This window comes from Paracoccus sp. J39 (assembly GCF_000518925.1).
Taxonomy (GTDB): domain Bacteria; phylum Pseudomonadota; class Alphaproteobacteria; order Rhodobacterales; family Rhodobacteraceae; genus Paracoccus.
Genome location: NZ_JAEN01000005.1, coordinates 55,161 through 165,978 on the forward strand (window position 1 = coordinate 55,161; position 110,818 = coordinate 165,978).

Here is a 110,818-nt window from a genome sequence, read left to right on the forward strand (position 1 = left end):
TGGGCCAGAGCAGCGCCAGGCCGGCCAGCGCCACGGCGGCCAGGTTGCCCAGCAGAAAGCCCGCCGCCGCATTGGCCCCGGTGACGGCCAGCGCCCGCGACAGCAGGCCGGCATGGGCGGCGGTCCATTGCGCGACCTCGGCCGGGCCGGCGATCAGGTAGCGGCCCGACAGGGCCAGGGCCGCGGCCTGCCACAGGGCAAGCAGCAGCACCAGCCCGGCCAGCGCGTTCCGCATGCTCATGCCGCGCCGGCCGGGGCCGAGAGCGCCGCCCGCGCCTCGGCCTCGATGCGGCGGAAGGCGGGGCTGTCGGCCAGTCCGGGGCGGCGCGGATGCGGCAGGGGCACGGCGATGTCCGCGACGATCCGCGCCGGGCGGGGCGACAGGACCAGGATGCGGTCGGCGAGCAGCACCGCCTCGGCCAGCGAATGGGTGACCAGCAGCGCCGTGGTGCCCTGCGCCTGCCAGAGCGGCGGCAGGTCCTGCGCCAGCTGGCGGCGGGTCAGCTCGTCGACTGCGCCGAAGGGCTCGTCCAGCAGCAGCACCTGCGGCGCGGTGGCCAGCGCGCGGGCGATGGCGGCGCGCTGGCGCATGCCGCCCGACAGCGCCGCGGGGCGGGTGGCGGCGAAGCCCTCCAGCCCGACCAGCCGCAGCAGTTGCGCCACCTTGCCCGGATCGGCGGGCTGGCGGGCGAGCTTGCGCGCCAGCGCCACGTTCTGCGCGGCGCTGAGCCAGGGCAGCAGCGAGGGGTCCTGGAACGCCACCGAGATCGCGCCGCGCGCGCGCTGCCGGGCCGGGTCCAGCCCGCCGATGCGCACCTGCCCGCCCTCCGGCAGCTCAAGCCCCGCGACCAGCCGCAGCAGCGTGGACTTGCCGCAGCCCGAGGGGCCGATCAGCGCCGTGGTCTGCCCCGCGGCGAAATCGGCATCGAAGCCCGCGACTGCCTGCACGCCGCCGGGCCAGGTCTTGGTCAGCGCCCGGCAGGCGATCCCGGCGCGGCTATCCTGCATGGACCGCCTCCAGGATCGAGCGGTCCCAGAGCGCGGGCGTCATCTCGCGCCCCAGCAGCGAGAGGGTGCGGATATTGGCCTCGACCGCCTCGTCGCTCCACCAGCCGAACCCGTGCCGCTCGGTCAGGTCCGAGAACATCAGCGGCAATTGCCGGCGCGCCTGCAGCTTTTGCGTGGGCAGGTCCAGCCCGGCATCGGGGAACAGGGCGACGGTCAGATCGGCGGCCGCATCGCTGTCGGCGCGGCAGGCTTCCCAGCCCCGCGCCTCGCCCGCCATCAGGGCCACCAGCGCCTCGCGGCGGTGGGCAAGGCTGTCCTCGGTGGCGATATAGGTCTGGGAATGCAGGGCATAGCCGTGATCGGCCATCAGCATGGTGCGGGCCTCGATGCCCTGGATCGCCATGGCGACCGGCAGGTCGGTTTCCCAGCAGAGCAGGCAATCCACCTCGCCCGCGATCAGCGGCTGGGCGGAATATTGCGTGGGCACGATGCGGATGGCGTCGAAATCGACATCGTTCAGCTTGCACAGCGCCTGAAGCACCGGCGTGTTGGCGATGGCCATGCCGATGCTTTTCCCCGGCAGGTCGGCGGGGGTTTCCACGGGATTGCCCGGCAGAGAGGCGATGGCGAAGGGGTTCTTCTGCATGGCGACGCCGATGATGCGGAACGGCGCCCCCTGCGCCACCGCCGCTGCGGCGTAATCGGCGGCAGAGATGCCCACCAGCGCCGTGCCCGCCACCACCGGCGGCTCGACCGGGGCGTTCGGGCCGCCCTGCAGCAGCGCGACCTCCAGCCCCGCCTCGCGCCACCAGCCGTTCTGCAGCGCGATGTAGCTGCCGGCGAACTGCACCGAATGCAGCCAGGACAGCTGCAGCGCCACGGCTTCCTGCGCCCGCGCCGGGCGCGGCAGGCCCGAGAGGCCGAGCGCCAGCCCCGCCGCCCCCGTCTGCAGAAGCCGGCGCCGTGTGAGCGGGGAATGGGTCATGAAGGCACCTCCGTTCGGGTCGTGGTGGGACTGGGGGAGGAACGGCCCTGCGCGGCCGGGCGTTCCATCGGCGCGATTCCCGGCGCGGCAAAGCCCTGCAGGATCAGGTCGCGCATCCGGTCCATCGGTATCGCGGCGCTGTCCGGCGGCGGGACCAGGCCGGGGGCAAAGCCCCATGCGGCGCTGCGTTCGACCAGCGCCGCGGGACCGATCACATGCATGGGCACGTCGCGTCCGCCATCCGGCGCAATCCCTTGCGCGGCCTCATGATCGCCCAGCACCAGGATCAGCGGCGGTTCGTCCGCATGGCGCAGCGCATAGGCTATGACGGTCTGCAAGGCATAGTCGATCGCGTCGCGGTAATGCCGGCGGATGTTGTCGCGGTCGCGCCAGACCTCTTGCGGGCTTTCCCCGGCGGCGGCCATGGCGGCGAAGGCCGAGCCGTCCCCGACCTCGTCCCAGCCGATCAGCCGCGGCACCGGCACCCAGGGCGCGTGCGAGGAAATCAGCGCCACCTGTGCGAAAAGCGGCGCGCCGTCCTGCCCGCGCAGCAGCCGGTCGGCGGCGGCCAGGGTGAACTGGTCGGGCATGGTGACCCAGTTGAAGGGCGGGCCGCGATAGCCCAGATCCGGCGCGGCCAGGATGCGGTCGAAACCCATCTGCGCCGCCTCGGGCCAGGGGCGGGTGATGGCCGGCATGACGGCGGCGGTGCGGAAACCGGCGCGCCGCGCGTGGTGGAACAGTCCCTGCCGCCCGCTGGCCAGCATGGCCTGATAAAGCGCCTGATCGCCGATCCAGAGCCCCGAGGCGAATGTCGCATGCGCCAGCCAGCTTTGCCCGCCCTGCGTCGGCGAGACCAGGTATCCCGAGCGCATGGCAAGGCCGGCCCGCGCCAGATCGGCCTCGGCCCGGCGCAGGGTGGCGCGGTGGGTTTCGGCATAGAGGGGCGTCGCGAAGCTCGCCCGGCCGTAGCTTTCCACGAAGATCACCAGCACGTCGCGGTCGATGGCGCCCAGCAGGCCCGGCCGCTCCGCCATCGGGTCCTGTGCCGCGGCCGCCCGGAAGTCGCGCAGCGCGGCGACGGTTGCGGCGGCCAGCCCGGCGCGCTGGCTGGCATAGCGGAGATTCTCAAGCCTGGGCGTCATGGCCGGCAGCAGCGCCAGCCCGACTGCCGCGGCAAGGGCGATGCCCGCACGTCGCCCCGTGGCCGGGCGGGTCCAGAGCCCCGTCGCCCACCACAGCGCCCCGCCGATGCCCAGGGCGGCGAGGGCGGCGGCGAGCACGGCGCCAAGACCCGCGAGCCCGCCGAAGCTGCCGGCAAGCAGCCGCACCGCCGCATCCAGCAGCGGCAGATCGGCCGCGATGTTGAAGGGCCGCCCCAGCGCCGCGACCATGCCCAGATCGGCCAGCTTCTGCACCGCCAGCAGCGTAAGCGCCGCCGCAACCGGCAGGCGCGCCATGCCGCCGCCGAGGACCAGCGCAAGCAGCAGCAGCGGCAGTTCCGGCGTCGGGCGCATCGCGGCCCCGGGCAGGGTCAGCGCCAGCTGGATCGCCAGCGCCGCGATCAGCAGCGGCAGCGCGCGGCGCATCGTCATCGCCGATGCCGCCACAGCCAGCGGATGTCGAGCGCGAAGGACAGCGCCAGCGCCGCCGTGGCGAGCCATGCCAGGAACCCGGCCTGCGCATGGCTGGGCAGCGGCGTTTGCAGCAGGACCAGCGTGCCGAGCTGCAGCACGCAGATCGCCTTGCGCCGCAGCCGCTGCGGCAGTTCGGCCCGCAGCCAGGGTAGGACGAGGCCGGCGGCGACGAAGCCATAGCGCAGCACCCCAAGCAGCAGCACCCCGGGCCCCAGCGTCGTGCCCAGCCAGGCATGCAGCGCCAGGGTCAGGGCGAAAGCGGCATCGACCTCCATGTCGAAGCGGGCTCCGAAGCCCGAGACGAGGCCCGCGCGCCGCGCCAGCCAGCCGTCCAGCCCGTCGAGCGCCAGCGCGACGCCTCCGACGATGGTGACCGCCCATCCCGCCGCGGCGCCGTCCGCAAGCGGCGCCAGCAGCGCGCAGGTGATCGCGGCCCGCAGCAGCGTCACCGCATTGCAGCCGCCGATCCGGTCATGCGGATAGCTATGCCGCATCTGCGCCAGCACCACGGCGCAGCAGCCCAGATAAAGCGCGCTGGCGGCGAGCCAGCCCCCGGCCGTGCCGCCGATGCCGCCAAGCCGCAGCGCCTGCATGGCGAAAACGCCCATGGCGGCGCTGGCGGCAACCTGCGCCGGTATCCCGGCCGCCGGACGAGGCGGCGGCGCAAGCGGGCCGTGATCGGGGTCTGACATGGGAAAATGCTACGCCAAGCGTGGGTTCCGTCAAGATGCCACGGCTTTGCGCCCGGCGGCGTTTGCGCTAGGATGGCGCAAAGGAGCCAGCCGATGACCGAGCCCGCATCCGGTTACCGAACGCCCGCCCGCCTGTTTCACTGGATCGTCGCGCTTGCCGTGCTGCTGATGATCCCGGCGGGGCTGACCATGACGCGCGAGGGGCTGGACCGCGGCTTGCAGGATGCGCTGTTCATCTTTCACAAGAATACCGGCACGCTGCTGATCCCGGTGATCCTGGCGCGGATCGTCTATCGCCGCCTGCATCCGCCGCCGCCCCTGCCGGCCTCGGTCCCCGGCTGGCAGCGGCGGGCGGCCGCGGCCTCGCATGTGGCGCTGTATGTCCTGCTGTTGGTCATGCCGCTGAGCGGCTTCGTGCGGGTGCGGGCGGGCGGCTTTCCCATCGAGTTGCTCGACGCGATGGGCGCCGGGCCCTGGCTGCCGAAATCCGAGCCCCTGGCCGCCGCCGCGCAGGGGCTGCATTTCATCGCCGCCCTGCTGCTGATTGCGCTGCTGGCGCTGCATGTCTCTGCCGCCCTGCATCATGCGCTGGTGCGCCGCGACGGGGTCTGGCAGCGCATGTGGCCGCCCGGCGGCGGGTGAGGGCCTGCCTGCTGGGATGGGGCCTGGATCGCGGCCCGCCGGCCGCGACCGGCCCTTGTCTGCGGCGGCGATCGGCAAGACTTGGCCAATGCGGGATCGATGCCTTGAAATACCGCCCCGGCTGGGCCTCGATGGCAAGCGACTGAATCACCTATCCTTGGGGCAACATGTATTCGCAAAAACTTCTCCGTCGCACCGTGCTGCAGGCCGCTCTGGGGGGCGGCGCCTTCTTCCTGCTGCCCCGGATCGCGCGTGCGGCGGACAGCATCGCCGGCGATGCCGAGCCGGAGGCGTTTTCCTTCGAGGGCCTGACGGAGCGGGCCCGGGCGTTGGCAGAGGCCGCCTATCGGCCGCCCGAGATCGAGGAGGCCGAGATCCTCGAAGAGGTGGATTACGACCGCCACAACGAGATCCGCTTTCGCCAGGACCGGGCGCTCTGGGGCGACGAGCCGGCTTCGTCACAGGTGCGGTTCTTCTTTCCCGGCCGCTATTTCAAGCAGCCGGTCCACATCCATGCGCTCAAGGACGGGATGGCGACAGAGATCCCCTTCTCGCTGGATCTCTTCGACATCCCCGCCGACAATCCGGCGCGTCGGCTGGCCCGGACCGACGGCTTCGCCGGCTTCAGCGTCATGGATGCGGAAACCGGGCTCGACTGGATGGCGTTCCTGGGCGCCTCCTACTGGCGGACCTCGGGCTATAGCGGCCAGTTCGGCCTCTCGGCCCGCGGCCTGGCGATCGACACCGCCATCCCCGACGGGCCCGAGGAATTCCCGCTTTTCACCCATTTCTGGCTGGAGCCGGAAACCGACAGCGGCATGACCACCTATGCGCTGCTGGACAGCCCGCGCGCGACCGGCGCCTATCGCATCGTCTCGCGCCGCGGGGCGGGGATCGAGCAGGACGTGACCGCCCATATCTTCATGCGCGAGGGCGTCGAGCGGCTGGGCATCGCGCCGCTGACCTCGATGTATTGGTTCGGCAAGAACGCACCGCATATCGCGCCGGACTGGCGGCCCGAGGTCCACGACTCGGACGGGCTCGAGATCCTGACCCATACGGGCGAGCGCATCTGGCGGCCGCTGAACAATCCGCCGCATACCATGGCGAACGCCTTCAGCGCGCCCTCGGTCAAGGGCTTCGGCCTGATGCAGCGCGAAAGGAATTTCGAGGAATATCAGGATGACGGCGTCTTTTACGAAAAGCGCGCCAGCGCCTGGGTCGCGCCCAAGGGCGATTGGGGCGACGGCGCGGTCACCCTGGTCGAACTGAGCACCGATGACGAGATCCACGACAATATCGTGGCCTTCTGGCAGCCTGCCGTTCCGCCCGGCCCCGGCGAGGAATACCGGCTGGACTACCGGCTGTCCTGGCTCGAGGACAGCCCGCTGGCCGGCAGCACCGGGCAATTCGTCGCGGTCCGCATCGGCGCCGGCGGCGTGCCCGGCCAGCCGCGCCCGCAGGAGACGGTGAAGATCGTCTGCGACTTCGCGCCGGTTTCGCTGGAATCCGGCGACAAGCCGCATCTCGACATCACCGCCTCGCGCGGGGTGGTGTCCAACGACGCGGTCTATCCCGTCGTCGGCCGCCCGACCTGGCGCGCCATGTTCGACCTGGGCTTCGGCGGACCCGAGGAGCTGATGCCCCGCGACGACAGCCCCATCGACCTGCGGGTCTTTGTGGCGAGATCCGAGGACGCGGTCACCGAGACCCTGCTGCTGCAGCTGTTTCCCGCGCAATTGCGGGCCCTGCTGGCCAGCAGGCCCTGACCTGGCGGGCGGGTGGCCTTGCTGCGCCCGCCGCATACCGGCACATCGGTGTTGCGCGGCGGGCGCGCTCCGAAAGCCGCGGGCTCGGGGCAGGATAGGGAGCAAGCGCAATCGGCGCGGATCGGCCAGCCTCGCGCCGCCGGCCGCCCGATTGCAGCAGGTCCTTCGGCCCATAGCCCCGCAGCAGTTGCACGCCCGCCGTAGCGGCCGCGGACGGGCACCGCCATTCCGCGCGGCCGACCTCCGGCGGGATGGTGCCGGCGGATCCGCGTGGCACCTTCGGCGGCGGGGCAGAAAACGGGGTTTACCTTTGCGCCCGGGATCGGCAAGTTCGGGGCATGTATGCTTCGCACGGCTTCCTGCGCTCGGACATCGGCGACGTCGACGTGGTGTTTCACGAGGGCATCTATCATCTCTTCCACCTCGTCCTGCCGAACCATGATTTCATCGCCCATGCGGTCAGCTCCGACGGGCTGTCCTGGCGGCGGGTGAAGAACGCCTTCTTCGTCGGCGATCCCGGCGAATGGGACGACGACATGCTCTGGACCATGCATGTCACCCCCGACCCGGACCGGCCGGGCCAGTGGCGGATGTTCTATACCGGCCTGACCCGTGCCGAATTCGGCCGCATCCAGCGGGTCGGCATGGCGCGGTCCCCGGATCTTTATGCCTGGACCCGCTGCGAGGCGGCCTATCCGCTGGAGATCGGCGGCCCGCATTACGAATCCGGCGTCGAGGAGGGGCGCCACTGGGTCAGCTTCCGCGACCCGTTCTTCTTTCACGAGCCCGGCACCGGCACCCGCCTGCTGCTGGCCGCCGCGCGGGTCAAGGACGGGCCGGTGATCCGCCGCGGCTGCGTCGGCCTGGCGCGCGAGGTTGCGCCCGATCGCTTCGAATTCGGCCCGCCCCTGCACCGGCCGGGGCTTTACGACGATATCGAGGTGCCGAACCTGTTTCATTTCCACGGCCGCTATTACCTCATGGGCTCGATCCGCGAGGATACCAAGATCCATTACTGGTATGCCGATGGCATCGAGGGGCCCTACGAGAATTTCAGCGACGACGTGCTGCTGCCGCATGGCAACTATGCCGGCCGCATCTGCCGGGCCGGCGACCGGCTGCTGCTGTTCAGCTTCTTCAGCAAGACCGAGCTGCTGATCAACGGCCATGAATTCATCAAGCGGCTGCTGCCGCCCCCCAAGGAGATCGTCGCCCTGCCCGACGGCCGGCTGCGGCTGAAATCCTTTCACGGCTTCGACGCGCTGGTGACCGACCGGCTGGCCGTCGACAGCGCGGCCGAATGCCGGCTGCTCTGCGGCAATCCCACCGCCTGGGCCGAGATCCGCGGCGACAGCCTGTCCATCGGCAGCCATAGCGGTTTCGAGGCCTTCCTGCTGCCCGGCCAGCACGAGGAATTCCGCCTGCGGGCCGAGATGACCCTCAAGGGGCCGGGCAAGACCGGCCTGATCCTGCGCGCCAGCGACGAGGGCGACGGCTATCACCTGTCGCTCGATTGCGTGAACGGCATCGCGCAGATGCGCGCCTGGGGCGCCAATCCCACGCCGGAATTCGAACACGCATTCCGCTACAAGTCGCTGCAGGAGGCGCGTTTCCGCAGCTCGGCGCATGGACCGTGGCGGATCGAGGTGGTCGCGCATGGCACCTATCTGGAACTGTCCATCGACGGCCATGTGGTGCTGAGCCTGGTCGATGACAGCTTCCTGTGCGGCGCCGTGGGGTTCTGGACCGAATCCGCGACGCTGGGGCTTCGCGATGTGACGCTTGAGACCCTGAGCCGACCGGTCAGCGAACATGCGCCCGAAATGGTCTATACCACCACCCAGGCACCCGAGCTGCTGGCCGGCGCCGGGGCGGGCGAATGAGCGGCGGGACCGGGCAGGGCCCCTGGCTTCTGGTCAGCGATGTGGACGACACGCTGACCGGCGACCGGCCGGCGCTGGAGCGGCTATGGACGGCGGTGCGGCGCCATCCCGACCGGCTGCGGCTGGCGCTGAACTCGTCGCGGCCGGCGGCCAGCGTCGATGCGACCCTGGCCCGGGAATTCCCCGCGGATTTCGCCCCCGACGCGATCATCACCGGCATGGGCACCGAGATCCGCGTCGCCGGCGCCTGGCTCGAGGACTGGTCCGCCCGTTTCCGGCAATGGCCGGCCGAGGCCGTCTTCGCGCTGGTCTCCGGCATGGGCTTCGCCCCGCATCCGGCCGAGTTCCTGACCCCCGGAAAACTCAGCTTCGCAGTGCCCGATGCCGAGGCGCGCGCCCGGGTGCTGGAGGCGCTTGCCGCAGCGGACCTGCCGGTGCGGGCGGTGTTTTCCGGGCAAAGCGATCTCGACCTGCTCGCCCCCGGGGCCGGAAAGGACGCGGCAGCGCGGTTTCTTGCCGAAAGGCTGGGCATTCCGGCCGAGCGCATGGTGGTGGCGGGGGATTCGGGAAACGATCTGGCGCTTTTCGACGTTGGGTTTCGCGCCATTGCCGTCGGCAATGCGCGGCGGGAACTGATCGAGGCCATGCCCCGAGGCAAGAGCTATCGCGCGCGGGCGCCCCATGCGGCGGGTGTCCTGGAGGGGCTTGTCGCGCTGGGCATCCTGCCCGGCTGACACACGGCCGCAACAAAAGAGAGGAGACGAGAGCATGGCCCAATCCGTGGGTTCGCTGCTGATGATTTCATTGCATGGCTATGTCGCGGGCTCGCCCGAACTGGGCAAGCCCGATACCGGCGGCCAGGTGGTCTTCGTGCTGGAACTCGCCAAGCGCTTCGCGCGGCTGGGCTACAAGGTCGACGTGATGACCCGGCGCTTCGAGGACCAGCCGGCCGAGGACATCATCAACGACAACCTGCGCATCTGGCGCATCCCCTTCGGCGGCCCGGATTTCATCCGCAAGGAGGACATGCACGACTGGTATGGCGATTTCATCACCAACGCCCTGGCCGCCATCCGCCGCCGCGAGCTGCGCTATGACGTGGTCAACAGCCATTACTGGGATGCCGGGGTCTGCGGCCAGAAGATCGCCGAGGAATTGCAGATCCCGCATATCCACACCCCGCATTCGCTCGGCTGGTGGAAAAAGCACGACATGCACGGCGCCACCGCCGAGGAGATGGCGGGCTATCGCTTCGACGAGCGTATCCAGAAGGAATTCGTGCTTTACCGCAACTGCGATCACGTCATCGCCACCTCGGAGCAGCAGGTCGACCTGATCGTCGCCGAATATGCCCTGCCGCGCGAGCATATCACCATGATCCCGCCCGGCATCGACGAAAACCGCTTCACCCCCGCCACGCCCGACAAGGTGGCCGCGGCGCGGGCGCGGCTGAACATGGGCCCCTCCGACGTCTATGTCGTTGGCCGCGCCGCCGAGAACAAGGGCTACGACCTGATCATCCAGGCGCTGCCGGCGCTGAAGGTCCTGCAGCCCGAGGCGCGGCTGGTCCTGGCCGCCGGCGGCAATTCCGAGGCGGATTTCGCGCTGATCGACGAATGGAAGGCGGTGGCCGCCGAGGCCGGCGTCGCCGATTTCATCGACTGGCGCGGCTATGTTCCCGACGAGGAGCTGGTGGATTATTACCGCGCCCCCGGGGTCTTTGCGCTGCCCTCGCGCTACGAGCCTTTCGGCATGACGGCGGTCGAGGCGATGGCCTGCGGCACGCCCACGGTGACGACGATCCACGGGGGCCTGCACGAGCAGGTCGAATTCGGCCGCCACGCGCTGGTGGCCGACCCGAAGCGGCCCGAGGAATTCGCGGCGATGATCAACATGCCGCTGCAATATCCCTGGCTGCGCGACGTGCTTGCCGTCGAGGGCGCGCGCTTCGCCCGCCGCGTCTTCGGCTGGACCGGCATCGCGCGCCGGACCATCGCCGTCTTCGAGCAGTTCCGCGGCCGCTACGACGCCTATCAGGCCGATTTCCAGCCCTAGCCCGGGCCGCGTGCCGGTTGGCCGGGCGGATGCGCGGCTTGGTCGGCCCCGGGCGCCGAAGAAGGGGCCGATCAGCCCGGCGAAGCCCTGTCCGCCGTCCCCCTGTCCAGGGGCAGGGGTGACGGGTGGCCGGATCCCATGCATGTGCCGCGGTTCCGCGGGTCAGACCATCGGCTTTGCGACCTTGCCGATGCTGGCGCTGGCGACCGGCCCGGGGCCGGTCGCGGCGGCCTCGGGTCGCGCGGACCGGCGCGGCGGTCTTGGCGGCAGGTTCAGAAGCGCCAGGTCAGGCCGAACAGCGGTCCGGACATGGTCACGTCCATGCGCGTGCCGCCGCTTTCATAATCGACGTTCAGCATGCGATAGCCGGCCGAGATATAAAGGTTGTCGTTCGCCTGCCAGTTGGCGGTGGCGACGATCTGGCTGGTGCTTTCGGAACCGGCGCCGAAGCCGCCCAGATCGGCGTAAAGGATGGCCGACCAGCGCGGGGCCAGCGCGACATTGGCGCGCAGGGCGACGATGGGATCGACGAAGCTTTCCCGGGGCGAGGCCGTCCTTGCGCCTGCGGCGACCGAGATGCTGCTCTTGATGCTCCAGGCGCGGGCTCCGGCCAGCAGGTCCACCGCCACGCCCTCGGCCTCCAGGGCGCGGTAGCCGGCCAGCAGCGTCAGCGACCGCTGGGTCAGCTTGCCGCTGGCCGGCAGGCCGGGCGGAACCAGCCCCTCCCTCGAACTGGACGACCAGCTCAGATCGCCCAGGATCACCAGCCGGTCGCGCCGGGCATAGCCGGACAGGAAGAAGGCGCCGTCCAGATCCTCCAGCACATCCGAAAAGGACTTGTCGAAGGACAGCGTCGGCGCGCCCGCGCGCGGGGTGAGGTCGCCCCCGAGCCCGGTCGCCCAGACATAGGGGGTAAGCTGCCCGGCCCAGTCCTGCGCCGTGGCGGGCAGGCCGGCGGAGAGGGCAAGTGCGGCGATCGCGGCTGGCAGCAGGCGTTTCATGGTCACCCCCCGAGGCTGTTCTTGAAGATGCGGCCGCCCTTCACGATCAGCCGCAGGTTGTCGGTATCGGCCAGCCAGTCGAGGCCGGCCTCGGCATCGCCGTCGATGACCAGCAGATCGGCCAGCGCCCCCTCGGCGATCACGCCCAGCGGCCCGTCATAGGGCGCCCGCGCCCCCGACAGCGCCAGCAGCTCGCCCGCCGCCCCCGTCGCGCGGTGCAGCGCCGCCAGCGGCGACATGAAGCGGGCCAGCTTGGTCAGCTGCCGGCCCTGCGATTCACCGCCGCCATAGAGGATGTCGGTGCCGAAGGCCCAGTTCACCTTGTGCTTGTCGGCCCATTCGAAGGCGCGCATCGTGCCCTCGGCCACGGTCTTCTGGGCCGCGACGGCCTTGGGGTCGGTGTATTGGTTGGCATCCTCGTCGGCCAGGAAGGGCTGGATCGACCACCAGGTGCCGCTGTCGGCCATCAGTCGGACGGTGTCCTCGTCCGCCAGCTGTCCGTGCTCGATGGATTTCACCCCGGCCGCGACGCAGCGCCGGATCCCGGGCGATGTATAGACATGGGCGCAGACATAGGTGCCCCAGTCGCTGGCGGCATCCACCGCCGCGCGCATCTCGGCCTCGGTGAACTGCAGCGATTCGAGCGGGTCGTATTGCGAGGCGACGCCGCCGCCGGCGGCGATCTTGATCTGGCTGGCGCCCTTCATCAGCTGTTCGCGCGTGCGGCGCAGGACCTCGGGCACGCCGTCGGCCAGCCCCGACATGCCGGCGGCGCTGGCGTAATCCGCCGGGTCGGCGGGCATCGTCGGCAAGCTGTTCGAGAAGCGGAAATCGCCGTGCCCCGAAGTCTGCGAGATGATCGCCCCCGCCGGAAAGATGCGCGGGCCGGTGACGACACCGCGATCCACCGCCGCCTGCAGGCCGAAGGCCGGCCCGCCCACGTCGCGCACGGTGGTGAAGCCGCGCATCAGCGTGTTGCCGGCCTCGCGCCCCGCCATCAGGTGCACAAAGCCGATGTCCTGCGTCATGGCGGCGATCTGGCTGACCGCGACCAGCGTGGTGTGCCAATGCGTGTCGATCAGGCCGGGAATCACCGTGCGCCCGCCGCAGTCGATGCGCTCCGCCTCTGCCGGGCCCTGGCCGGGCGCCGGCAGCGCGGCGATGCGGTCGCCCTCGATCAGCACCTCGACGCCCTGGCGCAGCGACAGGGTGTTGCCGTCGAACAGCCGCAGGTTGGTCAGCAGCAGCGGCCGCCCCGCCGCCTGGCCGCGCGCCGGCTTCGGTGCCAGGCCGAAGCCCGCGAACATGCCGGTGACCGCCGCCATTCCGCCCAGCATCTGGCGGCGCGAGATGTCGGCCTCGATCCGGCGCATCGCGGCCAGGGTCTCGGGCGCGCCGCAGCGGCAGAAACGCAGCCGGCCGCTTTGGGCAAAGGATTGAAAACAGGTCTGACACATTGCCGATCCCCAAGGTCCCCCGGTGACAGCCCCGACCGGATGGGAAGCCCGGGAAGGCGAGCGCCATGCGCTTTTGCCAAACCTGCCTGCTGAACCGGGACGGCGTCAAGAAAATCCCGCGCGCACAGGCGCTTCCGCCGGCCGGGCCGCGGCGCATGCGGCCCGCGCCGCCGGCCGGATCGGTGCCGAGACGGCGCCCCGGCTGCGGCGCGCCGGACAGAATGGCAGGCTGCGCGGGCAAATTTTCTATTGAAATCAATGGAATAATTTGGCGCGTTGTTCCCGCCCGCCAGAGGAGAGGGCGCAGATCATCGGCAATGCGGACCCGGCCCCGGACCGCCCGGACTGCCGGAATGCTGGGCTCGTCCCGTTCCGACCATTCCGGGGCTTGGCTCCGATCAGATACCTCCAGGTCTCGCAAGATGCGGATGGCAGGCACCCGAAAGGAACGGCTTTCCCATGGGAGGGGAGGACATGGACCGCATTGCAAGGCAAGTGGACTGAGCAGGAGGACCGTTTCGGGTCGCCCGGGTCGGCTTCAACCGCCGGATGGCGCTGCCTACGGCGCTGGCGGTTCATCTGTGCATCGGCATGGCCTATGGCTTGCCGGGGGCATCTGGACGACGGTGAAAAAGGCGCGCTCGGCCATCAGATCGAGGACCCTTTCGGCACGGCGCCCAACGCCCTGCCGCCCGATTCGGTCAGATGCACCGTCGAGTGCGAGATGCTGGCGGCGCTGGACATGCAGGCCCCGGGCGGAAAGGTGCGCCCGGGTAAGGCCGGTCGCCGGCGCAGGGTTCCCGTCCGGTCCGCTGCATGAACCGCAAAGGGGCGGGCGCGCATGCCGGGCGGAGGCTGCCCCAGATCCTGCATCGGGGCTTCTCTGGCCGGGCGTTTGCGCTTAAACGGGCCCGGGACCTTCCGCCCGCCGATGCAGCAAGAGAAACACCCCGGGATGCAGGGATCGCAGAACGACAACGCCGATTTCGCCATCCGGCTGGACGACCTGGGCTACGAGGCCGGCGGGCGTCCGGTGCTTTCGGGGGTGACGCTGCATTCCTCGGCCCGGCGCATCGGCGTGGTGGGCCGGAACGGCTCGGGCAAGAGCACGCTGGCGCGGCTGCTTGCCGGGTTGCTGGCGCCGACCAGCGGGCAGGTCCGCGTCGGCGGCCACGACCTCTGCCGCGACCGCCGCGCGGCGCTGCGGACCGTCGGCATCCTGTTCCAGAACCCCGAGCACCAGATCATCTTCCCCCGCGTCGCCGAAGAGATCGCCTTCGGGCTGCGCCAGCAGGGGCTGGACAAGGCGCAGGCGGGGGCAAGGGTCGAGGCGGTGCTGCGGTCTTTCGACAAGCCGCATTGGCGGGACGCGCCGGTTTCGGCCCTGTCGCAGGGACAGAAGCATCTGGTCTGCATGATGGCGGTGCTGGCCATGCGGCCGCGCCTGCTGATCCTGGACGAACCCTATGCCGGGCTCGACATCCCGACCCGGCGCCAGCTCGGCCGCTATCTGCACCGGGCGGAAACGCGGCTTTTGCACATCTCGCACGAGCCGGGCGATCTGGAAGGCTGCGACGAGCTGTTCTGGCTGGATCGCGGCCGCATCGTCGCGCAGGGCGCACCCGCCGCGGTGCTGCCCGACTTCACCGCCGAGATGATCCGGCTGGGGGACCTCGATGATATCGCTGACCTCGCCGGTTGAGACCCGCGCCCATCGCTGGCCCGCGGGGCTGAAGCTGGGGGCGCTGTGCCTGGCCTCGACCGGGCTGTTTCTGCTCCCGGGCCTTGCCGTCCATGCCGGGGCGCTGGCGGCGGTGCTGGCGCTTTACGCCGCGCCGGGGCCGGTCTTCCTGCGCGCCGGTCTGGGCAGCCTGCGCGTCGTGCTGCCCTTTGTCGTCATCCTGCTGGCATGGCACGCGCTGACTGGCGACATGCGCCAGGGCCTGCTGATCACCCTGCGCATGGTCACGCTGGTCGCCCTGGCCAATCTGGTCACCATGACCACGCCGCTCGAGGATCTGGTGGCGCTGATCCGCCGCCTGACCGCGCCGCTGCGCCGGATGGGCCTGCCGACCGGGGCGCTGGAGATCGCCGTGCCGCTGGTGATCCGCTTCACGCCCGTCCTCGTCTTGCGCGCCGAGACGCTGGCCGAGGCGTGGCGCGCCCGCTCCCGTCGCCGGCCGGGCTGGCGGCTGATCCTGCCGCTGACCCTGCAGGCACTGGACGACGCCGATCATGTCGGCGAAGCTTTGCGGGCGCGGGGCGGCGCCCTTGGACCCTCAGGATCGGAGTAACCGCATGGAACGCAATATCGCGCAGATCGCGCTTTTCGCCGCGATGATCGCGGCGTTGGGGCTGGTGCCGCAGATCACCCTGGGTTTCGGCGTGCCGATCACCGCGCAGACGCTGGGCGTCATGCTGGCCGGCGCGGTGCTGGGTGCGCGGCGCGGCGCGGCGGCGGCGGGGCTGTTCCTGCTGCTGGTCGCGCTTGGCCTGCCGCTGCTGGCCGGGGGCCGCGGGGGCCTTGGCGTCTTCGTCTCGCCCACGGCGGGCTTCGCACTGGGCTTTCCGGTCGCGGCCTTCGCCACCGGGCTGTTCGTCGAACATGTCCGGCTGCGCTCGGCCGGGCTTGCGGCGGGGCTGGGCGCGGTCTTCGGCGGCATCCTGGTGCTCTATGTGCTCGGCGCGGCCGGGCTGGCCGTCGTCAGCGGCAAGGGCCTGGCCGAGGCCTTCGGGCTGGTCGCGGTCTTCATCCCCGGCGATCTTCTGAAGGCGGCGATCACCGGCATGCTGGTGCAGGCGCTGGCCCGGGTGCGGCCGCAGACGCTGGCCTGGCATCGCGCCGACGCCGACGGGGCCCAGACGCGGCTGTGACCGGGGCGGCGGGCCAGGGCTTTGTCCCCGCCCGGCCGGGCGCGGTGCTGGGCTGCGGGGCGCGCGGGCAGAATGCGGCGGCGGTCGCCGCGCTGCTCGACTGTCTGGCGCGCGGCCTGCCGATCCATGCGAGCCTGACGGGCATCCGCCCTGCCGGTCCCGCACCCGCGCCGATGCTCTGCTGCCAGAGCTCGGGCTCGGGCGGGCGGGTCAAGACCATCCGGCGCAGCCATGGCTCATGGATCGCCAGCTTCGAGGTCAACCGCGCCGCCTTCGGCCTGTCGGCCGGCGACCGCTATGCCGTTCTGGGCCAGCTTGGCCATTCGCTGGCGCTTTACGCCGCGCTGGAGGCGCTGCATCTGGGCGCAGGGCTGCTGGTTCTGGCCGGGGACGGTCCGCGCAGCCAGGTCCGGCAGCTGGCCGAGGCGGGCGTGACGGTGCTTTACGCCACGCCCAGCCAGTTGCGGCGGCTGCTGCTGGCGGCGGGGCCGGGCGGGCTGCCGGCGCTGACGCATGTGTTCTGCGGCGGCGGCAAGCTGGACGCGGCCTGCCGGGCGGGGATGGCGGCACTGTGCCCGAACGCCGCGATCCGCGAATTCTACGGCGCCTCCGAGACCAGCTTCATCACCATCGCCGATGCCGGCACGCCCGAGGGCTCGGTCGGCCGCGCCTATCCCGGGGTGCGGCTGCGGCTGGATGACGAGGGCCGGATCGGCGTCGCCAGCCCCTATCTGTGCGAGGGCTATGCCGAGCCCGACCTGCCGCCGCCGCCGCGCCGCGGCGGCTACCTGTTCACCGGCGATATCGGCCGGCTGGACGCGCGGGGCAGCCTGTTCCTGCGCGGCCGGGAAAGCCGCATGGTGACGGTGGCCGACCAGAACCTGTTCCTTGAGGATGTCGAGGCCGCCCTGGCGGCGGCGGGCGCCGGGCTCTGCGCGGCGCTGGCGGTTCCCGATGCGCGGCGCGGCCATGCCGTCGTCGCCGTGGTCGAAGGCGCCGAGGACGAGGCTCTGGCCGCCCGGCTGCGCCGCGCCTGCCGGGACGGGCTGGGCGATCACGCCGCCCCGCGCCGCATCCTGTTTCTGCCGCGCCTGCCGCTGCTGGGGTCGGACAAGCCGGATCTCGCGGCCCTGGCCCGGCTGGTCGGCGCCCCGCCATGAGCGAGGCCTTCATCGTCGCGGCCCGGCGCAGCCCGGTGGTGCCGCGCGGCGGCGCGTTCCGGGCGCTGGAGGTCCACCAGCTTGCCGCCCCGGTGATCCGCGACCTGCTGCGCGATGCCGGACTGGCGCCCGGCGATGTCGACGAACTGGTGCTGGGCAACGCTCTGGGGGCGGGCGGCAATCCGGCCCGCGTCGCGGCGCTGGCGGCGGGGCTGCCCGAGCGGGTGGCGGGGCTTTCCATCGACCGGCAATGCTGCGGCGGCATGGATGCGGTGCTGCTGGCCGAGGCGCTGATCCGCGCCGGCCGGCATCAGGTCGTCCTCGCCGGCGGCGCGGAAAGCTATTCGCGCCGGCCGCTGCGGCTGCGCAGCGATCCGGCCGGCGGCCCGCCCGTGGCCTATGACCAGCCGCCCTTCACGCCCTGGCCGGACCGCGACCCGGACATGGCCGAGGCGGCCGAGGCCATCGCGCTGCGGCTGGGCATCGGGCGGGCGGAACAGGACGCCTGGACCGTCGCCAGCCATGCCCGCGCATTGGCCGCGCAGGACCGGATGCGGGCCGAGATCACGCCGCTGGCGGACATCGGCGCCGACCCCTTCGCGCGGCGCATGACCCTGCGCACCTGCGCCCGCGCGCCGGTGCTGGCGGGCAGCGTCACCGCCGCCAATACCGCCGCGGCGGCCGATGGCGCGGGGTTCTGCCTGCTGGTCTCGGGGGCCGTGGCGCGGCGGCTGGCGGCGCCGCGGCTGCGCATTCTGGCGGGGACGACGCTGGGCGCCGATCCCGAGCTGCCCGGGCTGGCACCGGTCCCCGCGATCCGCGCGGTGCTGGATGCGGCCGAGCTGAAGCCCGAGGCCCTTTCGGCCGTCGAGCTGATGGAGGCCTTCGCCGTGCAGGCCATCGCCTGCGCCCGGCTGGCCGGCCTGCCCGAGGCCGCGATCAATCGCGGCGGCGGCGCGCTGGCGCGCGGCCATCCCATCGGCGCCTCGGGCGCGATCAATCTGGTGCGGCTGGTGCACGAGCTGGACCGCCCCGGCCAGCGCGGCCTTGCCGCCATCGCCGCCGCCGGCGGGCTGGGCAGCGCCGCGGTGCTGGAGCGGCTGGACTAGGCCGAAGCCAAGGCGGGCCGGGACCTCGGTTCGGGAAACGCCCGACGGATGGCCGAGGAACCGGGTCGGCGCCGGTCGACGCCGCCCTGCAGGCCATGCCTGCCCGGACAGAGGATGTCGCGCCCCGGCGCGGGTTCTTGCGGGCGATCGGCGGCCTGCTCCAAAGCGCGCCCGCCGGGCCGTGGATGCCGCCGGGCTAGAAGCCGCGGAAGCTGGTATAGGCCGGCAGGTCCTCGCGCCCGGTGCGCAGGCGGTTCTCGGGCGCCTCCGGGTCCGGCCAGCCCAAGGCGATGCCGCAGACCACCATCTCGTCCCCGGGCAGGTCCAGCAGGCGGTGGATGGTGGGGCCGTAATTGGCCAGCGCGCCGATGCCGGTCGCCCCCAGCCCCTGCGCCTCGGCGGCCAGCAGGAAGCCCATCAGGCTCATCCCCAGGTCCATGAAGCAGCCCTTGCCCATGGCCCGGTCGATGGTCACCACCACGCCCACCGGCGCGCCGAAAAAGGCATAGTTGCGCCGGAACTGCTGGCGGCGCCCCTCCAGATCGCGCCGCGCGATCCCCAGCGCCTGGTAAAGCGCATAGCCCGCCGCCCGCTGCCGCGCTTTCAGCGTCGCGGGCATGGGGTCGGGGAAATAGGAATATTCCGCCGTCTCGGGCAGGCCGGCATCGATGGCCGCCTGAAGGCCGCGCACCAGATCGGCAAGCGCGGTTCCGGTCAGGACGTGAAAGCGCCCGGGCTGCAGGTTCGCCCCGCTGGGCGCGGTGCGGGCGAGGCGGCAGATCTCCTCGACCGTGGCGCGCGGGACCGGCTCGTCGCGATAGGCCCGGACCGAGCGCCGGCGCCGCATCAATTCGCTGAAACTCTTGTGCATCCCTTGCCTTGCGCATTCGCCCGGAGGCAGGCGCAACCTGTCCGATGCCGGGCGGGGCGTCAAGCCGGCGGTCGCCGCTCGCGGGCGCGAAGGGGGCGGCCGGGAAGGGGCCGCGGGTCCATGGCGGCCATGGCGTTGCGCCGGGGTAAACCGTGGGGCAGAGCGCAGCTATTGCATGCAGGTTACTGGGGCAGGAGGAAATACCGGGCCCGGCTGGACAGCGGGGGGCGTTAGGGCATTATGGCGGCAAGAGAACAGAACGGAGCTGCCCATGACCCGCATCCCGATGATTTCGGCGGCAATTGCCGCCACGCTCGGCCTTGCCGCCTGCGAGCCGACCTCGACCGCCTCGGACACGCCCGGCGCCAATATCCCGACCGGCCCCTATGTGCTGGTCGGCATCGGTTCCGATACCGTGCCGCAGCGCAATGTCGGCATGACCATCGAGGCGGACGGCTCGATCTCGGGTCAGGCGCCCTGCAACCATTACTCGGCCAAGCAGAACGCCGAGCCGCCGGCCTTCGCGCTTGGGCCGCTGACCACGTCCCAGATGGGCTGCAGCGGGCTGGCCGGACGGCTGGAATCGCGCTACTTCCAGGCGCTGTCGGCGGCCAATGGCATCACCTACGAGGGCGGCGTGCTGACCATCAAGGGGCCGACCTATCTGACCTACGAGCCGGGCTATCGCAAGGAATGACCCGACCCGAGGAGGGCAAGCGATGCGAATGCCAATCCTGGCCCTGGCCCTGGTCCTGACGCTGGCTGGCTGCATGCCGGATTCCGAGGCGGCGGCGCCGATCCCCGGCGCATACACGCTGATCGCGGTGGAGGGCCTCGAAGTCTCGGGCACGCCCAGCCTGCATATCGCCGAGGATGGCACGGTCTCGGGGCAGGGACCCTGCAACCTGTTCACCGGCCGCAACAAGGCCGCATTGCCGGCGCTGGACCTGGGCGCGCTGGCCACCACCCGCCGCGCCTGCCTGCAGGAGGGGGGCGAACACGCCTTCTTCCAAGCGCTCGGCGCGGTGCGCGAGGCAAGGCGCGAGGGCGGCGAACTGGTGATGACCGGTCCCGGCGTCACCATCCGCTGGCGGGCGGCGACGCGATAAGCCGGGCGACCAGCCGGGCGCGGGCGGGCGGCAAGGGCTTGCCCGCATGCGCCTCGGCCAGCCGCGATCGCAGGAAATGCCCGGTCAGGGCCAGCGCATCCTCGATGCCGCCATTGCCGCGCCCGCCCAGCATGGCCGGCAAGGGCAGCAGCCGCGGCGCCCATTCCCCCGCCGCCTGCGCCGAAACCGCCCGGCCCGAGCGCGGGCTGACATAGGCCAGCCCCTCGCGCGAGCCGGTCACCGCGCAGCTGGCCAGGTCGAGGCCGAAGCCCAGCTCGTCCAGAAGCCGCATTTCCCAGCGCAGATAGGCCTCGGCCCAGTTCCCGCCCGCATCCATCAGGTCCAGCAGCGCCTCGGTCGCGTCGGCCAGGCGCGGATGCGGGTCGCGCTCGGGCAGGGCATAGGTCAGCAGCGCCGTGACCGCGTTCACCCCGGCCAGCGCATCGGCGCCCCCCAGCAGCCCCGGCCGCGCCCGCGCCGGTTCGACGGCGAAGGTGCCCAGCTGCTCCTCCAGCCGCGCCCGCCAGCGCAGGCTGATCCGGTTGCCCGGTTGCAGCATGGCGGCGCGCTTGGTGCTGGCGCCGCCGGGAACGAGGCCGCGGATCAGCCCCGCGTCGCGCGTCAGCACGGTCAGGATCACGGCGCTTTCGCCGTGCCTTTGCTGCGCCATCACGCTGGCCTCGCCGCTCCATTCCATCGCGCCGCCTTTCCTTCCGCGCCACCCTGCCGCAATCTGGGGGCGATGAACAAGGAGGCAGGCATGTTGAAACCGTGGATCCAATCGCAGGCCCGGCTGGTCGAGGTGGCGGCGGGGCGCGCCCCGGCCGATCTGGTGATCCGGGGCGGGCAATGGGTCAATGTCCACGCGCGCGAGGTGATCCCGGGGATCGACCTGGCGGTGGCCGATGGCCGGGTGGCCTATGTCGGCCCCGATGCCGGTCCCTCGGTAGGCCCCGATACGCAGGTGATCGAGGCCGCGGGCCGCTTCATGGTCCCGGGCCTGATCGATGCGCATATGCATGTCGAATCGGGGATGCTGACGCCTGCCGGCTTCGCGGCGGCGGTGATCCCGCACGGCACCACGACGATCTTCCACGACCCGCACGAGATCGCCAATGTGCTGGGGCTGGAGGGCGTGCGGCTGATGCGCGACGAATCGCTGCTCCAGCCGATCAGCATGTTCACGCAGATGCCCAGCTGCGCGCCCTCGGCGCCGGGGCTGGAAACCACCGGCCAGCCGATCACCGAGGGCGAGGTGGCGCAGGCCATGGGCTGGGACGGCATCGTCGGCCTGGGCGAGATGATGAACTTTCCCGGCGTGGCCGCGGGCGACCCGCAGATGCTGGCCGAGATCGCGGCGACCCGCGCCGCCGGCAAGACGGTGGGCGGGCATTACGCCAGCCCCGACCTCGGCCGGCCCTTCCACGCCTATGTCGCCGGCGGTGCCAACGACGACCACGAGACCACGACCGAGGCGCAGGGCATCGCCCGCGTGCGGCAGGGCATGGGCTGCATGATGCGCCTCGGCTCGGCCTGGTATGACGTGGCAAGCCAGATCACCGCGATCACCGAAAAGGGGCTCGACCCGCGCTTCTTCATCCTCTGCACCGATGACAGCCATTCCGGCACGCTGGTCCATGAGGGCCACATGAACCGGGTGGTGCGCCACGCCATCGACTGCGGCTGCGATCCGCTGGTGGCGATCCAGATGGCGACCATCAATGCGGCGCAGCATTTCGGGCTGGAACGCGAGCTGGGCAGCATCACCCCGGGCCGGCGGGCGGATGTGATCCTGACCTCGGAGCTGCGGACCCTGCCCATCGAGGCGGTGATCGCCCAGGGCCGGCTGGTGGCGGAAGCCGGCAGGCTGCTGGTCGATTGCCCGCGCATCGCCTGGCCCGAGGCGGTGCGCAACTCGGTGCATCTGGGCAAGCGCCTCGCCGCCCCGGATTTCGAGGTCCGCGCCACGGGCGCCAGCGCCCGCGTCCGCGTCATCGGCGTGGTCGAGAACCAGGCGCCGACCCGTGCGCTGACCGCCGAGCTGCCGATCCGCGACGGCGTGATCGAGGGGCAGGGCGACACCTGCCACATCGCCCTGGTCGAACGGCACCGGGCGACGGGCGGCGTGGTGAACGGCTTCGTCTCGGGCTTCGGCTACCGGGGCCGGATGGCGGTCGCCTCGACCGTGGCGCATGACAGCCACCACATGATCGTCGTCGGCACGGATCGCGGCAGCATGGCGGCGGCCGCGAACCACCTGGGCGGGATCGGCGGCGGCGTCACCGTGTTCCGCGACGGCGAGGAACTGGCGACCGTGCCGCTGCCCATCGCCGGGCTGATGTCCGACCGCCCGGCCGAGGAGGTGGCCGAGGCCGCGCAGGCCATCGTCAAGGCGATGCAGGATTGCGGCTGCACGCTCAACAACGCCTATATGCAGCATTCGCTGCTGGCGCTGGTGGTGATCCCGGAACTGCGGATCTCGGATCTCGGCATCGTCGACGTGAGCCGGTTCGAACTGGTGGACTTGATGCTCGACCCCTGAGCTTCACCGTTTCCCAAATACTCAAATCGACGTGAAACCGGCTTCTTTGCTCCTCAAATACCCATTGCGAGGGTCGAAGTCTCACCCTGCCGCTCGATCGCCAGGAATTGCGCCCGGCCGTGCAGCGCCTCGAACAGTTCCGGCCCGGTGCCGGTCAGCCAGCTCTGGGCGCCAAGCGCGCAGATCTCGTCGTAAAGCGCGGCGCGGCGCTCGGCGTCCAGATGCGCCGCCACCTCGTCAAGCAGCAGCACCGGAGTTTCGCCCTCCAGCGCCCGGGCATTGGCGAGGACCAGCGACAGAAGCAGCGCCTTCTGCTCGCCGGTCGAGGACAGCGCCGCGGGCATGGCCTGCGGCCCCCAATGCGCGCCCAGGTCGGCGCGATGCGGACCGGTCAGGGTGCGGCCGGCGGCTATGTCGCGGCTGCGGCCCTCGGCCAGCCGGGCGGCGATGCTGTCGGGATCGGGATCGCAGGCGAACCCCTCGCCCGGCAGCAGGGTCAGGCTGGCCGAGGGAAAGGCGGTCCCGGCCCCGTCCTGCGCCGCCATGATTCGGGCGATGGCGTTCAGCCGGTTGCGCGTCACCGCCGAGCCGGTCTCGGCCATCTGCGCCTCCAGCGCGCGATACCAGCCGGGGTCGCGGATCTCGTCCTTGAGCAGCCGGTTGCGCTCGCGCATGGCCTTGTCATAGGCCAGCGCATCTTCGGCATGGCCGGGGATGAAGCTCAGCGTCACGCGGTCGAGAAAGCGCCGCCGCTGTTCCGGCGCGTCGGTCCACAGCCTGTCCATGGCCGGGGTCAGCCAGATCAGCCGCATCAGCCCGCCAAGCGCGATCTGCGTCGCGGGCCTGTCGTCGATCACCACCTCGCGCCGTTCGCCGGGCAGGGCGCGGGTCAGGACCTCATGCTCGCCGATCCGGGCGCGGATCTGCCAGCCGACATCCGGGCCCTTGCGGGCCTGGTCGCCGGGCGCGGCGCCGCGCATGCCGCGGCCGGGCGACAGCATCGAGATGGCTTCCAGGATATTGGTCTTGCCCGCCCCGTTCGGACCGTGGATGGCGACGGGGCGGCGGTCGGCCTCGATCTCCAGCCTGGCCCAGCTGCGGAACTGGGTCAGGTGCAGCCGGGTCAGCGTCACACGCGCATCGGCATGACGACATAGACCGCGCTGGTGTCGCCGCCTTCGCGGATCAGCGCCGCGTCGCCCGAGCCGTTGAACAGGAAGACCGCATTCTCGCGCTCGATCTGGCTGGCGATCTCGTGCAGGTATTTGGCGTTGAAGCCGATCTCCAGCGGATCGTCGGCATAGGCCACCGGCAGCTCCTCGTCGGCCGCGCCGGCATCGGGGGCGTTCACCGACAGGACCAGCCGGTCCTCGTCCAGGGACAGCTTGACGGCCCGCGAACGCTCGCTGCTGACGGTGGCCACCCGGTCGACGGCCTTGGCGAAATCGCCGGCATCGACTTCCAGCTTGCGGGCATTGGCCGAGGGGATCACGCGGCTGTAATCCGGGAAGGTGCCGTCGATCACCTTCGAGGTCAGGGTGATGGTGGGCGTGGCAAAGCGCACCTTGGTTTCGCTGACCGAAACCGCGATCTCGGCCTCGTCGTCGTCCAGCAGCTTGCGCAGTTCGGCCACGGTCTTGCGCGGCACGATCACGCCCGGCATCTCTTCGGCGCCCGAGGGCAGCGGCGCGTCGATCCGCGCCAGCCGGTGGCCGTCGGTGGCGACGCAGCGCAGGGTCGGGCCGTCCTCGCCCTGCGCGACATGCATGTAGACGCCGTTCAGGTAATAGCGGGTTTCCTCGTTCGAGATGGCGAATTTCGACTTGTCGAACAGCCGGCGCAGCACCACGGCGGGGGCCGAGAAATTCGCCGAATATTCCGACGAGGACATGACCGGAAAATCCTCGCGCGGCAGCGTCGCCAGGCTGAAATTCGAGCGCCCGGCCTGCACCGACAGCCGCTGCGAGGCAGCGTCGAGGCTGAGCTGCACCAGCGCGCCGTCCGGCAGCTTGCGGGCGATGTCGTTGAGCATCCCGGCCGAGACGGTGGTGGCGCCGGGCCGCTCGACCTGCGCATGCGCGCGGTCCACGATCTCGGTATCCAGGTCGGTGGCGCGGAAGCTGACGCCTTCGGGCGTAGCCTCGATCAGCACATTGGCCAGGATCGGAATGGTGTTGCGGCGTTCGACGACGGACTGGGCCTGGGAAACGGCCTTGACCAGATCGGCGCGTTCAATCGAAAATTTCATAGGTCCACCCTCATGTCCTTCTGGTCTCATGCCGGTCTGGCGCGGGGCGCCAATTTGGCACATTCCCGCGCAAGGTCAAGCGCATGCGTTCAGGCTTCCAGAAGGCGGCGCAGCAGGTCGATGTCTTCCGCCAGGCCGCGGTCGGCGCTGCGCAGCTCCTCGATCTTCTTCACCCCATGCATGATGGTGGTGTGGTCGCGGCCGCCGAAACGCCGCCCGATCTCGGGCAGGCTGCGCGAGGTCATCTGCTTGGACAGATACATGGCGATCTGCCGCGGCCGGGCGACGGTGCGCACGCGCTTGGGCCCGATCATGTCGGCCAGGCGGATGTTGTAATGCTCGGCCACCTTGCGCTGGATCTCCTCGATGGAAACCTTGCGGTCGTTGGCGCGCAGGATGTCGGCCAGGCATTCTTGCGTCATGTCCAGCGTGATCTCGCGGCCCATCAGGCTGGCGAAGGCGAAGAGCCGCTGCAACGCGCCTTCCAGCACCCGGACATTCGAGGTGATGCGGTGCGCCAGGAATTCCAGCACGCCCGGCGCGATCAGCAGCCCGGGATATTGCACGCGGAAGCTGTCGGTCTTGCTTTGCAGGATGCCCAGGCGCAGCTCGTAATCGGTCGGGTGCAGGTCCACCACCAGCCCGCATTGCAGGCGGGACTTGATGCGCTCCTCCATGTCCTTGATCTCGCCCGGCGCGCGGTCGGCCGAGATGACGATCTGCTTGCCCTGATCGACCAGGGTGTTGAAGGTGTGGAAGAATTCCTCCTGCGTGGATTCCTTGCCGGCGATGAACTGCACGTCATCGACCATCAGCACCGAGACGGTGCGGAACAGTTCCTTGAAATCCATCACCGTGCGGTCGCGCAGCGCCTGGACGAAGCGATACATGAACTGTTCGGCCGAGAGATAGAGCACCCGCGCCTCGGGCTGGCGCATCTGGATCTCGCGGGCGATGGCATGCATCAGGTGGGTCTTGCCCAGGCCGACGCCGCCATAGAGGAACAGCGGGTTGAAGGTCACCGGCCCGCCCTCGGCCACCCGGCGGGCGGCGGCATGGGCCAGCTCGTTCGGCTTGCCGACCACGAAATTCTCGAAGGTGAAACGGCTGTCCAGCGGCGCGGCCAGGTCCTCTTCGCCCGAGGGGCGCGGGGCGGCGGGGCGCTTGACGGCGGGCGCGGCGGCCTGGCGGGCGGTCTGGCTGCGGGTCTCGAAGCTCAGGCGCTGCACGGGGCCGCCCATGCGGTCCAGCACCTTGAGGATATCGTCGCTGTAATGGCGCGAGACCCAGTCGGACAGGAAGCGGGTCGGGCAGGCGATGGTGGCGGTGCCGTCCGCGACGCCGGTCAGGCGCAGGGGCTCGATCCAGGTGGAGAAACTGTCCGCTCCGACGATCTTCTGAAGTTCTTCACGCGCCTGCCCCCAAAGTCTGTCCATCTCGCCCAGTTCCGTCTCTTGTCCCCACATGCCGCCGGGATTTTCCGGCGTGAGGCGATTCGGTGCCGCGGCCTGAACGCATGAAGTTTCGGCAACAGAAAGCCCGCGCCGCCAAGGCGGTGTGCGGGCCGTCCTGCGGCCGAAACTTTCAGACACGCAGCGCAGGCCGGTGGCAGCCGGCTTTGCGCATTATCGGTAGCGGATCTGTCTGATCCTGCTGCCACCCTGCCTGTCGGCGGCAAAGCCGACGGTTCAGAGCATGTCCCCCAGGCGCGACGGTGAATCGCAGAAAACAAGCTAGCAAGAACCGCAGCCGGCCAGCAACCGATCTTCGCGCTTGACAGTCACTTTGCCGGATCGAATCTCGCCGCTTCGCGGGCATGGCGGGGTGGTCGCCAACAGGCTGGAAAATGTGGGAAAACCCGGGGCTTCCTCATGCGAAAGGGCGCGTTCCGATGGATCGCGCCCCTAGGCAATTCCACTGATAGTTGCACAAATGCCGCAGCCGATCAGGCGGTGGCCAACGCCTTCACCCGGGCCGAGAGGCGCGAGATCTTGCGCGCGGCGGTGTTCTTGTGGACGACGCCCTTGGTCACGCCGCGCATCAGTTCGGGCTGGGCGCTCTGCAGGGCTTCGCGGGCGGCTTCGGCATTGCCGCTGGCGATGGCTTCCTCGACCTTGCGCAGGAAGGTGCGGATGCGCGAGCGGCGGGCCTTGTTGACGGCGGTGCGGCGCTCGATCTGGCGGGCGCGCTTCTTCGACTGGGGCGTGTTGGCCATGGGTCCTATTCTCTTTCTCGTATTTCGATTACGCAAAAGCCCCACGGCCCCGTCCCTTGCCGGACGGTCATGATTCTTGCCTTAAGCGGGCCCACGCGCATGTAAGCCCGGGCCTATACAGCGCCCCGGGCCGAATGCCAAGCGAAATCAGCGGTCGCGGAACTGCGGCTCGCGCTTCTCCAGGAAAGCGGCCATGCCCTCCTTCTGGTCCTCGGTGGCGAACAGCGCCTGGAAGCTGCGGCGCTCGAACAGGATGCCCTCGCGCAGCGTGGTCTCATAGGCGCGGTTCACCGCCTCCTTGGCGGCCAGCACGGCGATCTGGCTCTTTTCGGCGATCTTCTTCGCCGCCGCCAGCGCCTCGGGGATCAGCCTGGCCGCCGGCACCACGCGGCTGACCAGGCCCGAGCGTTCGGCCTCGGCCGCATCCATGAAGCGCCCGGTCAGATGCATCTCCATCGATTTCGATTTGCCGACGAAGCGGGTCAGGCGCTGGGTGCCGCCGATGCCGGCCATCACCCCGAGGTTGATCTCGGGCTGGCCGAACTTGGCGTTGTCGGCGCAGAGAATGAAGTCGCAGGCCATGGCCAGCTCGCAGCCGCCCCCCAGCGCATAGCCCGAGACGGCGGCGACGATCGGCTTGCGGGTGGCGGTGATGCGGTCGATCTCGGCGCCGAACAGGTCCTCGGTATAGACATCGACGAAACTCTTGGCCGACATCTCCTTGATGTCGGCGCCGGCGGCGAAGGCCTTTTCGCTGCCGGTCAGCACGATGCAGCGCACCTTCTCGTTCCGGTCGGCCTCGGCCAGCGCATCGCCCAGCTCTCCCAGGAGCTGCGAGTTGAGGGCGTTCAGCGCCTCGGGCCGGTTCAGCCGGATCAGCGCCACATAATCGTCGATCTCGACGGTGAGGGTCTGGTAAGCCATCGACTCCTAGCCTTTCGCAAACAAGCTGACCGCGACTCGTAACAAAAGCGCGACCGCAAGGCCAGCGCGCTTCTCTGTTGTCCAAATACCCCCGCCGGAGGCAGCGGCCAGGGGCCGCTTCACTGCTGGCAGAGCGGGCAGAAATAGCTCGACCGGCCCGATTGCACGATGCGCTGGACCGTGCCCGCGCAGCCCGGCCTGGGGCAGGGCGCCCCCTCGCGGTCGTAGACGCGGAAGGAGTGCTGGAAATAGCCCAGCTCGCCCGTCGCCTGCCGGTGGTCGCGCAGGGACGAGCCGCCGGCCGCGATCGCCTCCTCCAGCACGGCGCGGACATGGCCGACCAGCGCCGCCAGCTCGGGCGCCGCGACCGCCCCGGCCAGCCGGCGGGGGTCGATGCCGGCGCGGTAGAGCGCCTCGGAGACGTAGATATTGCCCAGCCCGGCCACGATTCGCTGGTCGAGCAGCGCCGCCTTGACCGGCATGCGCCGCCCGGCGAAGGCGCGTCCCAGCGCCTCGGCGGTGAAGGCCTCCGACAGCGGCTCGGGCCCCAGATGCGCCAGCAGCGGATGCGTCGCCCCCGGCGCCACCAGATCGACCATGCCGAATCGCCGCGCGTCGTTGAAGGTGATGCGCGTGCCCTGGTCGGTCCAGAACACGACATGGTCATGGCGCGGCAGGATCGCCGGGTCGCGGTGAAACTCGCCCTGGCTTTTCCCCTCGATCAGCATCCGCCCCGACATGCCCAGATGCAGAAGCAGGCTGCCGCGATCCTCCAGCTCGGCCAGGATGTATTTCGAGCGTCGCAGCAGGCGCGTCACCCGCGCCCCGGTCAGAACCTGCACCAGATCGGGCGGCAGGGGCCGGCGCAGGTCGGGGCGGCGGGCTTCGGCGCGGGCGATCACCCGCCCCTCAAGATGCGGCTGAAGGCCGCGTCGGACGGTTTCGACCTCTGGCAGTTCTGGCATTTTCTTCCCGTTCGTCGCATGGTGCGGCCCGCGTCCCAGCTATGGCGCGCGGCGCGCTTTCGGACTATCTGGGCGCGAAACGACGGATGGACAAGCGATATGACCTCTGACGAGCGCGGCAACAGCAACGGGGAAACCCATTTCGGCTTTCGCACCGTGGCCGAGGCGGACAAGGCCGGGCTGGTCCATGGCGTCTTCTCTCGCGTCGCCTCGCGCTATGACGTGATGAACGACCTGATGAGCGCCGGCATTCACCGCATCTGGAAGACCGCGATGATGGACTGGCTGGCGCCGCGCGACGGCCAGCACCTGCTGGACGTGGCGGGCGGCACCGGCGACATCGCCTTCCGCTTCCTGGACCGCGCGCCGGGCGCCCGCGTCACCGTCTGCGACATGACCGAGTCGATGCTGGTCGAGGGCAGGAAGCGGGCCGAGGCCGGCAAGCTCGCCGACCGGCTCGCCTGGGTCACCGGCGACGCCATGCAGCTGCCTTTCGCCGATGACAGCTTCGACCGCTATACGATCAGCTTCGGCATCCGCAACGTCACCCGCATCCCCGATGCCCTGGCCGAGGCGCGGCGCGTCCTGCGCCCCGGCGGCCGGCTGATGGTGCTGGAATTCAGCCAGATGCCGGTGCCGATGCTGCAATGGCTCTACGACCGCTATTCCTTCAACGTGATCCCGGTCATGGGCCAGATCGTCGCGAACGACCGCGACAGCTATCAGTATCTGGTCGAATCGATCCGCAAGTTCCCCGATCAGGAAACCTTCGCCACCATGATCCGCGAGGCGGGCTTCGGCCGCGTGCAATGGCGCAACCTCTCCATGGGCATCGCCGCGCTGCATTCCGGCTGGAAGCTCTGACATGCGCGGTCCTCACAATATCTGGCGCCTGATCCGCACCGGCGCCACCTTCGAGCGCACCGGCGCGATGAAGGTGGCGCTGGACGCGGCGGATGCGCCGGCCCGCATCCGCATCGCCGCCCGCATCCTGGGCTGGCCCTTCGCCTGGCTGGGCTACAAGGGCGACCCGGCCCTGCCGCCCGTCACCCGCGCCATCACCGCGCTGGGGCCGGCCTATGTGAAATTCGGCCAGATCCTCTCGACCCGGCCGGACGTGGTGGGGGTGGACCTGGCCGACCAGCTTTCGATGCTGCAGGACCGGCTGGCGCCCTTTCCGCAGGACCAGGCGCTGCGCACCGTCGCGGCCGAGCTGGGCCGCCCGGTCGAGACGCTGTTCAGCGAGTTCTCCGAACCGGTGGCCGCCGCCTCCATCGCCCAGGTGCATCGTGCGCGCCGCGCCGACAATGGCCGCGAGGTCGCGGTCAAGGTGCTGCGCCCGGGGATCGAATCCGCCTTCCGCCGCGACATCGACGCCTTCCACTTCGCCGCCGGCATGATCGAGCGGCTGTCGCCGGCCACCCGCCGGCTGCGGCCGCGCGACGTGGTGGCGCATTTCGAATCGGTGGTGACCGGAGAGCTGGACCTGCGGCTCGAAGCCGCCTCGGCCTCGGAATTCGCCGAGAACACCGCGGGCGACGAGGGCATGGCGGTGCCCGCCCCCTATTGGCATCTCAGCGCCCGGCGGGTGCTGACCACCGATTGGGCCGAGGGCGTGCCGATGGGCGATATCGCCGCGCTGCGGGCGGCGGGACACGACCTGCCGACCATCGGCGCGCGGGTGCTGCAGCTGTTCCTGCGCCATGCGCTGCGCGACGGCTATTTCCACGCCGACATGCATCAGGGCAATCTGAAGGTGGCGGCGAACGGCGACATCGTCATCTACGATTTCGGCATCATGGGCGAGATCGACGAATATACCCGCCGCGTCTATGCCGAGATCCTGATGGGCTTCATCCGCCGCGACTACGAGCGCGTGGCGCGGGTGCATTTCGAGGCGGGCTACGTGCCCCGCGACCGCGACATCAAGGAATTCGCCCGCGCGCTGCGTGCCGTGGGCGAGCCGATCTTCGGCGCCGATGCCAGCCGGATCTCGATGGCCAACCTGCTGGCCTATCTGTTCGAGGTCACCGAACGCTTCGGCATGGCGACGCGGACCGAATTGATCCTGCTGCAGCGCACCATGGTGGTGGTCGAGGGCGTGGCGCGCTCGCTCGACCCGCAGATCAACATGTGGCAGGTCGCCCGGCCGGTGGTGGAAAGCTATATCCGCGACAATCTCGGGCCGCGCGCCGCGGTGCGCGACCTGACCCGGGCCGCGCAGGTGCTGGGGCGCTTCGCGCCGCTCCTGCCGGAATTCCTGGAACGCCGCATGCCCGAACTCCTGCGCGAGCCGCCGCCGCCGGCCCAGACGCGGAGACGCCCGGGATTCGCCGCGGGCATCGCGCTTGGCGCCATGGTCGCGCTGGCGGGCGCGGCGCTTGGCGCATGGCTGGGATAAGGCCGCCCGGGCCCCCCGCCGGGGCTTGAGCGCGCGCCCGCTTTCGCCTAACGCTGCCCCATGCGGATTCTGTATCTTGGCGATGTGATGGGACGCGCGGGCCGGCGCGCGATTGCAGAGGGGCTTGCGCCCCTGAAGCAGCAACTGGGCGTCGATTTCACCATCGTGAACGGCGAGAATGCCAGCGGCGGCATGGGCCTGACCGGAGGGCATGCCAAGCTGATCCTCGATGCCGGCGCCGACTGCATCACGCTGGGCGACCATGCCTTCGACCAGAAGGAGATGCTGTCCTATATCGAGACCGAACCGCGCATCATCCGGCCGCTGAACTATTCCAAGGTCGCGCCCGGCCACGGCGCCCGGGTTTTCGAGGCGACGCGCGGCCGCAAGGTTCTGGTGGCGCAGGTGCTGGGCCAGGTCTTCATGAAGCGGCCCTTCGACGACCCGTTCTCGGCCATCGACGCGGTGCTGCGCGCCCATCCGCTGGGGGGGCTGGTGCAGGCCAGCGTGGTGGACATCCATGCCGAGGCGACGAGCGAGAAGATGGCGATGGGCCATTGGTGCGACGGCCGCGCCAGCCTGGTCGTCGGCACCCATACCCATGTGCCCACCGCCGATGCGACGATCCTGAACCGCGGCACCGCCTACCAGACCGATGCCGGCATGTGCGGCGACTACGACAGCGTGATCGGCATGGAGAAGGCCGAGCCGCTGCGCCGCTTCCTGACCGGCATGGCCCAGGAACGCTTCACCCCCGCCGAGGGCGAGGCCACGCTGTCGGGCGTGCTGGTCACGACCGACGATCGCACCGGCAAGGCGGTGGCGGTCGAGCCGCTGCGCCGGGGCGGCCGGCTGGCCCCGACGCAGCTTCCCGCCTGAACCGGCCATGGCCCCCGCTTTTGCTTGCGACGCGGGGGAAAATAATTCTATGACCCATCGAACAGGCCGTGATTTAGCGGCGCACGGGACGGGATTGCATGCTGGGCTTTGAACTGACCGGAACCAATGCGGCATTCGCGATGCTGATCATCGTGACCATCATGTTCATCGAGTTCATTCGCGAAAAGCATCCGCCCGAAGTCGTGGCCATCGGCACCGCCGCGGTGATGATGCTGCTGGGCCTTCTGCCGATCAAGGACGCGGCCGGGGTGCTGTCGAACTCGGCGCCCTGGACCATCGCCTTCATGTTCCTGATCATGGGCGGACTTCTGCGGACCGGTGCCCTGGAAATCATGTCCCGCCTCGTGACCGCGCGGGCGACCAGCCATCCGCGCTTCACCATCGGCGCGCTGTTCCTGTTCGTGATCCTGGCCTCGGCGATCATGAACAACACGCCGGTGGTGGCGGTCATGATCCCCATCTTCATCCAGCTGGCGCTGCGGCTGGGGTTCTCGCCCTCGAAGCTGCTGATGCCGCTGAGCTATTTCACCATCCTGGGCGGGATGATGACGCTGATCGGCACCTCGACCAACCTGCTGGTCGACGGCGTGGCGCGCGAGCAGGGCATGGTGCCCTTCACCATCTTCGAGATCGCCCCGGTCGGCATCGCCATCACGCTGGCGGGCATCGCCTATTTCGCCACCATCGGCTGGCGGCTTCTGCCCGACCGCACCTCGCTGGCCGGCTTCCTCGGCACCCGGCGCGAGATGAAATACTTCACCGAGGTGGCCATCCCCGAGGAATCCAGCCTGGTCGGCCAGCCGGTGCTGACCGCGCCGATCTTCAAGCGCGACGCGGTGCGGGTGATCGACGTGCTGCGCGGCGATGCCTCGCTGCGCCGCAACCTGGCCGAGGTGGCGCTGGAGCCGGGTGACCGCGTGGTGCTGCGCTCGGAAATGGCCGATCTGCTGGAGATGCAGGCCAACAAGAATTTCCAGATGGTGGACAAGCTCAGCTCGGTCGCCACCGAGACCGTCGAGGTGCTGATCTCGCCCGGCGCGCGGCTGGTCGGGCGCCGGCTGGGCGACATGCGCCTGCGCCGCCGATACGGGGTCTATGTCCTGGCCGCGCATCGCCGCAGCCAGAACATCGGCCGCCAGCTCGACGACCTGGTGGTGCAGGTCGGCGACACGCTGCTTCTGGAAGGCGCGCCCGAGGATATCGCCCGGCTGGCCGCCGACATGGAGTTGGTCGACGTCTCGCGCCCCTCGGCCCGGCCGTTCCGCCGCGAGCGCGCGCCCATCGCCATCCTCTGCCTTCTGTCGGTGGTGTCGCTGGCGGCGCTGGACGTGGCGCCGATCATGGCGCTGGCCTTCATCGCCTCGGCGATCATCCTGATCACCCGCTGCGTTGATGCCGAGGAGGCGTTCTCGTTTGTCGATGCCCGGCTGCTGGCGATGATCTTCGCCATGCTGGCGGTGGGCGAGGCGCTGGAGCACACCGGCACGGTCAATCTGGTGGTGGATGCCGTGGCGCCCCACCTGCGCGGCCTGCCGCCCTTCGCCACCCTGATTGCGGTCTATTTCCTCGGCCTCGTCATGACCGAGGTGCTGTCGAACAACGCCGTCGCGGTGCTCTTGACCCCGGTGGCCATCGCGCTGGCGAAATCGCTGGGCCACGATCCGCGCGCCTATGTGGTGGCGGTGATGTTCTCGGCCACCGTCGCCTTCGCCACCCCCATCGGCTACCAGACGCATCTGATGGTCTACGGCCCCGGCGGCTACCGGTTCAGCGATTTTGTCAAGGTCGGCGTGCCTCTGGACATCATCTGCGGCATTGTCGCCTGCCTGACGATTCCGCTGTTCTGGCCGCTCTGAGCTCGGTGCTCGATTCCCGGCCTTCGCCCGGGCTTCGTTGTTGCATGGGTATTTTCAAAACAGAGAAGACCAGAAACGCCGCCCGCAGCTAGGCGGGCCGGCCCATGACTTCTCTGTTTTGAAAATACCCATGCGGCCGTGCCGCTCGCATGGCGGTCGGCCTTGAAGCGCTGCCGCTCAATCCTGCGAAAAACCTTCGCGAATCTCGGTCTCGGCCCTGATCGCCAGCGTCTTGCGCGTCTCGCCCGCCACCGGGATCGGCGCGTGCAGCCGCACGGTCACCGAGCCCTGCGGATATTGCGCCAGCACCGCCAGCAGATGCGGCCCCAGATCCATGTCGCCCCACCAGCCGTAGAATCGCGGGTCGCGGCTTTCCGGCGCATGGTAATGTGCGCTCATCGGCTGGATCGCCAGCCCTTCGGGCAGGGCCGGGTCGAGGAAGCCCTGGAACAGCGTCGGCTTGAAGGGCAGCACCCGGCAGCCGTCGCTGCTGGTGCCCTCGGGAAAGAACAGCAGCCGATGGCCGGCGCGGGTGCGCTCGGCGAATTCCTCGGCCTGGGCGCGGGCCAGGCGGGGGTCGCGGGCGACGAAATGCGTGTCAGTCACGCGGGTCAGGATGTTGATGCCCGGCCAGCCCGCCACCTCGGATTTCGAGACGAAGAACACAGGCATCGCCGCATTCAGCACGAAGATGTCGAGCCAGCTGGAATGGTTCGCCACCGCCGCCCCGGGGCCGCGCATCGGCCGGCCGATGCAGCGCCATCGCAGTCCCATGATCCACAGGCAGAGGCGGCAGACGATCTGCACATGCGGCCCGGTGACGGGCCGGCGCGGGCCGGTGAACAGCCGCTCGGCCAGGCGCAGCGGCAGGATCAGCAGCACGCCGAGCGCCAGAACCAGCACGATGCCGCCGCCGCGCAGCAGGACCAGCAGCCAGCCCAATGCGCCGGGGCGCGGGATGGCGGGCGGCGGCACTTCGTCCCGCCAGGTGGCGCGGGCGCCCCCGCTCATTGCCCCTGCCGGGTTTCGTAGAACTTGCGGTGCTTTTCCGACATGGCCTTGGTATCGACCAGCAGGAACACGTCGGTGGTGTTGAAGGCGCGGTCCAGCCAGGCGCCTTCGCCGACCATGCCGCCCAGCCGCAGATAGGCCTTGATCAGCGCCGGCATGCCGGTCATGGCGGCGCGGCGGTCCAGCTGCCCGGGCGGGATCAGGTCCATGCGGCGATAGCCGTCGGGACGGGCGCGGGGACGGATCGCCTCGGGCGCGAGGTGATGATGGTGGAGCCAGCTGAGCGGCTGGGCCAGCGCCTGCACGTCGGTGCCGTGGAACGAGGCGACGCCGAACAGGATCTCGATGCCGCGCGCCAGCACGTAATCGGCCAGGGCGTTCCACATCAGGAACATGCCCGAGCCGCCGCGATAGGCCGGATCGACGCAGGACCGGCCCAGCTCCAGCAGCGACCGCCCCGAGGCGCGCAGCGGCGCGAGGTCGTATTCGCTGTCGCAATAGAAGCGGCCGAACGCCTCGGCCCGGTCGCCCGGCAGCAGGCGATAGACGCCGACCACATGGTCCAGCGCCTCGCGCGAGCGGCGATTGTCCACCAGCACCAGATGATCGACGACCGGATCGAACTCGTCGCGCTCGAACCGGGACTGATGATCGACCAGCGGCCCGTCGCCGCCCAGCTCCTCGACGAAGACGCGATAGCGCAGGCGCTGCGCCGCCAGAAGGTCGGTCTCGTCCGTGGCAAGACGGGTCGCGAAATAGGACGTCTCTGGCGTCATCGTTACGGCCTTGGAACCCGGGCTGATGGTCTCTGGCCCCGTGTCTAGGCGGGGGGGCGCGACATTGCAACCGCTGGCGCGTCGCGCGATTCAACGGCGATTGACTAACGCAAAAGTTGAATTACTCTGCACGTATCGCTTAATGGGGCTCGGTTGTGACCAGTTCAAGCTCGATATGCCTGCCGTTCACCACCTGCTTTCCGGCATTGGTGAAATTGATGGTGATGCGATCCCCGATGCGCGACTGGACCTGTCCGGTGCCCCATTCGGGGGCGCCGGGATGGCGCACGATCATGCCGGGTTCCAGGATTTCATTCATCTCACGCCCTTTCCCGAGGAAACATGCAGGCTAGCCTTTCATGGACGATCTGACAATCCGCCGCCCGCCCGATGCATCCGCGGCGATCCCGCCCGAGCGTCTTGCAGCGCTGGTCGGCTCGCGGCTCTGCCACGACATCGTCTCGCCGCTGGGCGCCATCGGCAACGGGCTGGAGCTCTTGCAGCTGTCCGGCGCCTGGCCGGGCATCGGCAAGAGCGCCGAGATGCAGCTGATGGCGGAAAGCGTCGAGGCGGCCCGGGCGCGGGTGCGCTGGTTCCGCATGGCCTTCGGCCAAGCCGCGCCCGACCAGCGGCTGAGCCTGGCCGAGCTGGCGGCGCTGCTTGCCGATGTCGAGCGGGGCGGGCGCATCCGCGTCCGGCTGGAAGCCGAGGGCGACCTGCCGCGCGCCGAGGGCCGCATGATCCTGCTGGCGCTGATGTGTTTCGAGACCGCGATGCCCTGGGGCGGCGGCGTGCTGGTCTGCCGCGGCGCCAGCGGCTGGCGGCTGGTGGCCGAATGCAGCCGCACCAAGCCCGATCCGGCGCTGTGGTCCTGGCTCGATGCCGCCCCCGGGCGCGAGCGGCCCGAGCCCGCCGCCTCGGAGGTGCATTTTCCGCTGCTTGCCGGTTTCGCCCGTGCCGCCGGCCGGCCCCTCGCTTGGGAGCTGGACGAGACGGGCGGCGAGATCGCGTTCTGAGCGTCAGATCCCGCCGGACTTCAGCGCCCGGTCCAGCCGTCGCGCCAGCGCCGGCGGGACAGCCTCGACGCTGTCGAGCAGTTCGGACAGCAGTGCGACCGCCAGCTCCTCGCCCCGTTCCAGCAGGATCAGCCCCGCCTCCAGGCGGATGCGCGGGGTGGCACCGGCCGCCAGCGCCCGCAATTCGCGCAGCGCGCGGGCGGGATGTCGGGTCAGGGCGGCAGCCGCCAGGTTCAGCCGGTAGAGCTCGGCCCGGGGCCGTGCGGCACGATGCATCTGCCGGACCAGCGCCGCGTCCAGCCGGTCCTGCACCACCATCTCGGCGATGCGGCCGGTGCCGCCCGTCGCGCCGATCACCCCGGTCGCCGGATGGCCGCCGAAGGGCAGGGCGATGGGCGTCAGATGCGGAAACCCGGCCCGGATCAGCGCCGCATGGGCACGGTCGGCGCGGATGGCCGGATCATAGATCAGCGCGCCGCGCGCGCCGCGATTGCCCAGCGTCTCGGGCCGCGGCATGGGCCGGCCGATGCGGGCGAATTTCGCATGGCGGTCGGGATCGAAGGGCGCCACCGCCGGGTCGATGCAATATTGCGGCGAGACCGCCATGATCCGGTCGGCATGGCAGGCGGCGGAATAGAGCAGCGCCGCATAGCCGCCCATCGAGAATCCGGTCACAATGACCTCGGCATAGTTCCGGGTCGCCTCTCGCAGCGCCCCGGCCAGCGCGGCGTCGCGGTCCGGGACGAACCAGTCGCGCCGCGCCGTCTGCACCACCAGCGCGTCGATCCCCAGCCTTTCGGCGTGGCGCGGCGCGGCGGCGGGCGCGAAGCCCGCCATGCGGTCCCGGCCATGTTCGAAGCCGACCACGGCGCGGCGCCCGTCGCCGGCGCCGCGGAACAGCGTGATGCGGTGGCGGTCGTCCTGGTGCAGCTGTTCGGCCCGCATCAGGGGCGGATGGTGCCGTCGCCGGTGACCAGATACTTGAAGCTGGTCAGCTGCTCGGCGCCGACCGGCCCGCGCGCATGCATCTTGCCGGTGGCGATGCCGATCTCGCCCCCCATGCCGAACTCGCCGCCATCGGCGAATTGCGTCGAGGCGTTGCGCATCAGGATGGCGCTGTCGAGCCCCTTGAAGAAGCGTTCGGCGGTGGCGTCGTTCTCGGTCAGGATCGATTCGGTATGGCCCGAGCCGTAGCGGCGGATATGGGCGATCGCCTCCTCGACGCCGTCGACCAGCCTGACGGCGATGATCTTGTCCAGGAACTCTTGCCCGAAATCCGAGGGCTCGGCCGGGACCGTGCCGGGCACCTTGGCCAATTCGCCCTCGGCCCGCACCTCGACGCCGGCATCCAGCAGGTCCTGCACCAGCACGGGGCCGTGCTTGGTGTAGAACTGCCAGTCGATCAGCAGGCATTCGGCGGCGCCGCAGATGCCGGTGCGCCGGGTCTTGGCGTTCAGCACCACGCGGCGCGCCTTTTCCAGGTCGGCGTCGCGGTCGGCATAGACATGGCAGATGCCCTCCAGATGGGCAAAGACCGGCACGCGGGCCTCTCTCTGCACCAGCCCGACCAGGCCCTTGCCGCCGCGCGGCACGATGACGTCGATGAATTCCTGCGCCCGCAGCATGGCGGCGACGGCCTCGCGGTCGCGGGTCGGGACCATCTGGATCGCCGCCTCGGGCAGCCCGGCCTGCTTCAGGCCCGCGACCAGCGCCTCGTGGATGGCGGTCGAACTTTCCAGGCTTTCCGAGCCGCCGCGCAGGATCACCGCATTGCCGGCCTTCAGCGCCAGCGCCGCGGCATCTGCGGTGACATTGGGCCGGCTTTCGTAGATCACGCCGATCACGCCCAGCGGCGTCGCGACGCGCCGGATGTTGAGCCCGTTCGGCCGGTCCCATTCCGCCAGCACCTTGCCGACCGGATCCTCTTGCGCCGCGACCGAGCGCAGCCCCTCGGCCATGGCGCGAATGCGCGCTGGGTCGAGCTTCAGCCGGTCCAGCATGGCGGGGGAAAGGCCCTTTTCCTCGGCATGGTGCATGTCGAGGATATTGGCGTCGAGGATCGCGTCCTCGGCCTTGAGGATCGCCTCGGCGGTGCCGATCAGCGCGGCATGCTTGCGCTCGGGCGAGGCCTCGGCCAGCACGGCGGCGGCGGCGCGGGCCTTTTGCCCCAGATCCGCGATCAGCGCATCGGCCTCGGAAGTGGTCAGGTCTTTCATGGCGGCATTCCCTTGCATGAGGCCTGAGATAGGCCCGGGCGCGCCGAAAAACCAGAGAGGAAAGGGGGAAGGTGCAGGATTCTGTTGCCAGGCTCCTGCGGGCCCCGCCTTACGCTGCTAGGCGGAAGGGCTTAGGTTTCGGTTACCCGAGCTGCTTACGCAGCCAGAGCCACCGGAGCACGGTTGTCGTTGGCAACTGTACATTTTGCACCGATGACGGTGGTAGCTCACCGAGACAAAGCAAACAGCTTTAGACGTTCGTCGATCCTGTTTCGGCCCCATGTGCCCCCAACGAGGGATGATGGTGGAGCCGCCGGGTACCGCCCCCGGGTCCGATCCGCTTATTACCTGCGCGTTTATGTCCATAGTCCGGGCGAACCCGGACCCCACGAATATAGGCGCCGCCATTCCGGCACGCAAGGGAGGGGAACGCCGTTCCCCTCTTGTCCCGCTGCGCGGGCCAATTCACCCCTTGGAGTATTTGCAAAACGGAGAAAGCCGGGGCGCGGTGCCCGGCCTTCTTCGTTCCTTGAATACTCATTCAGCCGCTTCGCCGGCGAAACGCCCCGCCGAGGGGCGGGGCGCTGCAAGAGAAGGCGTCAGAAGCCGGCCTTGATCTTTTCGAATTCCTGCAGCTGGCGCTCGCGCTGCTGCGGGTCGTTCGGGGTCTGGGCCAGGATCGGGGCGTCCACGGGCGACAGCCCTTCCTGCACCGCCGGCTCGTCCTTGATCGTCTCCATGGCGACGGTCGAGGTATGGCCGTAGCCGATCGTGTCGAGGAGGCCCTTGGCCGATTCGGGCGCGAGCCAGGCGTTGATGAAATCGTAGGCCTTGTCCTCGTTGCCCGGGCCGTTCTTGAGGTTGATGAAGCCGCAGAAGAAGGTCGAGCTGCCCTCCTTGGCCGCGCGCTGGAAGCCGACCGGGAAGCCGTCGTTTTCCAGCAGCACCACGCCGTCGTTCCACGACCAGGCCACGTCTACCGCGCCCGAGGCCATCAGCTGCGCCTGCTCGGCCGGGTCGGCCCAATAGGCCGCGACGTTCTGATGCGCCTGGCGCAGCCAGTCGGCGGCGGCGGCGAACTGCTCATCCGTGACCTCGGTCCAGTCGGTGGTGCCGGTGGCCAGATAGGCCAGCGCCCAGACATCGTCGGCCGAATCGGGCAGCGAGGTGCGGCCCTGGTATTTCGGGTCGATGAAGATGTTCAGGCTGGCGACATCTTCGGCCGGCACGGTTTCGGTATTGTAGGCGACGGCGGTGGCGCCCCAGTCGGTCGGGATGTACCAGACGCCCTCGTCGTCCTTGAAGATTTCCGAATCGAGGAATTCCGGGTCGAGGGTTTCGAAGGCCGGGATCTTCGAGACATCCCAGGGCTCGATCAGCCCGGCGTCGCGGTATTTCGACACCATCTGCGAGCAGGGATGCGCCACGTCCGCCTTGAAGCCCGAGGCGAGCTTCTGATAGGCCTCGTCGTCATCGCCGTAGAAGGCGAAGGTCGGGCCGGTGCCGTGCTTGTCGATATAGCCCTGGAAGATCACCGGTTCCTCGAACCCGGCCCAGTCGAAGACCGTGAGTTCGGGGTCGGCGGCCCAGGCGGCCGTCAGGCTGGTGCTGGCAAGTGCGAGCGCCAGGGCGGGGAAGCGGAGAGGTTTCATGTCGGAGCTTTCGTTGAGGCAGTCTGGCACGACGCTAGCCGCCCCGCGGCGACCTCGCAAGCGCGCCCGCGCCTACCAGCGCCCCGATGCGCCGCCGCCGCGCGACGAGCCGCCGCCGAAGCCCGAGGCGCCCCGCGAGGCGCGATAGCCGGGCGTCGGCTCGCTGCGCAGCACCGTGCCGGTCGGCCCATGCCAGACGGTCTGCGGGCGGAGGCGTTGCCGGCTGTCGGACTAGCCGCAAGCCGGGCAGCGTCGCGTGACATTGTCATGCGAGACCATGTAGCCGCCCTCGGGCAGCGGGGTTTCCAGCGGCGCGACCTGCGTCTCGAGGCCGCGACGGCCGCATTGCGGGCAGCGGTTGCGCCGCCAGGCCTGCCGCGCGATGGCGCCGAGGATCAGCAGCCAGGCGCCGCCGAAGAGGAAGGGGATGATCCTGTCCATCAGCCCGCGTTCGGGCGCCCCGGCCGGCTGGCCCGCCGCGACCGGCCGGGCGATCAGCTCGATCACCGCCAGCGTGCCGTCGCGGATGCCCTGCGACATCCGGCCGTCGCGAAAGGCGGGCAGCATGGTGTTGCGCATGATCTCCTGCGGCAGGATGTCGGCGTCGTTCTCGTAGCCGCGGCCGAGTTCGATCCGCGCCTCGCGGTCTCCGGCCAGCACCAGGACCATGAAGCCGTCGCTGCGCGCGGCGTCGCCCACGCCCCAATGGTTGAAAAGCCGGGTGGTGAAGGGCTCCAGCCCGTCGGTCCCGCCGTAGCGCGCCCGGTCGGCCAGCGTGACGACCGTGCCCTCGATGCCGGCCTGGTCCCGGAGCGTGCTCAGCGCCGCGTCGACGGTCTGGGCATCCTCGGGCGTGAGCAGCCCGGCGAAATCGTTGATGCGCAGGTGCTGCCAGTCGGGCAGGGTCTGCGCATGGGCCGGGGCCAGCAGCGCCAGCCAGAGGAGCGCGGACAGCCATGCCGCCGCCCGGATGGCGCGCTGCGGGATCTTGGCGGGCGGGGCGGTCCTGAACGGGCTATCCATCGTCGCTTCTCGTCTTGCGCCCTATCCCGGCAGGATCTCGGGGCCGCCGGTGATCTGCGGGTCGGGCTGGCCTATCACCTCGTCGTCGCGGCCGGCGAAATCGACCGCGCGCAGGATGGTCTGGATGGCGGCGATCCGCGCCCGCCTCTTGTCGTCGGCGCGGATCACCGTCCAGGGCGCGATGCCGGAATGGCTGCGCAGCAGCGTGTCGCGGATCGCGGCGCTGTAATCGTCCCATTTCGCCAGCCCGTCCACGTCGATCGCGCTGAGCTTCCATTGCTTCAGCGGATCGCGCTCGCGGTCGAGGAAACGCTGGAGCTGCTCGGGCCGGCCCACCTCCAGCCACAGCTTGACCAGGATCACCCCGTCGTCGGCCAGCATGGTCTCGAAGGGCGGCAATTGCCGGAAGAAGGTCTCGCGCTGCGCGTCGGTGCAGAAGCCGAAGACCTTCTCGACCACGCCGCGATTATACCAGCTGCGGTCGAAGAGCGCGATCTCGCCGCGCGCGGGCAGCCAGTCGACATAGCGCTGGAAATACCATTCCCCGGCCTCGCGCTCGCTGGGCTTGGGCAGGGCGACGATATAGGCCGAACGCGGGTTGAGGTTCTCGCGCACCCGCTCGATGGTGCCGCCCTTTCCGGCGGCGTCGCGGCCCTCGAACAGCACCACCATGCGCTTGCCGGTATGGATCACGTCGCGCATCAGCCGCACCAGCTGCAACTGCAGCCCGGCCATGCGCTCGTCGTAATCCTTGCCCTTCATCTCCTCGGGATAGGGATAGGAGGGGTCGAGGATGCGGCCCTTTTCCGCCGCCTTCACGGCCTTGCGCAATGCCTCGGGCGCCTGCTTTTCCAGGTAGCGGGTGATGGCGCCCACGAAGGGCAGGTCGGGCAGCGATTTCGGCGCCCCGGTCCCGTCCTTCCCATCCTTCCAGCCATTGCCGTTCTTGCCCATGCCTATGCCTCGCCGATGCGGTTCAGGTCGAAGGGGGTGGTCTGGTAGATCTCGTTGATCCAGTTGCCATAGAGCAGATGCGCATGGCTGCGCCAGCGGTTCGTCGGCGTCTGGCCGGGATCGTCGTCCGGGTAGTAGTTCACCGGCACGTTGATCGGCTTGCCCGAGACCACGTCGCGGTCGTATTCGTCCTTCAGCGTCGTGCTGTCATATTCGAAATGGTTGAAGACATAGAGCGCGCGGTGGCCGGCATCCTCGATCAGGCAGGGCCCGACCTGGTCCGAGGCGATCAGCGTCCGCAGCGCCGGGATGGCGTCCACCTCGTCCTGGCGCACCTCGGTCCAGCGGCTGACCGGGACCAGCACGTCGTCCGAGAAGCCGCGCAGATAGGGCGAGGCGGGGGCGAGGTTGCGGTGGCGGAAGCAGCCGAAGGCCTTGTGGTCCAGCATGTGCTTTTCGAGGCGATGGAAATGCCAGGCCATCGCCATGCCGCCCCAGCAGACGCCGAAGGTGGAATGCACATGGCTTTGCGTCCATTCGAAGACGCGGGTGATCTCGTCCCAATAGGTCACCTGCTCGAAGGGCAGGTGCTCGATGGGCGCGCCGGTGATGATCAGCCCGTCGAACTTCTCGCCCGTCTCCTCGACCTCGCAGAAGCGGCGGTAGAAGCTTTCCATGTGGTCGGCCGCCGTGTTGCGGCTTTCGTGGTCCGACATGCGGATCAGCTGGAAGTCGATCTGCAGGGGCGTGGCGCCGATCAGCCGGGCGAACTGGTTCTCGGTCTGGATCTTCTTGGGCATCAGGTTCAGAAGCCCGATGCGCAGCGGCCGGATGTCCTGCATCGCCGCCCGGCCCGGCGACATGACCATGACGCCTTCGTTCGACAGGATGTCAAAGGCGGGCAGGTCATTGGGCAGGGTGATGGGCATCATGCGTCCTTTCTGTCGGTCTTTTCTTCGGGGGCCCGCCTGTCGATCGCCTGGCCGACCAGGCGGAGCAGGTCGTCGGGGCTTTTCACCTGCGCCACCTCCTCGGCCAGCAGGGTCACGCCGCGCCGCGCCATGGCTTCGTAGCGCGGCTGCCGGTGGGCCAGCGCCCGGGCATAGGTCCAGCGGATGAAGTCGTCGGGATTGACCTGCTCCTCGGTCAGGCCCTTTTCCACGCGATAGTCGGTCCAGGCGCGGTCGAGGAAGTCCGGCTGGTAATACATCGGTTTCGGCGCGCGGTCGAAGCGGCGCACCAGCTCCTCGGTATGTTCGGCCGAGCCCTTGATCCAGACCAGCAGCAGGTCGCGTTCCAGCGCGTCCAGCACCGGGTCGCTTTCGGCCCAGGGGTCCACCACCTCGCAGACCGAGCCGCCGGAATCGCAGACGAAATTCCCCAGATTGTAGATCTCTTGCGCGCGGCGGATGAAGTGGCCGGTATCCAGCAGCGCCGCGATCTCGGCCATGCGGTGCTGGTCCTGGCGGCGCATGTATTCGTCGAATTCCAGCCCGCCGCGGGTCACGCTGCCGGGCTTGCCCAGATAGGTGGACAGCGGCGCCAGGTTCTCGAAGGTGATGTTGCTGGCGATATAGACCGAATCCGACAGCAGCAGCTCGCGCAGGAAGGGCACCTTCATCGCCTCGCGCTTGAAGTTGTCGGCGATCAGCTCGCCCATGTAGCGGGTGCCGATGCGGTAATCGACCGAATAGTGGAACCATTCCCCCGAGCCGCGCAGCATCGAGGCGAGGAAGGTCTTGCCCAGCCCCGACATGCCGAAGAACAGCACGCGCTTGCGGGGTGCGGCCAGCCATTCGGCTTGGGTCTTGTAGAGCATGGGCGATCCTTTTGCGGGGCTTGGCGATAGTTAGTCCTGCGCAGGGCCAAGGAAAAGGGGTGGCTGTCCCCGCCCCTCGGCCCGCAGCCCGGAAAAGCGGCCGGCCAGCCCTTGCATCCCGACCCCGAGCCCCTATCTGGGACGGGCGGACCGGGCCCCTCTGACGACGCATGTCGTGATGTCGGACCGCATCGAGCCTTGCTCGGTGCCAGCCCGGAACCCATTCCTCGCCAAGGCTTCGCACCGGCATTCGTCCAATGCGGAGTCTGACATGGAACCTTTCTACCTGACCCTCTTTCTCGGCACGCCGATCTGGCTGTGGCTGGTCTTCTTCGGCCTCGTCGCGGCGCTGCTGGCCTTCGATCTTGGCGTGCTGAATCGCGGCGACAAGGAAATCGGCGTGACTGAAAGCCTCAAGCTTTCGGCCTTCTACATCACTCTGGGCGTGCTGTTCGGCGGTTTCGTCTGGTATCAGCTGGGCAGCAATGCCGCCGCAGAATACATGACCGCCTTCGTGGTCGAAAAGACGCTGGCGATGGACAATGTCTTCGTCATCGCGCTGATCTTCGCCACGCTGTCGATCCCGCGCCGCTACCAGCACCGGGTGCTGTTCTGGGGCATCCTGGGCGTGATCGTGCTGCGCGGCATCATGATCGGCGTCGGCGCGACGCTGGTCGCGCAATATGGCTGGATCCTCTATATCTTCGCCGGCTTCCTGATCCTGACCGGCATCAAGATGCTGTTCATCGGCGACAAGGAGCATGACATGGGATCGAACCCCATCCTGGCCTTCCTGCGCCGCCGGATGCGGCTGACCGACGAACTGCACGGCCATGCCTTCGTCGTGAAGAGGTCCGACCCCGCGACCGGCCGCATCCGCCGTTACGCCACGCCGCTGCTGCTGGCCCTGGTGATGATCGAGATCGCCGACGTGATCTTTGCGGTGGATTCGGTGCCGGCGGTCTTTGCCATCACCATCGACCCCTATATCGTCTATACCTCGAACATCTTCGCCATCCTGGGCCTGCGCGCGCTGTTCTTCGCGCTGGCGGCGATCATCCACCGCTTCGAATATCTCAAGCAGGCGCTGGCGGTGCTGCTGATCTTCATCGGCTCCAAGGTGTTCCTGGCCGATCTGATGGGGCTGGCGAAATTCCCGCCCGCGGTCTCGCTGGGCATCACCTTCGCCATCCTCGGCGCCGGCGTCGGCTGGTCGCTGTGGCGCACCCGCAAGGACGCGGCGCAGGCCTGAGCGCCAAACCCGCGGCGCCGCGCCCGGCCGTGCGGTAGCCGTGGGTATTTGAGAAACAGAGAAAGCGGGGAGGCGGGGTGCGAGACCCGGCCGTCTCCGTGCGATGTGATCCGGGTTGCCGCAGCGTTAACCAATCCGCAGTAGCGCCTCGGGTTCAATCGCGCTATGCTGCCGCTCAGACCCGGAAAACGGGCGATGCAAACGAGGCAGTGACGGCGGTAACCCATGACCGAGATGGTCTTTGGCACCACGCCCGTGCGGGCAGGTGATCCGATTCTTCCACGCTGGTGGCGCACGCTGGACCGATGGTCCCTGGCCTGCGTGCTGGGACTGTTCGCGGTCGGGCTTCTTCTGGGACTGGCGGCTTCGGTGCCGCTGGCCGAAAAGAACGGCCTGCCGCAATTCTACTACGTCAGCCGCCAGGCGGTCTTCGGCGCCATGGCGCTGGGGGTGATGCTGGTGATCTCGACCTTCTCGCCCCGGCAGGTGCGGCGCATCGGGGTGCTGGGCTTTCTGGTGGCGCTGCTGATCCTGGCGATACTGCCCTTCGTCGGCACCGATTTCGGCAAGGGCGCGGTGCGCTGGCTGCGGCTGCCCGGCGGCATGTCGGTCCAGCCCTCGGAGTTCCTCAAGCCCTGTTTCGTCGCCATCTGCGCCTGGTTCATGGCCGCAAGCCAGGAGGTCGGCGGCCCGCCCGGCAAGTCCTTCTCGTTCGGGCTGGCGGTGATCGTGGTGCTGCTTCTGGCGATGCAGCCCGATTTCGGCCAGGCCTCGCTGGTGCTGTTTTCCTGGTGCGTGATGTATTTCATCGCCGGCGCGCCGCTTTACCTTCTGGGGGGGGTGATGGGGCTGGCCTGCGTCGGCGGCATCTTCGCCTATGGCGCCTCGGAACATTTCGCGCGCCGCATCAACGGCTTCCTCGCGGCCGAGGTCGATCCGCGCACCCAGCTCGGCTATGCCACCAACGCCATCCAGGAGGGCGGCTTCTTCGGCGTCGGCGTCGGCGAGGGCTCGGTCAAGTGGTCGCTGCCGGACGCGCATACCGATTTCATCATCGCGGTGGCGGCCGAGGAATACGGGCTGATCCTGGTCCTCATCATCATCGCGCTTTATTCTACCATCGTCATCCGCTCGCTCCTGCGGCTGCAGGACGAACGCGATCCCTTCGTGCGCATCGCCGGCACCGGGCTGGCCTGCGCCTTCGGCGTGCAGGCGCTGATCAACATGGGCGTGGCGGTGCGGCTTCTGCCGGCCAAGGGCATGACGCTGCCCTTCGTCAGCTATGGCGGCTCGTCGGTGATCGCCTCGGGCATCGCCATGGGGATGCTTCTGGCGCTGACCCGATCGCGCCCGCAGGGCCGCATCGGCGACGTGCTGGGCCGGGGTCGGGGATGAGCGTTCCTCAGGCCCAGCGGCGGCTTTGCCTGATCGCCGCCGGCGGCACCGGCGGGCACATGTTCCCGGCGCAGTCGCTGACCGAGGTGTTGCTGGCCCAAGGCTGGCGCGTGAAGCTGTCCACCGACGAACGGGGCGCCCGCTATGCCGGCGCCTTCCCGGCCGAGGTCGCGCGCGAGGTGGTCAGCTCCGCCACCACCGCGCGCGGCGGTGCGCTGGCCAGACTCGCCGTGCCCTTCCGCATCGCTGCGGGCGTGCTTTCGGCCATGCGCCGGATGCGGACCGACCGTCCGGCCGTGGTGGTGGGCTTCGGCGGCTATCCGACCATTCCCGCCATGTCGGCGGCGCTGGCGCTGAAGATCCCGCGCATGATCCACGAGCAGAACGGCATCATGGGCCGGGTCAATATGGCTTTCGCCCGCCGGGTGGACCGCGTTGCCTGCGGCACCTGGCCGACCGCGCTGCCGCCGGGCGTGCAGGGCATCCATACCGGCAACCCGGTGCGGCAGGCAGTGCTGGACCGCGCCGCCGCGCCCTATCTGCCGCCCTCCTCGGACGGGCCGGTGAACCTCTTGGTCATCGGCGGCAGCCAGGGCGCGCGCGTGCTTTCCGATGTGGTGCCCCAGGCCGTCGCCGGCCTGCCCGAGGAGCTGCGCGCCCGCCTGTCGGTCAGTCACCAGGCCCGGGCCGAGGATGCCGAGCGGGTGACCGCCGCCTATGCCGCGGCCGGCATCGACGCCGTGGTGCGGCCCTTCTTCGACGACGTGCCGCAGCGGCTGGCGCAGGCGCAGCTGGTGGTCAGTCGGGCGGGGGCATCGTCCATCGCCGACATCACCGTGATCGGCCGTCCGGCCATCCTGATCCCCTATGCCGCCGCCACCGGCGACCACCAGACCGCCAATGCGCGTGCCCTTGCGGAATCCGGTGCCGCTGTCGTCCTGCCCGAATCCGTGCTTGACGCCGAGAGCCTCAGGCGCGACATGCGGGACATCCTTTCCGACAGCGCCCGCGCCACCGCCATGGCAGCCGCGGCGCTGTCGCTGGGCCGCCCCGATGCGGCGCAGCGCCTTGCAGAACTAGTGACGGAACTGACCCGATGAACGCAGCGACCAAACTCCCGGGCGAACTGGGCCCCATCCATTTCGTCGGCATCGGCGGCATCGGCATGTCCGGTATCGCCGAGGTGCTGATGACGCTGGGCTACCAGGTGCAGGGTTCGGACGCGAAACGCTCCAAGATCACCGACCGGCTGGAAAGCCTGGGCGCCACCGTCTTCGAAGGCCAGCGTGCCGAGAATATCGGCGAGGCCGGGGTGGTGGTGATCTCGACCGCCATCAAGAAGGGCAATCCCGAGCTTGAGGAGGCGCGCCGTCGCGGCTTGCCCGTGGTGCGCCGGGCCGAGATGCTGGCCGAGCTGATGCGGCTGAAATCCAACGTCGCCATCGCCGGCACCCATGGCAAGACCACGACCACCACCATGGTCGCGACGCTGCTGGACGCGGGCGGCTTCGATCCGACCGTGATCAACGGCGGCGTCATCCACGCTTACGGCTCGAACGCCCGCGCCGGCGCCGGCGAGTGGATGGTGGTCGAGGCGGACGAGAGCGACGGCAGCTTCAACCGCCTGCCCGCCACCATCGCCATCGTCACCAATATCGACCCCGAGCATATGGAGCACTGGGGCAGCTTCGACGCGCTGCGCAAGGGCTTCCAGGATTTCGTCTCGAACATCCCCTTTTACGGGCTCGCCGTCTGCTGCACCGACCACCCCGAGGTGCAGGCACTGGTCGGCAAGCTGACCGATCGCCGCGTGGCGACCTTCGGCTTCAACGCCCAGGCCGACGTGCGGGCCGTGAACCTGCGCTATGAGAACGGCGTGGCGCATTTCGACATCGCGCTGCAAGGCGAGGCCGAGCTGAACGACGGCGAGGTGCCGGTGATCGAGGGCTGCAGCCTGCCGATGCCGGGCGACCACAATGTCAGCAATGCGCTGGCCGCCGTGGCCGTCGCCCGCCACCTGGGCATGAAGCGCGCCCAGATCCGCGAGGCGCTGGCGCGCTTCGGCGGGGTCAGCCGCCGCTTCACCCGTGTGGGCGAGGTGAACGGGGTGACCATCATCGACGATTACGGCCATCACCCGGTCGAGATCGCGGCGGTGCTGAAGGCAGCCCGGCAGGCCACCAAGGGCCGGGTGATCGCCGTGCATCAGCCGCATCGCTACAGCCGGCTGTCGAGCCTGTTCGACGATTTCTGCACCTGTTTCAACGAGGCCGATGTCGTCGCCATCGCCGAGGTCTATTCGGCCGGTGAAGAGCCGATCCCCGGCGCCTCGCGCGACGATCTGGTCGCCGGGCTGATCGCCCACGGCCACCGCCACGCCCGCGCGGTGATGGACGAGGGCGACCTGGAACGGCTGGTGCGCGAGCAGGCGCGGCCGGGCGACATGGTGGTCTGTCTGGGTGCCGGCACCATCTCGACCTGGGCCAACAACCTGCCTGAGCGGCTGACGGAGAAAGCCGCGTGATCGCGCTGGCGAGCCATCCCGCCACGGCGGCGTTCTGCGCGGTGCTCTGGGGCATCGCGGCCTGCCTTCTGCCCTTCGTGCGGCTGCGCTGGCGTCATTCGGCGCTCTGGGCGCTGGTGCTGTGCGGCGTGCCGGTGCTGGGCTGGCTGACCTATCTGTGCGGTCCCGGCTTCGGCGTGCTGTTCCTTTCCCTTGGCCTGTCCCTGCTGGTCTGGCCGCCTTTCGACCCGCGTCGCCGCCGGCGCCGGCACGGCGCGCATTGAGCCCATGGAGATCGTCTGGCTGGTCATCGGCGTCACGCTGGCCGCGACGCTGTGGTTCGGTGCGGCGCGCATGGGTGCGCGCTCCTTCGGGGTGCTGGGGGCGGGGCTGGCGGTGCTGCTGGGTTCGGCCGGCCTGTGCTGGCTGATCGGCGAGGCCAAGACCGGTGGCTATCTTGCCGGCATCGTCGGCATGCTTCTGTGCCTGCTGATGCTGATCGCCGCCGGCGGCGTGCTGGCCGGGACGCTGCTGCGCTGGCTCTACGAACGGCTGAGCCCGCCCGCGCCGCCGCGCGCGGCCCTGCGCCCGGCCTGGGACCTGATGGGCCTTGGCGCCTTCGCCGCGCTAGCAGTGATCCTCAGCGCGGTCGAATGAAGCCGCCCGCCGCGTAAATGCTGCGCCTCCCTTGTCACGGCGGGGAAAGCCGTCTAGGCAATGAATGTGATGTAATCACATTTCATATATGTCTCCGACAACCGCTAGAGGTCTGACCAGATGCAAAGGGCAATCACCACGCAGATCGGCGCGCTGGCGCTGGGTTCGATGCTGTTTTTCGCGGCCGCGGCCGTCGCGCAGACCAGCGATGCCGGCCATGACCACAGCCACGGCCACGACCACGGCCACGACCATGCGCATGAGCACAAGGATGCCGCCCAGGAGGCGATCCATAACGGTTATTTCGAGGACGATCAGGTCCGGGACCGTCCGCTGTCGGACTGGCAGGGCGACTGGCAATCGGTCTATCCCTATCTGCGCGACGGGACGCTGGACCCGGTCATGGCGCATAAGGCCGAACATGGCGACAAGACGGCCGAGGAATATCGCGCCTATTACGAGGCCGGCTACAAGACCGATGTCGACCGCATCACCATCGAGGGCGACCGCGTCAGCTTCCGCAGCGGCGATGCCGTGGTCTCGGGGCAATATGCCGGCGACGGCCATGAGATCCTGACCTATGCCAAGGGCAATCGCGGCGTGCGCTATGTCTTCAGGAAGACCGCGGGCGACGAGGCGGCTCCGCAATTCATCCAGTTCAGCGACCACCGCATCGCGCCCGAAAAGGCCGACCATTATCACCTCTATTGGGGCGACGACAGTGCGGCGCTGCTGCAGGAGGTGACGAACTGGCCGACCTATTACCCCGCTTCGCTGGATGGCGCGCAGATCCTGGCCGAGATGATGGCGCATTGATCGCCGGCCAGGCCGCCGGCCCGTCGGGGGCCGCCGGCTTGCGGCATGCCGCGCAATGCCGGCGGCGCGGATGCGGGCGCATTGACGGCCCGGCCCGCGCTGATTAGGAGCGCGGCATGACCCAGACGCTTCCCAGCCCGCGCGGCGCCCTGACCCCGAACCGTGTCCTTGCCGATCTGACCTGGCTGCGGGTCGGCGGCCCGGCCGACTGGCTGTTCCAGCCCGCGGACGAGGGGGATCTGTCCGAGTTCCTGCGCGGCCTCGATCCGGCGTTGCCGGTGTTTCCGATGGGCGTCGGTTCGAACCTGATCGTGCGCGATGGCGGCATCCGCGGCGTGGTGATCCGGCTGGGACGCGGCTTCAACGCCATCTCCTGCGAGGGCGGCATCGTTACCGCCGGGGCCGCCGCGCTGGATGCCCATGTCGCGCGCCGCGCCGCCGAGGCGGGGCTGGACCTGACCTTCCTGCGCACCATTCCCGGCAGCATCGGCGGCGCGGTGCGGATGAATGCCGGCTGCTACGGCGCTTATGTCGCCGATCACCTGATCTCGGTCCGTGCCGTGGCCCGCGACGGCAGCCTGCACGAGATCGCGGCCGCCGACCTGCGCCTCGGCTATCGCCATTCCGAGATCCCCGAGGACTGGGTCGTGACCGAGGCCCGTTTCCGCGCCGAGCCGGGCGATCCCGCCGAACTGGCCGCGCGGATGGAGGAGCAGCTGGCGCGTCGCGACGCCAGCCAGCCGACCCGGGACCGTAGCGCCGGTTCGACCTTCCGCAACCCGGCTGGCTTTTCCTCGACCGGGCGGGCGGATGACAGCCACGAATTGAAGGCCTGGTCGCTGATCGATGCCGCCGGCCTGCGCGGCCACCGCCTGGGCGGGGCGCAGATGTCGGAAAAGCATCCGAATTTCCTGCTCAATGCCGGCGGCGCCACCGCCGCCGAGCTGGAGGCCCTGGGCGAACTGGTGCGGCAGAAGGTGCGCGAGACCAGCGGGCACGAGCTGCAATGGGAAGTGATCCGCGTAGGCCAGCCCTAGGAACCGGCCGTAACCCGCCGGCATTGCCGGAAATATCGCGTGGAACGCGAAAAGGGACTTTTGCGATTCCGCCCGACCCGCTATCCTGACCCGACAAATACCCGGATCAACCGGGGACAAGAGGCAGAAATTGGCGGGCAGGTCGAGCAGGACAGCCCCGAAAGTCGTGGTCCTGATGGGCGGACCCTCGGCCGAGCGCGAGGTGTCGCTTTCGTCGGGGCGTGAATGCGCGATTGCGCTGCGGCAGGCGGGCTATGAAGTCGTCGAATTGGACGCGGGCAGGGATCTGCCCGCGCGTCTGGCCGAGCATGCGCCGGATGTGGTCTTCAACGCCCTGCACGGCCGCTGGGGCGAGGACGGCTGCGTGCAGGGCCTGCTGGAATGGCTGGGCTGGCGCTATACCCATTCCGGCGTGCTGGCCTCGGCGCTGGCCATGGACAAGTCCCGGGCCAAGCAGGCGCTGCGCGAGGCCGGGCTGCCGGTGGTGGACAGCCTCATCGCCGATGCGGACGAGGTGCGCGCCGGCCATGTCATGGCGCCGCCCTATGTGGTCAAGCCGAATGACGAGGGCTCTTCGGTCGGGGTCTATATCGTGCACGAGGCCGCGAACGGCCCGCCGCAGCTTTCCCCGCAGATGCCGGCCCGGGTCATGGTCGAAACCTATGCGCCGGGCCGCGAGCTGACCGTGGCGGTGCTGGGCGACCGCGCGCTTGGCGTGACCGAGATCGTGACCGAGGGCTGGTATGACTACGACGCCAAATACAAGCCCGGCGGCTCGACCCATGTGATCCCGGCCGCGATCCCCGACGAGATCGCCGCCGCCTGCCGCGAGCAGGCGGTGCGGGCGCATCAGGCGCTGGGATGCCGGGGGCTGACCCGAACCGATTTCCGCTGGGACGAAAGCCGCGGGCTGGCCGGGCTGATCATCCTGGAGGTGAACACCCAGCCCGGCATGACCCCCACCTCGCTTGCCCCCGAACAGGCGGCGCATGCCGGCATGGATTTCCCCGCGCTCTGCCGCTGGATCGTCGAGGAGGCGCTATGCAGGGCCTGAACCCCTTCCACCGCGGACAGGGCGACGGCGGGCGCCCGGCCCCGACGCGCCCCGCGCCTGCGCGCCCGGCGCCGATGGCGGCGCGCGCGCCGCGCAGGGACCCGGCCCCCTCGCGGCTGGCCTATCGGCTGAACCGGATGATGCTGCGGCCCATCGTGCGCCGGCTGGTGCATGTCGGCCTGCCCGCCTTTCTGGCGGCGCTGGTGGCGGGGATCTGGCTGTCGGACGACACCCGCCGCGCCAATCTGACCGGCGGCATCGACGCCATCGTGGACCGCATCCAGCACCGCGACGAATTCATGGTCAAGATGATGACCATCGAGGGCGCCTCGCCGGCGGTGGACAAGGGGCTGCGCGCCATGCTGCCGGTCGAGCTGCCGGCATCGAGCTTCGACATCGACCTGGAAAAGCTGCGCGAGCGGGTGCTGAAGCTCGACGCGGTCGAGGCGGTGGAACTGCGCATCAAGCCGGGCGGCGTGCTGTCGGCCGTGGTGACCGAGCGGGTGCCGGTGGTGCTGTGGCGCCATGGACGCGGCATCGAGCTTCTGGACAAGACCGGGCACCGGGTCGCCTCGGTCACCTCGCGCGACGTGCGCACCGACCTGCCGATCATCGCCGGCGAGGGCGCCGACCGCGCCGCACGCGAGGCGCTGGCGCTGATCGATGCCTCCGGGCCCATCCTGCCACGCCTGCGCGGGCTGGAGCGCATGGGCGAACGGCGCTGGGACGTGGTTCTGGACCGCGGTCAGCGCATCCAGCTGCCCGAGGACAAGGCGCTTCAGGCGCTGGAGCGCGCCATCGCGCTGGACCGCGCCCTGCACATGCTGGACCGCGACATCTCGGTCGTCGACCTGCGGCAGGAGGCGCGTCCGGTGGTCCGGCTGGGGCTGGAGGCGCAGAACGCCATCCGCCGCGCCCGCGGCCAGCCCGAGCTTGGTCCGGACGGATTGCCGGTCAAGCCGGAGGCGACGGCGGGCAAGACCGGCAAAAGCACGAAGAAGAGCGGTTAACAGCTTGGGGAGTCAGCGGATATGAAGGATCTGTATCAGGGCCAGCGGGCGATGCGGAACATGCGCCGCCAAGCCATGCAGCGCGGGGTCATCGCGGTTCTCGACATCGGCACCTCGAAGATCGCCTGCCTGGTCCTGCAATTCGACGGCCCCAGCCAGTTCCGCGAGACGGACGGGGTCGGCCCCATGGCCGGCCAGTCGAATTTCCGCGTCATCGGCACCGCCACCACCCGCTCGCGCGGCATGCGCTACGGCGAGATCGAGACCATGGCCGAGACCGAGCGCGCCATCCGCACCGTGATCCAGTCGGCGCAGAAGGTCGCGGGCGTGCGCGTCGATCACGTCATCGCCTGCATCTCGGGCGCGCGCCCGGCAAGCTACGGCCTGGCGGGAGAGATCGTGCTGCCCGCCGGCAAGGTGGGCGAGGGCGACGTGGCCCGCGTGCTGGCCGCCTGCGACGTGCCCGATTTCGGCCGTGGCCGCGAGGTGCTGCACGCCCAGCCGGTGAACTTCGCCCTGGACGGTCGCTCGGGGCTGTCGGACCCGCGCGACCAGTCGGGCGGCCGGCTGGCCTGCGACATGCATGTGCTGACCATCGACGGCGACGCGGCCGGCAACCTGGTGCATTGCATCCGGCGCTGCGACATGGAACTGGCGGGGGTGGCCTCGGCCTCCTATGCCTCGGGCCTTGCCGCGCTGGTCGAGGACGAGCAGGAACTGGGCGCCGCCTGCATCGACCTGGGCGGCGGCACGACCGGGGTTTCGGTCTTCATCAAGAAGCACATGATCTTCGCCGATGCCGTCCGTGTCGGGGGCGAGCTGATCACCCAGGACATCGCCAAGGGGCTGCGGGTCAGCCATGCCGTGGCCGAACGGCTCAAGACCCTGCATGGCGGGCTGGAGGCCACCGGCCGCGACGACCGCGAGATGATCGAGCTGGGCGGCGAGACCGGCGACTGGGAAACGGACCGCCGCAGCGTCAGCCGCGCCGACCTGATCGGCATCATGCGCCCGCGGGTCGAGGAGATCCTGGAAAAGGTGGGCGAGATCCTGGATGCGGCGGGCTTCGACTGCATGCCCTCGCGCCAGATCGTGCTGACCGGCGGCGGCAGCCAGATCCCGGGGCTGGACGTGCTGGCCTCGCGCATGCTGGGGCAAAGCGTGCGCATCGGCCGGCCGCTGCGCATCCAGGGCCTGCCGCATAACGCCACCGCGCCGGGCTTTTCCTCGGCCATCGGGCTGGCCCTGCTGACGGCGCATCCGCAGGACGAATGGTGGGATTTCGACATGCCCGCCGAACATTACCCGGCGCGCAGCCTGCGCCGGGCCTATCGCTGGTTCCGCAACAACTGGTAGGCGAGCGGAACCCGGATGCGGTGGTGTGGACCGGTGTCCACACCACATGGTGGAGAATGGGCAAGATACCGCCGAGAATAACAGCTCTGACCGCCATATTTGGTGGGTCACCTGTGTTTTTCGGGTGACGCTGGGGGCGAATCTGGCTAGGCTGCCCGCATAGGGGATTCGACCGGACTGCGCACATGTCCGGCGCAAACATAAGGCAGGCGAGACATGGAACGGCAGATCCACCTGATGCTGAATGATGACCAGGAACTGAAGCCGCGCATTACCGTCTTCGGCGTCGGTGGTGCGGGTGGCAATGCGGTCAACAACATGATCGACAAGCAGCTGGAGGGCGTCGAATTCGTCGTGGCGAATACCGATGCCCAGGCGCTGCAGTCCTCGAAGGCCGAAAGCCGCATCCAGATCGGTCCCAAGGTGACCGAGGGGCTGGGCGCCGGCGCCAAGCCCTCGATCGGCGCCAAGGCTGCCGAGGAAACCATCGAGGATATCGTCGATCACCTGATGGGCGCGCATATGTGCTTCATCACCGCCGGCATGGGCGGCGGCACCGGCACCGGCGCCGCGCCGATCATCGCCCAGGCCGCGCGCGAGATGGGCATCCTGACCGTCGGCGTCGTGACCAAGCCCTTCCAGTTCGAGGGTACCAAGCGCATGCGCCAGGCCGAGGAGGGCGTCGAGGCCCTGCAGAAGGTCGTGGACACGCTGATCATCATCCCGAACCAGAACCTGTTCCGGCTGGCCAACGAAAAGACCACCTTCACCGAAGCCTTCGCCATGGCCGACGACGTGCTCTACCAGGGCGTCAAGGGCGTGACCGACCTGATGGTGCGCCCGGGCCTGATCAACCTCGACTTCGCCGACGTGCGCGCGGTGATGGACGAGATGGGCAAGGCGATGATGGGCACCGGCGAGGCCTCGGGCGAGAACCGCGCCGTGCAGGCGGCCGAGAAGGCCATCGCCAACCCGCTGCTGGACGAGATCAGCCTGAACGGCGCCAAGGGCGTGCTGATCAACATCACCGGCGGCTACGACCTGACCCTGTTCGAGATGGACGAGGCGGCCGAGAAGATCCGCGAGAAGGTCGATCCCGACGCCAACATCATCGTCGGCTCGACGCTGGACCCGTCGATGGAAGGCTCGATCCGCGTCTCGGTGGTGGCCACCGGCATCGACGCCTCGGCGGCCGAACTGCCCGTGCCGCGCCGTGGCATGAAAGAGCCGCTGACCCAGCACCCGCCCGTGGCGCAAAAGTCGGTCGAGGACGAGCTGCCGGTGCCGCCGCGCCGCACCGCGCCCCTGGCCGAGGCCGCGCCGCAACCGGCCGCCGCGCCGGTCGCGCGCTCGCAGCCAGCCGCCCCGGCGGCGCGCTACGACGAGGACGACATGCCTCGCCCGGCCTATCAGCCCGACCTGCGCCAGCCGTCCGCACCCGCCGCGCAAGGCGATGCGCTGAACGGCGATGCCGGCGGCTTCGTCGCCCCGACCCGCCGTCCGCAAGCCCCGGCCGGCACCCCCTCGGATGCGGTCATGCAGCGGCTGGCCGCCGCGGTGCAGAAGGCGCCCGAGCGTCAGGCCGCCGCCCAGAACCGCGCCGCCCAGCAGCAGCCCGCCGAGCAGGGCCGGGCCCAGGGTCGCATGGGCGGGCTCAGCCGCATGCTGGAGCGCATCTCGGGCCATGGCGAGCAGGCCGAGAAGCCGGCGCCCTCGACCATCGCCGAGCGCGTGAACGAGCGCGTCGCCGCCCGCAACCGCAGCGGCTTCGACGCCGGTTTCGACGATCTGGCCAGCCCCGACCGGGCCGGCGACAATGTCGAGATCCCGGCTTTCCTGCGCCGCCAGGCGAACTAAGCCGATCACATTATTTCAGCCCCGGAATCGGAAGGGACCGCCAAGGCGGTCCTTTTCCCTTTTCGGATCAGTCTCTTGCAGGCAGTCCTGCGGCTGCCGATGCTGCGTCGCAGCGATTGTTTCACCCCGTTACAAAACGTTAATTGAGCAATCGCTCCGGCATGCCTAACTGAGCTTCACGCCGTGGCCACGCCCGCGGCCAACGAAAGTTCACAGCAAGCGGCAGGCAAGACCATGCAGACCACCATCGCTCAGAAAGCCCAGTTCCGCGGCGTCGGGCTGCATTCGGGTGCGGCCGTGCGCCTGGCGATCCTGCCGGCGCCCGCCGATCACGGCATCGTCTTCGTGCGCACCGATCTGGGCCGCGCGCGTATTCCGGCGCATTGGGATCACGTCACCCCTTCGCAGCTCTGCACGCTGCTGGACAACGGCCGCGGCGCCACTGTCTCGACGGTCGAGCATGTGATGGCCGCGCTGGCCGGCACCGGCATCAACAATGCCGTGGTCGAGGTGAACGGGCCGGAAGTGCCGATCCTCGACGGTTCCTCGGCCCCCTTCGTCCAGGGTATCCTCGAGGCCGGCCTGCGCCAGCAGCCCGGTGCGCCCTTGCGCGCCATCCGCGTGCTGCGCGAGGTCGAGGTACAGCAGGGCGAGGCCTTCGCCCGCCTGTCGCCCGCCGACCACCTGGAGATCCATTTCGACATCGACTTCGCGGATGCGGCGATCGGCCACCAGGAAAAGCGCCTCGACATGGCCAATGGCAGTTTCGTGCACGAGCTGATGGACAGCCGCACCTTCTGCCGCCAGGCCGATGTGGTGCAGATGCAGCGGAACGGCCTGGCGCTTGGCGGCACCTATCTGAACGCCGTTGTCGTCGATGGCGACAAGGTGCTCTCGCCCGGCGGGTTGCGCCACCGCGACGAGGCGGTGCGCCACAAGATGCTGGACGCGGTGGGCGACCTGGCGCTGGCCGGTGCGCCGCTGCTGGCGCGCTATACCGGCCATCGCGCCGGGCATGCCATGACCAACAAGCTGTTGCGCGCGCTTTTCGCCCAGCCCGATGCCTGGGAATGGGTCACGCTGACCCCGGCGATGGAAAGCCGCCTGCCCGGCGCCGGGGTGCTGGCCTCGGCCGCGCGCCTTGCGCCCCGCGCCCGCCAGCTGGCCGTCGCCTGAAGGTGACGGGCATGCCGCCGCTTTTGCGGTTTTGGCATTTTGCGCAGCCCGATTTTCTGTGCTAGGACGACCGGGCCGCGCGGGCCTTTCCGCCCGTGCGGCGGCATGAATTTCTGACGGGCAGGGTGGAATGACAGGCATCAGATCGGGTTCCTTGGTCGCGGCTGTGCTGTCGTTGGGCCTTCTGGCGGGCTGTGGCGGCGGCTCGGGCAATCAGCCCGAATCATTCGAGAATTTCACCGCCGAGGAAATCTACAAGCGCGGCGAATACGAGCTTGAGAACACGCGCAAGCCGAAGGATGCGGTGAAGTATTTCACCGAGGTCGAGCGGCTCTATCCCTATTCCGAATGGGCCAAGCGCGCGCTGATCATGCAGGCCTATTCCCATCACCGCGCCCGCGACTACGAAGAGGCGCGCGGCGCGGCGCAGCGTTTCATCGACACCTATCCGGGCGATGAGGATGCGGCCTATGCGAAATACCTGCTGGCGCTTTCCTACTACGACCAGATCGACGAGATCGGCCGCGACCAGGGTCTGACCTTCCAGGCGCTGCAATCGCTGCGCGAGGTGATCGAGCAATATCCCGATACGGAATACGCCCGTTCGGCCATCCTGAAATTCGATCTGGCCTTCGACCATCTCGCCGCCAAGGAGATGGAGATCGGCCGCTACTATCTGAAGCGCGGCCATTACACTGCGGCGATCAACCGCTTCCGCGTCGTGGTCGAGGAGTTCCAGACCACCACCCACACGCCCGAGGCGCTGATGCGGCTGGTCGAGGCCTATCTGGCGCTTGGCCTGAACGATCAGGCGCAGACGGCGGGGGCGATCCTGGGCCACAATTTCCGCTCCTCGCCCTTCTATCAGGACGCCTATGCGCAGCTGCGCGGCCATGGGTTGCAGCCCGAGGCGCGCGGCGACAGTTGGCTGACCCGCGTCTATCGCCAGGTCATCCAGGGCAAATGGCTGTGAGGGTGCGCTGAAGCGCGCCCTACGGGTGGGGTGATGCTGCTTTCGCTTGAAATCCGAGACATGCTGCTGATCGACCGGCTGGAACTGGCGTTCCGGCCGGGCCTGAACGTGCTGACCGGCGAGACCGGGGCGGGCAAGTCGATCCTGCTCGATTGCCTGGGCTTCGTGCTGGGCTGGCGCGGCCGAGCCGACCTGGTGCGCCAGGGCGCGAGCCAGGGCGAGGTCACGGCAGTCTTCGACCTGCCGCCCGGCCATCCCGCCCGCAGCTTGCTGGACGAGGCGGGCTTCCCGGTCTCGGACGAGTTGATCATCCGCCGCGTGAATGCCGGCGACGGGCGCAAGACCGGCTGGATCAACGACCGGCGCGCCTCGGGCGAGGTGCTGCGGACGCTTTCCGAACTGCTGGTCGAGCTGCATGGCCAGCACGACGACCGGGGGCTGTTGAATCCGCGCGGCCACCGGCTGCTGCTCGACGCCTTTGCCGGCGTTGACCTGGGCTCGACCCGTGCCGCCTGGGCCGCCCGCCGCGAGGCGCGCGCGGCGCTGGAGCGGGCCGAGGCGGCGCTGGCGGCGGCGAAGGGCGAGGAGGAATTCCTGCGCCATGCCGTGGCCGAGCTCGACAAGCTTGCCCCGCAGCCGGGCGAGGAGGCAGAACTGGACACCCGCCGCCGCGCCATGCAGGGCGCCGAGCGCATCCGCGAGGACGTGGCGCGGGCCTTGCAGGCCCTGGGGTCGGAAGGGGCCGAGGGCGCCATGCTCGACGCCGTGCGCTGGCTCGACGGCGCCGCCGAGCGCGCCGAGGGCCGGCTGGAGGCCCCCGCCGCGGCCCTGCAGCGGGCGCTGATCGAGCTGGGCGAGGCGGTCTCGGGCGTCGAGGCGGCGCTGGAGGCGATGGATTTCGACCCGCGCGACCTGGAAGCCACCGAGGAGCGGCTCTTTGCCCTGCGCGCGCTGGCGCGCAAGCATGACGTGCTGGCCGATGACTTGGCGGGCCTCGCCGACGCGCTGCGGGCCCGGCTGTCCCGCATCGACGCGGGCGAGGGGGATCTGGCGCGCCTGCGCGAGGCCGTGGCGGCGGCCGACGCCGCCTATGACGCCGCCGCGGCTGCCCTGTCGCAACAGCGCGCCATGGCCGCCGAGCGGCTCGATGCCGCGATGGCGGCCGAGCTCGCGCCGCTGAAGATGGAGCGCGCGGTCTTCGAGACCCGGCTCTCCGGCGCCGAGCCCGGCCCCGAGGGCCGCGATGCCGTGGCCTTCACCGTCGCCACCAATCCGGGCGCGCCGGCCGGACCCCTGGACCGCATCGCCTCGGGCGGCGAGTTGTCGCGCTTCCTGCTGGCGCTCAAGGTCTGCCTGGCGCGCGGCAACGACGCGCTGGTGCTGATCTTCGACGAGATCGACCGCGGCGTCGGCGGCGCCACCGCCGATGCGGTGGGCCGGCGCCTGGCCCGGCTGGCCGAGGGGGCGCAGGTGCTGGTCGTCACGCACAGCCCGCAGGTGGCGGCGCTTGGCGGGCATCATTTCCGGGTGGCGAAATCGGTCGAGGGCGGCATGACCACCTCGAATGTCGCCGCCCTGACCGCCAGCCAGCGCATCGAGGAAATCGCCCGCATGCTCTCGGGCGAAGAGGTCACCCCGGCCGCGAAAGAGGCGGCGCGGGCCTTGCTGCAGGGTTAATCCATGATCCGGTCCACCTGCCGGATGATGGACAGCACCTGGGCGCTTTCCGGATCATAGCGGATCAGCTTGCCGTCGACGATGCCGTAGCGGCTGCCGGAAGGCGCCTCGCTCATGCCGTAAAGCCCGGGGCGCGTCACCTGATGCAGGCGCGCGCTGTCGAGGCGGTCGCCGACGCGCAGCATGCCCGGCGGCTCGGCGGCGACCTGGGCGGCCGGTGCCGCTGCCTGCCCGGCGTTCTGGGCAAGAGTAGCCGGAGCAAGGGCCAAAAGGCCGACGGCGATAAACAGGCTCTGGCGGTTGCGGAACATGGCTCCAGCCTGGCACGATAATCTTGATCAGGGATTAAACGCCGCAAACCCCTGATCGGCTCCCTCACGAATGCGAGAAATCAGTCGTGCCGGTGACGTTTTTCGAATCTCGGCAGCATGGCCGAGAAGTCGCGGCCCTTTCCGTCCTCGTCCTCGACGAAGCGGGCATAGAGGGCGGCGGCCAGCTCGCCCATCGGCGTGTCGGCATCCGCGGCCTCGGCGGCCTGCTGGCTGAGCCGCAGGTCTTTCAGCATCAGCTCGGAGGCGAAGCCCGGCTTGTAACCGTTGTCTGCAGGCGATTGCGGACCCACGCCCGGCGCCGGACAATAGGCGTTCATCGTCCAGCTGTAGCCCGAGGAGGTCGAGACCACGTCGAACATCTTCTGCCGGTCCAGCCCCAGCTTGTCGGCCAGCGCAAAGGCCTCACAGGTGGCGATCATGGTCACGCCCAGGATCATGTTGTTGCAGATCTTGGCCGCCTGGCCGGCGCCCGCCGCGCCGCAATGCACCGCCTTCTGACCCATGACGTCGAAAAGCGGCTTCACCTTGTCGAAAGCCTCGGCCGAGCCGCCGACCATGAAGGTCAGGGTGCCGGCGGTCGCGCCGCCAACCCCGCCCGAGACCGGGGCGTCCAGCGCGCCCAAGCCCACCGCCTGCGCCTGCGCCGCCACCGCGCGGGCGCTTTCCACGTCCACCGTCGAGCAGTCGCAGAACACCGCGCCCGCGGTCATGGCCGGAATCACCTCCTCCGCGACCGCGCGCAGGATGGCGCCGTTCGGCAGCATGGTGATCACTACCTCGGCGCCCTGCGCCGCCTCGGCGGCGCTGGCGGCCTTGACGACGCCCTCGGGCATCGGCGCGGCCAGGTCGAAGCCCGCGACCGCGTGCCCTGCCTTGGCCAGATTGGCCGCCATCGGGCCGCCCATATTGCCCAAGCCGATGAATCCGATCTTCATGTCCGGTCCTCCCATTCGATTTCATCCTCGCCCAGCGGCGCCAGCATCGCCGCGACATGCGCGGGGCTGGCATCGGCCGACCATTGCGGATTGCGGTCCTTGTCGATGATCTGCGCCCGCACGCCTTCCAGGAAATCGCTTTCGGCCGTGGCGCGGGCGGTGAAGCGCAGCTCGCGCGCCAGGCTGTCGCGCAGGCTGGCATCGCCGCGCGCCGCGCGCACCAGCGCCAGCGTCGCGGCCATCGACAGGGGCGAGTTGCGGCGCAAGGGCTTCAGCGCCGCCTCGTCGCCCGCCGCCTCCAGCGCGGCGACGATCCCGGCCACGGTATGGCCGCCGAAGGCCGAAAGGTCGCGGCCTTCCAGCGGCGCCTCGGGGCGGGGGTGGGGCGCGATCGCGGCCACGTCGCCGGTCTCGGCCAGCCGGTCGATCAGCGCCGGCCATTCCGCCTCTGGGATATAGCTGTCGGCGAAGCCGGTGAAGATCGCGTCGCCGGCGCCGATGCGCGCCCCGGTCAGGCCCAGATATTCGCCGCAGCGGCCGGGCGCATGGCCCAGAAGCCAGCTGCCGCCCACGTCCGGGATCAGGCCGATGCCGGTCTCGGGCATGGCGATCTGGGTGCTGTCGCCGACGATGCGGTGGCTGGCATGGCCGCCGACGCCGACGCCGCCGCCCATGACGAAGCCCTGCATGAAGGCGACGATGGGCTTGGGATACTCGGCGATCCGCGCGTTCATGCGGTATTCGTCGCGAAAGAACTCGCGCCCGACCCGGTGGTCGCCCTCCAGCCCGGCGCGATAGACGGCGGCGATGTCGCCGCCCGAGCAGAAGGCGCGCTCGCCCTCGGCGTCGATGACGACCAGCGCCACCTCCGGATCGTCGCGCCACTCTTGCAGCGCCGCGTCGATGGCCAGCGCCATCTCGTGGCTCAGCGCGTTCAGCGCCTGCGGGCGGTTGAAGGTCAGCCGCCCGGCGCGGCGGTCCTTGCGGATGATCATCTCGGTCATTCAGTCACGCTCCGCCAGCAGGGCGCGGCCGATAATCAGCCGCATGATTTCATTGGTGCCTTCCAGGATCTGGTGCACGCGCAGGTCGCGCACGATCTTTTCGATCCCGTAATCGGCAAGATAGCCGTAGCCGCCATGCAGTTGCAGGCATTGATTGGCGACCTCGAAGGCGCGGTCGGTCACATGCAGCTTGGCCATGGCGCAGAACTTGGTCGCGTCGCGCTCGCCCCGGTCCAGCTTCCAGGCTGCCTGGCGAAGGAAGATGCGCGCGGATTGCAGCGCCGTCTCCATCTCGGCCAGGCGGAACTGCAGCGCCTGGAACTGGTCCAGCGTCTGACCGAAGGCGCGACGCTCGCCCATGTAGCGCAGCGTCGCGTCCAGCGCCGCCTGCGCGCCGCCAAGTGCCCCGGCCGAGATGTTCAGCCGCCCGCCGTCCAGGCCGGCCATGGCATAGGCAAAGCCGCGGCCTTCCTCGCCGATCAGGTTCTCCTCGGGGATCACGCAATCGTCGAACTGCACCTGCGCGGTCGGCTGCGCCTTCCAGCCCATCTTCTGTTCGAGCGCGCCGAAGCTCAGGCCCGGGGTGCCGGCCTCGACCACCATGGTCGAGATGCCGCGCGGCCCGTCCTGGCCGGTGCGGACCATGACCAGGTAGCAATCCGAATAGCTGCCGCCCGAGATGAAGGCCTTGGTGCCGTTCAGCTTCCAGCCGCCCGGCACCCGCTCGGCCCGGGTGCGCAGCGCCGCGGCGTCCGAGCCCGAGCCCGGCTCGGTCAGGCAATAGGAGAACACCTTTTCCATGCTGCACAGGCCAGGCAGCCAGCGCGCCTTGTTCGCGTCGGTGCCGAACTTGTCGATCATGCCGCCGCACATGTTGTGGATCGACAGGAACGATCCGACCGAGGGGCAGGCCATGGCCAGCGCCTCGAAGACCAGCGTGGCGTCCAGACGCGACAGCCCGGTGCCGCCGTGATCCTCGCCGACATAGACCCCGCCGAAGCCCAGCTCGGCCGCCTGTGCCCACAAGGCGCGCGGGATGGTCCCAGCCTCTTCCCAGGCGCGGGCATGGGGTGCGATCTCCGCCGTCCCGAAATCCCGGGCCAGATCGAATATTGCCTGCTGCTCTTCGCTCAGCGCGAAATCCATGCTCTCCCCCTCATGTCTTTCGTGATGATGTGTCTTGCCGGTCATGGCCGGAAAATGTTGCGCAAGTTTTGCAGGCTTGCGCGAAAGGGCGGGGGTGCCGCCGCCCCGGCTTCTTTCTTGTCCAAATATCCCGGGGGAGCGTTCCCTGCACCCCGTCGAGGGGTGCGGGGAACGCGGGGGCAGAGCCCCCGCCCGCCCGAGCCGTCAGTCCATGGCCTTGAAGTTCAGCGCCACGCCGTCCTTGATGCCCGAGAACCAGCGGGCGGTGACGGTCTTGGTCTTGGTGTAGAAGCGGAAGGCGTCCGGGCCATACTGGTTCAGGTCGCCGAAGGCCGACTTCTTCCAGCCGCCGAAGGTGTAATAGCTCAGCGGCACCGGGATCGGGAAGTTGATGCCGACCATGCCCACGTTCACCCGGCTGGCGAAGTCGCGCGCCGTGTCGCCGTCGGCGGTATAGATCGCCGTGCCGTTGCCATAGTCGTTGTCCATGACCAGGTTCAGCGCATCCTCGTAGCTCGGCGCCCGCACGGTCGAGAGCACCGGGCCGAAGATCTCTTCCTTGTAGATCTCCATGTCGCGGGTCACGTTGTCGAAAAGCGAGGGCCCGCAGAAAAAGCCGTTCTCATAGCCCTGGATCTTCAGCCCGCGGCCGTCGACCACCAGCTTGGCGCCCTGTTCCACGCCGGAATCGATCAGCCGGTTGATGCGCTCCTGCGCGGCCTTGGTGATGACCGGGCCGAAATCCACGTCCTCGCCGGCGGTATAGGGGCCGACCTTCAGCTTTTCGATCTTGGGGATCAGCCGCTCGATCAGAGCGTCGGCGGTCTTGTCGCCCACCGGCACCGCGACCGAGATCGCCATGCAGCGTTCGCCCGCCGCGCCGAAGCCGGCGCCGACCAGCGCGTCCGCCGCCTTGTCTAGGTCGGCATCGGGCATGATCAGCATGTGGTTCTTGGCGCCGCCGAAGCATTGCGCGCGCTTGCCGTTGGTCGCGGCGCGGCCATAGATGTATTGCGCGATCGGGGTCGAGCCCACGAAGCCCACCGCCTGGATGGTCGGGTGGTCGAGGATCGCGTCCACGATTTCCTTGTCGCCGTTGACGACCTGCAGCACGCCGTCCGGCAGCCCGGCCTCTTGCGCCAGCTTGGCCAGCATGATCGAGGTCGAGGGCACGCGCTCGGAGGGCTTCAGGATCATGGCGTTGCCCGAAGCCAGCGCCGGGCCCATCTTCCACAGCGGGATCATCGCCGGGAAGTTGAAGGGGGTGATGCCCGCGACCACGCCCAGCGGCTGGCGCATGGAATAAAGGTCGATGCCGGGGCCGCCATTGTCGGTGAACTCGCCCTTGAGCAGCGCCGGCGCGCCCATGCAGACCTCGATCACCTCAAGGCCGCGCTGCACGTCGCCGCGCGCGTCGGGCAGGGTCTTGCCATGTTCGCGCGAGACCAGTTCGGCCAGCTTTTCCATGTTCTCGTTGATGAGCTGGCCGAATTTCATCATCACCCGCGCGCGGCGCTGCGGGTTGGTGGCGGCCCAGGCGACCTGCGCCTTCTCGGCGCTGCGCACGGCGGCGTCCAGCTCGGCCGGGGTGGCCAGCGGCAGGCGGGCGATCACTTCGCCGGTCGCCGGGTTCATCACATCGCTGAAGCGGCCCGAGGTGCCCTTGACCTCTTTGCCGTCGATCCAGTGGCTCAGTTCTTCCATGGGTGCCTCCCGAGGGTTTCGCATCTTCGGGCGGATCATAGACTTGCAGCATTGCCGGAAAAAGAGGAAGTCTGGCAAAAGGGTTTTGCATTTTTGCAAAGGCGACGGGCATGGACTGGGACGACCTGCGCATCTTTCTGGCCGTGGCGCGTGCGGACAGCCTGTCGGGGGCGGGCCGGCGGCTGGGCATCGACGCCTCGACCGTGGGCCGGCGGGTGGCGCGGCTGGAAAGCGCGCTGGGGGCCAAGCTGTTCGTCAAGACCCCGCAGGGCTACGGCCTCGCCCCCGAGGGCGAGCGGCTGCTGCCCCATGCCGAGGCGGTCGAGGCGGCGCTGAGCGGCGCCGAGGAGGCGCTGACCGGGCCGGGCGACCTGACCGGCCAGCTGCGCATCGGCGCGCCGGACGGCTGCGCGAACTACCTGCTGCCGCAGCTCTGCGCGCGGCTCTCCGAGACGCATCCGCGGCTGGAGATCCAGATCGTCGCCCTGCCGCGGGTCTTCAACCTGTCCAAGCGCGAGGCAGACATGGCCATCGCCGTCTCGCAGCCGCAGGCCGGGCGGCTGGTGGTGCAGCGGTTGACCGATTACCACCTGCACCTTGCCGCGCATGAGGATTATCTGCGCACCCATCCGCCGATCCGCTCGCGCGAGGACCTGCGCGGCCATCGCATGATCGGCTATATCGCCGACATGATCTTCGACCGCGAGCTGGACTACCTGACCGAGACCGGGGCGGAATGGGCGGCGCTGACCTCGAACTCGGTCTCGGTGCAGATGCAGGCGATCCGGGTCGGGGCGGGGCTGGGCATCGTGCATGACTTCGCGATTCCCTTCTGTCCCGGCGTGCGGCGGGTTCTGGCCGACCAGATTTCGCTTACGCGCAGCTTCTGGCTGATCCGGCACGCCGACGACCGCCGCTCGCAGCGGATGAACCGGCTGGCGGATGCCTTGGCGCAGGGCATCCGGGCCGAGGTGGCGCGGCTGCAGGCGCTGGTCTCGCCCTGAATCGCTGCGCTGCAACAGCGGGCTTGACGCAAGCGCGGGTTGAGGTGACGCTGGGCGCCAGAGGCAGCCTTCGCCAGCCCGACCCGAGGAGGAACAGCAATGCTCGTGAACCAGATCCTGTCGATGAAAGCCAGCGGCGAGATTTTCACCGTCGCCCCGGATGCCAGCGTGGCCGACGCCGCCAAGCTGCTTTCGGAAAAGCGCATCGGTGCGATCGTGGTCTCCGAGGACGGCAAGATCCCGCTGGGCATCCTGTCCGAGCGCGACATCGTGCGCGAACTGGGCAAGCGCGGCGCCGCGATCCTCGAGTTGCCGATCTCGGAACTGATGACCCGCAAGCTGATGACCTGCGCCACCGGCGAGGACGCGCTGGTGATCCTGGACCGCATGACCCAGGGCCGGTTCCGCCACCTGCCGGTGGTGAACGAGCAGGGCGAGATGGTGGGGCTGGTCTCGATCGGCGACGCGGTCTCGGCCCGGCTCAAGGAGCTCGCCGCCGAGAAAGAGGCGCTGACCGGCATGATCATGGGCAACTGAGGCCCGGCGCTCGCCCGCCGCGCCGAATCGCCGGATCGGCGCATGGCCTTGCATTTCCTTGCCGAACTTTGTTTGACTGCGGATATTCGGCGAGGAGACGCACCCATCATGCGCATCGGGCTTTATCCAGGCACCTTCGATCCCATCACGCTGGGGCATCTCGACATCATCCAGCGGGCGCTGGAGCTGGTGGACCGGCTGGTGATCGGCGTCGCCATAAACCGCGACAAGGGACCGCTTTTCGGGCTCGAGGACCGCGTCGCCATGGTGCGCGAGGAATGCGACCGCATCGTCGCCGCCCGTTCCAGCGGCGAGATCGTCGTCCATCCGTTCGAGAATCTGCTGATCGACTGCGCCCGCGATGTCGGCGCCACGGTGATCGTGCGCGGCCTGCGGGCGGTGGCGGATTTCGAATACGAATTCCAGATGGTCGGCATGAACCGGGCGCTGGACGCCAGCATCGAGACGGTGTTCCTGATGGCCGATGCCCGCCGCCAGGCCATCGCCTCGAAACTGGTCAAGGAGATCGCGCGGCTGGGCGGCGACGTGTCGAAATTCGTCTCGCCCGCGGTCAAGGACGCGCTGGTCGACCGCTTCGCGCGCTGAGGCTTTCGCTTTGCCGCCAGCCTGCTAACCTTCGCCCATTGACGGAGGAACAGATGGCCGTGACCGATACCGACCCCAAGCCGATCCCCACGCCGATCCCCGAGCCCGAACGCCCGCCGCTGCCCGATCCCTCGCCCGATCCCGGCCCGGACGAGATCCCGCTGCCCGAGGTGATCGGCTTCGACGCCATTCCGGCGGTGCTGGCGGCGGGCTGGCGGGATTTCCGCCGCGCCCCGGCCTTCGGCCTGCTCTTTGCCGCCTTCTACGTCATGGGCGGGCTGGTGCTGACGGCGGTGGCCACGGCGGCGGGGCAGGAATGGTGGCTGATGCCCTTCATCGTCGGCTTTCCGCTGATCGCGCCCTTCGCCGCGGTCGGGCTTTACGAGGTCAGCCGCCGCATCGAATCCGACCGGCCGCTGATCTGGCGCGAGGTGCTGGCCGTGGTCGTCGCGCAGAAGGACCGGCAGGTGCCCTCGATGGCCATGGTGATCCTGCTGATGTTCATGTTCTGGGTCTTCGTCGCCCATACCACCTTCGCGCTGTTCATGGGCGTTTCGGCGCTGACCAACATCACCTCCTCGGCCGAGGTGCTGCTGCAGGGCCGGGGGCTGGTCATGCTGCTGACCGGCACGGTGGTCGGGGCCGGCTTCGCGGCGCTCTTGTTCTCGATCACCGTGGTCGGGCTGCCGCTGATCCTGGACCGCGAGGTCGACCTGATCTCGGCCATCATCGCCAGCTTTCAGGCGGTGGGGGCGAATCTGCCGGTGATGCTGGCTTGGGCGCTGGTCATCGCGGCGCTGCTGTTCGCCGGCATCCTGCCGCTGTTCCTGGGGCTGTTCATCGTCCTGCCGGTGCTGGGCCATGCCAGCTGGCACATGTATCGCCGGCTCATGCCGGACCCCGAACCGATGCCATGAAAAAGGGCGGCGCAGGCCGCCCGTCTTTCCGGATGATCCCTCGATCACTCGGCCGCGTCGGCCTCGCGCGCGGCGGGGGGCGCCAGCTTCTTGGTGACGCCATTGGCCAGCGGATCTTCCTGGCGCTGCACCGAGCCCTCGAAATGGGCGCCGGATTCGATGGCGATGGTCTTGTGGATGATGTCGCCCTCGACGCGTGCGGTGGCGGTCAGGCGCACCTTGAGGCCACGGACGCGGCCGACGACGCGGCCGTTCACCACGACCTCCTCGGCCACGATCTCGCCGCGGATGGTGGCGCTTTCGCCGACCACCAGCTGATGGGCGCGGATGTCGCCCTCGACCGTGCCCTCGACCTGGATGTCGCCCTGGGTCTGGATGTTGCCGGTGACGGTCAGGTCCGAGGACAGCACCGAAGGCGTGGTGCGCGTGCGCGGCGCGGCCGCGGCGGGAATGTCGTAACTCGTGTCCAGGCTGCGCGCGGCTTCGGGCTCGGGGGTCGGCTGGGTGCGGGGGCCGGGTTCGGTCACACGGGTCTTAGAAAACATTCTGGGCTGCCTTGATGAAGCTCATGGGGTTCACGGCTCGGCCGTTCACGCGGACTTCATAGTGAAGATGTGAGCCGGTCGATCTGCCGGTATTGCCCATATCACCGATCTGGCTGCCGCGCGACACCTTTTGGCCCACCTTCACGCGAATCTTGGACAGGTGGCCATAGCGGGTCTCGGTGCCCAGCTCGTGCTGGATCTTGATCAGGTTGCCATAGCCGCGCTGCCAGCCGGCAAAGACCACCGTGCCTTCGCCGGTGGCATAGACCGGCGTGCCGACCGGCGCCGCCATGTCGATGCCCTCGTGCATCCGGCCCCAGCGCCGGCCGAAGGGCGAGGTGTAGCGGAAGGCGGCCTGCACCGGCATGGCCAGCGGCATCTTCTCTACCGCGATGCGATAGCTGTTCATCTGGTCCAGGGTGATCAGGATCTCGTTGGCCTTGGCCTCGCCCTGGGTGATCTCGGCATTGCCGCTCGAGGAATAGCCCACCGGGTTCAGCGGGCCGCCCTGGCCGGAATAGCCGCGGCGCACGGTCTTGAGGATCTCGTCCGGGTTCATGCCGACGCTGCGGAACATGTCGTCCAGCGGCTTGACCGAGACGGAAACGGCATCCTCCAGCTGGGTCAGGATCTCGTCGTTGCGGGCGACGATCTGGTCGCGCTCCAGCGTGACGGTTTCGGCCAGGCGGCGGGCGTCCTCGGCCTGCTGCACGGCCTCGCTGCGGGCGCTGGCGGCCTGCTTCAGCTCGCCCGCCAGGATGTCCAGCGCGGCCTGCAGCTCGGCGGTGCGGGCGGGGGCGGCCGCGCCGTCCTCGTCGCTAGCCTCGGCTTGGTGCCGGGCCTTGACCACCTCTTGCAGGCTGGCCTGCACCGCGCCCAGCCCGGTTTCCAGTTCGCGCCGGCGCGCCTCGGATTCCAGCAGCAGCGACTGCATGCGCGATACCTGGTCCAGCGCCACGGCAAAGCGGTTCTGCGCGGCCACCGCCTCGGCGGCGCGGCTGTCGCGTTCGGCCGAAAGATCGGTCAGCCGGGCCTCGAAGGCGCTTTGGGAACGCAGCGCCTCGTCGCGCGACGACCCGGCGCTGATCGCGTCGATGACCAGGATCGAGCTGGCGATGATCGACCAGCCGAAGACCAGCGCCGTGCCGCCAAGTGCGATCAGCTGGGTCATCGGACGCAGCCGCAGGAAGCGGGTGGTCTTGTCCGATTTCAGGAAGAGGCGCTGTTCTGGCAGCCAGCGCTCAAGCACCGAATTCAGGCTATGGGTGATGCGCAATGTCCCGGGTCCATGTTGTTTTCGCCGGACCGGCCAAGCAGGGGCGGTCGTGACGCTGCGCACGGATAAATCCGACCTGTGCCCAAAGCGCAACAGCACTGGGCCGTCTGCACGGATCTTGGGCGGATTGACGCCGATGCCCTGGCGCGCGGCGGGTGGATATTCGCCGGGGGAGAGCGGCGATTATCCCGCAACCTGGAATTGATATTCGAGCTTCGGGGGATAAGCGCCTAAAAGCAGGTCTGATTCATTTCCGTTGGTTGCGCCGGATCTTTGCCGCCCCGCCTTGGTGTGGCTTGCGGGTTCCGCGCGAATCCGCTGCCTGGCAAATGGGCAGAACCGCCGGGATCGGCAAAGGTTCGCCCGGGTCGGGCGGGGACTGGGCGGGGCCGGAAGCGCGGACAGGGGAACCGGAGGCGGGCCTGCGCGTTTGCCGCCGCTTCAGGCGATCTCGTAGGGCAGCGGCCCCGGCCGGTCAGGCGGGATGCGGATATGCCGGTCCACCGGCGGCACCGAGCGTTGATGGCAGTTCGGCCGCGGGCAGATGCGGCAGGACACGCCGATCGGCTCGAACAGCTGCGGATTGCCGAGGTCCAGCCCGTCGGCATAGACCATGTCGCGGGCATGGCTGATCTCGCAGCCCAGCCCGATGGCGAAGCGCCGTACCGGCGCGCCGAAGGCGCCCCCGGGCTTCGACACGTCGCGCGCCAGCAGCAGGTATCGCTTGCCGTCCGGGGTCTCGGCCAGCTGGCGCAGGAAGCGGCCCGGCGTCTCGAAGGCCTGGTGCACGTTCCACAGCGGGCAGGCACCGCCGAACCGGGCGAATTGCATCCGGGTGGCGGAATGGCGCTTGGTGATGGTGCCGGCCTGGTCGACGCGCACGAAAAAGAACGGCACCCCCCGGTCCCCGCCGCGCTGCATGGTCGAAAGCCGATGCGCCACCTGTTCCAGCGAGGCGCCGAACAGATGCGCCAGCCGCTCCAGGTCGTGCCGCTCGGCCCGCGCGGTTTGCAGGAAGCGGGCATAGGGCATCATCGCGGCGCCGGCGAAATAGTTGGCCAGCCCCAGCCGAGCGATGTCGCGGGCCGAGGCGCTGCGGAACCGGGCCAGTTCCAGCGTCGCTTCCAGCAGGTCGGCCCGGGTCTCAAGCGCGAACAGGTGCAACAGCTGGAAGGCCTGCGTCGCGGGCTCGGCGGCGGCGTTCAGGGTGATGCGCTTGCCCTCGCGCAGATAGACGGCGCCGCTGCCCAGCTCGGCAAGGGTGACCTCGATGCCGCGTTCGGCCAGCGCGGCGATGGCGCGCTCCAGCGGGCGCTGGTCGGGGCGCGAGCGGGCGAAATGCTCGGCGGCGCGGTCCACGGCGTCGATATAGTTGTCGCAGTAATGGAAGAAGTCGCGCACCTCTTCCCAGGGCGAGGGCGTGGCGTTCTGGGCACCGGCGCCAAGCGCCTCGTCCAGCGCCGCCAGCCGTTCCTGTCCCTGGCGATGGGCGCGATAGAGATCCAGGAAGGCGCGGGCCAGCGCCGGCGCATTGGTCGCCGCCAGCCGCAGATCGGCGCGGGGCGGTGTGGCGTCGAACAGCGGGTCCGCCAGCGCCTCGGCCATGTCCATCACCATGCGTTCGGCATCGCCCACCGCCATGGCGCCCAGATCGACCGAAAACTCCGAGGCGAGCCGCAGCAGCACCCCGGCCGAGACCGGCCGGTGGTTGTTCTCCATCTGCGAGAGATAGGGCAGCGAGACCCCCAGCCGGTCGGCGAAGGCGCGCTGGGTCAGCCCGGCGCGGGCGCGGGTCTCGCGCAGGGCGACCCCGGCATAGATCTTCTGGGTGGCCATCTGACCTCCTGGCTTTGCAAAGACAGGAATACGCTTTGCAAAGGCGCCGCCGCAAGGGGTCAGCCGCGGGCGATGACCTGCCTTTCGCGGATCATCACCCAAAGGATGAACAGGATCGAGGCGATGGCCGAGCCGGTCATGATCACCAGCAGCGGCCCGGCGCCGGAATCGTCATGCAGCAGCGCGCCGGCCAGCGCCGCCAGCCCGGCCCCGCCCGCGACCGCCATGGCTCCGCCCAGGCCGCTGGCGGTGCCGGCCAGTTCGGGCCGCACGCTCATCATGCCGGCATTGGCATTGGGCAGCAGCATGCCGTTCCCCAGCCCCATGAAGCCGACCGCGCCGAAGAACACCAGCGGCGTCAGCCCGCCGGCCAGATCCACCAGCAGCGCCGCCAGCAGGAAACCCGAGCAGATCAGCGCGCCGACGAGGATCATCCGGTTCATGCCGATCCGCGTCGAGAACCGGGCCGAAATGAAGTTCCCCAGCGCATAGCCGATCGAGGGGCCCGCGAACCAGTAGCCGACCTCGGCCGGCGTCAGGTGCAGCACGACCTGCCCCACGAAGGGCGCGCCGCCCAGATAGGCATAGAACGAGCCCGCGCTCAGCGTCGCCGCCAGCGCGTAGCCCCAGAACCGCTGCGAACGGGCCAGCACCGGATAGGTCGCGACCTGCTGGCGCAGCGGCACGCCGCCGCCGTGCGCCGTCTCGGTCAGGTCCCAGGCGCAAAGCGCCATGACGCCAAGCCCGGCGATGCCCATGGCGATGAAGCTGGCCTGCCAGCCCAGCGTCTCGTCCAGCACGCCGCCCAGGGTCGGGGCGATCATCGGCACCAGCGACATGCCCATGGTGACATAGCCGATCATGCTGGCCGCCTGCTCGGCCGGGACGATGTCGCGCACCACGGCGCGGCTGATGACGAAGCCGGTCGTCACCACCGCCTGGACCAGCCGGAACAGCATGAACCAGCCGGCACTGGGCGCCAGCAGCGTGCCCAGCGTTGCCAGCAGGAAGATCGCGAAGGAGCCCAGCACCACCGGCCGGCGCCCGAAGCGGTCGCTGATCGGGCCGCAAAGCAGTTGCAGCACCGCGCTGACCGCCAGGAAGGCCGAGACCGACAGCTGCATGAAGCCGTATTCGACGCCGAAATCCCGCGCCATCGCCGGCAGCGAGGGCAGGAAGATGTTCATCGACAGCGCGCCCGTGGCCGAAATCGAGACGAGGGTGATCAGGCTGGGCCGGCGCGGGGCGGGGGGAAGGGCGGTCATGGCGCATAGATTGCCCGAGCGGCGGACAAAGGCAACCGCCTGTTTACGCGGCGCTGTTTGGCCTCAATTCGGGGCTGCGCCGAACCTGTGAAAGATCAGGAAGGCGCCGAAGCAGATGAAGCCGAAGCCAAGGCCGATGTTCCAGGTCAGCCGCTCGCCCAGCCAGAGCCACGAGAACAGCACGAAGATCGACAGGCTGATCACCTCCTGGATGGTCTTGAGCTGCGCGGCGCTGAAATGCCCGTAGCCGCTGCGGTTCGCCGGCACCTGCAGCAGGTATTCGAAGAAGGCGATGCTCCAGCTGACCAGGATCACGACCAGAAGCGGCGCGGCCTTGAACTTCAAATGCCCATACCAGGCGACGGTCATGAACAGGTTCGACAGGATCAGCAGGCCGATGGTGACCGCAGGCACCGGCAGGTTCATTCAGAACGGTCCCAGCTGCGATGCTTTTCCAGATTGCCGAAGCGGGTGAAGCGGCCCTCGAAGGACAGCTCGACGGTGCCGATGGGGCCGTGGCGCTGCTTGCCGATGATGACCTCGGCCTTGCCGTGGCAGGCCTCCATGACCTGCTGCCAGGCCGCCATCTTGTCCAGGTCGTGGTCGGCGGGCTTCTCGCGCTCGCGGTAATATTCCTCGCGGAAGACGAACATGACGATATCGGCGTCCTGCTCGATGCTGCCGGATTCGCGCAGGTCGGACAGCTGCGGGCGCTTGTCCTCGCGCGCCTCGACCTGGCGCGACAGCTGCGACAGGGCGATGACGGGGATGTCCAGCTCCTTGGCGACGGCCTTGAGGCCCTGGGTGATCTCGCTGACCTCGTTCACGCGGCTGTCCTTGGCCGAGGCGGCGCGCAAAAGCTGCAGATAGTCCACGATCAGCAGGTCCAGCCCCATGGTGCGCTTGAGCTTGCGGGCCCGCGCGGCCAGCTGGTTGATCGGCAGCGCCGGCGTGTCGTCTATGTAAAGCGGGCAGTTCTGCAGGTCGTGCGCGGCCTTCACGAAACGGCGGAACTCGTCCTCGGTCATGTCGCCGCGGCGGATCGCCTCGCTGGGCACCTCGGCCGCCTCCGAGAGGATGCGCGCTGCCAGCTGCTCGGCCGACATCTCCAGGCTGAAGAAGCCGACGACGCCGCCCGCCACCGTGCCATGCGTGCCGTCGGGCAGCTCGCCCAGCTTGTGCGCCCTGGCGACGTTGAAGGCGATGTTCGTCGCCAGCGAGGTCTTGCCCATCGAAGGCCGCCCGGCCAGGATGATCAGGTCCGAGCGGTTCAGCCCGCCCATCTTGCCGTCCAGATCCACCAGCCCGGTCGAGATGCCCGACAGCCCGCCGCCGCGGCTGAAGGCGGCATTGGCGGCATTCAGCGCGCCGGTGACCGCGGCAAGGAAGCTCTGGAAACCCCGCTCGGCCACGCCCTGCTCGCCGAGCTTGTAGAGGACCTGCTCGGCCTCCTTGATCTGCTCCTCGGCGGAATCGCTGACCGAGACGGTCGAGGCGCGGGCGGCGATGTCCTGCCCCAGCCCGATCAGCTCGCGCCGCAGGGCGAATTCGCGGATCATCTGCGCATAGTCGCGCGCGGCATGGGAGGAGATCGCCGCCCCGGCCAGACGCGCCAGATAGGCCGGTCCGCCCAGTTCCTTGAGCCCCGCGTCATGCTCCATGAAGGCCTTGATCGTCACCGGGCTGGCCAGCGCGTTCCGGGCGATGCGCTCGGCGCAGATCTCGTAGATGCGGCGGTGGACCGGGTCGTAGAAATGCCCGGCCTTGATGATGCGCGAGACGTGGTCATAGACCTCGTTATTGGTCAGAAGCGCGCCCAGCAGCTGCTGCTCGGCCTCGATCGAAAAGGGCACCGCCTGTTCGGCGGCGGCCTCGGCGATCTCGCCGGGTTTCCTGACTTCGACGGCGCGCAACTCGCTCATCCCATGGTCTCCGACCTTCGACTCGGCTGGGGGTCGTTATCCACCTTATGCGCTCCGGGGTCCATCGGGATATGCTGTGGATAAGCTGTGGGCAGATTGCCGCCCTTGCGCGGGTGGCGAGGGCGGCATGGGTATTTGAGCAACAGAGAAGACCAGCGCGGCGCCCCGGTCTTCTCTGTTGCTCAAATACCCATTGCCACCCTGCTGCCAGGCGCCGTGCCCGCAGGCTGGGGCCAAGTCAGGGATGCGCGGCCTGCCAGGCGCGCGGATCGGTCAGGAAGCTCTCGACCTCGGAGAGCGTCGCCTCGTCGTAGAAGCCCTGCGCCTTGGCCTCGGCCAGAACGTCCCACCAGGTGCAGAGATAATGCAGCCTGACGCCATGGTCGGCCAGGCGCTGCGTGGTGTCCGGGAAGATGCCGTAATAGAAGATCACCGCCGTATGGCCGCAGGTGGCGCCGGTCTCGCGGATCGCGTCGACGAAGCTCAGCTTCGAGCCGCCGTCGGTGGTCAGGTCCTCGACCAGCAGCACGCGCTGGCCCTCGGTCATCGCACCCTCGATGCGGGCGTTGCGGCCGTAGCCCTTGGGCTTCTTGCGCACATAGGTCATCGGCAGTTCCAGCCGCTCGGCCACCCAGGCGGCGAAGGGGATGCCCGCCGTTTCGCCGCCGGCGACATTGTCGAAGGCGGCGAAGCCCGCCTCGCGGAGGACCGTCGCCGCCAGGAAGTCCATCAGTGTCGAGCGGATGCGCGGGAAGCTGATCAGCTTGCGGCAGTCGATATAGGTCGGCCCCTTCAGCCCCGAGGCATAGGTGAAGGGCTCGGCCGCGTTGAAATGCACCGCCTTGATCTCCAGCAGCATGCGGGCGGTCAGCCGGGCGATTTCCTCATGCGGGGGAAAGGGCAGGGTCATGCGGGATCCTCGAGGTGCCAGTAGAGCGGGAAGCCGGGGTCGAAGACGGTGACGGTCTCGTCGCCGGCGGGGATATGGGTCGGATAGGCGGCGGGCGTGTCGCGCCGGACCAGCCGGATGCGGTCCTCGTTGGGCTCCATGCGGTAGAAACCGGCGCCATGCAGCGAGGTGAAGCCTTCCAGCCGGTCGAGCGCATCCTCCTCCTCGAAGACCTGCGCCAGGATCGACATGGTGTTCGGCGCGGTGAAGCAGCCGGCGCAGCCGCAGGCCGATTCCTTGGCGCGGTCCGGATGCGGCGCCGAGTCGGTGCCGAGGAAGAAGCGCGCATCGCCCGAGGTCGCGGCGCGGCGCAGCGCCAGCCGGTGCGTCTCGCGCTTGGCGACCGGCAGGCAGTAGTAATGCGGGCGGATGCCGCCCGCCAGGATGTGGTTGCGGTTGATGACCAGGTGGTGGGTGGTGATGGTCGCGCCGATATCGTCGTTGGCTGCGACATAATCCACGCCGTCCGAGGTGGTGATATGTTCCATCACCACGCGCAGGCCGGGGGTGGCGCGGCGGATCGGATCCAGCACCCGGTCGATGAAAACGGCCTCGCGGTCGAAGATGTCCACCGCCGGATCGGTGACCTCGCCATGGAAGCAGAGCGGGATGCCGGCCTGGGCCATGGCCTCCAGCACGCCGCGCACCTTGTCGAAATCGCGCACGCCCGAGGCCGAATTGGTGGTCGCGCCGGCCGGGTAGAGCTTGACCGCCGAGATGATTCCCTCGGCATGGGCGGCCAGAACATCGGCCGGATCGGTGGTTTCGGTGAGGTAGAGCGTCATCAAGGGACGCAACGTCATTTCCGGGCCCAGGGCGGCGCGGATCCGGTCGCGATAGGCCGCGGCCTGCGCGCCGGTCACCACCGGCGGCACCAGGTTCGGCATGATGATCGCCCGGCCGAAATGGCCGGAAAATGAAGCCACTGCCTGCAGCATGGCGCCGTCGCGCAGATGCAGGTGCCAGTCGTCGGGGCGTCGGAGCGTTACGGATCGGATCATGATTTTCCCTCTATACCGGGTGCGGCAACAAGGCCATAGGGCAAAGGGCAATCCCAAAGTGGCTCTTGGCATTTCGCCGCCGGGGGCGCAGCCTGTCCCGCCTACCGGTCGTGCGAAGGGAATTCGGGATGGGTTTCGGAATGATGAATTATTCGGCCATGCAGGCGCCGCTGCTGCTGTGGCAGCAGATGGCGCGCATGGCCTGGGAATCGCATATGGTCATCGCATGGCGCACCGCGGGTCTGCTGGGCCTGGTGCGCCAGGATGCGGCCGAGCCGCGGCGCATGGTGGTCGAGAAGGCCGATGCCGCCACCGAGGCGCTGCATGCCGCCTTGCGTGCGGCGGGGCGCGGCGAGCGCGCCGACCGGGTCATGGCGGCGGCGCTGCGGCCCTATCGCCGGCGCACCCGCGCCAATGTGCGGCGCCTCTCGGGCAAGGGCTGACGCGCGCGGTCTGCGCCTGGGCGCCGGGATCCGACCGGATATGAAAAACGCGCCCTCGTTTCCGGGGCGCGTTTTCCGTTTCTTCGGCTGGCTCCGGGCTCAGATCAGCTTGCCCATGGCGACCGCGGTGTCCGACATGCGGTTCGAGAAGCCCCATTCGTTGTCATACCAGGTCAGGATGCGGCAAAGCTTGCCCTCCATCACCTTGGTCTGGTCCATGTGGAAGACCGAGCTGTGCGGATCGTGGTTGAAGTCCGAGGAGACCAGCTTTTCGTCGGTATAGCCCAGGATGCCCTTCAGCGGACCGTTGGCGGCGCTGCGGATCGCCTCGTTGATCTCCTCGACCGAGGTGTCGCGGGCGGCCTCGAAGACCAGGTCCACGACCGAGACGTTGGGGGTCGGCACGCGGATCGCCACGCCGTCCAGCTTGCCCTTGAGTTCCGGCAGCACCAGGCCCACGGCCTTGGCCGCCCCGGTCGAGGTCGGGATCATCGACAGCGCGGCGGCGCGGGCGCGATACAGGTCCTTGTGCATGGTGTCCAGCGTCGGCTGGTCGCCGGTATAGCTGTGGATCGTGGTCATGAAGCCGCGGGCGATGCCGATGCTGTCATTGAGCACCTTGGCGACCGGCGACAGGCAGTTGGTGGTGCAGCTGGCGTTCGAGACGACGATGTCGTCCTTGGTCAGCGTGTCGTGGTTCACGCCGAAGACGATGGTCTTGTCGGCATTGTCGCCGGGGGCCGAGATCAGCACGCGCTTGGCGCCGGTCGAAAGATGCGGCTGCACCTTTTCCTTCGAGGCGAAGATGCCGGTGCATTCCATGATGACGTCGATGTCGCCCCAGGGCAGCTCGGCAGGGTTGCGGATCGCGGTGACCTTGATCGGACCGCGGCCGACGTCGATCGAGTCGTCGGTCACCTTGACCTCGGCGGGAAAGCGGCCGTGGACCGAGTCGTAGCGCAGCAGATGCGCATTGGTTTCGACTGGGCCCAGGTCGTTGATCGCCACGACCTCGATATCATTGCGCCCCGATTCGATGATCGCGCGCAGCACGTTCCGACCGATCCGGCCAAAGCCGTTGATCGCCACCTTGACAGCCATGGGGTTCCTCCGCCGCTGATGATGTTTCGCGGTGCTGATAGCCCGCATTGCCGGGGGAATGCAAATGCCTCAAGGCGGCGGGGGTGGAAACTTGATCGAAAGTTGCCGGATCGCGACGCGGCGGGCGCCGTCGGGCCGCCGGCCGGAAGCGGACGGGAGAGGCGTGCCGTGTCGCCGGGAGGAGATGCGCCCTTCCCGCGCCGCCCGGCAGCGCCGGGCGAATCGCGCGGCGTGCGCTCCGGGAGCTGCCCCCTATCGCCAGAAGCTGAGATATTCGATCAGGCTGGCGAATTGCTTGCCCAGGAACAGCGGCAGGCCCCAATGCAGGATCAGCGCATCCGCCGCGAACAGGCCCAGGATCAACAGGCCCAGCACCAGCGCGATCTGGTTTGTCATGTCTCCGATCCCCACGATTGCCCGGCCCGGCCCCAATTGCCGTTGCGCCCTCTGCTAGGACAGGGGCCGGGATCTGGCAAGCCCTGCGGCGGCACCCGGCACCAGCAAGGGCCAGGCCCTTGCCCGCTGTGCGGCCCGCCGTGTGCAACGTCGTTGCCCCGCTGGACGGCGGTGCCGCCGGCGGCCGAGCCGCCCGTCGCCGCCGTGCCATTTGCGCCGGGCAGCCGCCGCTCTGCCATCCGCGTCATGCCAGCCGCCGCTTTGTCCTCTGCCGCCGCGCCGGTTGCCGGGGATCAGCCGGGCGGGTCCTCGCCCGGTTCCTCTTCCTCGGGTTCCTGCGCGATCAGGAACAGGTCGCCCGCCGCCTCCATGCGGCGGATCGCCGCCACCACCTGATCCATGGCTTCCTCCGCATCGCGGGCCGAGACCTTGCCCAGCCCCTCCATCTCCTCGCGCATCGACTCGGCCAGCCGGCTCGAGATGCCGCCAAGGATGAAATCCACCGTCTCGCGGGCCACGCCCCTGGCGCCGGCCAGCGCCTTGAGCAGCACGGGATTGTCCACCTCGCGCGTGATGCGGGCGATGTCGCGCGGATCGACGCGGCGGGGGATATGCGCCCAGGTGAAGATGGTCTTGCGCACCTCTCCCGCGAAGGCGGCATCGTCGTCGTCCAGGCCCGCCAGCACGCTGTCCCGCATGCTGGAAGGCGAGAAGTTCAGGATCGCCCCGACCTTTTCGCCGGCCTTGCCCTCCAGCGGCGGCTGCGGCACCGCATCCGCAGCCTGGATCAGCGCCTTGCCGATGCGCTGCAACGCATCGGCCCCGATCCCGCCGGTCAGCGACATGGCATAGGCGATCTGCCGGGCCAGATCGGGGTCGAGCAGGCCGAACACCTCGGCCGCGCGCGGCACCGGCAGTTTCGAGAACATCACCGCCGCGATCTCCACCGCCTCGGTCCGGGCCAGTTCGGCCAGCAGGGCGGGCGTCATCGCCGCGATGCGGTCCCAGGGGTCGCCGGCGCCGTTCAGCGCCGCCATGCGCCGCAGCCGGTCGCTGGTGTCGGGCGAGAGATGGCCGTCGAGCAGGTCCAGCGTGCCGTCGATATCGCCCGGAAAGGACAGGCCGACCAATTCCAGCCGGTCGCAGAACTCCGCCACGATGGCATTGCGGGTGTCGCGGTCGATGACGCCCATCAGCGCCATTTCCTGCGCAAGCCCGGTCTGCAATTCCGCCGGCAGCCGGGCGAGATCGATATCCTCGCCCTCGGCCAGCACCAGCCGCACGATCACCGCCGCCTTCTGCCGGGCGGTCAGCCCCGCCCCCCCGATTGCCGGAACGCCCATGGATTGCCCCCGATTCGTTCGTCCTTGGGGGCAATCTGGCAGGAAAAGGCGAATGTCCGGTTAACGCGCCCCGGACTCGCCGAAGACGCGGGCGAAAATCGTGTCGACGTGCTTGGTGTGATAGCCGAGGTCGAATTTCTCCTCGATCTCGGCGGGCGAGAGTGCGGCCGTCACCTCGGCATCGCCCAGCAGCTCGGTCTTGAAATCGGCGCCTTGCTCCCAGACCTTCATGGCGTTGCGCTGCACCAGCCGATAGGCGTCCTCGCGGCTGACGCCGGCCTGGGTCAGTGCCAGCAGCACGCGCTGCGACATGACCAAGCCCTTGAACTTGTTCATGTTCTTCAACATGTTCTCGGGATAGACCACCAGCTTTTCGATCACCCCGGCCAGGCGGTTCAGCGCGAAGTCCAGGGTGATCGTCGCATCGGGGGCGATGCCGCGCTCGACCGAGGAATGGCTGATGTCACGTTCGTGCCACAGCGCCACGTTCTCCATCGCCGGCACGACCGCCATGCGCACCAGGCGGGCCAGGCCGGTGAGGTTCTCGGTCAGGACCGGGTTCCTTTTATGCGGCATGGCCGAGCTGCCCTTCTGGCCGGGGCTGAAATATTCCTCGGCCTCAAGCACTTCGGTGCGCTGCATGTGGCGGATCTCGATGGCGATGTTCTCGATCGAGCTGGCGATCACGCCCAGCGTGGCGAAGAACATCGCATGGCGGTCGCGCGGGATGACCTGGGTCGAGATCGGCTCGGGGGAGAGGCCCATTTTCGCGCAGACATGTTCCTCGACCGCCGGGTCGATATTGGCGAAGGTGCCGACCGCGCCCGAGATGGCGCCGGTCGCCACTTCCTCGCGGGCGCGTTCCAGCCGCTCGCGGCCGCGGGCCATCTCGGCATAGAAGCGGGCGAAGGTCAGGCCCATGGTGGTCGGCTCGGCATGGATGCCGTGGCTGCGGCCGATGCGCACGGTGTCCTTGTGCTCGTAGGCGCGTTTTTTCAGCGCGGCGAGCACCTTGTCCATGTCGGCCAGCAGGATGTCGGCGGCGCGCACCAGCTGCACGTTCAGCGTGGTGTCCAGCACGTCCGAGCTGGTCATGCCCTGATGGACGAAGCGGGCCTCCTCGGCGCCGATATGCTCGGCCAGGTGGGTCAGGAAGGCGATGACGTCATGCTTGGTCACGGCCTCGATCTCGTCGATGCGGGCGACGTCGAATTCGACGTCCTTGGCCTTCCAGACGGCCTCGGCATTCTCGCGCGGGATCACCCCCAGATCGGCCTGGGCGTCGCAGGCATGCGCCTCGATCTCGTACCAGATGCGGAACTTGGTCTCGGGCGACCAGATGGCGACCATTTCGGGGCGGGCATAGCGCGGGATCATCGGGAGCTCCTGTGTTTGCGGGGGTTCTATTCGGTTGGGGAGGAGGCCGCAACTGCGGGAGAGGCGAAATGGCCGGGCGCAGCAAGCGGGCCGGCGGCGGAAGACGCGCGGCCGGAGGTGAGGGCGCGCATGTCTCGCCAGCGGATGCGGTGGACCGGCTCTCGTGGCGGCACGCTGCCGGCCGGGGGGCAGCCCGTGGCCGCCGGGGTCCGGCGACCGGCTCGCGCAATCGCTGGCGCGGCCCGACCGGGCGACCGGGGCAGGGGGCGTCAGCCGTCCGCCAGCCGCAATTCGACGCAGGCGCCTGCGGCGGTGGCGCGGGCATGGCGGGCGCCGTTCAGGGGCAGGGGGCCGATGCGCGCGCCGGTGATGATCACGTCGCCCGCCTTCAGGTCCCGCCCCTGGCGGCGCGCATGGCCGGAAAGCCAGCGCAGGAAATCCAGCGCATCGGCGAGGGGCGCGGCGGCCTCGGTGGTCGCGACCGGCTTGCCGTCCAGCTCCAGTTCGATCCCCAGCCGGTCCGCCGGCGGTTCCGCCAGCCGCGAGCCCAGAACGACGCCGGCCGAGCTGAAGCTGTCGGCCATCCGCGCAAGGGGCGGCAGTTCGGCCTGCGGCGCAAGGCGCGGCGCCACCAGCTCGAAGGCCAGATGCACGGCCGCGATGGCGCGCAGGATGTCGTGCTTGGCCGCGTCGGGGCCGGGATCGGCGGCCAGCAGGATCGCCGTCTCGACCTCGATTCGCGCATCGGCGGGCACGGCCAGCCGCGCGCCGGACTGCACCAGCGTCGCGCCGGGCAGCACCGCGCATTCGCGGTCCGCGCCCCCCAGCAGCGCCAACTTCCACAGCCCGCCGGGATCGCCCAGCCCGGCCAGCACCGCCTCCTGCACCGCATAGGCGGCGGCGGTGTCGCCGGGCGGCGGGGTCAGGCTGTCGGCCGGGCGGGCGGAACGACGCGCCGCCAGCAGCACCCGCGCGGCGGCCCCTGCGTCGAAGCCGGTCACGAGGCCACCCGCAGGCCCGGAAGATCGCCGGGCATAGCGTGGCGCGGAATGATCGCGCCGGGATGCTGCACCACCACCGCCGCCAGCCGCGCGGCGGCAAGGATGGCCGGCTGCGGGGCCAGGCCCGCCAGCCGCGCCGCCAGATAGGCCGCGTTGAAGCTGTCGCCCGCCCCGGTCGTGTCGCGCGCCGCGACGGCGGGCGGCAGGTCGTGGGTCTGAACCTCGGTTTCCCCCGCCGCGCGGCGCAGGACCGCCGCGCCGCCGGTGGTCAGGACGATCTCGGCTTCGGTCAGGCGCATCAGCAGGGCCATCGCTTCGGCCGGGGCGGCGGTGCCGAAACAGGCGGCCATGTCGTCCATCGAGGGCAGCACCAGCGTGGCGATCCCCGCCGCCCGGGCGATGACCCGGCCGGCGGTTTTGGCATCGGGCCACAGCGCGGGGCGGTAATTGGTGTCGAAGACGATCCGCGCCCCCGCCTTTCGCCGCCGGGCCAGCGCGTCCATCAGGCGCGCGCGGCCGTCCTCATGCAGCACGGCCAGGGTGATCGCCGACAGAAACAGCGTCCCGGCCTGCTCCAGCGCCGCCAGCGGCGCTTGCGCGGCATCGCAGAACAGGCTGCGGAAGGGGGCGTGTTCGCGCCAATAGAGGAAACTGCGTTCCCCCGCCGCGTCGGTCGAGATGAAGCTGAGCCCCGGCCGTCCGCCCGGCCGCAGTACCACCTGCGCCATGCCGACCTCTTCTGCCTCGGCCTCGGCGATCAGCCAGCGGCTCATGGCGTCGTCGCCCAGGCCGGTCAGATAGCCGACCGCGCCCGGACCCATCAGCCGGGCCAGATAGATGGCGGTGTTCAGAGTGTCGCCGCCCAGCCGCCGGTCGAAGGTCGAGGGGGCATCGGACCGGGCGGTGAATTCGACCAGCGGCTCTCCGATCGCAAGGATGCGCATGATCAGGTTCCGTAGGGCGTGGGCAGGGGGCGGCCGGCGGTGAAGGCCGCGATATTGTCCAGAACCAGCTCTGCCATCGCCCGCCGCGCCTGCGCCGTGGCCGAGCCGATATGCGGCGTCAGCACGCAGTTCGGCGCCTGAAGCAATGCCTGCGGCACCTGCGGCTCGCCCTCGACCACGTCCAGCCCCGCCGCGGCGATGCGGCCCTGCGCCAGCGCCTCGGCCAGCGCGGCATTGTCCACCAGCGAGCCGCGCGCCACGTTGACCAGGATGCCCGAGGGCCCCAGAGCGGCCAGTTCCGCCGCGCCGACCAGCCCGCGCGTGTCTTCGCCCCCGGCTGCCGTCACGAACAGCAATTCGCAATCGCGGGCCAGCGCCTGCGCGTCGGGGCGGAAGCCGTCGGGGCTGTCGGGCTTTTCGCTGCGACTGGTATAGAGCACCTCGCTGCCAAGGGCGCGCAGCATCCCGGCCAGCCGGCGGCCGATCCGCCCATAGCCCAGGATCCCGGCAGGGCGCCCCAGGACCGGCTGCCCCAGCCCCAGCTTGCCGCCGGCGGCCCAGTCCCCCGCGCGGGTGAAACGGTCGCCCTCGGCGATGCGCCGGCCGGCGGCCAGCGCCAGCGCCAGCGCCATTTCCGCCACCGCATCCGACAGCACGTCCGGCGTGGTCGTCACCTGGATGCCGCGCGCGCGGGCCTGTTCCAGGTCCACCGCATCGACGCCGACGCCGTTGACCGCGATCAGCCGCAGCGCGGGCAGGGCGGCCATCTGCGCCGAGGATAGGCCGAGCCCGCCGGTGGTCAGCACGATTTCCACGTCACCCGCATCGGCGATGTCGCGGACGATCCGGTAATCCGCGGCCAACCGGTCGGCCATCTCTTGCGGCTTGGGATCGGCCATAACCAGGATGCGCGGCCGGCTCATGCGATCTGGCCCAGGAAGTTGCGCAGGCGTTCGTTCCGCGGGTTGCCGAAGAATTCCGCCGGCGCGTTCTCCTCGACGATGCGGCCCTTGTCCATGAAGATCACCCGGTCGGCCACGGCGCGGGCGAAATCCATCTCGTGCGTGACGCAGAGCATGGTCATCCCCTCGCGCGCCAGATCGATCATCGTGTCCAGCACCTCCTTGACCATTTCCGGGTCCAGGGCCGAAGTGGGTTCGTCGAACAGCATGATCCGGGGCTTCATGCAGAGCGCGCGGGCGATGGCCACGCGCTGCTGCTGGCCGCCGGACAGCTGCGCGGGATATTTGTCGGCCTGTTCGGGGATCCTGACCCGTTCCAGATAGTGGCGCGCGGTCTTTTCGGCCTCGGGGCGGCTGACCTTGCGGGCCTTCATCGGCGCGAGGATGCAGTTCTCCAGCACCGTCATGTGCGGGAACAGGTTGAAGCTCTGGAAGACCATGCCGACATCCTTGCGGACCTTGGCAACGTTCTCGCCGCCGGCGGTCAGTTCGACCCCGTCCACGATGATGGTGCCGGATTCGATGGCCTCCAGCTGGTTGATGGTGCGGATCAGCGTCGATTTTCCCGATCCCGAAGGACCGCAGATGACGATCCGCTCGCCCGGTTCGACCGTCAGGTCGATATCGGCAAGGGCATGGAAGGCGCCGTAATACTTGTTCACGGCCCGCATGATGATCGCATGTTCCGTCATGGTCGGATCCCCCTGGGAAAGCGCCCGGCCGGCAGCGGCCGGGCAGGCCGTCGTCATTCGGCGTTCTTCACGAAATCGGGCAGCGGTTCGCCCAGCCATTTCTGATGGATCTGGTCCAGCGTGCCGTCGGACTTGGCCCCGGCCACGAAGGCGTTCACCTTGTCCAGCAGCGCATCCGATCCCGGCGCCACGGCGATGCCCTGCACCTGGCTGGACAGGTCGAACTTCTTGTCGAAGCGGTCGCCCACGGCGCCGCCGATCTGCGCCATCACCACGTTCGAGGCGCCGATCAGCCTGACCTGCCCCGACATCAGCGCCTGCACGGCGCTGGCATCGTCGTCGAAGCGGCGGATCTGCGCGTCGGACGGCGCGACCTCGGTGACGGCGGTGTCCTGGGTCGAGGCCCGCGCGACGGCCACGGTCTGGCCCGACAGGGCCTCGGGCCCGGCGATCTCCAGCCCGGCATCGCCATAGACGGCGATGCTGATCCCGGCATAGGGGTCCGAGAAATCGACCCGCGCCGCGCGTTCCTCGGTGATCCCCAGCGAGGCCACCAGCACGTCGACCTGCCCCGACAGCAGATAGGGGATGCGGTTCGGGCCGGTCACCGGCACGATCTGCGGCTGGACGCCCAGATGTTCCGCCAGCGCCTTCGCCACGTCGGCGTCATAGCCGTCGGGCTGGCCGGCGCTGTCCATCACGCCGAAAGGCGGAAAATCGACCAGCATCCCGATCTTGACCGTGCCCGCGCTTTCGATGGCGGTCAGGTCGGCGGCGGCTGCGGGACCGGCAAGGCTTGCGGCCAGCGCGCCGGCGGCAAGGCTGGCAAAAAGACGGCGGTTCAGTTTCATGGCTCCCCCTCCTCTTGGGCAATTCGGTGTCAGCGCATCAGGGCCCGGCGCATCCGGGCCTCGATCTGCCGGGCCAGCAGCGACAGCGGCCAGCACAGGGCGAAATACAGTGCCGCGACGGTGCCGAAGACCAGGAACGGCTGGAACGTCGCGTTGTTGACGATCTGGCCGGCGCGGGTCAGCTCGGTGAAGCCGATGATCGAGGCCAGCGAGGTGCCCTTGATCAGCTGGACCAGGAAACCCACGGTCGGCGCGGTGGCGATGCGCATCGCCTGCGGCAGGATGACGTGCCGCATCCGGTCGCGATAGCCGAGCGCCAGGGCGGTCGCGGCCTCGCTCTGCCCCGAGGGGACGGCCTCGATGGCGCCGCGCCAGATCTCGCCCAGATAGGCGCTGGCATGCAGCGTCAGCGCCACGGCGGCGGCCAGCAGCGGATCGATCGGCAGGCCCACCACTGCCAGCCCGAAATAGACCAGGAACAGCTGCATCAGCAGCGGCGTGCCCTGGAAGACCTGGATGAAGCCGGTGGCGATCCGGCGCAGGACCCGGTTCTGCGAGCTGCGCGACAGCGCGATCGCCAGGCCGCCGATGGCGCCGCCGGCAAAGGCGATGGCCGACAGGATCAGCGTCCAGCGGACGGCGGTGACGATGAACAGGATATCGGCCGAGGAAAATTCGCGGATCATGTCAGCGCCCCGCCGGATAGGTGAAAAACATGCGGCGAATGGCGGCGAACAGCGTCGAGAAGCCAAGCGCCAGCAGGAAATAGAGGACCGTCAGCACCAGGTAGATCTCGAAGCTGGCGAAGGTGCGCGCGTTCAGGTCGGCCCCCGCCGAGGCCAGGTCATTGGCCGAGATGACCGAGACGACGCTGGAGGTCAGCATCAGATAGATGAACTGGCTGGTCAGCGAGGGATAGATGTTGCGCAGCGCCGGCTTGACCACGACGTAGCGGAAGATCTGCACCGGGTTCAGGCCAAGCGCACGCCCGGCCTCGATCTGGCCGCGCGGGATGGATTCGATCCCGGCGCGGATGATCTCGGTCCCGTAGGCGCCGACATTGACGACCAGCGCCACCAGCGCGGCGGTGTTGGGCGACATGCCCAGCCCCACGGCGGGCAGGCCGAAGAAGATAAAGAAGATCTGCACCAGGAACGGCGTGTTGCGGATCACCTCGACATAGGCGTCGACCAGCCAGCGCAGCGGCCGGATGCCCGAGGTCTTGGCGACCGCGCCCAGGACCGAAACGATCAGGCCGAACAGCATCGCCAGCAGCGACAGGCGCACGGTCAGCCATGCGCCGTAAAGCAGCAGATCCAGATTCTGCAAAACCGGCTGGAAGTTGAACTGATACATCCGGCCCTCCCCTGCCGAAGCGAGATTCACTCGAAACCTCGATTTAGATCGATCTAAAACACAGAAAGGGTAAAGTCAACACCATTCGCCGACGCTGCTTTCCCGGATGCGCAGCGCGGGCCGGACGATGGCGCGGCTGATCGGCGCGTCGGGATCGGCCAGCCTGCGCGCCAGCAGCCTTGCGGCATTGGCGCCGATGGCCGCGGGCTGCATCGCCACGCTGGTCATCGGCGGATAGGTCAGCTCTGCCAGCGGCAGGTCGTCCAGCCCCACCACGGCGCGATCCCGGCCAGGCTGGCAGCCGGCCTGCCGCAGGCCCGCCATCAGCCCGGCGGCCAGCACGTCGTTGAAGCACAGGATCGCGGTCGGCGCGGCGGGCAGGGCCAGGATCCGGCGGGCCGAGCGCATCGCGCCTTCCCAGCTCAGTTCCGCCTCGACGATCCCGCCATCCTCGGCGCCGGTCTCCGCAAGCGCGCGGGCAAAGCCCTTCAGCCGCTCCTCGCGGGCCGAAGTGCGGGCGCTGACCGACAGGAAGGCGATGCGGCGGTGGCCGCGCTCGACCAGGTGGCGCACCGCCAGCCCGACGCCCGCGACATAATCCGCCCCGGCATAATCGGTGGCATCCGTTCCGACCTCGCGCAGGGACTGGACCAGGGGCAGCCCCCAGCCGCGGATGCGGCCGGGCAGATCGGCCGCGGTGCCTTGCGCGGGGCACAGGATCACCCCGTCGACGCCGTGGCCGCGGAACCGTTGCAGGATCTGGTCCTGCCGCGCCGCGTCGTCCCGGCTGTTGGCCAGCAACACCACGCGGTCGTCCAGACCCATCACCTCTTCGACGCCGGAGAGGAATTCGGTGAAGAAGGCGTTGACCAGATTGGGCACGATCACCCCGATGGTGCGGCTGCTGTTGTTGCGCAGGCGGGCCGCGCCGATGTCGCGCACATAGTCCAGATCGGCCATGATCTGTTCGACCTTCCGGCGCGTATGCTCGGCCACCAGCGGAGAATTCCGCACCACCAGCGAGACCGTTGCCCGCGAGACCCCGGCAATCTTCGCGATCTCGGCCAGCGTCACCTTCTTATGGGCCATCGGGCTGTCTCCTGTGGCGGCCGCAACGGCCTCTTGCGCGATGATCTTCCAGATCCGGGGCCGCAGGACAACAGCAAGCCGCGATCCCGCGGCCGGGTGGGCCCCGCCATCCGGGGCGAATCGCTGCTGCCTGGGGAGGCGTGATGCTTGGCGGGCCTTGTCGCGCCGCCCGCGGCCGGCTCTTCCCGGGGATGCGTCGCCGGGATCGGGATGGCGCGGCAGGCGCCGCCGCGCGCCCGTGAGTTATCCGGTTGGCTTGCCGCGAGGACCGGGTTCCGACAGCCGGGTCAACTCGGCCCGCAGCTGATCCGGGTCGGACAGCGCCGTCTCGATTTCCGCATGGAGATGCCGCCAGATCGGCACCGCTCCGCGCAGGACCGCGCGCCCGGCCGGTGTCAGACGCAGCCGCCGCGCCCGCCGGTCGGCCGGGTCGGGGGCCGTCTCGACCAGTCGGCGACGTTCCAGCGGCTTGAGATTGGCGGTCAGGGTGGTCCTGTCCATCCCCAGCAGCGCCGCCACGCTGCCCAGGGTCGGCGGCTCCGGCCGGTTGAGCGACATCAGCAGCGAGAACTGCCCGCTTGAAATGCCGGCCGGTTTCAAGGCGATGTCGAAGCGACGCGCAAGCGCGCGCGCCGCCCTTTGCGCATGCAGGCACAGGCAGGTATCGCGCACCGTCAGGGTGGTCTGAAAGCTGGGCTCGTCGGCCGCGTGCATCTGCAAGGTTGACTTTCCCTGATTTATTACGTTGATATCAACATTGCTGCACGCGCGTCAATCGGCGCGCCGCCGGCATCCGGGATCGGAGGAGACAAGCGCCATGACCACGATGCAGCCCTTCCTGATGTTCCAAGGAGGCCGTGCCGAAGAGGCGATGACCTTCTATGTCTCGCTGTTCGACGACGGCGAGGTGCTGGAGATCGCGCGCTGGCAGAAGGGCGATGCGGGGGCAGAGGGCGGCATCAAGCTGGCCCGCTTCCGGGCCGCCGGGCAGAGCGTGCTGGCGAGCGACAGCCCGGTGCAGCACGCCTTCGACTTCACCCCCTCTTGGTCCTTCTTCGTCGAATGCGCGTCGGACGAGGAACAGGAGCGGCTTTTCGCCGCCCTTTCGGAGGGCGGCGCGGTGCTGATGCCGCCGGACGATTACGGCTTCAGCAGGCGTTTCGCCTGGACCGCAGACCGTTTCGGCGTGTCCTGGCAGCTCAATCTCGCATGACGCGCCGAAACCCCGACCGGACAAGGAGATGACGATGAAGATCGTGACCAGCCTCAGCTTCCAGGGCCAGTGCCGTGAAGCCTTCGAATTCTATGCCGAGGTGCTGGGCGGAAAGGTCACCGCCGCCATGCCCTATGGCGACGCGCCGCCCGGCATGTCGATCACCGACGAGAAATACAAGACCTGGCTGATGCATTGCTGGCTTGAAGTCGGCGACCAGGCGCTGATGGGCGCCGATATGGACGTGGCCTGGGCGCCCGGCATCGACAAGCCCAAGAACGGATTCGACGTGACCCTGCACACCGAGGACCGCGAGGAGGGCCGGCGCTGGTTCGACCGCCTGTCCGAGGGCGGCAGGGCGGTGATGCCGTTCGGCGAAACCTTCTGGTCGCCCGGCTTCGGCTCGCTGATCGACCGGTTCGGCGTGCCCTGGATGATCAACACCATCCCTTCGGCCGATTGGCAGCCGGCAGAGGGCTGACCGGCCGGACGGTGGCGCGGCCGGGCGATCGTTCCGTGGATCGGCCGCGGCCGATCATCCGGCTTGCTGCGAGGATGCCAGGTTCAGGCTCTGGGCCCGCGGGCGACGAACGCGCCGGGTTCCCTGCCGGGATGGGGCCGCTCACTTGACGCCAAGGCTGGGATTTCGGGGGTCGCCGCGGCACGTCGGCGCGGGCAAATCGCGATGCTTTCCTCCGCCTGCGCGTGTCGTGGCCATTCCTCGTGCAACGGACCTGCCTGGAAGGCATTCCTTGCTCGGGCACGCATTGCCGTCCCGGGAGGAGTCCCTTCCGCGAGCAGGCATTCGGGCCTTTGCGATCCCGGTTCGTGGTTCGGGCATGGCGCAGCGCGGGTTCCGGATCGGCCGGATTCTCGCCTGTGTCCACCCTTCGGGGTCACGCGGGCCTGCGATATCGCCCGCGGCGTCCCGGCATCCCGGCGGAAGACGCGGCCGGCCGCTGCGCCGAAACGGGATGCCGGCGCGCCCAGCTTTCGGACAGGATGGGGCGCCATGGCCGCGTTCCCGTTCCCCCGGCGGCGGGCTCTGCCCGGTGCGGCCCTATTTGTAGAAGCCTTCGCGCAGGTTGATGCCGTGTTCGAGCCAGGCCTTCATGGCGCAAAGCATCCCGGTCCAGCCCTCGCAATTGCCCAGGCAGCCCTTCAACCCGGCCTCGCTTTCGGGCCAGCCATATTCGCTGATCCGCACCAGCGTGCGCCCGTCCTCCAACGCGTGGAAGGTCATGGTCACGGTGGTCCAGAGGCGCGGCTCGCCCTCGGCCTCCCACTGCAGGACGATCCGCTCGTTGGTCACGACCTCCTGCACCAGAACCGGAAATGCGCCGGGGAAATCGTGGAAGTCCCAAGTCACCTCGGCGCCGGTGGCCAGCCGGCCCCTGGCCCCGCCCGTGGTGAAGAATTTCGACAGGCTGTCGGGATTCACGACGGTCTCGAACACCTCCTCGACCGGTTTGGCGATGCGTCCGCCGACGGTGAATTTCAGCTCCATGTTGCGATCCTCCTTGTCCTGCCGGTTATTATGTTATAGATTTATAACATGTCAACCGAAGATCAGGACGACGCGCTGTTCAAGGCGCTGGGGCACCGGGCGCGCCGGCAATTGCTGGACCTGCTGAAGGCGGGGCCCAAGACCACCGGCGGGCTGTGCGAGGCGCTGCCGCATCTGGACCGCTGCACGGTGATGCAGCACCTGCGGGTGCTGGAGGCGGCCGGTCTGGTCGTGGTCGAGCGGCGCGGGCGCGAAAGGTGGAACCATCTCGACGCGCTGCCCATCCACGCCTTGCAGCAACGCTGGATCGGCCCCTATGCCGCCCATGCGGTCGATATGCTGGCGGCGCTGAAACAGGCGGCGGAAGGCCCGCAGCCCGGCAGCCGCAGCGAGGAGGCCGCGGGAAATGGCCCGGGGCGAGCGGATGCGTGGTGACCCGAGCCGCGCCGTTCCGTGTTCGCGATGACGGGATCGCCGCAAGGGCGGGCATGATCGATGCGGCGCCGGCCGGCCGCTGATGCCGAAGCAGGGCGTGCGGGCTTGCCGGCCGGCCTAGCGGGAAAAGCCGCTGACCTGCGGCAGCCAGGTCGAAAGCGCCGGCACGAAGGTCAGGATCAGCAACGAGGCCAGCGCCGCGAGGAAGAAGGGCGGCAGCTCGCGGATCAGCGCCGAGGGCTTCTGCTTGGTCGCCGAGGCCACGACGAAGATCAGCCCGCCGACCGGCGGCGTCATCAGCCCGAAGGTCAGGTTCACGATCACGATGATGGCGAAATGATCCGCGGCGATGCCCAGGTTGTGGGCGATGGGCGCCAGGATCGGCACCAGGATCATCACCCCCGGCAGCGGGTCCATGAACATGCCGAAACCCAGCAAGAGCAGGTTCACCATCAGTAGGAAGGCGATGGGCGACAGGTCCATGGCGATCACCGCGTCGGCCATGGCCTGCGGCACGCCCTCGATGATCAGCACCCAGGCGAAGGCGCGGGCGGCGGCCAGGATCATCAGCACCGCCACAGACATGATGGCCGAGCGCAGGAACGCCCCCCACAGGTCCGCCAGCGTGAAGCCGCGATAGACGAAGGCGCTGGTCAGGATGGCGTAGAACACCGCCACGACCGAGGCCTCGGTCGGGGTGAACATGCCGCCGCGGATGCCGCCGACGATCAGCACGATCAGCAGCAGGGCGGGCAGGGCGGCGAAGCTGTTGCGGACCATCTGCCCGGCCGGCGGCCGCGGCTCGAGGCTGCGATAGTTGCGCTTGCGGCTGATCCACCAGTTCACCGCCGCCAGCAGCGCCGCGATCAGGATGCCGGGCAGGATGCCGGCCATGAACAGCGAGCCCACCGAGGTGTTGCGGTCCTGCAGCGCATAGATGATCATGGTGATCGAGGGCGGGATGATCGGGTCGATCACCGCCACGGAAATCGTCAGCGCCCCGGCATAGGCCTTGGAATAGCCGCTGCGCTCCATCATCCGCGCCATCATCGCGCCCGGCCCCGCCGCCGAGGCGAGCGCCGAGCCCGAGATGCCGGCGAACAGCGTGCCGGTCAGCACGTTGGCATAGCCCAGGCCGCCGCGCAGATGCCCCACGAATTGCGAGGCAAAGCGCAAGAGCATGCGCGAGATCGCCCCGGTGGACATGATCTCTGCCGCCAGGATGAAGAAGGGCACGGCCAGCAGCGGGAAGCTGTCGAGGCCGGTGAACATCTCCTTCACCACCACGACCAGCGGATAGCGGCCCGACAGGCCCACCGCCGCGAAGGCGGCCATGGCCAGCGCGAAGGCGATGGGCACCCCCATGACCATCAGGATCAGGAAGGCGGCGACCAGGATCTCAACCAAGGGGGGCCTCGTCGGAATGCTGCAGCCCCGCCCGCAGGTATTGCGGCGCGATCAGCGCAAGATGGGCGATCATCAGCGCGAAGCCGGCGGGCATCGCGGCATAGATCCATTTCATCGGCACCCGCAGGGCCGCCGATTTCTGGATCGCCATGCGGTTCATGTAGTCGATGCCGACCCAGACCATGAAGCCGAAAAAGGCGAACAGCACCAGCAGGATCGCCGCGCGCAGGACAAGCTGGCCCCGCGTGGGCAGCGCGTCCTGCGCATTGGTGATGGCGGCATGGGTGCCGTGGCGCAGCGCCAGGCCGCTGCCCAGGAAGGTCAGCCAGATCATCGAGTAACGCGCCACCTCGTCGGCCCAGGTCAGCGAATTGCCGGTCAGATACCGGCCCGCGACGTTCCAGCCGACGATCACCGACATCGCCGCCAGCCCCAGAACGAGGATGGCGCCGTTCAGCGTGACGAAGGCGCGTTCGATCCGGCGCATGGGCTTACTCGACCGCCTGGATGCGGTCCATCAGCTCCTTGCCGAACTGGGCCTCATAACGCTGGTAGGGGCCGGCCAGCGCCTCGCGGAAGGCGGCCTTCTGCTCGGGCGAAAGCTCGTTCACCTGCATCCCCGCCTCCTGCATCGCGGCGACGCCCGAGGCGTCGACCTCGTCGACATAGGCGCGCATCGCCGCCACCGCGTCCTTGGCCGCCTTGTCGAAAGCCGCCTTCTGCGCGTCGTCCAGCCCGTTCCACAGCGCGGGCGAGACCAGGATGATGGTCGAGGAATAGACGTGGCCGTCCAGCGTCAGGTATTTCTGCACCTCGTTCAGCTTGGCCGAGACGATCACCGAAAGCGGGTTCTCCTGCCCGTCGATGGCGCCCTGTTCCAGCGCGCCGATCACCTCGGGCCAAGCCATCGGGGTGGGGGCGGCGCCGAGCGCGCGGAACGCCTCGATATGCACCGGATTCTCCATGGTGCGGATCTTCAGCCCGTTCAGGTCGGCCGGTGCCTCGACCGCGCCGCGATTGCTGGTGATGTGGCGGAAGCCCTGCTCGCCCCAGGCCAGCGCGTGCAGGCCGGCATCGTCGAACCTGGCCAGCATTTCCTGGCCGATCTCGCCGTCCAGCACCTTGCGGGCATGGTCCTTGTCGCGCAGCAGGAAGGGCACGCCCAAGACGCCGACCTCGGGCACGAAATTGGTCAGCGTGCCGTCCGAGGCGATGGTCATCTCGACGGTGCCGAGCTGCAGCCCCTCCAGCACCTCGCGCTCGCCGCCCAGGCCCGAAGAGGGGAAGTGGCGGAAGCTGAACTGGTCGCCCAGGCTTTCCTTCAGCGAGGCCTCGAAAGCCTTGGCGCCGGCGCCGTAATGGCTGTCCTCGGCCAGCGCGTAGCCGATCTTGATTTCCTGCGCCACCGAGGGCGCGGCAAGGGCAGCGCAGAACAGCGCGGCGGCAAAGACATGTTTCATGGTGGAACCCTTCCCCGATTTTCGGCGGCGATTTAGCGCCACATGACGGGAATGTGCAATCCCGCCACCGGATTCGCCGCCGGGGAAAGAGCAAAGGAGCCGGGCCGGCCAGCGGTGCCGCGGGCCCGGCTATCCCAGTGTGACGCCCAGCCGCCCGAAGGCCTCGCGCAGCCGGTGGCGGCCCTTCAGTGCTGCGACATCGCGCAGCCGGCCGATCAGCAGCTCGCTCCAGCTTTGCCGGGGCAGGCCCTGCTCGGCGCGGAAGGCTTCGGTGGCAAGGTCGTGGCGGGCGACGGCCTCGGGCTGCGCCGCCGCCGAATAGGCATCGCGGTGCAGGACCGCCGGTTGCGGCAGGCGCGGCTTGACTGCGGTCGGGACCGCGGGATCGGGGCGGCCGACGACGAGGCCGAACACCGCCACCGCGCGGCGCGGCAGGCCCAGCAGATGCGCCACCGCTTCAGGATCGTTGCGCAGCGCACCGATATAGACCGTGCCCAGCCCCAGCGATTCCGCCGCCACCAGCGCATTCTGCGCCGCCAGCGCCGCGTCGATGGCGGCCAGCAGGAAGGTCTCGGTATAGTCGAGCCCCAGCAGCGTCACGCCTGCCCGGTCCGCGACCGCCTCGGCGCGGGACAGGTCGGCGATCCAGACCAGAATCAGCGGCGCCTGACGGATATGGTCCTGCCCGCCGGCGATCTCGGCCAGCCTGTCGCGCTTGGCGGGATCGGTGACGGCCACCACGCTCCAGGCCTGGATGTTGGACGAGGTCGGCGCCGAGGAGGCCGCCGCGACCAGCGTTTCGAGCGTGCCGGGCGCCAGCGCATCCGGCAGGTAGGACCGGACCGACCGATGCGCCAGAAGCGTGGCGAGAACCGGATTCCAGCCCGCGAGCGCGGCCGGCTCGCGATAGCGTTTCAGCACCGCCTCGGCGGCTTCGGCGGGATGCGGGGCGTTGAGGGAAATATTCATGCGCGTCTCCTGTCAGGGGGCGGGGCTGCCGTGCAGCTGGAAGACCGCGTCGATGCGGGACTCGATTTCCGGGGTGATGACGACCTCGACCGAGCCGAGATCGGCCTCCAGCTGCTCGGCCCTGGTGGCGCCGATGATGTTGGCGGTGACGAAGGGCCGGCTGGTGACATAGGCGATGGCCAGCTGCGCCGGGTCGAGCCCGAAGTCGCGGGCGATCTGCAGATAGGCGTCCACCGCCTCGGCCACGCCGGGCTTGGTGTAGCGGTCGCCGCGGTCGAACAGCGTCAGCCGCGCGCCTTCGGGCCGGGCGCCGTTGCGGTATTTGCCGGTCAGGAAGCCCTGCGCCAGCGGCGAATAGGCCAGCAGCCCCACCTGCTCGCGCTCGTGGAACTCGGCCAGCCCCTGCTCATAGGTGCGGTTGACGAGGTTGTAGGCGTTCTGCACCGAGATGACGCGCGGCAGGTCCCGGGTCTCGGCCAGATGCAGAAAGCGCGACAGGCCCCAGGCGGTCTCGTTGGACAGGCCGACATGGCGGACCTTGCCGGATTTCACCAGCCCGTCCAGCGCCTCCAGCGTTTCCTCGATCGGCACTTCCGAACCGTCATGCCCGCGCGAGGGTGCGTGCCGGCCGCTGCCGAACAGCGGCACCGGGCGGTTCGGCCAGTGGATCTGGTAGAGGTCCAAGTAATCCGTCTGCAACCGGCGCAGCGAACCCTCGACGGCCTCCTCGATGTTCCGGGCGTCCAGCCGCGGCGGCCGGCCGTCGGCGCGCAGATAGGTGCGGTCGCTGGGCCCCGAGACCTTCGAGGCCAGCACGATCCGGTCCCGGCCGCCCCGCGCCTTCAGCCAGGAGCCGATGATCCGCTCGGTCGCGCCCTGGGTTTCGGCCCGCGGCGGGATCGAGTAGTTTTCCGCCGTGTCGATCAGATTGACGCCGAAATCCACGGCGCGGTCGAGTTGGTCGTGGCCTTCGGCCTCGGTGTTCTGCTCGCCCCAGGTCATGGTTCCCAGCGCGATGGCGGAAACCTTGATGCCGCTGCGGCCAAGGGGGCGGTAGTCGAGTGTCATGCAATCTCTCCTGCAATCATGGTCATGGGGCGGCGCGAACGGGGATCGCTTGCCCGGATATTTCATGGCCGGAACTGGCCGCCAGCCGCATCAGCGGCAGGATCGCGCAGGCCGAGACCAGCGCCAGGGCGAAGAACGCCGTGTGAAAGGCGTCGAGCGTCAGCCCCTCGGAACGGCCGCCGATTTCCAGCAGCCCCCCGGCCAGCGCCACGCCAAGCGCGGTCGCGATCGGGCGCAGCACCGTGGTCAGGGCCAGCGCGGCGCCGACGGTCTCGGGGGCAAGCTCGGATATCGCCAGCACCTGCTGGCCGGTGAAGAACAGCGAGCGCAGCACGCCGCCGCCGATCAGCAGCGCCGCGATCAGCAGATGCGGGGTCTGCGGCGTCAGCAGGCCCTTGGCGGCAAGGCCCAGGGCCGAAAGCGAGGCGGCGAGGATCAGCGGATTGCGAAAGCCGTGGCTGGCAAAGACCTGGGTCGAGACCAGCTTGGCCGAGATCGCGCCGATGCCGCCGGCGAAGGTGATCAGCCCCGCCTCGAAGGCGGTCAGCCCGAAGCCCAGCTGCAGCATCAGCGGCAGCAGGAAGGGCACCGCCCCCGCGCCGATCAGGAAGACCATGGTGGCGGTGATCGCGCCGCGAAACACCGGGTCGCGGCAGATGCCGGGATCCAGCAGCGGCGCCGGATGGGCGCGGGCGTGGCGCAGATAGGCCCAACCTCCCGCCAGCCCGGCCAGCGTCAGCGCCAGCGAGGCCCAGAGCGGCAGGATCGGCAGGCTGACCAGCGACAGTCCCGACATCAGCCCCGAGAAGGCGACTGCCAGCAGCAGAAAGCCGCGCAGGTCCAGCCGGTGGGCGGGCGCTCTCGGCACGTCCCGGATCAGGGCGCCGACCGCAAGGATGCCGGCCAGCCCGACGGGCAGGTTCACCAGGAAGATCCAGTGCCAGCCGAGAAAGGTCGTCAGCGCGCCGCCGACCAGCGGTCCCATCAGCGGCGCCACCACCGCCGGGATGGTCATGGTCGCCGTCGCCCGCATCAGCCCGGCGCGGGGCGTGACGCGATACAGCATAAGCCGCGCCAGCGGCGTCATCATCGCCCCGCCCATGCCGCCCAGGAACCGCGCCAGCACGAACCCCTCCAGCGAGGTGGCGAAGGCGCAGCCCAGCGAGCCCAGCATGAAGACCAGGATCGCCATGCGGAACACGCGGGTCGGGCCCAGCCGGTCGCCCAGCCAGGCGCTGACCGGAATGAAGATCGCCAGCGCCAGGAAATAGGCGGTGAAGGCCAGCTTCAGCGCCACGGGGGTCGTGCCGATATCGGCGGCGATGGCTGGCAGCGAGGTGGCGATGACGGTGGAATCCATGTTCTCCATGAACAGCGCCACCGACAGGACCAGCGGCACCAGCCATGGGGCGCGCGGGGCGCCCTGCCTGTCCTGCCTCATTCCGCCGCCGAGATCCCGCGTTGCACCGCGAAACGGTTTTCCGGCCGGGGCAGGCCGAAATGGTCGCGCAGGGTCCGGCCGGCGTAATCCTGGCGGAACAGGCCGCGCTTGCGCAGGATCGGCAGGACATGCTCGACAAAGCTGTCGAAGCCGCCATGCAGCCAGGGCGGCATCACGTTGAAGCCGTCGGCGGCGCCGTTCTCGAACCAGGTCTGGATGTCGTCGGCGATCTTTTCCGGCGTGCCGACCGAGACCCAATGCCCGCGCGCCCCGGCGATGCGGTGCATGAGCTGCCGGATCGTCGGCTTTTCGCGTTCCACGATGTCCAGCACCAGCTTGAAGCGGCTGGCCTCGGCCCGGTCGGGATCGGGCGCGACCAGATGGCGCGGGAAGGGCCCGTCAAGATCGTGGCCCGTCAGGTCCAGCCCGGTCATCCGCTTCAGCACGTCCAGCGAATAGGCGGGCTGGGTCAGGGCGTTGAATTCGTCATGCAGGGCCTGCGCCTCGGCCGTGGTCGAGCCGATATAGGGGCTGATGCCCGGCAGCACCTTGATGTGATCGGGATCGCGGCCGACGCCCCGCGCCCGGGCCTTGATGTCGGCATAGAATTCCTGCGCGCTGGCAAGCGTCTGGTGCGCGGTGAAGATCGCCTCGGCATGCAGCGCGGCGAAATGCCGGCCGTCCTCGGACGAGCCCGCCTGCACATAGACCGGCCGGCCCTGCGGGCTGCGCGGGATGTTCAGCGGGCCGCGCACGCGGAAATGCGGGCCGGCATGGTCGATCCGGTGGATGCGGGCGTCATCGGCGAAGACGCCGCTTTCGGGATCGATGACCAGGGCCTCGTCCTCCCAGCTGTCCCAGAGCTTGGTGACCACCTCGAGGAATTCATGCGCGCGGCCGTAGCGGTCGGCATGGACCGGATGTTCGTCCAGCCCGAAGTTCTGCGCCGCCTGCGCCGCGCCGGTGGTGACGATGTTCCAGCCGACCCGCCCCTGCGAGATGTGATCGACCGAGGCGAACAGCCGGGCGAGGTTGTAGGGTTCGGTATAGGTGGTCGAGGCGGTGGCGATCAGCCCGATGCGGCTGGTCGCGGCGGCCAGCGCGGTGATCGTGGTCAGCGGCTCCAGCCGGAAGCGGCTGGCATAGCGGATATTGTCCGCCAGCGCCGGGCCGTCGGCGAAGAACAGCGCGTCGAATTTCGCCGCCTCGGCCTTGCGGGCCAGTTCCTGGTAATAGCCGATATCCAGTGCGCGCTGCGGGTCCGAGCCCCTGTAGCGCCAGCCGGCCTCGTGATGGCCGCCGGGATAGATGAAGAGGTTCAGGTGAAGCTGTCGCTTGGACATGTCGGTTTCCTTTGAAATCAGTGGGCCGAAACGCCCAGCTTGCCAAGCAGGTGGCGGCGAAGCTGGCCGAAGCGGGGATTGTCGGGCGCGCGCGGGGCGGACAGCGCGATCTGCAGGTCCTCGACGAAGGCGCCTTCTTCCAGCACCAGCACGCGGTCGGCCAGGGTGATCGCCTCGTCCACGTCGTGCGTGACCAGCAGGACGGCGGGGCGGTGGCGGGCGCATAGCTCCTTCAGCAGGACATGCATGCGGATGCGGGTCAGCGCGTCCAGCGCGCCGAAGGGCTCGTCGGCCAGCAGCAGCTCGGGCTCGCGCACCAGCGAGCGGGCCAGCGCCACGCGCTGCTGTTCGCCGCCCGACAGCTCGACCGGCCAGGAATGCTCGCGCCCGGCCAGCCCGACCTCTTGCAGCATGCGCCGGCCGGCATCATCGGCGTCGCGCAGGCCCAGCGTCACGTTCTGCAGCACCGTGCGCCAGGGCAGCAGCCGGGCGTCCTGGAACACCACGGCCTTGTTTTCCGGCACGTCCAGCCTGCCCGAGCCGGTGACGTCGTGGTCAAGCTCGGCCAGCGCCTTGAGGAAGGTGCTTTTCCCCGAGCCCGAGCGGCCCAGCAGGGCGACGAACTCGCCGCGCGCGATGTGCAGGTTCAGCCCGGCCAGGATGGTGCGGCCGTTGAAGCCGCGATGCAGGTCCTGCGTCTGCACCGTGAAGCGGTTCACTGCGACAGCGTGCGGCGCCATGACAGGGCCCTCCTTTCGGCGAAGCGGACGGCGGCGTCCGAGGCGAGGCCGAGCACGGCATAGACCACGATGCCGGCGATGATGATCTCGGTCTGGCCATAGGTGCGGGCGAGGTTGATCATGTAGCCCAGCCCGCTGGTGGCGTTGACCTGCTCGACCACCACGAGCGAGACCCAGCACAACGTCACCGCGAAGCGCAGGCCCAGCAGGAAGCCCGGCAGCGCGCCCGGCAGCACCACCTGCCGGATAAAGGTCCAGCGCGACAGGTTCAGCGTCTCGGACAGCTCGACATAGCGGTTGTCGATGCTGCGCAGGGCGTTGTGGGTGTGGATGTAGATCGGCACGATGACCGCCAGCACGATGGTGATGATCTTCATCTGCTCGCCGATGCCGAACCACAGCATCAGAAGCGGGATCAGCGCCAGGGTCGGCACCGCGCGCTTGATCTGGATCGGGCCGTCGATCAGCGCCTCGCCCAGCCGCGACAGGCCGGCGATGACGGCCAGCACCGTGCCGATGGCGACCCCGATCACCAGCCCGGTGCCCGCGCGCCAGGCCGAGATGCCGAAATGTTCCTGCAACCGGCCGTCCGCGATCAGTTGCCGGAAGGCGTCCAGCACCGTCCAGGGTGCCGAGAGGATGCGCGGGTCGATCAGCCCCAGCGCCGAGCCCAGCGTCCACAGCGCCACCAGCGCGATGCTGCCCAGCTGCATGCCGAAGGGGATGGCCGGGCCGGGTCCCAGCCGGACCCGGGCGCTGCTGCGGCTGCGGGGCTGCAAGGCCGCCGCCGCGGCGGCCGGTTTGAAATCGTCGGTCGCGATCAGGGTCATTGGGTCAGTTCCTCTTTCTTGACCGCGCTCGAGCCCTTGGACAGGGCCTCGGCGGCGATTTTCTCGAAGCGGCGGTCGAATATCTCCTCGGCGCTGAAGGGCGTGTTGCCCGTCGCCTCGGCCAGCAGGGCGATGGTATGGCTGTGGCGCTGGATCACTTCGTCCCAGCTTGCGGGGATGACCTGGCGGCCGGTCTGCTCGACAGCGGCCTTGCCGTCCTCATAGGACAGGTTCTGGTCCTTGACGTAATAGCCCTGGATGAATTCCTCGGGGTGGTCGTTGATCCATTCCGTCGCGCGGGCCCAGAGCCGGACATATTCCGCGGCGGCCGCCGCCTTGGCCGGATCATCCAGAACCCATTGCGGCGCCCAGAGATGGCTGGGATCGTCGCGCAAGCCGTGATCGACCAGCCGCGCCCCGTCCGGGCCGTATTGCCGGATGTAGCGGGCGATATAGACGCTGCCCAGCGGCGCGACGTCCACCTGACCCGAGCCGAGCGCGACCGGATAGACGTCGCCGGTGCTGGGAATTTCCACCAGCGTCACGTCGTCCCGGCCCAGCCCCGCCGCCTCGAGCGTGCGCAGCACCAGCGCGCCCTGCGCCTGTCCGGGGCTGTAGGCGATGCGCCTGCCCTTGAAGTCCTGGATGCTGCCGATCTGGTCGCCGAGCGCCGGGGTGACGCCGAAGCGATAGATCGGGTGGGCGATGGGGTCCTGCCTTTCGCGATAGGCGATGTTGCGCACCGGCAGGTCGTTCCATGTCGCATGGATCGAGGGGATCTCGGCCACGCTGGCCAGGTCCAGCGCCTTGGCGCGGAAGGCCTCGCTGGTCTGCGGGCCGCCGCTGATATTGGCCCATTCGACCTTGAAGCCGAGTTCGTCGATCAGCCCTGAAATCTCCAGCGCCTTCTGGGTGACGGGGTCGCCGACGCGCAGCACCGTGCCCTCGGGCACCTCGTCGGGGATCGGTTCCTGGGCAAGAACGGGCGGGGTGGCGAGCGCAAGGCCGACAGCCAATGCCAGCAAGGGGCGGTAAGGAATGTTGGTCATGTTCAACCTGTCCAAAGAAGCGTCCTGGACCCCAGAAGCTAACCATAAATTCATTAAAGTCGATAGATATACTGTATTTAAATCGGCAGGTTTCGGGGGAGGATCTTCCGCCCGTTCCGGCCTCGGGAGGATGCCACGGCTGCGGCCGGAAATTCCGACGTCAAAGACAGGACGCGTGCCGGCCGGCCTTCCGGACCCCCGAGGAGTGTCGTGCGGGGTTTGCCGCTTGCCGGCGACATCGCCGCGGCGTCGGTTGCGGAGCTTTTCGGCAGCGCAGCCATCCGGATCGAAGGCGGCCCTGCTTTCAGCCGGGAAAGGCTGCCACCTCGCCTGCGGGCCGCTTCAGGCTGCCGGCATGGCAGCGCGGCGACAGGAACGCAGGGATAACGGCCAGCCTCGCTTTGCTGCCCGGATCGGACCTGGCCGCGCTTGCCGGGACGTTGCGGCGGGGATCGGGCCTGTTCCGGCGCGCGGGCGGGCGACCGCCCCCGCCCCCGCGGGAAACCGATATCGTCCTGCCTTGCAGAACTGGGATGACCGGGGCCCGCCGGACGCGAAACCTGCCGCGCATGACGATCCGGGGGCGCCGAAACAATACCGGGTCTTCGCCGCTTTTGCCCCCGGCCCCGGCACGACCGCCCGGCTGCGGGCGTCGCCAAGAAAAAAGCCGCCCCGAAGGGCGGCCTTTCCATCGCTGTCCCTGCCGTTCAGCAGCTGTAATACATCGCGTATTCGATGGGATGCGGGGTATGCTCGTAGGCATAGACCTCTTCCCATTTCAGCTTGATGTAGCCTTCCAGCTGGTCGCGGGTGAAGACGTCGCCGGCCAGCAGGAAGTCCATGTCCTTCTCCAGCTCCTCCAGCGCCTCGCGCAGGCTGCCGCAGACGGTCGGGATCTCGGCCAGCTCTTCGGGCGGCAGATCATACAGGTCCTTGTCCGAGGCCGGGCCCGGGTCGATCTTGTTCTTGATGCCGTCAAGGCCGGCCATCAGCAGCGCCGCGAAGGCCAGGTAGGGGTTCGCGGCCGGATCGGGGAAGCGGGCCTCGACGCGCTTGGCCTTCGGCGATTCGGTCCACGGGATGCGCACGCAGCCCGAGCGGTTGCGGGCCGAATAGGCGCGCAGCACCGGGGCCTCGAAACCGGGGATCAGCCGCTTGTAGCTGTTGGTCGCCGGGTTGGTCAGCGCGTTCAGCGCCTTGGCATGCTTGAGAATGCCGCCGATGAACCACAGTGCCTCCTGCGACAGGTCGGCATATTTGTCGCCGGCGAAGAGCGGCTTGCCGTCCTTCCAGATCGACATGTTCACGTGCATCCCCGAGCCGTTGTCGCCCTTCATCGGCTTCGGCATGAAGGTCGCGGTCTTGCCATAGGCGGCGGCGACGTTGTGGATGACGTATTTGTATTTCTGGATGTTGTCGGCCTGCTCGGTCAGCCCGCCGAAGATCATGCCAAGCTCGTGCTGGGCGGTGGCGACCTCGTGATGGTGCTTGTCGACCTTGATGCCCATGCGCTTCATGGTGGACAGCATCTCGCCGCGGATGTCCTGGGCCGCATCGACCGGGTTCACCGGGAAATAGCCGCCCTTGTGGGCCGCGCGATGCGCGAGGTTGCCGTCCTCGTAGACGGTGTCGGTGTTCCAGGCGGCATCGACCGAGTCGATCTCGAAGGCGACCTTCTGGGGCGTCACCGAATAGCGCACGTCGTCGAACAGGAAGAACTCGGCCTCGGGGCCGAAATAGGCCGCATCGCCGATGCCCGAGGATTTCAGATAGGCTTCGGCCTTCACCGCGGTGCCGCGCGGGTCGCGGGCATAGGGCTCGCCCGTGTCGGGCTCGACGACGTTGCAATGCACGCAGAGGGTCTTTTCGGCATAGAACGGGTCGATATAGGCCGAGGACGCGTCCGGCATCAGCTTCATGTCGGACTGGTCGATGGATTTCCAGCCGGCGATCGAGGAGCCGTCGAACATGAAGCCTTCCTCGAAGAAGTCCTCGTCCACCAGATCGGCGACCAGCGTCACGTGCTGCAGCTTGCCCTTGGGATCGGTGAAGCGGACGTCGACATATTCGACCTCCTCCGTCTTCATCAGATCCAGAACGTCCTTGACTGTCATTGGGGTCCTTCCTCCATCAGTCTGCCCGGCGCCGCCGCCGGGCATGGGTCATCGGTTGGGTTTGTGGCGCGGGAAGCGGCTCAGACCGCGTCGTCGCCGGTCTCGCCGGTGCGGATGCGGATGGCCTGTTCGACGGGCAGGATGAAGATCTTGCCGTCGCCGATCTTCTCGGTGCGCGCGGCCGAGATGATGGCGTCGACGGCGGCTTCGACCAGATCGTCGGGCAGCACCATCTCGATCTTCACCTTGGGCAGGAAGTCGACCACATATTCCGCGCCGCGATACAGCTCGGTATGGCCCTTCTGCCGGCCGAAGCCCTTGACCTCGGTGACCGAAAGGCCCTGCACGCCGACTTCCTGAAGGGCCTCTTTCACATCGTCCAGTTTGAAGGGCTTGATGACGGCTTCGACTTTCTTCATCGCCTGATCCTTCTCTCGCGACTTGCCTGCGCCCTGATTGGCGGGTTTGATGATGCGCGTCCATGCGGCTTGATGGGGAAAGCGGCATGCAGACAGCGAATCCGGGGCATGTGCCCCAATATTGTGCAGGTTGCCTCAATTATGTGCGATGAGATGGCCCGGCGGGCCGAGATCCTGACGACTCGAGAGATGCGTGCGGTCGAGGGCGCCGCCATCGCCAGTGGCAGCGTCACCGGATCGGCGCTGATGGAGCGGGCGGGGGCGGGCGTCGTGCGCGAGATGCTGGCGCTGTGGCCGGAATGCGAGCGGCCGGGGCGGGCGGTGATTCTGTGCGGGCCGGGCAACAATGGCGGCGACGGCTATGTGGTGGCGCGGCTGCTGGCCGAGCGCGGCTGGCAGCTGCGGCTGGCGGCGCTGGCACCGCCCGCGACCCCGGATGCGCAGCTGGCCGCGGCCTGCTGGCCGGGCGAGGTGGCGGCGCTGTCCGATCTCGGCCCCGAGGATTTCCCGCCCGGTGCCCTCTGCATCGACGCGCTGTTCGGCACCGGGCTGGTGCGGCCGCTGGCACCCGGGCTCGCGGCGCCCCTGCGGCTGGCGGCGGCGCGGGGCTGCCGCATCGTCGCGGTGGACATCCTCAGCGGGCTCTGCGCCGATAGCGGCCGGGTGCTGGGTGGGCTGGACCTGCCCGGGGCGGCGCTGACCGTCAGCTTCCAGCGCGCCAAGCTGGGCCATGTGCTGGCGCAGGGCGGAACGCTCAGCGGCGCGCTGCGCATCGTCGATATCGGCCTCGACGGCTGGATGGCGGCGGCGGGTGCGCCGGCGCGGCTGGCGGGGCCCGTGCCGGCCCTGGCCAAGCGCGCCGGCCACAAATACGACCACGGCCATGCGCTGGTCCTGGGCGGCGGGCCGGGCTGCGGCGGCGCGGCGCGGCTGACGGCGCGGGCGGCGCTGCGGGTCGGCGCCGGGCTGGTGACGCTGCTCTGCCCGCCCGAGGCGCTGGCCGAGAATGCCGCGCGGCTGGATGCGGTGATGCTGCGCCCCGTCGCCGACCGGGCCGGGCTGCAGCGATTGCTGGAGGACCGCCGCTTGAACGCGCTGGGCCTCGGCCCCGGGCTCGGGCTCGACCGGGCGCGCGATCTGGTGCCGGCCGTGCTGGCCTCGGGGCGGGCGGCGCTGCTTGATGCCGATGCGCTGACCGCCTTTGCCGATGCGCCCGAGGCGCTGCTGGACGCGCTGCATCCGCGGGCGGTGCTGACCCCGCATGGTGGCGAGTTCGCCCGGCTGTTTCCCGATCTGGCGCAGCGGCTCGAAGCCCCGGCCGAGACCGGGCCGGCCTTCTCGCGCCTGGATGCGGCGCGGCTGGCGGCCGAGCGCGCCGGTTGCGTGGTGCTGCTGAAGGGGCCGGACACGGTGATCGCCGCCCCGGGCGGAGAGGCGCGCATCGCCGCCGCCGTGGGCGAGGCGGCTGCGCCCTGGCTGGCGACGGCCGGATCGGGCGACGTGCTGTCGGGCATGATCACCGGGCTGCTGGCGCGCGGCTTCGCACCGCTGGAGGCCGCCGCCGCCGGCGTCTGGCTGCATGCCGAGGCGGCGCGCGATTTCGGCCCCGGCCTGATCGCCGAGGACCTGCCCGAGCGGATTCCGGCGGTGCTGCGCGGCCTGGGCTGCTGAACTTTCCGCTCGCAAGCCGGTGAGGGCTTTGCTAAGAGAAGCGCCGATCCGCCGCCGCCCGCCGGCCGTGCGGATCGCGATGCGGGTGTGGCGAAATTGGCAGACGCACCAGATTTAGGTTCTGGCGCCGCAAGGCGTGGGGGTTCAAGTCCCTCCACCCGCACCACTTTGCAATCAAAGGATAACTCTGCCTCGGCCGCAATCCGTCCCGGATCGACGCGAACCGCTTCGGCATGTCGCGACCCGGTCGCGGCGGGCGGTCGGATGCGCTTCTGGCCGGGCTGCGCTCCCCCGTCGCTCGCCACGTCCGCCCGCTGAGCGACCGGATTGCCGCGCCGGGCATGACGGCGGCAAGGTGCGGCACCTGATGCCGCAGGGCCGCGCAGGCGTATTCCCTTCGCGGCCCTGCGCCGTTAGCCTGCCTGCATCTGGTGACGCCCATTCAGCAAGGAGCATGAAATGAAGCTTGGTCTTACCCTGGCAGGTGGCGCGTTGCTTCTTGCCGGCTGTGCCGGCACGGATCGCTATGGCGACATCATCGCGCGATCCGTCCCGCCAAGCGATTCCCTGAAGGCCGAGATCGTCAAGGGCGCCGAACGGCTCGTCTACGATCCGGCCTCGATCCGCTATGCCGAGATCTCCAACGTCGCCACCTTTGCGGACGGGTTGCAGGGCGTTTGCGTGCGGGCGGACAGCAAGAACGTCTCGGGCGTCTATGTCGGCGTGCACAATATCGGCATCCCGATCCGCGACGGAAAACCCGCTGGCGGAAGCCTGGATCATCCGATCTGCAACCGCACCGACGTGCCCTGGCACAAGTTCCCCGAGCTTGAGCGGCTGGGAGCCCGATAGGCCCGGCGCCGACCCGGGAAAGGCGGGAATGGCGGGCATCCCTTTCCCAAAGGGCCCCCGCGGTGTTCCCGGTCGCCGGCCCCACATCCCGCCGCCGGTGGCGCTTCCGAGCGACCGCTGCGGGCAGGGACAGGGCCCGCCGACTCACCCCGCAACCTGGGGCTGATCGCGCCGGGCGTGGTTTGTTCCCGGCAGGTCGCTTGCAAAACAACGCCTTAGCCTTGGGGCGTTGATGGTTTGTTTACCTGTCTTAAAGGGCAACTGGCCGAAAAGATGCGGATCGTTTTAATTGCATCCTATTAAGTGATCTCAATTGTTGGTTGGTGAGTGATGTTGGTGAATGGTAAGGCCACGCATGCTTCGGGCATGCATTATCCCCATGGCGACAATGGCAGCCTGACCTTTCTGCAGGTCTCGGGGATCGAGGTCGGCGGTCTGGGCTTTTCTGGCTCGCTGGCGGATTGGTGCGAGCAGGGCTTCTCGATCTGCGAGAGCTACCTGATCGAGGCGCAGACCCTCTTCATCGAAGGCGACGCGTCGGGTTTCCTGGACATGGCCGAGGCGCAATTCGACCCCGAGCTCGAGGACGAGGTGCTGATCCATGCCAACGCCCTGTTGCGGGGCGTGGCCTTCCGCCGCCTGGCCGGGCGGGTGCAGCTCATCGAGACCGGGGATGCGCCGCTGGGCCTGAACTGGGCCGCCATCGCCAACCTCTGGCGCGCGATGGAGACCACCAAGGGCGACATGCGCATGCCGCGCCTGCAACCCGCCTTCGAGCAGAAGCTGCGCGCGGCCATGCGGCTGAGCTGACCGCGGGCGCCCGGATCTCGCGATGCTTGGATCGCGGGCCGGTTTTGGCTATGACGGCGGTCCAGACCTCAGAGGATGCCGCCCGTGGATGCAACCGACCGCATAGCCCGCACCATCGCCGCCGAGATCGCTGCCCGCCCCGATCAGGTGGCGGCGGCCTCGGCCCTGCTGGACGGGGGCGCCACGGTGCCCTTCGTCGCCCGCTATCGCAAGGAGGTGACGGGCGGGCTGGACGACACGCAGCTGCGCACGCTGTCCGAACGGCTGGCCTATCTGCGCGAACTCGAGGCGCGGCGGGCCTCGATCCTCGAATCCATCAAGGGGCAGGGCAAGCTGACCGACGCGCTGGCCCGCGCCATCGCCGGGGCGGAAACCAAGGCCACGCTGGAAGACATCTACCTGCCCTTCAAGCCCAAGCGCCGCACCAAGGCGATGATCGCGCGGGAAAACGGGCTGGAGCCGCTGCTGCGCGCCATCCAGGACAACCGCGCCGCCGAGCCCGAGGCGCTGGCGGCGGGCTATCTGACCGAGGCGGTGCCGGATGTGAAATCGGCGCTGGACGGCGCGCGCGACATCCTGGTCGAGGAGCTGTCCGAGAATGCGGCGCTGCTGGGCCGGCTGCGCGAATTCATGCAGGCCGAGGCGATTATCTCGGCCAAGGTGGTGCCGGGCAAGGAACAGGTCGGCGCCAAGTTCAGCGACTATTTCGACCAGTCCGAGAAATGGGCCGCGATCCCGGCGCATCGGGCGCTGGCGGTCCTGCGCGGCGCCAAGGAAGAGGTGCTGACCATCGAGATCGCGCCCGAGCCGGAAACCGGCGCGGCGCGGGCCGAGGGCATCGTCGCCTCGGCCCTGGGCCGGCTGGGCGATCAGCCGGGCGACCGCTGGCTGCGCAAGGTGGTGGGCTGGTGCTGGCGGGTGCGGCTGTCGAACACCATGTATATCGACCTGCTGACCGAACTGCGCTCGCGTGCCCATGCAGAGGCGATCCGGGTTTTCGCCCGCAACTTGCGCGACCTGCTGCTGGCCTCGCCCGCCGGGCCGCGCCCGACCATCGGCCTGGACCCCGGCATCCGCACCGGAGTCAAGCTGGCGGCGGTGGACGGCACGGGCAAGCTGGTCGAGACTGCGACGCTTTACCCGTTCCCGCCGAAATCCGACCTGCGCGGGGCAGAGGCCGCGCTGGCCGCCGCCATCGTCAAGCACAGGATCGAGCTGATCGCCATCGGCAACGGCACCGCCAGCCGCGAGACCGAGCGTTTCGTGGCCGAGGTGCTCAAGCGCCTGCCCGAAGGCGTGAAGCCGCCGGTGAAGGTGATCGTCTCCGAGGCCGGGGCTTCGGTTTATTCCGCCTCGGAGCTGGCGGCGAAGGAGTTCCCGGGGCTCGACGTGTCCTTGCGCGGCGCGGTCTCGATCGCCCGGC

General features: G+C 69.2%; 109 protein-coding genes, 1 tRNA gene and 1 other RNA gene (2 of these 111 only partly in view). 46 read left to right on the forward strand and 65 right to left on the reverse strand.

Annotated features, from left to right (window positions below):
- The 5 genes in view from L632_RS0106595 to L632_RS0106615 are tightly spaced (each overlapping or abutting the next) and all read right to left on the reverse strand, a layout consistent with a single transcriptional unit that may run on beyond the window.
- On the reverse strand, positions 1–241 hold the 5' end (the start) of the coding sequence (locus L632_RS0106595; protein ID WP_028712902.1) for an ABC transporter permease. The gene continues 1,304 nt to the left of window position 1, outside the view; the window shows 241 of its 1,545 coding nt (coding positions 1–241); the start codon lies at positions 239–241; the stop codon falls past the left edge of the window.
- The gene (locus L632_RS0106600; protein ID WP_028716516.1) at positions 238–1,008 is read right to left on the reverse strand and encodes an ABC transporter ATP-binding protein; all 771 of its coding nucleotides are present in this window, start codon (positions 1,006–1,008) and stop codon (positions 238–240) included. Before L632_RS0106600 ends, L632_RS0106595 begins: the two co-directional genes overlap by 4 nt.
- Complete coding sequence (locus L632_RS0106605; RefSeq protein WP_028712901.1) at positions 998–1,993, reverse strand: ABC transporter substrate-binding protein; 996 nt, start codon at positions 1,991–1,993, stop codon at positions 998–1,000. The genes L632_RS0106600 and L632_RS0106605 overlap by 11 nt, the downstream gene beginning before the upstream one ends.
- Positions 1,990–3,588 carry a sulfatase-like hydrolase/transferase gene (locus tag L632_RS0106610; RefSeq protein ID WP_028716517.1) on the reverse strand — a complete coding sequence of 533 codons (1,599 nt, stop codon included), beginning with the start codon at positions 3,586–3,588 and terminating at the stop codon, positions 1,990–1,992. The genes L632_RS0106605 and L632_RS0106610 overlap by 4 nt, the downstream gene beginning before the upstream one ends.
- Positions 3,585–4,322 carry a CDP-alcohol phosphatidyltransferase family protein gene (locus tag L632_RS0106615; RefSeq protein ID WP_028712900.1) on the reverse strand — a complete coding sequence of 246 codons (738 nt, stop codon included), beginning with the start codon at positions 4,320–4,322 and terminating at the stop codon, positions 3,585–3,587. The genes L632_RS0106610 and L632_RS0106615 overlap by 4 nt, the downstream gene beginning before the upstream one ends.
- Before the next feature lie 93 nt (positions 4,323–4,415).
- Here L632_RS0106615 and L632_RS0106620 point away from each other — a divergent pair, with 93 nt between their 5' ends.
- The 5 genes from L632_RS0106620 to L632_RS22165 all read left to right on the forward strand — a co-directional run bounded on the left by L632_RS0106620 (position 4,416) and on the right by L632_RS22165 (position 10,671).
- Positions 4,416–4,964: a cytochrome b gene (locus L632_RS0106620; RefSeq protein ID WP_028712899.1), complete on the forward strand. Its 549-nt coding sequence runs from the start codon at positions 4,416–4,418 to the stop codon at positions 4,962–4,964.
- Between the two features lie 167 nt (positions 4,965–5,131).
- Positions 5,132–6,733, forward strand: a complete 1,602-nt coding sequence (locus L632_RS0106625) for a glucan biosynthesis protein (RefSeq protein ID WP_036697511.1) — start codon at positions 5,132–5,134, stop codon at positions 6,731–6,733.
- Positions 6,734–7,071: 338 nt separating this feature from the next.
- A complete protein-coding gene (locus L632_RS22160; protein ID WP_036697513.1) occupies positions 7,072–8,616 on the forward strand; it encodes a glycosyl hydrolase in 1,545 nt (514 codons plus the stop codon).
- Positions 8,613–9,350 carry an HAD family hydrolase gene (locus L632_RS0106635; protein WP_028712897.1) on the forward strand — a complete coding sequence of 246 codons (738 nt, stop codon included), beginning with the start codon at positions 8,613–8,615 and terminating at the stop codon, positions 9,348–9,350. Before L632_RS22160 ends, L632_RS0106635 begins: the two co-directional genes overlap by 4 nt.
- A 34-nt stretch (positions 9,351–9,384) precedes the next feature.
- Entirely contained in the window at positions 9,385–10,671 is a 1,287-nt protein-coding gene (locus tag L632_RS22165) for a glycosyltransferase (protein WP_036697515.1), read from the forward strand.
- A 272-nt stretch (positions 10,672–10,943) separates the two neighbouring features.
- Here L632_RS22165 and L632_RS0106645 read toward each other — a convergent pair whose 3' ends face one another.
- Together L632_RS0106645 and L632_RS0106650 are read right to left on the reverse strand one after the other, a co-directional pair.
- Entirely contained in the window at positions 10,944–11,672 is a 729-nt protein-coding gene (locus L632_RS0106645; protein WP_028712895.1) for a hypothetical protein, read from the reverse strand.
- A 2-nt stretch (positions 11,673–11,674) separates the two neighbouring features.
- Positions 11,675–13,129 carry an amidohydrolase family protein gene (locus tag L632_RS0106650; protein WP_028712894.1) on the reverse strand — a complete coding sequence of 485 codons (1,455 nt, stop codon included), beginning with the start codon at positions 13,127–13,129 and terminating at the stop codon, positions 11,675–11,677.
- A gap of 955 nt (positions 13,130–14,084) precedes the next feature.
- On the opposite strand from L632_RS0106650, the gene L632_RS0106660 reads away from it, so the two are divergent.
- From L632_RS0106660 to L632_RS0106680, 5 genes are read left to right on the forward strand one after another with little or no spacing between them, the layout of a single operon-like run.
- The gene (locus L632_RS0106660) at positions 14,085–14,831 is read left to right on the forward strand and encodes an energy-coupling factor ABC transporter ATP-binding protein (RefSeq protein WP_036697517.1); all 747 of its coding nucleotides are present in this window, start codon (positions 14,085–14,087) and stop codon (positions 14,829–14,831) included.
- Positions 14,806–15,423, forward strand: a complete 618-nt coding sequence (locus L632_RS0106665; RefSeq protein ID WP_028716520.1) for an energy-coupling factor transporter transmembrane protein EcfT — start codon at positions 14,806–14,808, stop codon at positions 15,421–15,423. Before L632_RS0106660 ends, L632_RS0106665 begins: the two co-directional genes overlap by 26 nt.
- Before the next feature lie 4 nt (positions 15,424–15,427).
- Entirely contained in the window at positions 15,428–16,003 is a 576-nt protein-coding gene (locus L632_RS0106670) for a biotin transporter BioY (RefSeq protein ID WP_028712890.1), read from the forward strand.
- Positions 16,000–17,163 carry an AMP-binding protein gene (locus tag L632_RS0106675; RefSeq protein ID WP_028716521.1) on the forward strand — a complete coding sequence of 388 codons (1,164 nt, stop codon included), beginning with the start codon at positions 16,000–16,002 and terminating at the stop codon, positions 17,161–17,163. The genes L632_RS0106670 and L632_RS0106675 overlap by 4 nt, the downstream gene beginning before the upstream one ends.
- Entirely contained in the window at positions 17,160–18,272 is a 1,113-nt protein-coding gene (locus L632_RS0106680; protein ID WP_028712888.1) for a thiolase family protein, read from the forward strand. The genes L632_RS0106675 and L632_RS0106680 overlap by 4 nt, the downstream gene beginning before the upstream one ends.
- 196 nt (positions 18,273–18,468) lie before the next feature.
- On the opposite strand, the gene L632_RS0106685 is transcribed toward L632_RS0106680, so the two are convergent.
- On the reverse strand, positions 18,469–19,143 hold the full coding sequence (locus L632_RS0106685) for a nitroreductase (protein WP_028712887.1): 675 nt from the start codon (positions 19,141–19,143) through the stop codon (positions 18,469–18,471).
- A 271-nt stretch (positions 19,144–19,414) separates the two neighbouring features.
- Between L632_RS0106685 and L632_RS0106690 the strand changes: the two genes are divergently transcribed.
- Together L632_RS0106690 and L632_RS0106695 are read left to right on the forward strand one after the other, a co-directional pair.
- On the forward strand, positions 19,415–19,840 hold the full coding sequence (locus L632_RS0106690; RefSeq protein WP_028712886.1) for an META domain-containing protein: 426 nt from the start codon (positions 19,415–19,417) through the stop codon (positions 19,838–19,840).
- Positions 19,841–19,862: 22 nt separating this feature from the next.
- Positions 19,863–20,252, forward strand: coding sequence for an META domain-containing protein (locus tag L632_RS0106695; RefSeq protein WP_232215689.1), 390 nt, complete (start codon positions 19,863–19,865; stop codon positions 20,250–20,252).
- Here L632_RS0106695 and recO read toward each other — a convergent pair.
- On the reverse strand, positions 20,221–20,949 hold the full coding sequence (gene recO, locus L632_RS0106700; protein WP_028716522.1) for a DNA repair protein RecO: 729 nt from the start codon (positions 20,947–20,949) through the stop codon (positions 20,221–20,223). The genes L632_RS0106695 and recO overlap by 32 nt on opposite strands.
- Positions 20,950–21,012: 63 nt before the next feature.
- Here recO and ade point away from each other — a divergent pair, with 63 nt between their 5' ends.
- Positions 21,013–22,794 (forward strand): adenine deaminase, encoded by a 1,782-nt coding sequence (ade, locus tag L632_RS0106705; protein WP_028716523.1) that lies wholly within the window; start codon positions 21,013–21,015, stop codon positions 22,792–22,794.
- Between the two features lie 53 nt (positions 22,795–22,847).
- Here the strand turns inward: ade and recF are convergent, their stop codons facing one another.
- The 6 genes from recF to mutM all read right to left on the reverse strand — a co-directional run bounded on the left by recF (position 22,848) and on the right by mutM (position 29,146).
- Positions 22,848–23,927, reverse strand: coding sequence for a DNA replication/repair protein RecF (gene recF / locus L632_RS0106710; protein ID WP_028716524.1), 1,080 nt, complete (start codon positions 23,925–23,927; stop codon positions 22,848–22,850).
- Entirely contained in the window at positions 23,924–25,042 is a 1,119-nt protein-coding gene (gene dnaN / locus L632_RS0106715; protein ID WP_028712881.1) for a DNA polymerase III subunit beta, read from the reverse strand. Before dnaN ends, recF begins: the two co-directional genes overlap by 4 nt.
- Before the next feature lie 89 nt (positions 25,043–25,131).
- Complete coding sequence (dnaA, locus tag L632_RS0106720) at positions 25,132–26,478, reverse strand: chromosomal replication initiator protein DnaA (protein WP_028712880.1); 1,347 nt, start codon at positions 26,476–26,478, stop codon at positions 25,132–25,134.
- Positions 26,479–26,987: 509 nt separating this feature from the next.
- Complete coding sequence (rpsT, locus tag L632_RS0106725; protein WP_028712879.1) at positions 26,988–27,257, reverse strand: 30S ribosomal protein S20; 270 nt, start codon at positions 27,255–27,257, stop codon at positions 26,988–26,990.
- A gap of 147 nt (positions 27,258–27,404) precedes the next feature.
- A complete protein-coding gene (locus L632_RS0106730) occupies positions 27,405–28,181 on the reverse strand; it encodes an enoyl-CoA hydratase (RefSeq protein WP_028712878.1) in 777 nt (258 codons plus the stop codon).
- A 119-nt stretch (positions 28,182–28,300) separates the two neighbouring features.
- Positions 28,301–29,146, reverse strand: coding sequence for a bifunctional DNA-formamidopyrimidine glycosylase/DNA-(apurinic or apyrimidinic site) lyase (gene mutM, locus L632_RS0106735; protein ID WP_028712877.1), 846 nt, complete (start codon positions 29,144–29,146; stop codon positions 28,301–28,303).
- Positions 29,147–29,245: 99 nt separating this feature from the next.
- Here mutM and ubiE point away from each other — a divergent pair, with 99 nt between their 5' ends.
- The 4 genes from ubiE (at position 29,246) to L632_RS0106755 (ending at position 34,303) form a co-directional block, all read left to right on the forward strand.
- Complete coding sequence (ubiE, locus tag L632_RS0106740) at positions 29,246–30,010, forward strand: bifunctional demethylmenaquinone methyltransferase/2-methoxy-6-polyprenyl-1,4-benzoquinol methylase UbiE (protein WP_028712876.1); 765 nt, start codon at positions 29,246–29,248, stop codon at positions 30,008–30,010.
- Position 30,011: 1 nt separating this feature from the next.
- Positions 30,012–31,547 (forward strand): 2-polyprenylphenol 6-hydroxylase, encoded by a 1,536-nt coding sequence (gene ubiB, locus L632_RS0106745; RefSeq protein WP_028712875.1) that lies wholly within the window; start codon positions 30,012–30,014, stop codon positions 31,545–31,547.
- 60 nt (positions 31,548–31,607) lie between these two features.
- The gene (locus L632_RS0106750) at positions 31,608–32,426 is read left to right on the forward strand and encodes a TIGR00282 family metallophosphoesterase (protein WP_028712874.1); all 819 of its coding nucleotides are present in this window, start codon (positions 31,608–31,610) and stop codon (positions 32,424–32,426) included.
- A gap of 98 nt (positions 32,427–32,524) precedes the next feature.
- A complete protein-coding gene (locus L632_RS0106755) occupies positions 32,525–34,303 on the forward strand; it encodes an SLC13 family permease (protein ID WP_028716525.1) in 1,779 nt (592 codons plus the stop codon).
- 177 nt (positions 34,304–34,480) lie between these two features.
- Here the strand turns inward: L632_RS0106755 and L632_RS0106760 are convergent, their stop codons facing one another.
- The 3 genes from L632_RS0106760 to L632_RS0106770 all read right to left on the reverse strand — a co-directional run bounded on the left by L632_RS0106760 (position 34,481) and on the right by L632_RS0106770 (position 36,409).
- Positions 34,481–35,314: a 1-acyl-sn-glycerol-3-phosphate acyltransferase gene (locus tag L632_RS0106760; protein ID WP_028712872.1), complete on the reverse strand. Its 834-nt coding sequence runs from the start codon at positions 35,312–35,314 to the stop codon at positions 34,481–34,483.
- Complete coding sequence (locus tag L632_RS0106765; RefSeq protein WP_028712871.1) at positions 35,311–36,090, reverse strand: GNAT family N-acetyltransferase; 780 nt, start codon at positions 36,088–36,090, stop codon at positions 35,311–35,313. Before L632_RS0106765 ends, L632_RS0106760 begins: the two co-directional genes overlap by 4 nt.
- Positions 36,091–36,229: 139 nt before the next feature.
- The gene (locus L632_RS0106770) at positions 36,230–36,409 is read right to left on the reverse strand and encodes a DUF3553 domain-containing protein (protein ID WP_028712870.1); all 180 of its coding nucleotides are present in this window, start codon (positions 36,407–36,409) and stop codon (positions 36,230–36,232) included.
- Positions 36,410–36,449: 40 nt separating this feature from the next.
- On the opposite strand from L632_RS0106770, the gene L632_RS0106775 reads away from it, so the two are divergent.
- Positions 36,450–37,106: a histidine phosphotransferase family protein gene (locus L632_RS0106775; protein WP_028712869.1), complete on the forward strand. Its 657-nt coding sequence runs from the start codon at positions 36,450–36,452 to the stop codon at positions 37,104–37,106.
- Positions 37,107–37,109: 3 nt separating this feature from the next.
- On the opposite strand, the gene L632_RS23455 is transcribed toward L632_RS0106775, so the two are convergent.
- From L632_RS23455 to L632_RS0106810, 8 genes are all read right to left on the reverse strand, one after another.
- Positions 37,110–38,051 (reverse strand): alpha/beta hydrolase, encoded by a 942-nt coding sequence (locus L632_RS23455; protein WP_051416227.1) that lies wholly within the window; start codon positions 38,049–38,051, stop codon positions 37,110–37,112.
- Positions 38,051–39,322 (reverse strand): glutamate-5-semialdehyde dehydrogenase, encoded by a 1,272-nt coding sequence (locus tag L632_RS0106785; protein WP_028712868.1) that lies wholly within the window; start codon positions 39,320–39,322, stop codon positions 38,051–38,053. Before L632_RS0106785 ends, L632_RS23455 begins: the two co-directional genes overlap by 1 nt.
- Positions 39,323–39,392: 70 nt before the next feature.
- Positions 39,393–39,746: a transfer-messenger RNA gene (ssrA, locus tag L632_RS23770) on the reverse strand.
- A gap of 175 nt (positions 39,747–39,921) precedes the next feature.
- Positions 39,922–40,974, reverse strand: a complete 1,053-nt coding sequence (locus L632_RS0106790) for a PotD/PotF family extracellular solute-binding protein (protein WP_028712867.1) — start codon at positions 40,972–40,974, stop codon at positions 39,922–39,924.
- A 231-nt stretch (positions 40,975–41,205) separates the two neighbouring features.
- Entirely contained in the window at positions 41,206–41,997 is a 792-nt protein-coding gene (locus L632_RS22175; RefSeq protein WP_232215688.1) for a YgcG family protein, read from the reverse strand.
- A gap of 21 nt (positions 41,998–42,018) precedes the next feature.
- Positions 42,019–42,951 (reverse strand): polyphosphate kinase 2, encoded by a 933-nt coding sequence (gene ppk2 / locus L632_RS0106800; protein WP_156929467.1) that lies wholly within the window; start codon positions 42,949–42,951, stop codon positions 42,019–42,021.
- Positions 42,952–42,953: 2 nt separating this feature from the next.
- A complete protein-coding gene (metA, locus tag L632_RS0106805; protein WP_028712865.1) occupies positions 42,954–43,880 on the reverse strand; it encodes a homoserine O-succinyltransferase in 927 nt (308 codons plus the stop codon).
- Entirely contained in the window at positions 43,880–44,770 is an 891-nt protein-coding gene (locus tag L632_RS0106810) for a hypothetical protein (protein ID WP_028712864.1), read from the reverse strand. Before L632_RS0106810 ends, metA begins: the two co-directional genes overlap by 1 nt.
- Positions 44,771–45,041: 271 nt before the next feature.
- Between L632_RS0106810 and L632_RS0106815 the strand changes: the two genes are divergently transcribed.
- From L632_RS0106815 to recN, 15 genes are all read left to right on the forward strand, one after another.
- On the forward strand, positions 45,042–46,022 hold the full coding sequence (locus L632_RS0106815; RefSeq protein ID WP_028712863.1) for a TerC family protein: 981 nt from the start codon (positions 45,042–45,044) through the stop codon (positions 46,020–46,022).
- 225 nt (positions 46,023–46,247) lie between these two features.
- On the forward strand, positions 46,248–47,417 hold the full coding sequence (locus L632_RS0106820; RefSeq protein ID WP_028712862.1) for a putative peptidoglycan glycosyltransferase FtsW: 1,170 nt from the start codon (positions 46,248–46,250) through the stop codon (positions 47,415–47,417).
- On the forward strand, positions 47,414–48,517 hold the full coding sequence (gene murG, locus L632_RS0106825; protein ID WP_028712861.1) for an undecaprenyldiphospho-muramoylpentapeptide beta-N-acetylglucosaminyltransferase: 1,104 nt from the start codon (positions 47,414–47,416) through the stop codon (positions 48,515–48,517). The genes L632_RS0106820 and murG overlap by 4 nt, the downstream gene beginning before the upstream one ends.
- Positions 48,514–49,941, forward strand: coding sequence for a UDP-N-acetylmuramate--L-alanine ligase (gene murC, locus L632_RS0106830; protein WP_028712860.1), 1,428 nt, complete (start codon positions 48,514–48,516; stop codon positions 49,939–49,941). Before murG ends, murC begins: the two co-directional genes overlap by 4 nt.
- Positions 49,938–50,204: a DUF2484 family protein gene (locus L632_RS0106835; RefSeq protein ID WP_028712859.1), complete on the forward strand. Its 267-nt coding sequence runs from the start codon at positions 49,938–49,940 to the stop codon at positions 50,202–50,204. Before murC ends, L632_RS0106835 begins: the two co-directional genes overlap by 4 nt.
- A 4-nt stretch (positions 50,205–50,208) precedes the next feature.
- A complete protein-coding gene (locus L632_RS0106840) occupies positions 50,209–50,577 on the forward strand; it encodes a hypothetical protein (RefSeq protein ID WP_028712858.1) in 369 nt (122 codons plus the stop codon).
- A 120-nt stretch (positions 50,578–50,697) separates the two neighbouring features.
- Positions 50,698–51,393, forward strand: coding sequence for a metal-binding protein ZinT (locus tag L632_RS0106845; RefSeq protein ID WP_028716526.1), 696 nt, complete (start codon positions 50,698–50,700; stop codon positions 51,391–51,393).
- A gap of 116 nt (positions 51,394–51,509) precedes the next feature.
- The gene (gene murB, locus L632_RS0106850; RefSeq protein ID WP_028712856.1) at positions 51,510–52,430 is read left to right on the forward strand and encodes a UDP-N-acetylmuramate dehydrogenase; all 921 of its coding nucleotides are present in this window, start codon (positions 51,510–51,512) and stop codon (positions 52,428–52,430) included.
- Between the two features lie 130 nt (positions 52,431–52,560).
- Positions 52,561–53,484 (forward strand): D-alanine--D-alanine ligase, encoded by a 924-nt coding sequence (locus L632_RS0106855; RefSeq protein ID WP_028712855.1) that lies wholly within the window; start codon positions 52,561–52,563, stop codon positions 53,482–53,484.
- A complete protein-coding gene (locus tag L632_RS0106860) occupies positions 53,472–54,494 on the forward strand; it encodes a cell division protein FtsQ/DivIB (protein WP_028712854.1) in 1,023 nt (340 codons plus the stop codon). The genes L632_RS0106855 and L632_RS0106860 overlap by 13 nt, the downstream gene beginning before the upstream one ends.
- Before the next feature lie 21 nt (positions 54,495–54,515).
- Positions 54,516–55,850 carry a cell division protein FtsA gene (gene ftsA, locus L632_RS0106865; RefSeq protein WP_028712853.1) on the forward strand — a complete coding sequence of 445 codons (1,335 nt, stop codon included), beginning with the start codon at positions 54,516–54,518 and terminating at the stop codon, positions 55,848–55,850.
- 216 nt (positions 55,851–56,066) lie between these two features.
- Positions 56,067–57,707, forward strand: coding sequence for a cell division protein FtsZ (gene ftsZ / locus L632_RS0106870; RefSeq protein WP_028716527.1), 1,641 nt, complete (start codon positions 56,067–56,069; stop codon positions 57,705–57,707).
- Between the two features lie 234 nt (positions 57,708–57,941).
- Positions 57,942–58,883, forward strand: a complete 942-nt coding sequence (gene lpxC / locus L632_RS0106875) for a UDP-3-O-acyl-N-acetylglucosamine deacetylase (protein WP_028716528.1) — start codon at positions 57,942–57,944, stop codon at positions 58,881–58,883.
- 130 nt (positions 58,884–59,013) lie between these two features.
- Positions 59,014–59,856: an outer membrane protein assembly factor BamD gene (locus L632_RS0106880; protein WP_028712850.1), complete on the forward strand. Its 843-nt coding sequence runs from the start codon at positions 59,014–59,016 to the stop codon at positions 59,854–59,856.
- Positions 59,857–59,889: 33 nt separating this feature from the next.
- A complete protein-coding gene (gene recN, locus L632_RS0106885; protein WP_028716529.1) occupies positions 59,890–61,533 on the forward strand; it encodes a DNA repair protein RecN in 1,644 nt (547 codons plus the stop codon).
- Here recN and L632_RS0106890 read toward each other — a convergent pair.
- The 5 genes from L632_RS0106890 to L632_RS0106910 all read right to left on the reverse strand — a co-directional run bounded on the left by L632_RS0106890 (position 61,530) and on the right by L632_RS0106910 (position 66,654).
- Entirely contained in the window at positions 61,530–61,844 is a 315-nt protein-coding gene (locus tag L632_RS0106890) for a hypothetical protein (RefSeq protein ID WP_028712848.1), read from the reverse strand. The genes recN and L632_RS0106890 overlap by 4 nt on opposite strands.
- Before the next feature lie 80 nt (positions 61,845–61,924).
- Positions 61,925–62,800, reverse strand: a complete 876-nt coding sequence (mmsB, locus tag L632_RS0106895) for a 3-hydroxyisobutyrate dehydrogenase (RefSeq protein ID WP_028712847.1) — start codon at positions 62,798–62,800, stop codon at positions 61,925–61,927.
- Entirely contained in the window at positions 62,797–63,804 is a 1,008-nt protein-coding gene (locus L632_RS0106900; RefSeq protein ID WP_028712846.1) for an enoyl-CoA hydratase/isomerase family protein, read from the reverse strand. The genes mmsB and L632_RS0106900 overlap by 4 nt, the downstream gene beginning before the upstream one ends.
- Positions 63,805–64,950: an acyl-CoA dehydrogenase family protein gene (locus L632_RS0106905; protein ID WP_028712845.1), complete on the reverse strand. Its 1,146-nt coding sequence runs from the start codon at positions 64,948–64,950 to the stop codon at positions 63,805–63,807.
- Between the two features lie 204 nt (positions 64,951–65,154).
- Positions 65,155–66,654 carry a CoA-acylating methylmalonate-semialdehyde dehydrogenase gene (locus tag L632_RS0106910; RefSeq protein ID WP_028712844.1) on the reverse strand — a complete coding sequence of 500 codons (1,500 nt, stop codon included), beginning with the start codon at positions 66,652–66,654 and terminating at the stop codon, positions 65,155–65,157.
- Between the two features lie 110 nt (positions 66,655–66,764).
- Here L632_RS0106910 and L632_RS0106915 point away from each other — a divergent pair, with 110 nt between their 5' ends.
- From L632_RS0106915 to L632_RS0106930, 4 genes are all read left to right on the forward strand, one after another.
- Positions 66,765–67,658 (forward strand): LysR family transcriptional regulator, encoded by an 894-nt coding sequence (locus L632_RS0106915; RefSeq protein WP_028712843.1) that lies wholly within the window; start codon positions 66,765–66,767, stop codon positions 67,656–67,658.
- Between the two features lie 99 nt (positions 67,659–67,757).
- A complete protein-coding gene (locus tag L632_RS0106920; RefSeq protein WP_028712842.1) occupies positions 67,758–68,195 on the forward strand; it encodes a CBS domain-containing protein in 438 nt (145 codons plus the stop codon).
- 108 nt (positions 68,196–68,303) lie between these two features.
- Positions 68,304–68,801, forward strand: coding sequence for a pantetheine-phosphate adenylyltransferase (gene coaD / locus L632_RS0106925; RefSeq protein ID WP_028716530.1), 498 nt, complete (start codon positions 68,304–68,306; stop codon positions 68,799–68,801).
- A 53-nt stretch (positions 68,802–68,854) separates the two neighbouring features.
- Positions 68,855–69,718 carry a DUF2189 domain-containing protein gene (locus L632_RS0106930; RefSeq protein WP_084637817.1) on the forward strand — a complete coding sequence of 288 codons (864 nt, stop codon included), beginning with the start codon at positions 68,855–68,857 and terminating at the stop codon, positions 69,716–69,718.
- Positions 69,719–69,762: 44 nt separating this feature from the next.
- Here L632_RS0106930 and L632_RS0106935 read toward each other — a convergent pair whose 3' ends face one another.
- The 8 genes from L632_RS0106935 to pyrC all read right to left on the reverse strand — a co-directional run bounded on the left by L632_RS0106935 (position 69,763) and on the right by pyrC (position 78,512).
- Positions 69,763–70,263, reverse strand: a complete 501-nt coding sequence (locus L632_RS0106935) for a polymer-forming cytoskeletal protein (RefSeq protein ID WP_028712839.1) — start codon at positions 70,261–70,263, stop codon at positions 69,763–69,765.
- Positions 70,253–71,539, reverse strand: coding sequence for a M23 family metallopeptidase (locus tag L632_RS0106940; protein WP_028716531.1), 1,287 nt, complete (start codon positions 71,537–71,539; stop codon positions 70,253–70,255). Before L632_RS0106940 ends, L632_RS0106935 begins: the two co-directional genes overlap by 11 nt.
- A gap of 441 nt (positions 71,540–71,980) precedes the next feature.
- On the reverse strand, positions 71,981–73,375 hold the full coding sequence (locus tag L632_RS0106945; protein ID WP_028716532.1) for a short-chain fatty acyl-CoA regulator family protein: 1,395 nt from the start codon (positions 73,373–73,375) through the stop codon (positions 71,981–71,983).
- A 59-nt stretch (positions 73,376–73,434) separates the two neighbouring features.
- A complete protein-coding gene (locus L632_RS0106950; RefSeq protein ID WP_028716533.1) occupies positions 73,435–74,640 on the reverse strand; it encodes a multidrug effflux MFS transporter in 1,206 nt (401 codons plus the stop codon).
- A 63-nt stretch (positions 74,641–74,703) separates the two neighbouring features.
- Entirely contained in the window at positions 74,704–75,066 is a 363-nt protein-coding gene (locus L632_RS0106955) for a DMT family protein (RefSeq protein ID WP_028712835.1), read from the reverse strand.
- Entirely contained in the window at positions 75,063–76,562 is a 1,500-nt protein-coding gene (locus tag L632_RS0106960; RefSeq protein WP_028712834.1) for a replicative DNA helicase, read from the reverse strand. The genes L632_RS0106955 and L632_RS0106960 overlap by 4 nt, the downstream gene beginning before the upstream one ends.
- A gap of 238 nt (positions 76,563–76,800) precedes the next feature.
- Entirely contained in the window at positions 76,801–77,472 is a 672-nt protein-coding gene (locus L632_RS0106965) for an orotate phosphoribosyltransferase (protein WP_028712833.1), read from the reverse strand.
- Positions 77,469–78,512: a dihydroorotase gene (pyrC, locus tag L632_RS0106970; RefSeq protein WP_028712832.1), complete on the reverse strand. Its 1,044-nt coding sequence runs from the start codon at positions 78,510–78,512 to the stop codon at positions 77,469–77,471. Before pyrC ends, L632_RS0106965 begins: the two co-directional genes overlap by 4 nt.
- A 140-nt stretch (positions 78,513–78,652) precedes the next feature.
- Here pyrC and L632_RS0106975 point away from each other — a divergent pair, with 140 nt between their 5' ends.
- The gene (locus L632_RS0106975) at positions 78,653–78,955 is read left to right on the forward strand and encodes an antibiotic ABC transporter (RefSeq protein ID WP_230376327.1); all 303 of its coding nucleotides are present in this window, start codon (positions 78,653–78,655) and stop codon (positions 78,953–78,955) included.
- A 99-nt stretch (positions 78,956–79,054) separates the two neighbouring features.
- Here L632_RS0106975 and gap read toward each other — a convergent pair whose 3' ends face one another.
- From gap to L632_RS0107040, 13 genes are all read right to left on the reverse strand, one after another.
- Complete coding sequence (gene gap / locus L632_RS0106980) at positions 79,055–80,056, reverse strand: type I glyceraldehyde-3-phosphate dehydrogenase (protein WP_028716534.1); 1,002 nt, start codon at positions 80,054–80,056, stop codon at positions 79,055–79,057.
- A gap of 252 nt (positions 80,057–80,308) precedes the next feature.
- Positions 80,309–80,452: a hypothetical protein gene (locus L632_RS24615; RefSeq protein WP_028712829.1), complete on the reverse strand. Its 144-nt coding sequence runs from the start codon at positions 80,450–80,452 to the stop codon at positions 80,309–80,311.
- Positions 80,453–80,745: 293 nt separating this feature from the next.
- Positions 80,746–81,795 carry a flagellar motor switch protein FliG gene (locus L632_RS0106990; RefSeq protein ID WP_028716535.1) on the reverse strand — a complete coding sequence of 350 codons (1,050 nt, stop codon included), beginning with the start codon at positions 81,793–81,795 and terminating at the stop codon, positions 80,746–80,748.
- Between the two features lie 60 nt (positions 81,796–81,855).
- Complete coding sequence (purB, locus tag L632_RS0106995) at positions 81,856–83,172, reverse strand: adenylosuccinate lyase (RefSeq protein WP_028712827.1); 1,317 nt, start codon at positions 83,170–83,172, stop codon at positions 81,856–81,858.
- A gap of 269 nt (positions 83,173–83,441) precedes the next feature.
- Positions 83,442–84,173, reverse strand: coding sequence for a fumarylacetoacetate hydrolase family protein (locus L632_RS0107000; protein ID WP_028712826.1), 732 nt, complete (start codon positions 84,171–84,173; stop codon positions 83,442–83,444).
- Positions 84,170–85,117, reverse strand: a complete 948-nt coding sequence (locus tag L632_RS0107005; RefSeq protein WP_028712825.1) for a sugar kinase — start codon at positions 85,115–85,117, stop codon at positions 84,170–84,172. Before L632_RS0107005 ends, L632_RS0107000 begins: the two co-directional genes overlap by 4 nt.
- A gap of 2 nt (positions 85,118–85,119) precedes the next feature.
- Positions 85,120–86,040, reverse strand: a complete 921-nt coding sequence (locus L632_RS0107010; protein WP_028712824.1) for an NAD(P)-dependent oxidoreductase — start codon at positions 86,038–86,040, stop codon at positions 85,120–85,122.
- Positions 86,037–86,771: an amino acid ABC transporter ATP-binding protein gene (locus L632_RS0107015; RefSeq protein ID WP_028712823.1), complete on the reverse strand. Its 735-nt coding sequence runs from the start codon at positions 86,769–86,771 to the stop codon at positions 86,037–86,039. The genes L632_RS0107010 and L632_RS0107015 overlap by 4 nt, the downstream gene beginning before the upstream one ends.
- A gap of 53 nt (positions 86,772–86,824) precedes the next feature.
- On the reverse strand, positions 86,825–87,622 hold the full coding sequence (locus L632_RS0107020) for a transporter substrate-binding domain-containing protein (RefSeq protein ID WP_028712822.1): 798 nt from the start codon (positions 87,620–87,622) through the stop codon (positions 86,825–86,827).
- Positions 87,623–87,651: 29 nt separating this feature from the next.
- Entirely contained in the window at positions 87,652–88,305 is a 654-nt protein-coding gene (locus L632_RS0107025) for an amino acid ABC transporter permease (RefSeq protein ID WP_371255966.1), read from the reverse strand.
- A 4-nt stretch (positions 88,306–88,309) separates the two neighbouring features.
- Positions 88,310–88,978: an amino acid ABC transporter permease gene (locus L632_RS0107030; RefSeq protein ID WP_028712820.1), complete on the reverse strand. Its 669-nt coding sequence runs from the start codon at positions 88,976–88,978 to the stop codon at positions 88,310–88,312.
- Between the two features lie 75 nt (positions 88,979–89,053).
- Positions 89,054–90,067: a LacI family DNA-binding transcriptional regulator gene (locus L632_RS0107035; protein ID WP_028712819.1), complete on the reverse strand. Its 1,014-nt coding sequence runs from the start codon at positions 90,065–90,067 to the stop codon at positions 89,054–89,056.
- Positions 90,068–90,310: 243 nt separating this feature from the next.
- Positions 90,311–90,781 (reverse strand): MarR family winged helix-turn-helix transcriptional regulator, encoded by a 471-nt coding sequence (locus L632_RS0107040; protein WP_036697521.1) that lies wholly within the window; start codon positions 90,779–90,781, stop codon positions 90,311–90,313.
- A gap of 103 nt (positions 90,782–90,884) precedes the next feature.
- Between L632_RS0107040 and L632_RS0107045 the strand changes: the two genes are divergently transcribed.
- Together L632_RS0107045 and L632_RS0107050 are read left to right on the forward strand one after the other, a co-directional pair.
- Complete coding sequence (locus tag L632_RS0107045; RefSeq protein ID WP_028712817.1) at positions 90,885–91,280, forward strand: VOC family protein; 396 nt, start codon at positions 90,885–90,887, stop codon at positions 91,278–91,280.
- Between the two features lie 34 nt (positions 91,281–91,314).
- A complete protein-coding gene (locus L632_RS0107050; RefSeq protein WP_028712816.1) occupies positions 91,315–91,761 on the forward strand; it encodes a VOC family protein in 447 nt (148 codons plus the stop codon).
- 579 nt (positions 91,762–92,340) lie between these two features.
- Here L632_RS0107050 and L632_RS0107055 read toward each other — a convergent pair.
- Positions 92,341–92,787 carry an SRPBCC family protein gene (locus L632_RS0107055; protein ID WP_028712815.1) on the reverse strand — a complete coding sequence of 149 codons (447 nt, stop codon included), beginning with the start codon at positions 92,785–92,787 and terminating at the stop codon, positions 92,341–92,343.
- 48 nt (positions 92,788–92,835) lie between these two features.
- Between L632_RS0107055 and L632_RS0107060 the strand changes: the two genes are divergently transcribed.
- Positions 92,836–93,222: a helix-turn-helix transcriptional regulator gene (locus tag L632_RS0107060; protein ID WP_028712814.1), complete on the forward strand. Its 387-nt coding sequence runs from the start codon at positions 92,836–92,838 to the stop codon at positions 93,220–93,222.
- Between the two features lie 117 nt (positions 93,223–93,339).
- On the opposite strand, the gene L632_RS0107065 is transcribed toward L632_RS0107060, so the two are convergent.
- The 12 genes from L632_RS0107065 to L632_RS0107120 all read right to left on the reverse strand — a co-directional run bounded on the left by L632_RS0107065 (position 93,340) and on the right by L632_RS0107120 (position 106,062).
- Positions 93,340–94,629 carry a TRAP transporter large permease gene (locus L632_RS0107065; protein ID WP_028712813.1) on the reverse strand — a complete coding sequence of 430 codons (1,290 nt, stop codon included), beginning with the start codon at positions 94,627–94,629 and terminating at the stop codon, positions 93,340–93,342.
- Positions 94,622–95,116 (reverse strand): TRAP transporter small permease, encoded by a 495-nt coding sequence (locus tag L632_RS0107070; RefSeq protein ID WP_028716536.1) that lies wholly within the window; start codon positions 95,114–95,116, stop codon positions 94,622–94,624. Before L632_RS0107070 ends, L632_RS0107065 begins: the two co-directional genes overlap by 8 nt.
- Positions 95,117–95,120: 4 nt before the next feature.
- Positions 95,121–96,089, reverse strand: a complete 969-nt coding sequence (locus tag L632_RS0107075) for a TRAP transporter substrate-binding protein (protein WP_028716537.1) — start codon at positions 96,087–96,089, stop codon at positions 95,121–95,123.
- Between the two features lie 129 nt (positions 96,090–96,218).
- Positions 96,219–97,058 (reverse strand): NADPH-dependent oxidoreductase, encoded by an 840-nt coding sequence (locus tag L632_RS0107080; protein WP_156929466.1) that lies wholly within the window; start codon positions 97,056–97,058, stop codon positions 96,219–96,221.
- A 12-nt stretch (positions 97,059–97,070) separates the two neighbouring features.
- Positions 97,071–98,126 (reverse strand): aldo/keto reductase, encoded by a 1,056-nt coding sequence (locus L632_RS0107085; RefSeq protein ID WP_028712809.1) that lies wholly within the window; start codon positions 98,124–98,126, stop codon positions 97,071–97,073.
- A gap of 22 nt (positions 98,127–98,148) precedes the next feature.
- Positions 98,149–99,567 carry an MFS transporter gene (locus L632_RS0107090; protein WP_051416225.1) on the reverse strand — a complete coding sequence of 473 codons (1,419 nt, stop codon included), beginning with the start codon at positions 99,565–99,567 and terminating at the stop codon, positions 98,149–98,151.
- Complete coding sequence (locus L632_RS0107095) at positions 99,564–100,910, reverse strand: LLM class flavin-dependent oxidoreductase (protein ID WP_028712807.1); 1,347 nt, start codon at positions 100,908–100,910, stop codon at positions 99,564–99,566. Before L632_RS0107095 ends, L632_RS0107090 begins: the two co-directional genes overlap by 4 nt.
- A gap of 17 nt (positions 100,911–100,927) precedes the next feature.
- Entirely contained in the window at positions 100,928–101,650 is a 723-nt protein-coding gene (locus L632_RS0107100; RefSeq protein ID WP_028712806.1) for an ABC transporter ATP-binding protein, read from the reverse strand.
- The gene (locus L632_RS0107105; protein ID WP_036697523.1) at positions 101,626–102,480 is read right to left on the reverse strand and encodes an ABC transporter permease; all 855 of its coding nucleotides are present in this window, start codon (positions 102,478–102,480) and stop codon (positions 101,626–101,628) included. The genes L632_RS0107100 and L632_RS0107105 overlap by 25 nt, the downstream gene beginning before the upstream one ends.
- Positions 102,477–103,529 carry an ABC transporter substrate-binding protein gene (locus L632_RS22180; RefSeq protein WP_051416224.1) on the reverse strand — a complete coding sequence of 351 codons (1,053 nt, stop codon included), beginning with the start codon at positions 103,527–103,529 and terminating at the stop codon, positions 102,477–102,479. The genes L632_RS0107105 and L632_RS22180 overlap by 4 nt, the downstream gene beginning before the upstream one ends.
- Before the next feature lie 707 nt (positions 103,530–104,236).
- Positions 104,237–105,643: a type I glutamate--ammonia ligase gene (gene glnA / locus L632_RS0107115; protein ID WP_028712804.1), complete on the reverse strand. Its 1,407-nt coding sequence runs from the start codon at positions 105,641–105,643 to the stop codon at positions 104,237–104,239.
- 80 nt (positions 105,644–105,723) lie between these two features.
- Complete coding sequence (locus L632_RS0107120; RefSeq protein ID WP_028712803.1) at positions 105,724–106,062, reverse strand: P-II family nitrogen regulator; 339 nt, start codon at positions 106,060–106,062, stop codon at positions 105,724–105,726.
- Between the two features lie 141 nt (positions 106,063–106,203).
- Here L632_RS0107120 and L632_RS0107125 point away from each other — a divergent pair, with 141 nt between their 5' ends.
- The 5 genes from L632_RS0107125 to L632_RS0107145 all read left to right on the forward strand — a co-directional run.
- Complete coding sequence (locus L632_RS0107125; RefSeq protein WP_028712802.1) at positions 106,204–107,733, forward strand: bifunctional ADP-dependent NAD(P)H-hydrate dehydratase/NAD(P)H-hydrate epimerase; 1,530 nt, start codon at positions 106,204–106,206, stop codon at positions 107,731–107,733.
- 81 nt (positions 107,734–107,814) lie between these two features.
- Positions 107,815–107,899, forward strand: a tRNA-Leu gene (locus L632_RS0107130).
- A 293-nt stretch (positions 107,900–108,192) separates the two neighbouring features.
- The gene (locus L632_RS0107135; protein ID WP_028713874.1) at positions 108,193–108,585 is read left to right on the forward strand and encodes a hypothetical protein; all 393 of its coding nucleotides are present in this window, start codon (positions 108,193–108,195) and stop codon (positions 108,583–108,585) included.
- 366 nt (positions 108,586–108,951) lie between these two features.
- Positions 108,952–109,395: a hypothetical protein gene (locus L632_RS0107140; protein WP_230376301.1), complete on the forward strand. Its 444-nt coding sequence runs from the start codon at positions 108,952–108,954 to the stop codon at positions 109,393–109,395.
- A 75-nt stretch (positions 109,396–109,470) separates the two neighbouring features.
- On the forward strand, positions 109,471–110,818 hold the 5' portion of the coding sequence (locus L632_RS0107145; RefSeq protein ID WP_156933630.1) for a Tex family protein. Its footprint extends 965 nt past the window's final position; only the first 1,348 of its 2,313 coding nucleotides appear in the window; its start codon is at positions 109,471–109,473; its stop codon lies beyond the right edge, outside the window.

What these genes read in the sequence shown, in the direction of transcription:
- purB (WP_028712827.1), bottom strand. Translation starts at nt 83,172, where the DNA reads ATGATCCCGCGCTATGCCCGCCCCGAAATGGTCGCCATCTGGTCGCCC.
- L632_RS0106695 (WP_232215689.1), top strand. Translation starts at nt 19,863, where the DNA reads ATGCGAATGCCAATCCTGGCCCTGGCCCTGGTCCTGACGCTGGCTGGC.
- L632_RS0107080 (WP_156929466.1), bottom strand. Translation starts at nt 97,058, where the DNA reads ATGAATATTTCCCTCAACGCCCCGCATCCCGCCGAAGCCGCCGAGGCG.
- metA (WP_028712865.1), bottom strand. Translation starts at nt 43,880, where the DNA reads ATGCCCATCACCCTGCCCAATGACCTGCCCGCCTTTGACATCCTGTCG.
- L632_RS0106600 (WP_028716516.1), bottom strand. Translation starts at nt 1,008, where the DNA reads ATGCAGGATAGCCGCGCCGGGATCGCCTGCCGGGCGCTGACCAAGACC.
- L632_RS0107085 (WP_028712809.1), bottom strand. Translation starts at nt 98,126, where the DNA reads ATGACACTCGACTACCGCCCCCTTGGCCGCAGCGGCATCAAGGTTTCC.
- L632_RS0106930 (WP_084637817.1), top strand. Translation starts at nt 68,855, where the DNA reads ATGGCCGTGACCGATACCGACCCCAAGCCGATCCCCACGCCGATCCCC.
- L632_RS0107040 (WP_036697521.1), bottom strand. Translation starts at nt 90,781, where the DNA reads ATGCACGCGGCCGACGAGCCCAGCTTTCAGACCACCCTGACGGTGCGC.
- L632_RS0107075 (WP_028716537.1), bottom strand. Translation starts at nt 96,089, where the DNA reads ATGAAACATGTCTTTGCCGCCGCGCTGTTCTGCGCTGCCCTTGCCGCG.
- L632_RS23455 (WP_051416227.1), bottom strand. Translation starts at nt 38,051, where the DNA reads ATGCGGGCCGAACAGCTGCACCAGGACGACCGCCACCGCATCACGCTG.
- L632_RS0106935 (WP_028712839.1), bottom strand. Translation starts at nt 70,263, where the DNA reads ATGTTTTCTAAGACCCGTGTGACCGAACCCGGCCCCCGCACCCAGCCG.
- L632_RS0106660 (WP_036697517.1), top strand. Translation starts at nt 14,085, where the DNA reads ATGCAGGGATCGCAGAACGACAACGCCGATTTCGCCATCCGGCTGGAC.
- L632_RS0107140 (WP_230376301.1), top strand. Translation starts at nt 108,952, where the DNA reads ATGCATTATCCCCATGGCGACAATGGCAGCCTGACCTTTCTGCAGGTC.
- L632_RS0107125 (WP_028712802.1), top strand. Translation starts at nt 106,204, where the DNA reads ATGTGCGATGAGATGGCCCGGCGGGCCGAGATCCTGACGACTCGAGAG.
- ppk2 (WP_156929467.1), bottom strand. Translation starts at nt 42,951, where the DNA reads ATGGGCAAGAACGGCAATGGCTGGAAGGATGGGAAGGACGGGACCGGG.
- L632_RS0107090 (WP_051416225.1), bottom strand. Translation starts at nt 99,567, where the DNA reads ATGAGGCAGGACAGGCAGGGCGCCCCGCGCGCCCCATGGCTGGTGCCG.
- L632_RS0106755 (WP_028716525.1), top strand. Translation starts at nt 32,525, where the DNA reads ATGCTGGGCTTTGAACTGACCGGAACCAATGCGGCATTCGCGATGCTG.
- L632_RS0106615 (WP_028712900.1), bottom strand. Translation starts at nt 4,322, where the DNA reads ATGTCAGACCCCGATCACGGCCCGCTTGCGCCGCCGCCTCGTCCGGCG.
- L632_RS0106910 (WP_028712844.1), bottom strand. Translation starts at nt 66,654, where the DNA reads ATGGAAGAACTGAGCCACTGGATCGACGGCAAAGAGGTCAAGGGCACC.
- L632_RS0107120 (WP_028712803.1), bottom strand. Translation starts at nt 106,062, where the DNA reads ATGAAGAAAGTCGAAGCCGTCATCAAGCCCTTCAAACTGGACGATGTG.
- L632_RS0106635 (WP_028712897.1), top strand. Translation starts at nt 8,613, where the DNA reads ATGAGCGGCGGGACCGGGCAGGGCCCCTGGCTTCTGGTCAGCGATGTG.
- L632_RS0107020 (WP_028712822.1), bottom strand. Translation starts at nt 87,622, where the DNA reads ATGAAACTGAACCGCCGTCTTTTTGCCAGCCTTGCCGCCGGCGCGCTG.
- L632_RS22180 (WP_051416224.1), bottom strand. Translation starts at nt 103,529, where the DNA reads ATGACCAACATTCCTTACCGCCCCTTGCTGGCATTGGCTGTCGGCCTT.
- L632_RS0106990 (WP_028716535.1), bottom strand. Translation starts at nt 81,795, where the DNA reads ATGGGCGTTCCGGCAATCGGGGGGGCGGGGCTGACCGCCCGGCAGAAG.
- L632_RS0106605 (WP_028712901.1), bottom strand. Translation starts at nt 1,993, where the DNA reads ATGACCCATTCCCCGCTCACACGGCGCCGGCTTCTGCAGACGGGGGCG.
- L632_RS0106900 (WP_028712846.1), bottom strand. Translation starts at nt 63,804, where the DNA reads ATGACCGAGATGATCATCCGCAAGGACCGCCGCGCCGGGCGGCTGACC.
- L632_RS0106890 (WP_028712848.1), bottom strand. Translation starts at nt 61,844, where the DNA reads ATGTTCCGCAACCGCCAGAGCCTGTTTATCGCCGTCGGCCTTTTGGCC.
- L632_RS0106810 (WP_028712864.1), bottom strand. Translation starts at nt 44,770, where the DNA reads ATGCTCTACAAGACCCAAGCCGAATGGCTGGCCGCACCCCGCAAGCGC.
- L632_RS0107030 (WP_028712820.1), bottom strand. Translation starts at nt 88,978, where the DNA reads ATGTATCAGTTCAACTTCCAGCCGGTTTTGCAGAATCTGGATCTGCTG.
- L632_RS0107045 (WP_028712817.1), top strand. Translation starts at nt 90,885, where the DNA reads ATGACCACGATGCAGCCCTTCCTGATGTTCCAAGGAGGCCGTGCCGAA.
- L632_RS0106625 (WP_036697511.1), top strand. Translation starts at nt 5,132, where the DNA reads ATGTATTCGCAAAAACTTCTCCGTCGCACCGTGCTGCAGGCCGCTCTG.
- lpxC (WP_028716528.1), top strand. Translation starts at nt 57,942, where the DNA reads ATGCAGACCACCATCGCTCAGAAAGCCCAGTTCCGCGGCGTCGGGCTG.
- recO (WP_028716522.1), bottom strand. Translation starts at nt 20,949, where the DNA reads ATGGAATGGAGCGGCGAGGCCAGCGTGATGGCGCAGCAAAGGCACGGC.
- gap (WP_028716534.1), bottom strand. Translation starts at nt 80,056, where the DNA reads ATGGCTGTCAAGGTGGCGATCAACGGCTTTGGCCGGATCGGTCGGAAC.
- L632_RS0106915 (WP_028712843.1), top strand. Translation starts at nt 66,765, where the DNA reads ATGGACTGGGACGACCTGCGCATCTTTCTGGCCGTGGCGCGTGCGGAC.
- L632_RS22175 (WP_232215688.1), bottom strand. Translation starts at nt 41,997, where the DNA reads ATGGATAGCCCGTTCAGGACCGCCCCGCCCGCCAAGATCCCGCAGCGC.
- L632_RS0106680 (WP_028712888.1), top strand. Translation starts at nt 17,160, where the DNA reads ATGAGCGAGGCCTTCATCGTCGCGGCCCGGCGCAGCCCGGTGGTGCCG.
- L632_RS0107105 (WP_036697523.1), bottom strand. Translation starts at nt 102,480, where the DNA reads ATGACCCTGATCGCGACCGACGATTTCAAACCGGCCGCCGCGGCGGCG.
- L632_RS0106645 (WP_028712895.1), bottom strand. Translation starts at nt 11,672, where the DNA reads ATGAAACGCCTGCTGCCAGCCGCGATCGCCGCACTTGCCCTCTCCGCC.
- L632_RS0106965 (WP_028712833.1), bottom strand. Translation starts at nt 77,472, where the DNA reads ATGACCCTGCCCTTTCCCCCGCATGAGGAAATCGCCCGGCTGACCGCC.
- pyrC (WP_028712832.1), bottom strand. Translation starts at nt 78,512, where the DNA reads ATGATCCGATCCGTAACGCTCCGACGCCCCGACGACTGGCACCTGCAT.
- L632_RS0107070 (WP_028716536.1), bottom strand. Translation starts at nt 95,116, where the DNA reads ATGCGCCGGATCGAACGCGCCTTCGTCACGCTGAACGGCGCCATCCTC.
- L632_RS0106730 (WP_028712878.1), bottom strand. Translation starts at nt 28,181, where the DNA reads ATGGCTTACCAGACCCTCACCGTCGAGATCGACGATTATGTGGCGCTG.
- L632_RS0107135 (WP_028713874.1), top strand. Translation starts at nt 108,193, where the DNA reads ATGAAGCTTGGTCTTACCCTGGCAGGTGGCGCGTTGCTTCTTGCCGGC.
- L632_RS0106945 (WP_028716532.1), bottom strand. Translation starts at nt 73,375, where the DNA reads ATGGCCACCCAGAAGATCTATGCCGGGGTCGCCCTGCGCGAGACCCGC.
- ubiE (WP_028712876.1), top strand. Translation starts at nt 29,246, where the DNA reads ATGACCTCTGACGAGCGCGGCAACAGCAACGGGGAAACCCATTTCGGC.
- L632_RS0106670 (WP_028712890.1), top strand. Translation starts at nt 15,428, where the DNA reads ATGGAACGCAATATCGCGCAGATCGCGCTTTTCGCCGCGATGATCGCG.
- dnaA (WP_028712880.1), bottom strand. Translation starts at nt 26,478, where the DNA reads ATGGACAGACTTTGGGGGCAGGCGCGTGAAGAACTTCAGAAGATCGTC.
- ubiB (WP_028712875.1), top strand. Translation starts at nt 30,012, where the DNA reads ATGCGCGGTCCTCACAATATCTGGCGCCTGATCCGCACCGGCGCCACC.
- murB (WP_028712856.1), top strand. Translation starts at nt 51,510, where the DNA reads ATGACCCAGACGCTTCCCAGCCCGCGCGGCGCCCTGACCCCGAACCGT.
- coaD (WP_028716530.1), top strand. Translation starts at nt 68,304, where the DNA reads ATGCGCATCGGGCTTTATCCAGGCACCTTCGATCCCATCACGCTGGGG.
- recN (WP_028716529.1), top strand. Translation starts at nt 59,890, where the DNA reads ATGCTGCTTTCGCTTGAAATCCGAGACATGCTGCTGATCGACCGGCTG.
- L632_RS0107050 (WP_028712816.1), top strand. Translation starts at nt 91,315, where the DNA reads ATGAAGATCGTGACCAGCCTCAGCTTCCAGGGCCAGTGCCGTGAAGCC.
- L632_RS0106920 (WP_028712842.1), top strand. Translation starts at nt 67,758, where the DNA reads ATGCTCGTGAACCAGATCCTGTCGATGAAAGCCAGCGGCGAGATTTTC.
- murC (WP_028712860.1), top strand. Translation starts at nt 48,514, where the DNA reads ATGAACGCAGCGACCAAACTCCCGGGCGAACTGGGCCCCATCCATTTC.
- L632_RS0107100 (WP_028712806.1), bottom strand. Translation starts at nt 101,650, where the DNA reads ATGGCGCCGCACGCTGTCGCAGTGAACCGCTTCACGGTGCAGACGCAG.
- L632_RS0106685 (WP_028712887.1), bottom strand. Translation starts at nt 19,143, where the DNA reads ATGCACAAGAGTTTCAGCGAATTGATGCGGCGCCGGCGCTCGGTCCGG.
- L632_RS0107060 (WP_028712814.1), top strand. Translation starts at nt 92,836, where the DNA reads ATGTCAACCGAAGATCAGGACGACGCGCTGTTCAAGGCGCTGGGGCAC.
- L632_RS0106610 (WP_028716517.1), bottom strand. Translation starts at nt 3,588, where the DNA reads ATGACGATGCGCCGCGCGCTGCCGCTGCTGATCGCGGCGCTGGCGATC.
- ftsZ (WP_028716527.1), top strand. Translation starts at nt 56,067, where the DNA reads ATGGAACGGCAGATCCACCTGATGCTGAATGATGACCAGGAACTGAAG.
- L632_RS0106620 (WP_028712899.1), top strand. Translation starts at nt 4,416, where the DNA reads ATGACCGAGCCCGCATCCGGTTACCGAACGCCCGCCCGCCTGTTTCAC.
- L632_RS22165 (WP_036697515.1), top strand. Translation starts at nt 9,385, where the DNA reads ATGGCCCAATCCGTGGGTTCGCTGCTGATGATTTCATTGCATGGCTAT.
- rpsT (WP_028712879.1), bottom strand. Translation starts at nt 27,257, where the DNA reads ATGGCCAACACGCCCCAGTCGAAGAAGCGCGCCCGCCAGATCGAGCGC.
- L632_RS0106820 (WP_028712862.1), top strand. Translation starts at nt 46,248, where the DNA reads ATGACCGAGATGGTCTTTGGCACCACGCCCGTGCGGGCAGGTGATCCG.
- L632_RS0107095 (WP_028712807.1), bottom strand. Translation starts at nt 100,910, where the DNA reads ATGTCCAAGCGACAGCTTCACCTGAACCTCTTCATCTATCCCGGCGGC.
- L632_RS22160 (WP_036697513.1), top strand. Translation starts at nt 7,072, where the DNA reads ATGTATGCTTCGCACGGCTTCCTGCGCTCGGACATCGGCGACGTCGAC.
- murG (WP_028712861.1), top strand. Translation starts at nt 47,414, where the DNA reads ATGAGCGTTCCTCAGGCCCAGCGGCGGCTTTGCCTGATCGCCGCCGGC.
- mmsB (WP_028712847.1), bottom strand. Translation starts at nt 62,800, where the DNA reads ATGAAGATCGGATTCATCGGCTTGGGCAATATGGGCGGCCCGATGGCG.
- L632_RS0106775 (WP_028712869.1), top strand. Translation starts at nt 36,450, where the DNA reads ATGGACGATCTGACAATCCGCCGCCCGCCCGATGCATCCGCGGCGATC.
- L632_RS0106750 (WP_028712874.1), top strand. Translation starts at nt 31,608, where the DNA reads ATGCGGATTCTGTATCTTGGCGATGTGATGGGACGCGCGGGCCGGCGC.
- L632_RS0106845 (WP_028716526.1), top strand. Translation starts at nt 50,698, where the DNA reads ATGCAAAGGGCAATCACCACGCAGATCGGCGCGCTGGCGCTGGGTTCG.
- L632_RS0107015 (WP_028712823.1), bottom strand. Translation starts at nt 86,771, where the DNA reads ATGACGGAACATGCGATCATCATGCGGGCCGTGAACAAGTATTACGGC.
- L632_RS0106665 (WP_028716520.1), top strand. Translation starts at nt 14,806, where the DNA reads ATGATATCGCTGACCTCGCCGGTTGAGACCCGCGCCCATCGCTGGCCC.
- L632_RS0106880 (WP_028712850.1), top strand. Translation starts at nt 59,014, where the DNA reads ATGACAGGCATCAGATCGGGTTCCTTGGTCGCGGCTGTGCTGTCGTTG.
- L632_RS0106690 (WP_028712886.1), top strand. Translation starts at nt 19,415, where the DNA reads ATGACCCGCATCCCGATGATTTCGGCGGCAATTGCCGCCACGCTCGGC.
- ade (WP_028716523.1), top strand. Translation starts at nt 21,013, where the DNA reads ATGTTGAAACCGTGGATCCAATCGCAGGCCCGGCTGGTCGAGGTGGCG.
- L632_RS24615 (WP_028712829.1), bottom strand. Translation starts at nt 80,452, where the DNA reads ATGACAAACCAGATCGCGCTGGTGCTGGGCCTGTTGATCCTGGGCCTG.
- L632_RS0106950 (WP_028716533.1), bottom strand. Translation starts at nt 74,640, where the DNA reads ATGACCGCCCTTCCCCCCGCCCCGCGCCGGCCCAGCCTGATCACCCTC.
- glnA (WP_028712804.1), bottom strand. Translation starts at nt 105,643, where the DNA reads ATGACAGTCAAGGACGTTCTGGATCTGATGAAGACGGAGGAGGTCGAA.
- L632_RS0106960 (WP_028712834.1), bottom strand. Translation starts at nt 76,562, where the DNA reads ATGAGCGAGTTGCGCGCCGTCGAAGTCAGGAAACCCGGCGAGATCGCC.
- L632_RS0106650 (WP_028712894.1), bottom strand. Translation starts at nt 13,129, where the DNA reads ATGTGTCAGACCTGTTTTCAATCCTTTGCCCAAAGCGGCCGGCTGCGT.
- L632_RS0106840 (WP_028712858.1), top strand. Translation starts at nt 50,209, where the DNA reads ATGGAGATCGTCTGGCTGGTCATCGGCGTCACGCTGGCCGCGACGCTG.
- L632_RS0106790 (WP_028712867.1), bottom strand. Translation starts at nt 40,974, where the DNA reads ATGAAACCTCTCCGCTTCCCCGCCCTGGCGCTCGCACTTGCCAGCACC.
- L632_RS0106860 (WP_028712854.1), top strand. Translation starts at nt 53,472, where the DNA reads ATGCAGGGCCTGAACCCCTTCCACCGCGGACAGGGCGACGGCGGGCGC.
- mutM (WP_028712877.1), bottom strand. Translation starts at nt 29,146, where the DNA reads ATGCCAGAACTGCCAGAGGTCGAAACCGTCCGACGCGGCCTTCAGCCG.
- L632_RS0106905 (WP_028712845.1), bottom strand. Translation starts at nt 64,950, where the DNA reads ATGGATTTCGCGCTGAGCGAAGAGCAGCAGGCAATATTCGATCTGGCC.
- L632_RS0107035 (WP_028712819.1), bottom strand. Translation starts at nt 90,067, where the DNA reads ATGGCCCATAAGAAGGTGACGCTGGCCGAGATCGCGAAGATTGCCGGG.
- L632_RS0107055 (WP_028712815.1), bottom strand. Translation starts at nt 92,787, where the DNA reads ATGGAGCTGAAATTCACCGTCGGCGGACGCATCGCCAAACCGGTCGAG.
- L632_RS0107010 (WP_028712824.1), bottom strand. Translation starts at nt 86,040, where the DNA reads ATGAGCCGGCCGCGCATCCTGGTTATGGCCGATCCCAAGCCGCAAGAG.
- L632_RS0106760 (WP_028712872.1), bottom strand. Translation starts at nt 35,314, where the DNA reads ATGAGCGGGGGCGCCCGCGCCACCTGGCGGGACGAAGTGCCGCCGCCC.
- L632_RS0106785 (WP_028712868.1), bottom strand. Translation starts at nt 39,322, where the DNA reads ATGAAAGACCTGACCACTTCCGAGGCCGATGCGCTGATCGCGGATCTG.
- L632_RS0106765 (WP_028712871.1), bottom strand. Translation starts at nt 36,090, where the DNA reads ATGACGCCAGAGACGTCCTATTTCGCGACCCGTCTTGCCACGGACGAG.
- L632_RS0106955 (WP_028712835.1), bottom strand. Translation starts at nt 75,066, where the DNA reads ATGAACCTGCCGGTGCCTGCGGTCACCATCGGCCTGCTGATCCTGTCG.
- L632_RS0106815 (WP_028712863.1), top strand. Translation starts at nt 45,042, where the DNA reads ATGGAACCTTTCTACCTGACCCTCTTTCTCGGCACGCCGATCTGGCTG.
- ftsA (WP_028712853.1), top strand. Translation starts at nt 54,516, where the DNA reads ATGAAGGATCTGTATCAGGGCCAGCGGGCGATGCGGAACATGCGCCGC.
- dnaN (WP_028712881.1), bottom strand. Translation starts at nt 25,042, where the DNA reads ATGAAATTTTCGATTGAACGCGCCGATCTGGTCAAGGCCGTTTCCCAG.
- L632_RS0107005 (WP_028712825.1), bottom strand. Translation starts at nt 85,117, where the DNA reads ATGCGCATCCTTGCGATCGGAGAGCCGCTGGTCGAATTCACCGCCCGG.
- L632_RS0106975 (WP_230376327.1), top strand. Translation starts at nt 78,653, where the DNA reads ATGATGAATTATTCGGCCATGCAGGCGCCGCTGCTGCTGTGGCAGCAG.
- L632_RS0106770 (WP_028712870.1), bottom strand. Translation starts at nt 36,409, where the DNA reads ATGAATGAAATCCTGGAACCCGGCATGATCGTGCGCCATCCCGGCGCC.